This window comes from Moheibacter sediminis (assembly GCF_900176425.1).
Classification (GTDB): Bacteria; Bacteroidota; Bacteroidia; order Flavobacteriales; family Weeksellaceae; genus Moheibacter; species Moheibacter sediminis.
In genome coordinates, this window is sequence record NZ_FWXS01000004.1 from 1 (window position 1) to 115,343 (window position 115,343).

Consider the following 115,343-nt stretch of genomic DNA (forward strand, 5'->3'; position numbering starts at 1 on the left):
GAAGAGGAGTTGCAATGTAAAGCCCGACCCTGAGGTTCTGGTATTTATAATTATATCAAATCTTCTTTCCCAAAGCAGATTCCTAAATTATTATTCTAAACTTTAGGATTTCTCTATAAATAATACTCATGTTTCTTATAATGAATGATATATGAGATTGCTAATTGAGGATTTTATTTTAGATATAATGCAAATAAATTTCTTTCTTATTACATTTTAAAGTTAATTTACTAAGATTTTACTCTGATAATTTATTTTAAAGTATAAAGTTTATGAGAAATAAAATCAATATCAAGTTGAATGGTATGTTCGTTTATACTTGTGATTATTTCAATGATTTTGAATAATTATGCTTAATAAACAAATCTTGGATTGTACTCTATGAGTTCAGGTTTTCCGAAGTCAAAGTCCATGAGTTCATAATCTCGGTTGTCGAAGGTGTTGGTTTTGAATATATTATCTCCATGTCCGGGAATGCTATTGTACCATGCAAAAGATAGTTGGAAATTGTTGAACACCAAATAATCATTCGTAAACATTACACCAATTCCAACTTTTGCATAGAGCTTACTGTTGATTAAATATTCTCCTTCATTGCTTATTAATCCTAACGATGAACTTAAAAATGGAGAAATCCGAAATCCAAGGAATTCGTAAGGAGAATAGGACTGTATCTGGATTTCAGTAAGCCATTTATTTGTACCAATGACATCTACACTGTGAAAGCCTACGATGCCCAATGGATCATGTTCGTTGAGCGTAAGTCGGTCACCTCGTGAATCTACACGATTGTTTCCTACGATAATGTTCGAGGAAATAAAATTTCTAAATTTCCATTGCCCCCAAGTCATTAATCTGGTGAAATAATTTGTTTTGAGAGAAAAGACAGATTGTTCTGATTTTGAACCTTTAAGAAATCCACCATATTGTGCTTCAAAACCAAAATAACCCAATTTGTAATAATTCCCCATTTTAAATCCTCCCGCGAGATAAAAGCGGTTTCTTTGATTTTTATTCTGAATACCTGCGGTAATTCCATACGACATTCCCACAGGGATATCCTCTACGATATCATAATTTCGGATAAATCTGTCCTGAACGAAATTTCTTCTTGAAATACCGATGCCAACGAGATAAAATTCTTCATCTGAATAATAATCAATCGGATCAATCAGTGGCGTTGGACTTTGCACATAATCTACTTTGAAATAACGTCCCGATACAATTAAATTATTTAATCTTTCGGCAGCTGTTTTTTCAGTATCGAAAAGCCGGATTGCATAACCGCCCCAATAATCCTGTAAATTGTATTTGAAATTTTGCGCAAAAATCCCTTTGTCATTAGGTATAGAGTCCTGATAAGCTCTCTGACCGACATAGATACCACCCGCCCATCTTGTAAGTGGAGAGAAAAATCTTCTTTGAAATGAAATTCCTTTGGTGTATTGGTTTTCTTCGTCACTGTAATAGCCAACGTTGAATGAAATGAAAGTCCGTTGGATATTGGGAACTGTATAACGGGTGGAAAATCTGTTGTTTCCGGTTTCAAAATTTTGTCTGTATCGACTGTCAAAATCATGTCCTAATCCCATAAAATTTCGGTCTCTCAATCTCAATCCCACTCTGCTTCCGGAATAAGTAAGATTTGGAACAATTGTCCAGGAATCCAAAGTACGTACGACCAAATCTACGCTGTCAGAATTTTCGCCTACAGGAACTGTTTCGATTTGTACTCTTCTTATAAATCGCTGGCTTCTCATCAAACGTTCCGATTCCAGTATTTCTAAAGAATCTAAAACATCACCTGACTTGGGAAGTAAATAATTCCTGACAACAAATTTTTTAGTTTTGGCATGTAGAAAATTTCCTGCTTTTTCAAGGAAAGAATTAGGTATTTCAGTAGAATCTGTGAGGGAGTACCCAAACGGATCATGTGATTCTATTTCTATATTTCTTATGATTTTTCCTTCGGAATCTTCGAATGATTTCTGAGACTCTCCAAATTTATCAGTAGTTGCATTTGCTTTTTTCGTTTTAGGATTTCGGATAAATAATTTGTGAATGAACCGATTGAATTTATTTTTGTTCTTGTAATTATCCATCGATTGTAAAAATCTTTCGTCTTTCTCTGAAACTTTATCTTTGGTTTCTGTGCTGTCCTTTTCGGGAGTAATCTGAGCAAATGCAGAATGGTTCACAAATATGAAAGTAAAACATAATAATACCGTGAATCCTATATTCTTCATTAATCAATTTTCTAAAAATAAAGTTAAGTATTAAAGGAATTAGTTTGGCAATATTCAAATCTAACTATAAAATAATTAATTATCAATCAGAATAATTTGTACATTCGATTTTGATTTTCAAATATTTAACCACATGAAAAAAATATTTATTTACTGCGGGCTTGCTTTTTTATTCTTAAATACTACGCAAGCCCAGAATTTCAAACTAGAATCTGCAATCCAAAATTCAATTGAATTTACACACACATTAAATCCTTTTGAAAGGAATTCAATTCTCATAAGTGGTAATAATTACCATAATTTTGGATTAAGTCATAAAGTTCTTACTTCAGAATTGGGAGCTCCGGCAATTCCATTTTTTTCACAAGCTGTCATGGTTCCAAAAAAAGGAAATGTTTCTTATGAAATCCAACATGATGGTTTTTATGAAATTGAAAATATAGAAATAACACCATCTAAAGGAAATTTAAAGAGAAATGTAAATCCGGATACAATACCTTATACTTTTAGTGAGGTTTACAATCAAGATGCATTTTATCCTGGAGAATTATCTGTGATGAGTGATCCTTATATTTTGAGAGATACGCGTGGCACTACAGTTTCTTTGTATCCTTTTCAATACAATCCGGTTCAGAAAAAACTAAGGATTTATAATAATTTAAGAGTAGTTGTGAATACAAACTCTAGTCAAACAGGAACGAATGAAATTCAGAAAATTAATAATTTTAAATCTTCTGTTTTTAATGATATATACAACCATCATTATTTGAATCCATCTGAGAATCCAGCATATACCCCTATTTCCGAAATTGGTTCTATGCTGATCATAGCTGATTCTGAATATGTAGGTGAACTGACAAGATTTGTAGATTGGAAAAATGAATCAGGAATTAAAACGAATATCGTAACAACTACTCAAACAGGAGCCACAGATACAGCAATAAAGAGTTTTGTAGAAGATTATTATGAAAACAATCCTGATTTGGTCTTTGTACTTCTGGCAGGAGATTCAGATAAAGTAGCTTCACATACTTATGGTTCTTCCGGTTGGGAACAACTTTGGAGCGACAGTTACTATGGTCAGATAGAAGGCGGGAATAATGATTTTTATCCGGAATTACTGGTCGGAAGATTGTCGGGAGATGCAGAGGAAATCGGAGTTATGGTAAGCCGCATTTTAGAATATGAAAAAAATCCAATGGAAGGAGTTTGGATGAAAAATGCGATAGGGCTAGGATCTAATGAAGGTTCGGGTTATGGTGATGACGGAGAAGCAGATTACCAGCATTTGAGAAATATCAGAACAGAATTACAGGAATTTGGATATGAAGACGTACACGAATTTTATCAAGGTTCGCAAGGAGGAGGAGATGCTGCCGGAGAGCCAACTCCAACTATGATTAATAATGCTATAGATGAGGGAATAGGTCTTTTCAATTATACCGGACACGGATGGCTGGATGGTATGTCAACAGGGAATTATACTTCAAATGATGTTCTGAATTTAACCAATAATGGCAAATATCCATTTGTAGTTTCAGTTGCCTGTAACAACGGGACTTTTGTTGGAGAAACAACCATAGGAGAAGTATTTTTACGCGCTACATACGAGCAAAATCCGGCAGGTGCGATTGCATTTGCAGGGTCTTCAATACTTATGGCTTGGGCTCCTCCTATGCAGACGCAAGATGAAATGACAAATATTTTAACCGAAGTTTATGATAACCACAAAAACATCACATTAGGAGGACTCTTTTACAATTCTCAAATTAGTATGATGTCAGAGTATAATTCAAATTCAACAGCAAAAGAAGTAATGCAGACATGGATTTTGTTCGGAGATCCGTCAACGGTATTCAGATACGACGTTACGCAGGAAATTACGGCTCAACATGCAGAAATAATAGCTGAAAATGCTTCAGAATTTGAAGTGACCGATTGTAGTGCAGAAGGAGCATTGGCAACATTGAGTCAAAATGGTGTGATTTTAGGAAAAGCTAATATTTCAGAAGGTATCGCAAATATAGAATTAGCAGAGTCTCTCGATCCAGATGCAGCATTGCCATTACTTACAATTACCAAACAAAATCATAAACCATATCAGTCTGAAATTGAAATGGGAATTATGGGTACAGTAAACCTGGCATTAAATGAAATCAGAGTTTATCCCAACCCAGCAAAGGATGTGGTAAATATTAATTGGAATTCCAATCAAAAAATTACACAAATTGAACTAAGAGACATGACAGGGCGATTATTGTCAAACAGTAAACTGACAAATAATAATTCAAATTCTTATCAGTTAAATATTTCTAATTATCCTAAAGGAAATTATTTATTGACCTTTGTACTAGATGGTAAAACTTTCAGTAAAAAATTAATTATGAAATAATTATAATTTGTAAAAATAAAAGCCGTTTTCAATAAAGAGAACGGCTTTTTTTATAAATTCAATTTATGAAAAAACATATCGGAACTTTACTTTTAACCGGATTGCTCATAAGCTGTACGATTCAGTCAAAATCAAATGAAGATAGTTCCAGAGAGATAAATGGAATGGGATTTATAAGATTAGAAAAAAAGTGTTTCATATTGGAAACAGAAAAAGAAACTTATTTCCCGATTAATCTAAATGACGATTTAAAGATAGAAGGAATTCGCGTTAAATTTAAATTACAAATTATACCACATGCAATCAAAGATGCATCATGCACTGATTTTCAACCTGCCGAAATAAAAGAAATAATTCCTTACAGGAAATAGGACACTAAGCGGATTTCATTTAAATTTGATAACAGCTAAACTCTAGTACAATATGTTCAGAAAATATATTCCCAATAGCATTTTAAGACAAGTGCTTTTTCTATTGATATCACTGTTGATGGTCATCTTGGTAATCTATCATTTATCCGCCTTTATCCCTGGATTTTTGGGTGCGTTTTGTTTGTATGTTTTATTGATTCATCCGCTCAGATGGATGATTTTTAAATGGCGTATGAAACGTTTGTTAGCAGTTGTTTTGTTGATGTTTACGAGTATAATCATCATCGCAGCGCCTCTCTATCTTTTGATAAGTATGCTGACTGATAAAGTAGCCATTGCGCTTGAAAGCAAAGATAAAATTCAGCAGGACATTCAAACTGCAGTAGAGCAGGTTAGCAACTCACTGGGCGTGGATATTTTGCATGAAATTAATTTTTCAGATATAACCTCTGTCGGTATCAAAATCATCCAGGAAGTTTTGAATACTTCGATTAATAGCCTTGTGCAATTGGGAGTTGCCTATTTGATACTTTATTTTATGCTGATGAATTATCGTAAAATGGAAAATTGGTTTTATGACAATATACCATTGAAAACCGAAAACCTGATTATCTTAAATAAAGACCTTCGTGATTTGGTGATTTCCAATGCAGTAGGAGTTCCTGTGGTGGCTGTGCTTCAAGCTTTTGTAGCTTATTTAGGTTATCTGATGTTTGGGCTGGAAGGTGCATTCGGGTGGTTTGTTTTGACCATATTTGCAGCCATGATTCCAGTTTTAGGCGCTTCTTTGGTTTACATTCCTGCTGGGATTTATATGCTCGCAAAAGGTGATACTACCAATGCTTATCTGCTGCTCGCATACAGTTTTATCATCGTTGGTTTGGCGGATAATCTTTTCAGACTCTGGACGCAGAAAGTAATGGCAGATGTGCACCCGCTCATTACCATTTTTGGAGTAATTTTAGGGATAAATGTGTTTGGATTTATAGGAATTATTTTTGGACCTATTTTACTTTCATTAGTAATTTGGATGTTTAGAATTTATAAACTTGAATTCTCAAGCGAAGCACAAACCAAAACTGAAACCCATAGTGAGAATTTATAACCTTATCTTTTTCAGTTGATTCACAATCGTTAAACAAATAAATTTGTATTTTTGTTCTAACAAAAAATTCTGATAATATTTTATTATTCAGTTTTTGGGGGTCATTTTAGGTCAATTGTCTTTCTGCCACCGGATTTTAATTAGCATCACGCAACTAAAATTCATTTCGAAATTCAAAATTCCCTTTAATCGTGCCCCCTTTTATTATAGAATTTTATCCTCCCACACGCTTCACTTTAAACCCTTTGTCTTTTAAGAATTGCATGATTTTGTCGCGGTAATCGCCTTGAATGATTATTTTTTCATCTTTGAAACTTCCGCCGACGCTGAGTAGTTTTTTGATTTCTTTTGCCAATTGCTTGAAATCTTCATCAGCTCCCGTGTAACCTTCTATTATGGTTTGCGGCTTCCCATTTCGCTTTTCAAATTTGCAAATCATGGGTTCGTGCTGCATCCAAAGTTCATTTTCAGTTTCCTGAATTTCTTCTTCAGATGTTACGTGGTCCGGAAATAAATTCTTGAGTTGGTCTTGTAAATCCATAATCCAAAATTAAAGAAATTCATTTTATTTTCACTCAAATTAAATTTCTAAAATTAACTCAAATCAAATTTTAATTACCAGCCGTCAGGTGCAATCTCCGAGGAAACCGTCCCTTTCGTACTGATGTAATGGAAAAAATCTTCTACTTTTTTCGGTGCAGGTGAGAAAATAGTAATCAAAGTGCCCGGATTGTTTTCAATCGGATTGATTACAGTGTGCAACGTTCCTCTGGGAATGAAAGCTGTATCCCCAGTTTTTATAGGGAAATCCTTATCGTCGATATGCACAATAAATTCTCCCGAAACGATGTAGATAATTTCATCTTCGTTACCATGAATGTGGGGCGGTGGACCACCTGCCAATTCAAAAATTTTGGGTATGGAAGTTTGGATGAACAAATCTTCTTGCGTATCCACCGAGGAAATTTTGCAATGCAAAAAGGCATCTTTGGGTTTCGTCCGTATAAATTTTTCCGATTTGATCTGAAATATCTTTGAGAAGCGGTTCTAATGGTGGCATATTTCTTCGCCAAAAATCATTGTTTTCAGCCGCAATCACCAATCGCCCATCGGGTAAAAAATGAGGAATTCCATATATTGCATTGGGATGTGCATATGTTTTCCAATCCATTGGATTTAGAATTAATAAGGTATAATCGGCTTTAACTTTGAATTTATTTTGAAAAAAAGTGTCCGCTTCCGCAAAATTCTCTACAATTTTGTCGGCACGATTTTCTGCACCTTTACTGAAATAAACTTTTTGTGAAACATCTTTTAACGGAACTAGATTCTCATAAGATTGTGTAAATGAAATCCCGGAAATCAACAAGACAATCAAAATTAATAATGAGTTTTTCATGTTTTTAAATTTTTATAATAAGCATCAATGTCAATAGGAGGACCAACATCTGAAAGGTCAGCAGAAGATTCTTTGGGGAAATTTCCGGAAGCGATAGTTTTGAAATAAGCTTCCATTTCGTCACTTCCCGGAATATGAATTGAAATCAACGAACCGGGATTGTTTTCGTGTGGATTGGCAAAAGTATGGGGCGTTCCTCTCGGAATAAATGTAGCATCACCTGTTTTCGCAGTAAAAATTTGTTTGTCAAGTTGAATTAAAAATTCACCCGAAACCACAAAAAATATCTCATCCTGCAATTTGTGGATGTGAAGCGGCGGACCGCCTTTGAATTTAATAGAACCAGGTAAAGTAGTTCCCATCAACAGCTGTCCGTCCGAATCTTTATTGGAAACCACGCAACGCAACAGTTCGTTAGCGATGGTTTTTTGTTCGCCATTAAAACGGCTTTCATTGGCTTTTATAAAGAAACCTTTTTGTGGTGGTGAAAATAATTTAAAATCTAAAAGTTTTCCAAATGAAAGCACAGGAACAGAAAGCAGTCCGGTCAAAATAAAATTTCTTCTTCTCATAATAAGTATTTAGGAGATTATTTTTCATTAAAGTTAAATGTTTGATTCTACATAATGTAAATCATTTTGTCAAATGAAATTTTGAATTTGTGAATGGTAATTTTCAACAGTCGAACTGCATTCATTCCATAAAATCATTCTATTTTTGACATAAATAATTTCAATATGAATTTAAGTTTTTGGGAACTCGAAACCTATTTTAGAAATGTCGATTTTACCATAATAGGAAGCGGAATTGTAGGATTGAGCACTGCTTATCATTTACGAAAAAAAAATCCTGAAGCGAAAATCATCATCATCGAAAAAGGAATGCTGCCTGAAGGTGCCAGTACCAAAAATGCAGGTTTTGCTTGTTTCGGAACTTTGTCTGAAATTCTTTGGTATCTGGAATCAAATCCTGAAGAAGAAGTTTATAAATTGGTGGAAAGAAGGTTCAAAGGTTTGCAAAAATTGCGCTCATTGATTCCTGATAAAAAAATGGATTATAATCAGTTCGGTGGTTATGAAATTTTTAGGAAAAATGACAAAGATTTGATGGAAGTTAGTTTATCCAATTTAGATAAAATTAATTCATGGCTGAAACCTATTTTTAATGAAAATGTTTATAGAAAATCTGAAACAGATTTCTGTTTCAAAAACACAGTCGGAATGATTGAAACAGATTTCGAAGGACACATTCATACCGGAAAAATGATGAAATCTTTTGTGGAATTAGTTATTTCAAATCAAATTTCGATTTTAAATAATGTCGAAGTAACTGCCATCAATGAGTTGAATCCAGGAGTTGAATTAGAATTAAAAAATGAATTCACAATCAAAACAGGGAAAGTTTTCCTTTGTACGAATGCGTTTACTAAAAAATTGGTTGATTTGGATGTCGTTCCAGCGAGAGCGCAAGTTTTGGTGACGAAACCAATTGAAAATTTAAAATTGAAAGGTTGTTTTCATATGGATGAAGGATTTTATTATTTCAGAAATATTGGCAATCGTGTTTTGCTCGGCGGCGGAAGAAATCTTGATTTGAAAGGCGAAACCACAACTGAATTTGGGACGACGGAATTGATTCAAAATCAATTGGAAACTTATTTGCGAGAAATCATTCTTCCCCATCAAAAATTTGAAATAGACCATCGCTGGAGTGGAATTATGGGCATGGGTGCACATAGAAATCCGATCGTGAAACAATTGTCCGAAAATGTGTATTGCGGCGTTCGTCTGACGGGAACCGGGATTGCTATCGGGTCGTTGGTAGGAGAGGAGTTAGCGGATTTATTAGATTAATTATACATTTACAAAAAAATAAAAAATGGGCGTAGCAGATATATTATTCAAAAGAAAACAAGAATTGGCAGCGAAAAACCTGAAAGAAGGTCAGGATTTCATGGAAGAAAATGGCAAAAAAGAAGGTGTAATTACTTTAGAAAATGGATTACAATATGAAATCTTAACTGACGCCGAAGGACCAAAACCGAACATCAAAAGCAATGTAAAATGCCATTACCATGGAACAACAATTAACGGAGAAGTTTTCGATAGTTCTGTGAAACGCGGCGTACCAGCTACTTTTCCGCTCAATCGTGTGATTGCAGGTTGGACGGTTGGCGTTCAGTTGATGTCTGTTGGGAGTAAATATAGATTTGTAATTCCCGCATGGCTTGCGTATGGCGAAGAACAAATCAGTAAAGAAATCGGACCAAATTCTACTTTGATTTTTGAAGTGGAGTTGTTGGGGATTGAAGGGTGACAATGATACATTAAATTATATAATCTAAACAAAAAAGCTTGCTGAAAAATAAATTTTAGCAAGCTTTTTATTTTTTTATAATGGATTATTTCACCAAAACTTTCATCAATTGCGTTCTGTTTCCGGATTGGATTTGAACCATATAAGTTCCGGTTGTCCAGTTTTGAGAATTGATTTGAACTTTAGCATTATTCAAATCTTTAGAATGATAAATCACTTTTCCTGAAACATCAAAAACTTTAATTTCATCTATGTTTTCTTTATTTTCAATGGTAAATGATTCATTTGCGGGATTTGGATAAATTGAAGCTTTTGTTGAGTTAGCAGCATCCAATTCTTCATTACCCAAAGTCGTACTTCCGATTCTGCAAACCACATCAAAACTAGGATTTACAGTATAATTTGTTACTGCAAAAGACAAATCAGTTACGTCGAAGGATTGTCCGTTTTGAGTTAAATTAAATCTTCTGGTAGCAGTTTGTCCGCCACTTCCACGGAATTGAATTTCCAACGGAGTTTCAAAGAAATCTACTGAATTATGAGATTGATTTTGATTAATAATAACTGTAATATTGTTACTTCCGCTATGCTTATTTACGGCAATATTGAAAATCGGGTGACCTTGACCGTAAATCCAGTCAGCAAAATAATTGTCCCAATTCATTCCGGTAGAAGCCTCCAAACTTGACTTGAATTGAGGAGTTGTTGCATAACCATAAGTAAGTGCAGGGTCGTTCAGGTAATTTTTCATAGACTGATAAAATAATGCATCATCATTAATTATATACCTAATTAAATGGACCATCATAGAAGCCTTTGCATAAGTCAATCGATAATTGAAAATTCGGTCTTCATTTTCAGGTTCAGGATTCCAAACCGAACCCCAGTTATTATCCGTTATGTACCAAACATAATCTTCTTTCCAGCTTTTAAAAGCATTTTCACCAAAAATTTCCTGCGTCATCAAACCATCGCTATATTCAGCAAAACCTTCATTGAGCCATATATCACTCCAAGTCCCGCAAGTAACCTGATTTCCAAACCATTGATGTCCTAATTCATGAACTACCAACCCAAAATCAAAATTTGCCACGAAACTCATCGTTGAATGTTCCATTCCTCCACCACGTTCCCATTCTGCATGACCGTATTTTTCTAATTTGTAAGGATAATCTCCAAACTTTTCACTCAAAGATGAAATATAACTTGGAACCTGATCCAAAGAAGATTGCGCTCCAGATAAAGACTCCGGGTAAACATAATTGATAATCGGAACATTCGTACCGCTGATATCTACAGAATTGTTGTATTCAATATAATTCGTAACCGCAATTGCAACCAAATAAACCGGGATCGGATAATTGTGCTGCCAGTGTGAAACTGAATTTCCGCCGCCAATATTTGTAACAGATTTCAAAAGTCCGTTGGAAGCGGCTTTCATACTGGATGGATGCGTTACATGGATGTCAATTTTTTTAACTTTATCAAGCAAATCATCTTTGCAAACCCACCAAGCTGAAGCGTGAAATGACTCGGAAATCGTTTCCGCAATCGGATTTCCATTATGGCTGAAAACGCTGTACCCGCTGGAAGTATTGGCATTTCCTGAAAAACTGATGGCAATAGAATCCAAATGATTTTGTGGAAGAGATGCAGGCAAGTTAATCGTCAAAACATCTCCTGAACGGGTGAAATTTGTAATAGGAGCCGAATGATAACTGATTGATTCTATGTCCAGATTTTGTTTTGCATTGATTTTTATCTGATTCAAAAGCTCAGTTGTTGTGAAATGCATAGTTGTTTTTCCTGAAAAATTTGAAACGTTTGGATCTGCATGAATTTCTAGACGATAATATTCAGGAACATAATCTGCATCTAAAAGAACTCCTTCTTCTGCATGTGTATGTTGTCCATTTTGAAATGCATTTTTTTCTTGAATGGAATGTTCGTAATTGCGTTGTGCCAAGGAAAATATAAATCCCAGACAAAATAGGATGGTAAAATTTAATTTCATGTTTAATGTGTGTTAATCAGTCGAAGGTACAAATTTTTCTATTGCAATTAATGTTTTTTCAATTTCTTCATTTTGAATGGAATCTGAAATAAACCAGGTTTCATAACCTGATGGAGGAAGATAAATTCCTTCATTCAATAAATGATGAAAAAATTGATTGAATAAGCTATGATTTGCTTGTTGTGCATCATCAAAATTCGTGATTTTATTTTCTCCAAAAAAGAAAGAAATCATCGAACCTAATCTATTCGTAGTATGTGCAATGCCTTTTTGAGAAAGGATGGAAGTAATTTCTTCGTGTAAAATTTTTGTGGTAGAATCAATCCTTTCATAAAGATTTAAATCATCTTTCAAAATCGATAAAGTCGTTATTCCGGCACGCATTGCGATTGGATTTCCAGACAAAGTTCCGGCTTGGTAAACCGGTCCCAATGGCGCCAAATAATCCATAATTTCACTTCTTCCGGTAAATGCTCCGACAGGAAAGCCCCCGCCGATAATTTTCCCGAAACAAACCAAATCCGCATTAATATTTAATTTTTCCTGAGCACCACCAAATCCCAATCGGAATCCAGTCATCACTTCATCAAAAATCAAAAGAGCATTGTTTTCTGTACAAATTGTTCTCAGATTTTCTAAAAAATTTTCTTCAGGAACAATGCAGCCCATATTTCCAGCAACAGGTTCGATAATGATGGCGGCAATTTCGCCTGAATTTGATTCAAACAAATTTTTAACCGATTCAAAATCATTGAATTTTGCGAGTAAAGTATCTTTAGCAGTTCCTTGTGTAACGCCCGGACTGTTTGGATTTCCGAACGTCGCCGCACCGCTTCCGGCTTTGATTAAAAATGAGTCGGAATGTCCGTGATAGCACCCTTCAAATTTGATGATTTTATCTTTTCCCGTAAATCCTCTTGCCAGACGAATTGCACTCATGCAAGCTTCTGTGCCGGAATTGACCATTCTGATTTTATCTACATTCGGGACATTTTCCACAATTAATTTTGCGATTTCCGTTTCCAGTTCAGTAGGCGTTCCATAAGAAAATCCTTTTTTTAGCTGATTGGTTACGGCTTCTAAAACCATCGGATGCGTGTGTCCCAAAATCAATGGTCCCCAGGAATTGATGTAATCTACATATGCTCTTCCATCTTCATCATATAAATAAGCACCCAACGCTTTTTGCATAAATATTGGCGTTCCGCCAACAGATTTAAATGCACGAACGGGTGAGTTTACGCCACCTGGAATGTAATTTTGAGCTTCTTGAAAAAGTGTGCTGCTGCGTTGGTACAACATATTAAATTTTTACTATGGATTTAAAAATGTAAATATAAAAAATCTAGCAGGATACAAAGTTTAACTTTTCTTTTTAATTTATTGTTATACAACATTCATCGCTATTTTTAAACAAAACACAAAAGCCTCCGTTTTTAAACAGAGGCTTTTATGTAAATTTCTGAAATACAATTTTAAACTATGAATGGTTCTACTTTTGAAATTTCAATTTTCTTTTCTCCGTCTTTAAAAGGCCAGAAAATAATATCTCCCGTTTTACGTCCTATAGTTGCTAAACCAATTTGAGATAGGATAGAATGTTTTCCCATTTTTAATTTTTCTTTATCAGGAGCAACAAAAGTGTACTCACTTTCCTGTAGGGTAGAATGATCTATAACCTTTATCCGACAATTGACCGTTACTATATCTGGAGAGAGGTCTTTTCTTAAGACTTGTTTTGCGTTTTTGAGTTCTGAAATCAAAATTTGTTCTTCCTGACTTGTTACTTTTTTTCTTCTTATTTGTTCTTTTATTAAATCGTAAAGTCCGGTTGTTAAAATAATATTTTCTGTCATGATATTTCTTAATTTAAAATTCCCCTTTTTTACTTTATAAATGACTCAATGCCATAAGTTTATTATTAAACTATGCTGAAAGTAAACTTTAAAGAGTTTGATAATTATATTTAAAAAAACTAAAAATTGCCCTGTCTTGAGTCATGACAGGGTTAGGAAATAAACTCTTTGGAGCGTTTTAGAAAAATATCATCATGTAAATAAATCAATGACAGCAACATCGTGTGAAGTTGTTTCTTTTCTTTGAAGAAAAAGGTTGTTGTCATATTCTCATCTGTGATTAATGACGAAGTTACTGATTTAATTTATATTAGCAATGAGATTAACAGTAAGGAGTTATTTTTTCTTAGTTTTCAAATTCAGAACAGTTCCTGCTTTGGGTTGTTGTCCTGCTTTTATTTTGTTAAAACTATACAGTTTTCCGATTTTCATTCCCACTTTTTGAGAAATCAAATACATATTGTCGCCTTGCTGAACTTTATAAAATTTCTCTTTTCCTGTAGTTTTCTTTTTATCAAGGAAAACAAATTGCCCAGGAGTGAGTTTTCCATTTTCAGGAAGTTCATTGAATGAAGCTAATTTTTTAGGACTGATTTCATACAGATTAGCCAGTTTCGAAATAGATTCTCCGTCATAAGCAATTATGTATTGGATACCGTTTGCGTGTTTTTTGATGCGCATCATCGGGTTGTCTTCGCGTTTTGCAACTTCGATGGTTTTGGTCGTTTGCTCAATTGTTTCTTCTACGGTTTTGGAAATCGGGTCAGGAATTACGGCAGCAATTACTTCTCCTGCAGTTTCCGTGGCATCTGTCATTCCGGTCAATGATTTTGTGGAAGAAGGACCAAACATTTCAATCAATTTCTTTTCCACTTCGTGGGGGAGCAATTTGTCAAACTTATCTAAATTATATTTTTCAATTCTTGAAATCAAAATACCCGCATACTTCGGATTGGTTGCATACCCGGCCTTTTTCAAACCATGCGCCCAAGCTTTGTAATCGAGGATATCCAGTTTGAACAAATCTTTGTAATAAGGACGCTCAGCCAAAAATTTTGAATGGTCGCGGTAACTTTCCTGAACTGAATTGTAAACGCGGAAACATTCGTTCGGCGCATCGTCTGTGTGGCTCATCGTTTTCCCGGTCCATTCGGTTTTACATTTGATTCCGAAATGATTCAATCCTTTTTCAGCCAATCGGCTTTGTCCTCCTCCCGTTTCTAAAATTCCTTGTGAAAGTGTTATGCTCGCAGGGATTTTGTATAAGTGCATTTCCTCAACCGCGAGTTTTGCATACAATCTGATGTACTCGATATCTTTGGATTCTTGCGCGAAATTTTTTATTGAAAACAATAATAAAAAAGTTAACAGTGCTAATTTTTTAATCATTTTATAATTGTTTTATTTTTTAATTCTAATTTTTTGTTCATTCCTTCAATTCCTTGCAAACCACCTGTGTGAACGGCTAGAATTTTGCTTCCTTTTGGAAAAAATTGTTTTTGAATCAATTCAAAAATTCCGTAAAACATTTTTCCGGTATAAATCGGTTCCAAATTTACGTCAAATCGGGATTTGAATTCGTTAATGAAATCTAATAATTCTTCATTCACTTTTGCATATCCGCCAAAATGAAAATCAGAAATCAGTTCCCAATTGGAACGCGAAGTAAATTTATTTATTTCATTTTTAAGAAATTCGGAATTTTTCAAAGCAGGAAATCCTAAGGTTTTTTGATGTTTTTCAGACGAATTAATTATTCCCGAAATCGTTCCGCCCGTGCCGATTGCACAACAAATAAAATCAAAATTAGAAGTATGTTCTCCTAAAATTTCTTCGCAGCCTTTCACCGCCAATTCATTCGTTCCGCCCTCGGGCAAAAGATAAAAATTGCCGAATTTGTTTTTTAAATTTTGAATGAAATTGTCTTCGGCTTTATTTCTGTAATTTTCTCTTGAAATGAAATGGAGTTTCATTCCGCAGTTTTGTGCAAAAGTCAAAGTTGAATTTTCATTGATTTTGTCCTCAATTTCTTCGCCGCGAATGATGCCGATGGTTTTGAGTCCGAATTCTTTTCCAGCTGCTGATACAGCGGAAATGTGATTGGAATAAGCACCTCCAAAAGTCAAAATGGAATCGTAATTCCCTTTTTGAAATTCTTGCAGATTGTATTGGAGTTTTCGGAATTTATTTCCTGAAATAGTTGCATGAATTTCATCTTCGCGAAGGATATGCAATTCGATTTCATTTATTTTTGTAATGAATTGAACCCGGGATTGTATTTCAGGGAACTGAATCATAAATATTTAATAAAATTCCAAAAATTCCTTTTCTTCAAAAACTCAAAATCAATTTCATTGGTATAAGCTTCTTTTTCAAAACTGATGTTGAAATAAGCAACATTTGGATTTTTGAATTGAATCCATCTTACCAGGAATTCAATTCCATACCAAATGAAAAAGAAAATCCAAAGCATTTCTATCTGCTGGCGCAAATGAATTTTTTCGTGATTGATGATTTTTTTATTTTCCTTGAGTTCTTTATCACGTAAAAATATAAAAGGATAGATGGCCAATCCTCTGAAATTCTTTGCAAAAAGCCATGAAAGTACAATTACAAACATAATTAATACTCAAGACGCATATTGAACTGCTCTGCAAATTTTTTCTGTTCGGCGAGTAAAGCTTCTTCCAACTCGAGGTATTTTTGGGTTTCTCTGTCCATCAATTCAAAATCCTCAGGTTTCATTTTTTCGGCTCTTTCTGGAGAATTGATATTATAAATCAAACTGTCGATGTTATTTGTTTTTCCATACAAGAAATTCAAGTGTGAAAAATATTTCATAGCAGTTTCTTTGAAAGCCGTATTTCCTTTGAAATCCTTAAGATTTCTGATTTCATCCATGGCTTCATTAATTTCTTTTACAAGTTCTATTCTGTGTTTTTTTATGTCTTCAACAGAAACTTCAGGACCGGCATAAATGGAATCTAACTTTGTAATGACTTCCAGCTGTGGCTCGATAATCGTGTCGTTATAGCTGATGGAATTATTTCCGGTGTTGCAGGAAATCAAAAAAGGAAAAACAATCAAGTATGCAAAGTATCTCATCATGTCGGATTTATTTGATTCAAATTTAAAAAATAAATATAACTATTGACTGAAAACAAAAATACCGTCACTCTCTAGAGAATGACGGTATCTTTTAACCAACCTAAACCTGAGGCAAAGATAGGGTCCGCAGTTGAATTGTGATATACCAAGATTTTGGTATTTTTGATAAAATCTGAAATTTTTATCAATTTTTGTGAATGGTTTCGAGGTAAACTTTATTGATATGTTCATTGTAAGGGTCTCGCATGATTATTCCTTTTTTATAAAAATCAATTGCTTTTTCTTTGTGTTGAAAGTATTTTTCTTGTTGGTTTAAATTTTTATAAATCTGTCCGAGATAATAATGCGTTTCTGCATTTTCGTTTTCTGTCAATTGTTTTTGAAATTCTTGCAAAGCTTTTTCGTAACTCTTGATTTCAAAATAGGTTACGCCCAATTGGTAATAATCATACAAACCGATCGTGTGGGTTTCATCGGCTAATTGTTTTTCAAAAATTTCGATTGCTTTTTCTTTTTGATCTAATTGACTGTAACAGATTGCTTTGACGATGTTCAAATGATAATCCCCGTTATTGGTCATGCCTAAATCGTAATCACGGATTTTGTCCAAAGAATCTATGTCTGCAATTGCGCCAATGTTGTCACCAAAAAATTTAGCTTTTACACTTCCTCTAAAACCTAAATAATTTTCAGCATCATATTTTACCGCTTTGTCGATGTTGATTTTCCAGTTTACAAAATCTCCCGATTTTAAATAAGGTATAGATTTCTCATGGTGGGCTTTTGCGTAGTCTGGATGTTTTTCTAAAATTTTATCAAGACCTTCCATCCATTCTTTTTGAAACTGATAATAACCTTTGGCCGACAAATCCTCATACATTATACAAGCTTCATATTTTTGATTATCACCCATCATCTTAAAATAATTGCAGTTTTCCTGAGCAAAAATTGTAAAAGGAATTAAGAATAAGATTAGGTTTTTCATGGTAGGATTTTTACGATTTGACCATTTTCGATTTTAAAAATCAGATATTGGTAGTAATCAATTGGTTGATTTTCATTTTCTCTAAAATATTTTAATTTCCAACCATTCAAACTTTTTATGATTGATAGAAGTTGATCGGTAATGGATTTGTCAAATTCTTTTTCTTGATAGTTTTCATCTGATCCTATAATTCTAAATCGGTCAGTTTCACCTTTGCAATTTACAATGAAACGAATTCTGATTGAACCTGATTCCTTTTTTGCAGACTTTGGATTATATTTTTCTGAGAATATATTATCAATTTTGATTTTTTCTTCTTCGAATTCCAATCCGTCACCCCAATTGAAATATTGAAATACATTTTCAGGATAGCACAGCTTAAAATCAGGATTATCAAGTTTTGAATCAAATTCTATATCGCCAATATGACGATTAGGATATTCATTTTTGAATGAATTAGATTCTTGCGCGCAGGAAATTTGAAATAGTATTATAAAAATAAGAACGCTATATTTCATAAGGTTAAGTTTCTTCAAATTTAAATTTTTATCCAATATTTAAATCATTATTTTAGTTGAATTAATTTAAAAAATGAAAAAGATAGTTGTTTTGACAGGAGCTGGAATTAGTGCAGAAAGTGGAATTTCAACCTTTCGTGATGCTAACGGTTTATGGGAAAATCATGACATCATGGAAGTTGCTTCGCTGGAAGGGTGGCGCAAAAACCCGGAATTGGTTTTAAATTTTTACAACCAGCGCAGAAAACAACTCAAAGAAGTAAAACCGAATTCAGCCCATTATTTTCTGAAAGATTTAGAAAAAAAATACAAAGTTGTAATTATTACCCAAAATGTTGACAATCTGCATGAAATGGCGGGTTCATCCAATGTCCTTCACTTACATGGAGAATTGTTAAGAGCAAGAAGCGTGGAAAATGAAAATTTAGCTGTTGATTGGACAGAAGATATACATCTCGGTGATTTAGCGGAAGACGGCGCACAATTGCGTCCGCATATCGTTTGGTTTGGTGAAATGGTTCCGATGATGGAACGCGCAATTGATGAAGTTTCAGATGCAGACATAATGTTGGTAATTGGGACTTCGCTGCAGGTTTATCCGGCGGCTTCGCTTATTGATTATATGGAACGTGGAAAACCGATTTATGTAATCGATCCGAATTCCGTTTCAGTTCCCAATAATCCAAACATAAAAGTGATCCAAAAGAAAGCAACCGAAGGCATTTTGGAATTGAATTTATAATTTAAATTGAACATGAAAACTCTAAGTTTAATTCTGTTTATTGCGGGTAATTTAATAGTTAATGCACAATTCATCGGTGTCGGAACCAAATTCGATAAAAAATTTATGTTTCAGGCAACTGCCAATATTCCCATTAAATTTGATTCAAATTATAAATTTGATTTGGCTTTCGGCGTGGATTATACAACTTCCAACGATCAAGCTCCTTCCGGATTGCAGCCTCAAGTGACTGGAATCATGTATCTGGTTGACGATAAAAATAAATCATATCTCATCTACGGTGGATTGACAGCGGGATATCTGTTTGATTTCAACAAGGAATTTGACAGTCAGATTCGCCTTACACCGCATATTTATTTCGAGCTATCGAGTTTATTTTACGCCAAAGCAGGGGTAGATTATGCAATGGCTGTAAATAAGGTTTATCCTTTTGTTTCCATTGGCATTGGAGGTGGCCATATGTTCAGGCATTTCACTATGTCATGGTAGATTTGGCTTAAATTTAATTTTAAGCCAAATTCAAATTCATTTTCAATTCTAAATAAATTTCACGTTTTTTGGAAAGAAATTTGTTCTGATTTCAAACTAAATAAAATTTAATGAAGAAGTTTTTTGCAGTTTTTACCTTTCTGTTTTTGATTCAATCTATAAATGCACAGCAGGATTCCCCGTTTTATGTTGATTCTTTGCAGATGAAATGGGTCAATGATAAATACAATGCCATGACTTTGGAAGAAAAAGTAGGGCAGTTATTCATCGTCGCGGCTTATTCCAACAAAGATGCAGCACATGAATTAGAAATTGAAAATCTCGTAAAAACCGAAGCCATTGGCGGTTTGATTTTTATGCAGGACGATGCTTTGAAACAAGTTGATTTGACCAACCGATACAACAAAGTTGCTAAAATTCCTTTGCTAATTGGAATGGATGCCGAATGGGGACTGGCAATGCGATTGAAAGATGTTACCCGTTATCCCTGGGCAATGGGAATCGGTGCCATTCAGGACAATAATTTGGTAAAAGAAATGGGCGTTGCCATCGGTGAGCAATCCAATCGAATGGGCGTAAACTTTAATTTTGCTCCGGTGGTCGATGTCAATACCAATCCCAAAAATCCGATTATTGGGAACCGTTCTTATGGTTCCGATGTCAGCAATGTCGCTCAGAAAGGAATTGCGTACATGAATGGAATGAAAGAAAAGAAAGTTCTTGCTTCTGCCAAGCATTTTCCCGGGCATGGCGATACGAGTACAGATTCGCATTATACAATGCCCGTTGTAGGGCACGATTTGCAAAGGTTAAATTCAGTAGAATTGGCACCGTTCAAGCAATTAATTGATGCAGGAGTTGCTTCGATTATGGTGGCGCATTTGAGCGTTCCGACTTTAGAGCCCGACCCGAAAATTCCTTCTTCTTTGTCTAAAAAAATCATTACGGATTTACTTAAAAATCAAATGAACTTTAAAGGTTTAATCATCACCGATGCTTTGAATATGGATGGTGTTGCCAAAGCGTATCCGGCGGGAGAAGTAGATGCGCTGGCATTTGAAGCGGGAAATGATATTTTACTTTTTTCCCAAGCGGTAAAAACCGGAAAAGAAAAAATAATTGCCAAAATTAATTCAGGAGAAATCACGGAAGAACGCTTGGCAGAAAGCGTTAAAAAAATACTGATGGCGAAATATTATGTTGGCTTAAACATATATAAACCATTGGATAATAAAAATTTAATTCAGGATTTAAACCATGTGAAATACAAAGAATTGATTGCTAAATTGTATGAAAATGCAGCAACGGTTCTCAAAAACGAAGAAAATTTAATTCCTATTAAAAATTTAGACAAAATCAAGGTTGCTTACGTTCCTTTGGAAGAAGCAGAATATCAGAATTTTTACGACCGTTTGCAGTTTCATGTTCCGGTAGATTTGGTCAATATCAAGTCGGCTTCTGAAGTTTCAAAATTAAAAGATTACGATTATGTAATCATCGGTTTGCATAAATCAAACGAAACGGCTTACAAAAGTTATAAAATTTCCGATGCTTCCAAATCGATTATCAAATCCGTTTCAGCACAGAATTCAACCATTTTATCCTTGTTCGGAAGTCCTTATGCTTTGATGGATTTAGATGTAAGCCAGACAAAATCCGTTTTGGTTTTTTACCAGAATTTAAATACAACACAAGACATTGCTGCAGGTGTGATTTTTGGAGCGATGAGCGCCAACGGAAAATTACCAGTCGATGTAAATGACCAATGGAAATTTGGAAATTCAGTTTCAATAAGCGGAATCCAGCGTCTAGGTTTTGCCGAACCCGAAGCGGTTGGAATGAATGCTGATGTCATTTATAAAATAGACCAAATCGCTCAAAGTGCCATTGATCAGGGAGCGACTCCGGGGTTGCAAATCGTAGCCATTCGAAAAGGAAAAGTGATTTACGACAAAGCATTTGGATACGAAAGTACCGAACGAAAAAAAAAAGTAAGCACTAAAGATATTTACGATGTCGCTTCCGTCACCAAAGTAACTGCAACTTTGCCTTTGCTGATGAAGGAAGTGAGCGATGGAGCTATGCATTTAGACCAAAATCTTTCCAGTATTTTGCCAAGAGCAAATTCTACCAACAAAGCCAATTTAAAACTGAGAGAAATTCTCGCTCATCAAGCCGGACTTCCACCGTGGATTGGGTTTTACAAGGAATCTGTCAATGTGAAAAATGCAAGATTGTACCTCGATTATTATTCGCGCAAACAAGATGAAGAACATCCGATAAAAGTGACCGATAATATCTACATCATCGGTTCCATCAAAGATACCATCATGGATGATATTTTGTATGCACCGTTGGGAGCAAAGAAGTACGAATACAGCGATTTGGGGTATTATTTGTTTCAGGATTATTTAGAAACTAAATACGAAAAAAATCTGGATTCGCTAGCGCAGGAATCTTTCTACAAACCTTTGGGGATGTACAGTACTGCTTATAATCCATTAGATAAGTTCTCTAAAGACCAAATCATTCCGACCGCAAAAGATAGAACCTACAGAAATCAATTATTGCACGGCTATGTTCAGGACGAAGGTGCAGCAATGATGGGCGGAATTGCTGGTCATGCCGGACTTTTCTCCACCGCGCAGGATTTATCCAAAATGATGCAGATGTACCTCAATGGTGGTACTTACGGCGGTGTGAAAATCCTAAATCCCGAAGCGATCAATGAATTCACAAAAGACCAATATTCCGGAAACAGGCGAGGAGCGGGGTTCGACAAACTTGCCGATAAAAATAACCACGGATTCGGGCACACCGGATTTACAGGAACGATGGTTTGGGTAGATCCAGATAAGCAGCTCGTTTATGTATTTTTGTCCAATCGTGTCAATCCTTCGGTAGATAATAATTCACTTGCCAATAAAAAATACCGCGAAAATATAAGGCAGGCTTTGTATGATGCGATTGTGAATTGAATATCATTATTCATCTAAATATTCATTGCCTTCTTTATCTAGCCAGCCTTTTTGACCGTTGGGAAGTGTGAAGCGGGCGAAATTTCTATCAAGAACTCCTAATTTTTTATACTTAATTTCTTTTATTATGGGATAATATGTAGAGAGTCCATCTTTCTCAATCCTATATGTATCTTGGTCTATCGGAATTACTTGGTCTAAATTTTTAGGTAATTCGTTGTTAATGCGAATGATATTTTCAGGTGGGTTTTCTAATAGTAAATATTCAATTGTACTCAGATCATATTTTCCATTTTTTAATTTACAATAAAGCAAAATAGGATATGATTTTTTATAATCAGCTTCTGAGTAAAGTGTCATTGTTTCCATAAAATCATCAAAGTATCTTATTGAATCATATTGAGCAGCATGATACAGTTTTCCGGTAACTTTATGTTCATAGTTATAAAATGTGGTATCTTTTGAAATCCAACGGTACTTATCAAAATCATCACCATTTGATTTCATATAAAAATCATCATTTTTTTTGATAATTTTAAATTCGACTTCTCTATCGGGAAACATATAAGATAAATCAACAAAATCAGGCCCATCTCCTCTTTTATAATTTTTTCCAAGTAAATTGATTTTTCTGACTTTGTTTTTTTGAAGAATTTGAAGGATTGGAAAATATTTTTCTACATAAAATGCCCTGACATTTTTAAGTGGAAGTTTTTGAAGGCGTGAATTATAAATATTGATTTTATTGTTTTGATAAGTTACTATAAATGGACTTTTTATACAGATTGAATCAAACGAGTCATTCAATACATTTTGTCCAAAAACATTTTTATAAATTATTTTTTTGTCCGCTAGGGTATCGGTGATGTAATTTCCAATTCCACCGTTTATGTCGATTGCTTTTAACTTTCCGATTTTACTTACTTTACTTTTATCATAAGGAGAATTATGCAAAAGTGTTAATTTGTTTTTATGCGAAATGATAAAGCTGGTAGTATAATTTTCAAAACAAAGAATTTTTTTGCCATTACCGAAATCTATGATAAAATAATAGGATTGAGATTCCGGATAAGTCCTTTTTTTGTCAAAATAGAAATCTGTTCTGCTATGGATGATAGATTCATTATTTAACGCAAAAAAGCGATGGATTTCATCATCTTCCTTTGCAGTAAACATTACATTTTTTATTTTATTGAAATCATATGAACTTATATCGGATGCATAAAAAATAGTTTCCCCTTCGGTTTCAGATTTAAGTATTTCCAGGCTTGTTTTTTCAAGCTTAAAATTTACTTTTTCAGAAATTTTGCTAGGAAAGTTGAGTTGGAGTTGATAGTATTCATTATCCTTTTTGATAATAATTCCCGTTTTTTTGGTTACGTATTCTAATTCTCCATCGGTGAATTGGAAAGTCTGCTGCCCAAGACAAAAACTGCTTAAAACTGCAAATGATATGTAAAAGATTGATTTCATTATTCAATAATTGAAGGAAGATAGATTTGAGGAAATTGTTCTCTAGTTTCACTTTTGACTTCCTTTATAAATGATAATATTTGCTCAGTTGTAAACTCATCTAGGTTGTAAGAAGTGCAATGTTCCCCTTCTTCACCAAAGCTGTTTGAGCTTTTAGGAATGATTAAATTATTTTGTTTTTCAAAATCCTTGATTGTGTTTTGAATAGCTTCGTATGAATCCCATTTGTCATCTCTAGTGCAACAAACTGAACCATAGCAGTCAGAATAGTAGAATTTTATTGCATTTGTTTCAGTTTCAGTCTTTCGGAAGGTTATATTTGTATTGTCGGGCACTATCAAGCTGTCCACTTTATAACCGGTATTGTTTCTTTTGATATGGTAAACTTTCCGCCTATGTGCATTTTTTATGTGTATGCCTGTTCTTTTTTGTTCTTCAATGATTTCTTTATGGAATTCCCAGTCTGGTGTAAATAAGAAAAATTCATTCTGCGCAGGTAAAAAAGATTTTCTGTCAAAGTATAATTCTAAAGGAATTTTTTCATCTTCGATAAAAAATCCAATCGGCATTTTTTCAGCCTTGATTGGAATATCAATCAAAAAATTATTTCCATCAGTAGCAATATTTTTTTTTCTGACTAAAATGATATTTTGAATGGTATCTTTAAATTTTATTTGAGTGATTTTCTTTTCAGAATTCTTCTTTCCAAAATCATCAGGAATCCCGATTTCTGATTTTTCTTTATAAAAAATCTGTGGAGTCTGCGCATGAATATTTTGAAGTAATAGGATTAAAAATATGAATGTAAGTAAGTTTTTCATGATGATTCATTTATTATTCAGATGCAAAAAATCATTCAATGGTTGTACGCAAGCTAAAGATTTAAAATAACTTTGGCAAAATGAATTAAAAGCGAATTTCTAACTTCGCACTTCTAATTTCTAACTTCTAATTTTAATATGAAATCCATCTGTGTATTTTGTGCCTCCAGTTTAGGAAATGATCCGATTTATTCTGAAACAGCCTTTGAGCTCGGAAAATTCCTTGCCGAAAATCAAATCGCTTTGATTTATGGCGGCGCACAAGTAGGTTTGATGGGGAAAGTAGCAGCAGGAACTCTTTCACAAAATGGAAAAGCAATCGGTATCATTCCCGAATTCCTAAAAACCAAAGAAATCGCACACGCTTCCCTCACAGAATTAATTACCGTCAAAACCATGCACGAACGAAAAGCGCTCATGCATGATAAATCCGACGCTTTCATCGCATTGCCGGGCGGATTCGGAACCATGGAAGAATTATTTGAAATCCTCACTTGGGCACAATTGAGTTTACACCAAAAACCCATCGGTATTTTAAATGTAAACGGATTTTACGACCCCTTGATTCAATTGGTTGAAACTATGATTTCGTCAGGGTTGTTAAAACAAGAATACAAAGGAATGCTGCTCATCAGCGATTCCATCGAAGATTTGATCAGCCAGATGAATTTATACGAAGTCCCTTTTGTTACGAAATGGAATGAACTAAATATTCATTAATTAATCTTTACAGATTTTATTTTTCAAAAATCTTGTCTCTCATGTCTTGCATCATGTGTCAGACAAAATTATCTTTGTCAATAATTCATTCAAAATTGATAATTCAAAATTTAAAATAATTTAAGAATGCCAAGAGTACTGACCGGAATCCAAGCAACAGGAACGCCACATTTAGGCAATATTTTAGGAGCGATTTCCCCTGCAATCGAGATGAACAATGCGTCCAGCGAACAATCATTCATTTTCATAGCAGACCTGCATTCGCTTACTCAAATCAAAGACGCAGAAACTTTAAAACAAAACACCTACGAAACAGCTGCTTGTTGGCTTGCATTGGGTTTAGATACGGAAAAAGCAGTTTTTTATCGTCAGTCTGACGTGCCGCAGGTTACGGAACTCATGTGGTATTTGTTGAATTTCTTTCCATTTCAACGATTGACTTTAGCGCATTCGTTCAAAGACAAACAAGATTACCTTTCTGATGTAAATGCAGGATTGTTTACTTATCCGATTCTAATGGCCGCTGACATTTTGTTGTATGATGCGGAAGTCGTTCCTGTAGGGAAAGACCAGTTGCAGCATTTAGAAATTTCCCGTGATGTAGCCGAAAGATTTAACCATCAGATGGGTGAAACTTTCGTTTTGCCACAAGCTAAAATCAGCGAAGAAGTGATGATCGTTCCGGGAGCGGATGGACAAAAAATGAGCAAATCCAGAAACAATTTCATCAATATTTTCCTTCCTGAAAAAGAACTGAAAAAACAAGTAATGGGAATTCAAACCGACAGTACGCCACTTGAAGATCCTAAAAATCCTGATACCGACAATGTTTTTGCATTGTATAAATTGGTTGCTTCACCAGAGCAAATCGAAGAAATGCGTCAAAATTATCTAAAAGGCGGTTATGGTTACGGTCATGCCAAAAATGCTTTGCTGGAAGTTTTGCTGGAGAAATATGGAGAAGCCAGAGCCAAATTCAATTATTACTTGGAAAACAAGGGCGAATTAGATAAATTTCTTTTGGAAGGTTCTGACAAAGCGCAACTTGTAGCTAGGGAAGTTCTGAAACGCGTCAGGGGCAAATTAGGTTTAAAGTAAATTATAAGTTTTGATGAGGGTGGGCGTCCGATGAAATTGAAAATACTAATCATATTATTTTTGTTATCGGCACTGCTTCAGGCACAATCTGTTTCCAGAAATGAAAAAATACTCCAAGAATCTTCGGAATTAATTTACGAAAATTTACAGGAAGCCCAACGTTTGTTGAGTTTTGTCAATCATTCGAACTCAGAGAAAGAGCATCGCATTTTGTCGTTATTAATTTTAGCAGATGCTTCTTATTTGAAAGGAGATTTCGTTGCAGTAATGAATTATATTTATCACGCGCAAGAATTGCTTGATGAAAAAGATTCGGATTTGAAATTTTTGGTTGAAATTTATTTGTCAAAATATTACCGCATTTTAGGATTTCAAGATTTATCAAATGATTATTTAGGAAGATTTAATCAAAAAGAAATTCTTTCCAATTATAATATTAAACCTCAAATTTTATTAGAAAAAGCAATTCGTTCAGACAATTCAAACGAAAAATTAAAACTTTTAAATTTAGGTTTCAATCAACTCGATACAACGAAAATTTTTGGAAATTCGCTCAAAAATGAATTTAGATTTCAGTTAATTGAAATTTCTCAAGATTCCTCTGAAAAATATTTAAAAGAAATTATTGATTCTAAAAGCAAAATTTTCTCAGCAAGAGCTTATTTGCAAAATGAAAATTATTTGATGAAAGCTGATTCTTTATTGAAGTTAAATCCCGACGTGATTTTACAATTGGAATTACACGAGAAATTGGCAAAATATTATTTAAAATCAAACCAAAAAGATTTATACAAACAAAATATTCTCGAAAGAAATGAGCTCGAAAACATAATTGACCAAAGCAAAATCAAAGCCCGTGATTTGGTGATTTCACATATCGAGAATCAGAGAAAAGAAGAGAAATCGGTATTTGAAAATTATCTGTTTTGGATTTTAACAGTTTTAGTTTTGCTCAGTTTGTATGGTGTTTTTTATTATCTCAAAACCAAAAGAGATTACAAACGTTTTCTTGCCATAATGCAGAAAAATCAGGAAGAACAGAGAGAAAAATTGGGTAAAACCAATTCAATCCCGGAAAAAACAGAGCAGCTTTTGCTCAAGAAATTAGAGAAATTTGAGCAATCCCAAAAATTCATTCAGCCCGATATTTCGTTGACCAACCTTGCAAAGTCACTTGATACCAATACCAAATATCTTTCCGACATCATCAATCGAAATAAAGGTTGTAATTTTAACCAATATATTAATGAACACCGTATCAATTACATCATCGAAAAAATGAAATCTGAACCTAAATACCTGAATTATAAAATGTTTTACCTGGCGCAGGAATGTGGATTTTCCTCGCAAAGCAGTTTCAGTACAGTGTTCAAATCCGTGACGGGAATTTCACCTTTGTCATTCATCAAATTTCTAAAAAATGAACGCAAAGCGGATTAAGTATTTTGTTTTTCTTTTGTTTTTCAGCTTTTTAAGTGTTCACGCGCAGGAAATTAAAACCAATGAAAAATTGCTTGAAGATGCGATGAAAAATGTATATACCAATCCTCTAAAATCCATAGAAATAGGAGAGGCATTTTTAGCGAATCCAGGCAATGAGCCTGCTATGGAATTTAGGTATTTAATGCTTTTGGCACAGGCTTACGTGATGATTCCAGATTATGAAAAATCGCTGGATTATGCCAGCCGCGCTTATAAAATCGCAGAAGAAAATAAATTGTATCCCAACCAAATCAACGCCAGTACTTTTCTCGGAAATCATTATCTCCGTTTAAAATTGAATGAAAAATCCTGGCAAGCGCTGGAACGTTCGGAAAAGATCATTCGCGAACATCCTTTACCAGATTCTTTGGACCACATCCAAGGAAATGTTTATTTGCTGAAAGGCTATTTATTTGAAAGTGATGCGGAATATACAAAAGCAATTGAAGCATTTACGAAAGCGACTTCCATCTTTAAAAAAACAAAAAATCAGGAATTAGGAAGAATCAATACTGGCGTTGCGCTTACGCACAAAGGAAGAGTACAGATTGTAGATAATCAGTTGGATTCGGCGGAATTTTCATTTCAGGAAGTAATTAAAATTTCATCGCTCAATAAACAAAACGGCGTTGATGCTTTTGCTTATCTCAGTTTGGCAGAAGTTTATTCCCGACAGGAAAAATTTGAAAAATCAAACCAAACACTTTTTCAAGCTTTAGAAATTTCAGAGAATTCTTCTCAGAAAGAATTGGAAAAAGAAATTTATAAATCGCTTGCAGATAATTTTTTCAAGATGAATAATCTGGACAATTATTCCAAATACGATTCACTTTATAAAAAAGCTTTAGATGAATTCAATCAAAGTGAAATAAATTCTGTTCAAAAACTTGCAAAATCTGTAGAAAATTCCGCTGAAGATTCCAAAAACCGGACTTGGTTGATTGTAATTTCATGCGCAATTTTACTCATTTTAGTCAGTTTTCTCTTTTTCAGGTCTTATGGATTAAAAAAGAAGATGAAATAAAATAAGGTTTTTAATATGTTGAATTTAAGTGTTTTGTAAAATAGATTTTTTTCAAAATCTTGAATTTTTTCTCCAATCTCACTTCTCAAACTTTTTTCTGCTTTGATTTTAAAGATAATTTAGGCGGCATAAACATTTAAATAAATTGATACAATGAGAAGAAACATTTACGCCTTGATTTTTACATTTGCTTCCCTTACATCATGGGCGCAAAATTATGATGGTTTGTTGTACGGAAATGTCCGTCCTTCAGATACAAATTCTACTGCTTTGTATAAAACTTTAGAAACCTGCGACCAAAATGTCCCTATTCCCGATGACTTGACAAACGGTGCTTATCTTGGTGGTAACAGCGGTAACCGTGTTGCAGTGGACGTATCTGTTGATGAAGGAACGACGATGACCATTCATGAAATCAAAGTTAGTCTGGCCAAAAATGGGGCTGTTACTTTCGCCGATTTCAAATTTCATACGGACGCAGAAGGACTCCCTGGAGAGCAGCTCTTTGAAGTGACGGACACCGACATCATTGCCGAAGATACTTTGACTTATATCAATGTTGAGTTGGGGCATTTGAGAACATTCACGATTAGACTAAATACTCCTGTTATTTTAGATGGTTCAGAATATTCAAAATATTGGATGGAAGTTGTTTCCGATGCACGTGCGTGGGGCGCAAATCCTTATGCGGAAGAGGCAATCGGTCATGGTCTTGCGATGAGTGGAACAAATTTCGAATGGTTTGAGTTAATAGGAATCGAATCTCTTTACGAACTACATGCAACTTGTGAAGACGGTAGCACAGGTGGAAACTGTTCGCAAGCAAATATATCTAACGGTTTTGAAGACGGTTACAGCTTTGCAGGAATCAATAGCTACATTATCGCAGATGATTTTATTGTTGAAGAAGGCACAACTTTCAATGCACAAAAAGTAAAGTTAAATGTTCTTACGACATTGGAAAGCATTGGAAACGTTACACTGAATATCCGCTCAGACAATGCAGGAATCCCTGGAGATGTTATCCATACCGTAGCTGACATTGTGCCTGCATCAGAAGTTGAGGTAGGAATCGCTTTTGAAATGTTTACTGTATTTGAAGTGACTTTAGATTTGCCTTCTCCCATCGTATTAAATGCAGGAACTTATTGGTTGCAGCCTTTGAGTGATGTGAACTCATCTGATTGGGAAGTAACTTCAGAAGGAACGATTGGCGGAAGCGCTCGCATTTCAGACAATGGAGGAGCATGGCAGGCGATCGGATATGATACGGTATTTGAAATCTCCGGTGAGTGTGGCTCATTAGGGATTGATGACATTGCTAAATCTGATTTCAATTATTATCCAAACCCGGTTAAAAATACGTTGACTATCAACGCTGAGAAAAACATTAAATCTGTAGAGATTTACAACATGGCTGGACAAACAGTCCTTAACCAGAAATTAAATTCAAACAATTCAACATTCAACATTTCTTCTCTATCTGCAGGAATCTACATCGTAAAAGCAGTTTTGGAAAACGGACAAGTTGAAACTTTTAAAGTCATCAAGAAATAATTTTCAATTTTATAATTTAATTCAAAGACCATCTCGTAAGAAATGGTCTTTTTCTATATAAAAAACTCCACAAATCCTTTAAAATCTGCGGAGTCAAAATAAAAAAAAATATGAAAATCACTGTTCCAATCCAAAATAATCTATCACTTCCTCATAACTCATCGCATAAAAATCTACACCTGCGTTTTTTCCTGAAGGTGAAGGAGGAATGATGACGTATCTGTATCTTAAACTTGAACTAAGAATTACACTTCCTGAATTATCATGCGTAAAACGGGTAATGAAAATTCTATTAGGTGCAGGTATGAAACTGATTGTGTTGGCGATGCCTCCTGCATGGCTGGTATAGGGAAGGGGTACAACCGGGCCATAATTCATATAAACCAAAATTGTACTGTTGCTCAGGTAAGTAGCAGATAGTTCCGGAGCCGCCAGCTTTACATAATTGATGTTAGAAGCATCAATTATTGTGTCCCTTCGCTCACTGCCAAATAACCAGTCACTAACTATTACATTCGCATTTCCGTCTTCACCATCCTCTCCCGCAGGACCTTGTTCGCCTTGGGGTCCTTCTTTGGGGCTGTCATCTTCTTGGCAAGAAGTAAGACTCAAACACAAAATCACCAATAAAAACTGAAATAAATGAACTGCTTTCATATTGTTTTAAATTAAAATTAAATTCAAAACTAAAAACGATTCATACCATTAGCATTTAGCATTTTGTCAATTGTGATTCTCGGTTTACTAAGTGTGAAATATAAAAGATATTCCTGTCTAAACTTTCAAAATAAATAAACTTCACATCATGCTCTTTCAGTTTGGAGCGATAGATTTTTCGAAACTCCAGTATCATTACTTACCATATGGTGGCTTATTTTTCGATTTCATTTCTCCACAAACTTTTAAGCACTTCACGCTTAGATTCATTCATCAAAATCTCTTCCTGCAGTCAAATCTGCAAATTATCTCTATTGCTTACAGGTATTTCTTGTTTTTTATTGGAACGTGCTAAGTAATCAGAAAATTCATCGAAATCATACCAATTTTTATTATAAAGTCGTTGAAGGGTGTAAACAGCCAATTCACCCTCAGAAGCCATGAAAAACGGACAAGTATGTACAATCGTAGTGTCAGTTTTGTCCAATCTGCTCAGCAGGTAATAGGATAAATTGTATTTCTGAACCTCAAATAAAGCTTTCCACTCCTTCGAATTATCCATCACACAACCCTCATTCCCAAACTTTCCATTTTTAGAATATTGACCTCCCGTCAAACAGCCATCTTTATTTACCACCACATTCCATAAACTATCAATGTTTGATGTTGTATTTTCAACCGTATTCATGTGCTTAGTTGTTTCCATCTGCTCATTTTTATGACAGCTCAGAAGAAAAATAATTAATAAAACAGAAACAATTCTTGTCATTATATCATTGATTATTTATCATTAAACTTTCTCAAAATAAATAAACTTCACATCACACTCCTTCAGAATCACGTAATAATTCTCCGCATTCCCATAATTCTGAAAGATGATTTGATTGTCCCTCAAACCAGCCATTATTTCAGTCGGAATCGGCAGATTTTCTTCAGGCATATTTCCCTCAGGGTCTATGAAACCCTTACTTTCGTTCCATTCTATATTTTTGAAAGTGAGGTAATACTGCTCATTATCTTCCTTCGAAATTTCGGCATCGCCATTTACATTACGTGCACGTGTTTTCAACTCATATTTCAAAATTCCTTTTACAGAAAAGATATTAAGACTCATTTTACAATCTGCGACATCATTTTCAAAACTATATTCTCCCTCGATTTCAAACGGTAAATCAAATTTTTCTTTAGGATTAGGTTCATTATGGATTTCATGGACAGTATCAGAAACAAAATTCGGCTCAACAGCATCTTCCACATTTTCTTTGCAAGAAAAGACAGTCAGTACAATCAAAACCCGGAATGTATTTTTCATATAAATTAAATTTTCACCCAAAACTGAACACCGCTGTAAGTAGTGGTAATATCCAATTAATTCAATCACTAATGTATTTAACCGGGAAAAGGCATAGGTTCATCAGGCAGATGATCTCCCAAATAATAATCATCTATGACAAATAACTTCCCCTCCCATTTTGCTTCCTTGAAAGTCAGATTATCTTCAGAAATAGAATAAACAATCGTTTTCAACTCCTCATTATATCGGATTCCGTTCTGTTTCAGAAAGCCAAAGCTTTGATGATTTTGGATGGTCTTATTGCTTACCAAACGTAGATATTTCCGGCTTTCCGCAAATTTCTTTTCATTATTGTGCTCTATCAAATTCCCTTTAAATCCCTCAACTGCAGCCCATTCTTTTTTTTCGGTTTTTACTACCAACGCACGTTGGCCGTCATCGCCCATGTCTTCTATGATCAAAACATGATTTTTATCTATTTGATGAATTTTGATTACAGCCGCATTCGATGTCAAACCCTCACTTGTAAAAATAATTTTATTGCTGTCAATTTCCTTTACAAAATATTTTCCTTTACCATTTAACTTGTAGTAGTAAACACACAATTCATTTTTGCTCAACAAAAAAGGCTGTATGTAAATCGAAACAAAATTCGACAACTTATAATCATACATTCCATAGAATGAAATCTTAAAATCCTCATTGTTTTCCGTAGATTGCACCATCTTTTCCCGCTTTACATTGCTGAATGAATAACTATAATTACTTGATTCCGCCTCTGTTTTCAAACGGTCTGTGTTCTTGCTCTCCTTATCAAGCACAAACTTTCGGAAAACCTTCTCGACATTCTCCTTCAATTCCTTGGCTTCGCTCTCATTTTTTGCATCCGTTGCACGCTGATCATAATCCATATACAACATCAGTTCTTTGCGAAAATTCTCTAGTTTATCAATTTGACCAAATGAATTAATACCCGCCAAACACAAAGCAATTAACAAAGCTGCTTTTTTCATATTAAATTAATTTTTTTAAATCTCAAAGTAGTATCAAGTATTATAGGTTTTCCAAATCCCTTACTACGAAATTGGAAAAAAAACTTATTTATAAGTATTCATTTATAGAATTCATATTCATAATGATATTCTCTTATTTTATCGTAACTCTTAGGTATAGATGATTTTAAAGAATTTTGTCCTGTAAAGTCATCCCATAATCTGTAAATTAATTTACCCAACGAATCATATTTTGTCAGACTTACAACCTTATTTTTACTATCTGATATTCTTACTTCTTTCACATTATTTCGTAGGATAATACTATCAAAATTATCTTGACCAAATGCTGAATAAAATGAAATGAAAAAAATAGAAGCACAAATTTTTTCCATACAAGAACCTTATACATATCTCTCAAATATAAAATATTTATCCATGTCAAATTAATCAAATTTGCCCCTCTCCTTCTTCACAATCAAAGTCTTCAGATCCCTCACCTTATCCAGTGGTATTTTATAAAGCATCACCACCAGTTCATCACCATCATTTACCCGCTGAAGCCTTTTATGTTTTTGCATTAGCGTTTTGTGTTTTTGAGATTGCATTTTATAATTTGACCTTTCAATCCTCCGATAATAATCCCAACTTCTAACCTTCAAAACCAAACATCAAGTATAAGACATCACGCATCCCGTACTTTCAATCACGCAATTGTTATAATTTATTAAAAATTAAGGAAATTCCCTTCTTCGGTCGTATCTTTGTAGTCCAAAATTCATATTAAAATGATACAAGTTTCAGATACAGCAAAAAACAAAATAGCATCATTGATGCAAGAAGATGGAACGACCATCGAAGAAAGCTTTGTGAGAGTAGGCGTAGAAAGCGGCGGATGCTCAGGACTTTCTTACAAACTGATATTCGATCAGGAGAAAAAAGAAGGAGACAAAATCTTTGAAGACAAAGGAGTAAAAATCGTAGTTGACAAAAAATCATTCCTTTATTTGGTAGGAACTACTTTGGAATATTCAGGCGGACTCAATGGAAAAGGATTTATCTTCAATAACCCAAATGCACAGCGCACCTGTGGTTGTGGAGAAAGTTTTTCACTTTAATTAAATTAGATTTCATTCAATTGAATTTATTAAAAATCATCATATTAGTTCTTTCGGTAAACCTTTTCGCACAAGGGAAAACAGATGTGAGCAAGTTCAAAACTTTTATGCCCGATGAGAATTCGGTAAAGTTTAACGAAGCTTATACACAGAACTTCTTTTTCGGAAATTTTGGAATCAAGCACCTTATCAATGCCATTCCCGTCAATGAAAAAGGAGTCAAAACCATCAAAGTTTTGTCCGGCTCAGAAACCATGATGGATTTTTCTTTTGATTCAAATGGAAATTTAACCCAAATGAAAGTCTCCAGAGCACTTTCAGGCGAAGACATAACAGTTGATTATGTGTACAAAGAAAATTTAATTTCAGAAGAAATTTTTACAACTTCTGAAGGAAAGAAAACCAATAAATTCTATTATTCAGGAGGAAAGATGAACGTCGAAACAAGTAAAGGAATGTTAGACGTTTACACACTTCGAGATAAAATTTTATACAAAACAAGTTACCTCGATGGAAAATTGGTTTTTAAAGACCGGATCGAAGGCAAATGCAGAATCACGCAATACAAACAAGACGATATAAACAAGATTTGTTTTAGTAATTTCAATTACCAAATCCCTTTTGTTTTGGAAGAATTTACTTCCCTCGAAGACGTAAAAACAGGAAAAGTTTCTTTGAAAAAAGACAAAACTATAGAAGTTAAAAAACAATCTGACACCCAATATTCAATTTTAAGCAATCAAAAAGAAGTTTACCAATTGTATTTGGACAAAGATTTGAGAATCAGAGAATTTAAATTCTTAGGAAATAAATCAGAACATGTAAATCCCTTAGATTTTACATTTTCATATACTTATTATTAAAATGAGCAATACAAAATATACAGAAGACGATTTGAGACAGGATTTGTCGAGCCGAAAAGAATACGAGTTCGGCTTTACAACCGATGTGGAATATGAAGAATTTCCCATAGGTCTCAACGAAGACATCGTTCGCGAAATTTCTAAACGCAAAGAAGAGCCCGAGTGGATGACGGAATGGCGTTTGGAAGCTTACCGCGAATGGCTCAAAATGACTGAGCCTGAGTGGGCAAATGTTCATTATGAAAAACCAAGTTTTCAGGACATTGCTTACTATGCAGCTCCCAAAAAGAAACCGGAACTCGCAAGCTTAGACGAGGTCGATCCTGAACTTTTAAGAACTTTTGAGAAATTGGGGATTTCCATTGACGAACAAAAACGTTTGAGTGGAGTAGCCGTTGATATTGTGATTGACAGTGTTTCCGTGAAAACCACTTTCCGTGAGAAATTGGGCGAATTGGGAATTATTTTCATGTCAATCAGTGAAGCCATAAAAGAACATCCTGAATTGGTAAAAAAATACATCGGAAAAGTTGTTCCGAGAACCGATAATTTTTATGCAGCATTGAATTCTGCGGTATTTTCTGACGGTTCGTTTTGTTACATTCCCAAAGGCGTTCGTTGCCCGATGGAACTTTCCACTTATTTTAGAATCAACCAAGCTGGAACCGGTCAGTTCGAAAGAACCTTATTGATTGCGGACGAAGGTGCTTATGTTTCTTATCTGGAAGGATGTACAGCTCCTATGCGCGACGAAAATCAATTGCACGCCGCAGTTGTGGAATTAATTGCGATGGACAATGCCGAAATTAAATATTCCACCGTTCAGAATTGGTACCCCGGAAATGAAGAAGGAAAAGGAGGTGTTTTTAACTTCGTAACAAAAAGGGGAGTAGCAGAGAAAAATGCAAAAATCTCTTGGACACAGGTTGAAACGGGTTCGGCAGTTACTTGGAAATACCCGAGCTGTATTTTGAAAGGAGACAATGCAACGGGTGAATTTTATTCAATAGCAGTAACCAATAATTACCAGCAAGCCGACACTGGAACGAAAATGGTTCATATCGGTAAAAACACAAAATCAACTATTATTTCAAAAGGAATTTCTGCAGGTAAGTCACAAAACAGTTACCGCGGATTGGTGAAAATGGGTGCCAATGCAGACGGCGCGAGAAATTTCTCTCAATGTGATTCTTTATTGATGGGGAATGAATGTGGTGCACATACTTTTCCATACATCGAAATCAAAAACAAAACAGCCAAACTCGAACACGAAGCGACGACTTCCAAAATCGGGGAAGACCAATTGTTCTATTGCAACCAAAGAGGAATCGATACAGAGAAAGCAATTGCTTTGATTGTAAACGGATTCAGCCGTGAGGTATTGGATAAATTACCGATGGAATTCGCAGTAGAAGCCAAGAAATTATTGGAAATTTCTTTGGAAGGTTCAGTAGGATAATTAAGTTTAATGTTCAAGGTTTAAAGTTTAAGGTTTTGGCGACAATAGAAAGATTTGAAGATTTAGAAATTTGGAAAGAAGCTAGAATTATTTCCAAAAAAATCTTTGCAATTTCTACTGAAACCGAATTAAAAACTGATTTTGGACTTAAAAATCAAATAAAAAATTTTTCAGGTTCTGTTATGGATAATATTGCTGAAGGGTTTGAAAGAGGCGGAAATCTTGAATTCAGACAATTTTTGTCAGTAGCTAAAGGATCTGCAGTAGAAACACGATCTCAATTATATCGTTTATTTGACTCAAATTATATTGAAAATGATAAATTCGAAGAATTGAAATCTGATTTAGAAAAATTAAGTGGTAAGATTACCAATTTTATAAAATATTTAAACAATAATGATTTTAAAGGAAATAAGTTCAAGGAAGGACAACCTTAAACTTTAAACTTTAAACTTTAAACAAACTATATGTTGTCAATTAACAATTTACACGCCCAAATCGAAGACGGTTCGGAAATTTTAAAAGGAATTAATTTAGAAATAAAACCCGGAGAAGTCCATGCCATCATGGGACCGAACGGTTCAGGGAAAAGTACGCTTTCTTCTGTAATTGCCGGAAAAGAAGAATATGAAGTAACCCAAGGAAACGTCGACTTATTTGGCGAAGATTTATTGGAAATGGGAGCAGATGAACGTGCACACAAGGGTGTGTTTTTGTCGTTTCAATATCCTGTAGAAATTCCTGGTGTGACCGTTACAAATTTCATCAAAACAGCCATCAATTCAACCCGAAAAGCACAAGGATTGGAAGAAATGGGCGCGTCGGAAATGTTGAAATTAATTCGTGAAAAAGCAGAGTTATTGGGAATTCGTAAAGATTTTCTATCTCGTTCTTTGAACGAAGGATTTTCTGGAGGAGAAAAGAAAAGAAACGAAATTTTCCAGATGATGATGCTCAATCCCAAATTGGCAATTTTGGACGAAACAGACTCAGGATTAGATATTGACGCTTTGAGAATCGTTGCAGACGGTGTAAATGCTTTCAAAAATGAAAATAATGCAGTTTTATTAATTACGCATTACCAACGTTTATTGGATTACATCGTTCCCGATTTTGTTCACGTTTTGTACAACGGAAAAATCATCAAATCCGGTAACAAATCATTGGCTTTGGAACTCGAAGCAAAAGGCTACGATTGGGTGATTGAAGAGGCGGCAGTTTAATTTTATTATTTTGAATGCTGCATTTTAAATTTTAAATGAATTTAGAATTAGAAAAAAGAGAAATCTAACTTCTAACTTCTAACTTCTAATTTCTAAAATATGATTGATTTAAAAGAAAATTTGGTTTCGAGACATTTGGTTTTCAACGAAAAGAATTCCAAAAATAAATTCGTAGATGAATTACGTCACGAGGCCATCGAAATATTTGACAAACAAGGTTTTCCCAATAAAAAGGACGAAGAATGGAAATACACTAATCTCGCGCCTTTGTTAAAAACCGATTATAAGTTATTTCCTGAATCCGAAGATATTTCTATTGGATATCAGGATGTTAAACAGTATTTCATTCACGACATGGATACGTACAAAATCGTATTTGTGAACGGGATTTACAGCAGTTATTTGTCGAGCACAACGCATGAAGAAGCCGATATTTGTGTGCTTTCAAGTGCGATGAGCAAAATGATGCACCAGCCTGTAGTTGAAAATTTTTACGGGAAAATTGCAGACAGAAAACAAAGTTTGGTTTCTCTCAATACCGCATTCTTCAAAGATGGGGCATACATTTATGTGCCGGACAAAGTCATTCTTTCAAAGCCGATTCAGTTGATGTTTTTCTCAACAGCAAACGAAAGCGAAGTGATGTATCATCCGCGAAATTTGGTTGTTTTGGGTAATAATTCTCAGGCACAAATTATCGAAAGACATCAGACTTTGAACGGAAAATCTAATTTGACGAATGTTGTAACTGAAATTCATGTGGGGAAAAATTCAGAATTGGACTATTACAAAGTTCAGAATGACAGCCTCGAAGCTTCTTTGATTGACAATACGTTCATTGAGCAGGAGCGCGACAGCCGTGTTGCCGTTCAGACTTTTTCTTTTGGCGGGAAAATCACAAGAAACAATTTGAATTTCAAACAAAAAGGAGAAAATTGCAATTCGATTTTGAATGGCGTAACGGTGATTTCGGGTAAACAACATGTAGATCACCATACTTTGGTAGAACATACCGAACCACATTGCGAAAGCCATGAATTGTACAAAGGAATTTATGACGAACAATCTCATGGTGTTTTCAACGGAAAAGTTTTTGTTCATCCTGAAGCTCAGAAATTAAATGCTTTTCAGCAAAATAATAATGTTTTGTTGACAAATCAGGCAACAATAGACACCAAACCACAGTTGGAAATCTTTGCAGACGATGTGAAATGTTCACACGGATGTACGGTTGGACAGTTGGACGACAGCGCATTGTTTTACATGCAGCAACGTGGAATTCCGAAAAATGAAGCCAAAGCACTTTTATTGTATGCTTTTGCAGCAGATGTTTTAGAGCACGTTCAAATTCCACAGATCAAAAAGAGAATCACAAAACTAATTGCGCAGAAGTTGGGTGTGAATATTGATTTTGATTTGTAATTATTGAAAAATAAATTCTTTATTTCTGACTATAGTTTGAAATCATGCGGTTGATAATCTTTTTATTTCTTTTTATATTAATTAGTTGTGGTAAAGAAGAGGTTAAAAAAGCTGATCATAAAGAAGAGAGTAAAACAATTCAGAAATCAGAAGTTGTTGATTCAATTTTCAATGATATATTGGTTAAATTAGATAGTATTAATCAAAATGATTCAACACAAATTTTAAAAAAGCCTAGATTAATCGGTCTCAAAATAAATCCGCCCCTTTGGGAAGTACATGAAATAATTGTCAATACAGAATCTAATTATTTAATTTTTAATCAAATAACCGATCGTTCGAGATTTGAATTGCCTGCATATTCTTATCAATTGACAGATGAAGAAAAAGAGAAATATATTGAATTGCAGAAAAAACTTCATTACAGTAAAAATTTTACAACTGAAATAAATCAGAAAGAAGTTAATGAAATTCAGAATCTCATTGATAATTTAAAAGAAGAAGACTATAAAGATAATTTGGTTGAAATGATGGATGGTTATACTTATGTTTTTACTCTGGTGGGAGAAAAATCCATAGCTCAGTTTAAGACAAACAAACCATCAGAAGTTCAGATAAGATTAATCAAATTAATTTTACTACTTTCCGGAAAATATGCGAAAGATTCTGCAACTAAGAAAAATATAGAAATATTTAATAAAGATTTATAAAAAACTAAAATTTAAAAATTGAACTTTAAACTTTCAGATATCCGCTCCCAATTCCCGATTCTTGACCGCGAAGTCAATGGCAATCCATTGATTTATATGGACAATGCCGCCACTTCCCAAAAACCGCAAATGGTTTTGGATGCGATTGAAAATTATTACGGAAAATTCAACGCAAATGTTCACCGTGGCATCCACACCATCAGTCAGGAAGCAACGATTATGATGGAAGATGCGCGTGAAAAAGTGAGAGCTTTCATCAATGCAGAACACGTACATGAAATCATTTTCACCAAAGGAACAACCGAAGGAATCAATTTAGTAGCGAACGTTTTGCGTGAAGTGATAAAACCCGGTGATGAAATCATCACAACAGAAATCGAACACCATTCCAATATCGTTCCTTGGCAGATGCTATGTGAAAGAACCGGAGCAAAATTGAAATACATTCCACTTGATAAGAACGGAAGATTACAAGTTGAAAAGTTAGATGAACTTCTAACGGAAAAAACAAAACTCGTAACTATTAACCAGATTTCAAATGCTTTGGGTGTAATTAACCCGGTTGAAGAAATTATAACCAAAGCACACCAGACAGGTGCCTGGGTGTTGATTGATGGAGCACAGTCGATTCCGCATACCAAAGTAGATATTCAGAAATTGGATGCTGATTTTTTCATCTTTTCCGGACATAAAATGTATGCGCCGACCGGAACGGGAATTTTATATGGAAAAGAAAATATTTTAAACGAATTACCGCCTTTTCACGGTGGTGGAGAAATGATTAAAGAAGTTTGGATGGATCATTCCACCTATGCAGGATTACCATTTAAATTTGAAGCTGGAACACCAAATATTGAAGGAAATATCGTTTTAGGAACCGCGATTGATTTCATGAATGAAATTGGAATTGAAAACATTCACCAACATGAAAATGAATTGGTTCAATACACAACTGAAAAACTTTCTGAATTAGAGGAAATCATCATTTACGGAAAAAATCTGCCACGTTCTGGAGCTGTTTCTTTCAATTTAAATTTGAAAGGCGTGCATCCTTCCGACGTTGGGATGATTCTCGACAAAAAAGGAATTGCGGTGCGTACCGGACACCATTGTGCACAGCCGATTATGCGCCATTTCCAGATTCCCGGAACGGTTCGTGCGTCGTTTGCGGTTTTCAATACCAAAGAAGAAGTTGACCAATTGATTGCCGGCGTGAAACAGGCAATCCGTATGCTGGCTTAACCTTTTAAAATTAAATCCTAACTTTATCGGGATGAAAATTTTTATAGTCGAAGACGATCCCATTATCAATTCCAATATCCGCGAAGCATTGACTGCTGAAGGTTTCCATTGCGAATTTGTATTTGATGGAATGTTGGCGGAACGAATTCTCAAAAGAAATAAATTCGACTGCGTCATTCTCGACATCAATCTTCCCGGGAAAAACGGTTTCGATTTATGTGCTGAATTCAGAAAATTCGATTCCGAAACACCTGTTTTGATGCTGACTGCTTTTGAAGAATTGGAAGACAAAGTACGTGGATTTGATTGTGGTGCAGACGATTATCTTACGAAGCCTTTTTTTATGCGTGAGTTGCTTTTGCGCGTTCAGTCATTGATTCGAAGAAATAAACAAATTTCAAATTCAGGAAATAAAATTTCGGTTGGCGACATCATCATCGACGAAGCAAAAAAAACAGTTTTTCGTGCGGAAACGGAAGTGAAATTGACACCGCGCGAATACCAAATTCTCCTAAAACTTTGCAGAAACAAAGGAGAAATTCTTTCAAAAGAAGAGCTCATTTCTGAAATTTGGGGAACTTCCGTAAGTGTAAATACCAATACGATAGAAGTTTATGTCAATTTTCTCAGAAATAAAATTGACAAGCCATTTAATCAAAATTCAATCAAAACCAAAGTTGGATTTGGTTATTACCTCGATTTGGAATGAGAATCAGAAACAAAATACTCATCTATTTTTCTTCGACCGTAATTTTTTTGGTTGCACTTGCATTTTCGGGCATTTTCATTCTTTTTTCTGAGTATAGGGAGGAGGAATTTCAGCAGCAGCAAAATGATAAAATCCAATATACCATTAAGTTGATTGACAAATACAAAGAGATGAGTGCGGAGGTTTCTTATCTTTTGGATGAGCAGGATATCAATGATTTTTATGATGAAAAACTACTCATTTACAACAAAGACAAAAAGCTGATTTTTGCGAGTTTAGACAGTTTGGAAATTGATAAAGCCAATTATCTTTTGAATAATTTATCGGTTTCAAAAAGATGGATAGAAACCAAAGATGAAAAATACGATTTGATTGGCGTTTATGCAGAGCATAATCAGAGTGGATATTACGCTATCAGCAAGGCTTACGATGCATTTGGCTATGATAAATTAAATTTCTTGCGCAATGTTTTAATCGGGATTTTTATTGCCATTGCCATTGTCGTCTTATTGATTTCATTTTATCTGTCAAACCGCATCACCAAACCGATTGAGCGTTTTACTTTAATGCTCAACCAACTGGATTTTACAAACGATTCGCAGCAAACAATTCAACAAGATAATTCTTCTTCTGAACTCAAAAATCTGACAGAGAAATTCAATCATTTATTACAGCGAACGCAGGAATCATTTGCCTTTCAGAAACATTCTATCAACCATATTTCTCACGAGCTCAAAACGCCTTTAGCGGTTCTTTTGACGGAATTGGAAAGATTGAGCTCAAAAGACGATTTGGATGAAATTAAAATTTCGCTCGAAGAACAAATCATTCAGGTTAAATTTTTGGGCGATACCATCAACTCATTGCTTCAAATTTCTAAAATTGAAACGCATCAAAATTCTGATTTTCAAGTAATTAGAATTGATGATGCTTTGTTTGATAAAATTGCTGAAATCAATAAAATATTTCCTGAATTTAATTTTAAAATTCAATTTTATCCCAAAGAATTTTCAGAAGGAAACTTAATGGTTTTAGGGAATGAAAATCTTTTGAGACAGGCAATTGCAAATCTTTTGATGAACGCGGTCATTTATTCCGACAACCAAAAAGCGGAAATTAAAATTGATTGCTCCAAGAAAAATGAAGTTCAGATTGCCATTTCCAATACAGGAAAAAATCTTTCGGAAGAAGAACAAAAACATCTCTTCACGCACTTTTTCAGAGGCGAAAATACACAAGGGAAAAATGGTTTCGGATTGGGGCTAGCATTGACTAAAAGGATTTTGGAACTGCATTTTGGAGAAATTCATTACAATTCTCCCAAAGATGATTTGAATGTTTTTACGATAAGTTTCAAAACCCTTACTAAATAAAAAGCCTCGAAATTCAGAGAATTCCGAGACTTGTATTATTTAATTATTGAAAAGATGTTATTTGATCAATAATTTTTTGGATTTCAAGATTCCGTTTTGTGTTTTTACGACAACAATTACAACTCCTTTTGCGAGGTTTTGTATTTGATAACGACTGTTGTTGATTTCATTTTTTCTGTGAAGAACTTTTCCTTCAAGGTTAAATAATTCTACAGAAACGATTTTTTCGTTTTCTGCAACAATTACAACATCTTGGTTATGAGTATAAATCTGAATTGAATTCAAGTTGAAATCTCCGGTTATTAATTCACCACTTACCGTCAAAACAAAAGAACCTTCGAAAGCGTTGTAATTTTCATTTCCTTCGTTATTAGCTTGTATGGTTGTTGTGCCTTCACCTACGATTGTTACAGTGTTTCCGTTTACAGTAGCTACGTTTGTATCGCTGCTTGTGTAAGTGATTGTGATGCCTTGATCTGTATTGGCAATCAATTCAAAAGGATCATCACCGATAACTTTTGTGATGTCTTCCAATTCTGGTGTTACAGTTTGATTTCCTTTAGCAATTTCGAAGCTGATTGTAGCTTCATTACTTGTCCCATTTTCATTGGCAGCTGTTACATTGACAGAAGAATTTCCTGCTGTTGTAGGAGTTCCTGAAATGATACCAGTAGCCGTATCTAGGTTTAAACCATCTGGTAAAGTACCTGATACGATAGTATAGCTTGTTGGGTTTTCAGTCGCTTGTATCTGGAATGAAGCAGCAGTTCCGACAACTCCATTGAAAGTTTCCTCGGTGATGACCGGAGCATCTGTAGTTTCTTCGGTCAATTTATAAAGTACATACTTTTTCTGATTGGTTGTATAACATGCAAATCTTTCTTGATTGGTGTTTGAATTGTATTGAAGAATTCTATTTGTAACACCCATATTTGTGAAAATAAAAATATCAGACTCATCTTCATCCGATCCAAAAGTAATGTTCCATCTTTGATTATCAGCCGTTACATCATCAACAATTTGAACGTTGTTAGAACTCCCTGTGTAAGAAACGTATTTTGCAGATTCTTCATTGTAAATAGATTTACCTGTACCATTGGTTTCAATTTTCCAAACCATAGAAACTTCAGGATTTGTAACTACTTCTTCGACTGGAGAAATAGCAGAACGTACTAAATAGGTTCCGGTATGTTCATTGCTCATTGCCCAATCTCCAAACTCAGGGTTGGCAGCGATTATGTAATATCCATCAGTAAGTTCATCTATGGAATTAATTTTTACAAAAGTTCCGTTTCCGTCATATCCTCCGCCTGTATTTTCTTCCGTTACCGTCAAAACAAAAGAACCTTCGAAAGCATTGTAATTTTCATTTCCTTCGTTATTAGCCTGTATGGTTGTTGTGCCTTCACCTACGATTGTTACAGTGTTTCCGTTTACAGTAGCTACGTTTGTATCGCTGCTTGTGTAAGTGATTGTGATGCCTTGATCTGTATTGGCAATCAATTCAAAAGGATCATCACCGATAACTTTTGTGATGTCTTCCAATTCTGGTGTTACAGTTTGATTTCCTTTAGCAATTTCGAAGCTGATTGTAGCTTCATCACTTGTCCCATTTTCATTGGCAGCTGTTACATTGACAGAAGAATTTCCTGCTGTTGTAGGATTTCCTGAAATGATACCAGCAGCCGTATCTAGGTTTAAACCATCTGGTAAAGTACCTGATACGATAGTATAGCTTGTTGGGTTTTCAGTAGCTTGTATCTGGAATGAAGCAGCAGTTCCAACAACTCCATTGAAAGTTTCCTCAGTTATGACTGGTGAAATTTCAGTATCATCAGAATAAGCAGTCCAAGAAATATTATCAATTGTAACTTGTTTGTTTCCATTTGAAGTGCCCGTAGGATAAGTGATTTTAATGGTTACTTCCCCTGATAAATTGACGTCTGTAGAAAATTCATGTATAGTAGTGTCAGTACCTGATCCTCCAAAAGTTGGAGTTGTAAATACTAGATTTCCGTTAGCGTATACACCAAGTATTCTGTTGTTAGAACCACCAGTAAATGCTTTTCTAGCATCAAATGAAAAATTCCCTACACCATTGGGGATCACAAATTCTACAGCACTTTGCTCATCAATTCTTCTTAAAATAATTCCTTTTCCGTCAATGGAAAAATCATCAGAAGTTTCTAAACCTTCGTTTCTTGCATGTACGTAGTTTACAGTTACTCCAGTTGTTTCTCCAGAAAAACTTCCGTTTGCATAAGATGTGTTTAAAGAGGTTTGGGTTTCAAAAGTTTCTGTTCCCTGAGCATGCAAAAACTGAATCGCTCCAATGTTTAATAATAAAACTAATGGTAAAATCAGCTTTAAATAATAAATGTTTCTCATATATACTTTTTTGATTAAAAGAATCGGCAAAGATAGTTCTCTTCCATAAAACCATATTTATAATAAATTATGTAATAAATCATTGCTCAATATTTTTATTAGATTATCCAATTTAAATTTTACATGATTAAGCACAATTTTATCCGCTTTAAGCCAATTTTAAGGTTGTGATTGACACATTTGCCAACTCATTTAAAGTTATGGCAAAACCAATCAATTTTTATTTCTTCGGAATTCTTTTTTCCTTCTTCATTTCGGTTCCAGCACAGGACACGATTCGCCTCAGCCGACAAGAAAGTGAAGCGGTTTTTCTCAGTGAAAATCTTTCATTACTTGCAGAAAAGCTCAACATTCCCAAAGCCGAAGCCGCGGTACAGCAGGCTAAACTCTGGCCCAATCCTAATCTTACATTTGACCAGGTTAATTTCTGGGCAACAGACAGGCAGACGGGCGGACAGGAAGTTTCACCACCTCTTTGGGATGGTTTCGGCAAAAATCAACAGTTTGCTTTTGAAATCGAACAGTTGATTTATACAGCCGGAAAGCGAAAAAAAATAGTTGCGCTGGAGAAGGTTTCGGTTGACCAATCAAAACAATATTTCGAAGATTTACTTAGAAATCTGAAAATCGAATTCAGGTCTTTGCTGACTGATTTACAATACATTCAGTTGCAGCAAAAGTCTCTGAAAAATCTTTTTGTTTCCGTGCAGGAATTGACCAATGCTTACGAAAGACAATTCAATCTGCAGAACATATCCAAAAGTGAATATGCGCGATTGAAAGCCAAAGAGCTAGAATTGAGAAAGGAAATATTTGACTTGCAGAAATCATCTTCGGAAGTTCAGAAAGAATTAAAAATCCTCTTGCACCAAAATCCAAATTCTGTTCTCGTCATTGCTGACGAAGGTTTTGAAATAGAAGTGGAAGAATCGCAGATTTTGTTTGCGACGGATTTTATGGAACAAGTGGAATCCACTCGCCCTGATTTGCAGCTTGCGGTTTTGGAAGAGGATTATTTCAGCAAATTATACGATTATGAAAGAGCGCAGCGCGTTCCGGATTTTTCACTGAAAGCTACTTATGACCGAAATGGAAGCACGATGCTTGATTTTGTGGGATTTGGAATTTCGATTGATTTGCCAGTTTTCAACCGCAATCAGGGGAATATAAAAATTGCCCAATTAGGAATCGAACAATCCAAGATTCAAACACAACGAGTCCGACATGAAATCCAGTCTGAAATTTTCAGAAATACACAGGATTTATTGAACGCTATTCAATTGCGTGACCAAATCAAAAAAGATTATAATTTGTCTTTGGATGAATTGCTTTCTGCACACAATAAAAATCTCAAAAACAGAAATATAAGCATGTTAGAATACCTGGATTTTGTCGATGCGTATCTCGATAATCAGAAAACAGTTCTCGATGTCAGCAAAGAAGTAAATGATGCTTTGGAAGAACTGAATTTCGCTGTGGGAAAAGATATACTTGAAAATAATTAATTAAAATAGAATGAAAAAATACACCATAATATCCTTGGCGTGTGCTATTTCTTTTTTGCTTTTAAATTGTAAAAAAGAAAAAACTTCGCCTGTCGAACCAACCACTCAATTTTGTATAAATGAAAATTTCAAATCAAAAATTGAAGTCAAGGAAGTAAAAACTGAAAACGTTGCAGAAAGAGTTCATTTGACCGGACACGTAGAAACTAATCCTGATAAAGTGGTTGAATTTACGAGCCTTGTCAACGGAATCATCGTGAAAACGCATTTTTCATTGGGTGACAGAGTGACCAAAGGTCAGGTTTTGGCTGAGTTAAAAAGTACGGAATTGAGTTCACTACAAGCACAGCTTTCTACGATTAATTCCCAAATTCATGTAAGTCAAAGAAATTTGAAAGCGACGGAAGAATTGTTCAGCGACGGAATTTCATCGCAAAAGGAAATTCTTGAAATTCAAAATGATCTGGAATCATTTAAAGCTGAAAAATTAAGAATCAGCAGCGACATCGAATTGTACAGCGGAAGTACTCAGAAAGGAGTTTTCCTGATCAAAGCACCGGCTTCGGGAATCATTACTTCAAAATCAATTTCCAACGGAAAACAAATTACATCAGAAGGAGAATCACTTTTCACGATTTCTGATGTAAATGAAGTTTGGATCATGGCAAATATCTACGCAACCAACATCAATGAAATCAAAACCGGAATGAAAGTGGAAATCACTTCGCTTTCTTATCCAGACAGGGTTTTTAATGGAATTATATCCATGATTCCACCGGTTTTGGATGAAGAATCAAAAGTGTTGAAAGCGAGAGTTGTCATTCCAAACGATGATGGTTTATTGAAACCTGGAATGTTGGTGGATTTGATGGCGTTGAAAGATTCAGAAGAAAAAGCGGTGACGATTCCGGTGGAAAGCATTGTTTTCTCAAATAATGAAAATTACGTTTTGGTTTATACTTCAGATTGTAACATTGAAGTTCGAAAAATCGAAATCATTGCTACAAGTGAGAAAAATATTTATGTAGGCTCAGGATTGAAAGAAGGAGAAAAAATCATTTCAAAAAATCAATTGCTGGTGTTTGAACAAATCAAAAATTTCTAAACAAACAAATGACTAAATTTATTCAAAACATAGTCGGATTCTCTCTGAAGAATTCTGTAATCGTATTTTTTCTTACGGCACTTTTGGTGGTAGTTGGTGTGATAAGTTACTTGCACACGCCTATTGAAGCATATCCCGATGTGACTAATACCCGCGCGAGAATCATCACGCAATGGCCGGGAAGAAGTGCGGAAGAAGTAGAGAAATTTGTGACGTTGCCTTTGATGAAGGAAATGAATACAATTCCCAAAAAATCAGATGTTCGTTCCACTTCCTTATTTGGATTGTCGGTGGTTACGGTACTTTTTGATGATGATGTAGATGATTTTTTTGCGCAGCAATATGCATCTAATCGTTTGCAAGGAGTGAATCTTCCGGATGGCGCGGAAGCTGATATAGAACCGCCTTCGGGAGCAACCGGAGAAATTTTCCGTTATGTAGTAAAAAGTGAAAGACCAATCAAAGAAGTTACTGCGATTCAGGATTGGGTAATCGAGCGAGAACTCGTTGCGGTTCCCGGCGTTGCTGATGTTGTCAGTTTTGGTGGGGAAGAGAAAATTTATGAAATTAAAATTAATCCTACCGAATTAGCCAATTATGATTTATCGCCATTGGATGTTTTCGAAGCGGTTTCTAAAAGTAATATCAATGTTGGTGGAGATGTGATTGAACGTGGAAGTCAAGCGTATGTTGTGAGAGGAATCGGCTTATTGGAGAAGAAAGAAGACATAGAAAATATTTTGATTGAAGTCAGAAATTCAGTTCCGATTTTGGTGAAACATGTTGCTTCTGTAGAAATAAATGCCAAACCGCGTTTGGGACAAGTTGGACTGCAGGATGACAATGATTTGGTACAAGGAGTTGTGATGATGTTGCGCGGGGAAAATCCAAGTGATGTCATTCCTCGTTTGAAAGATAAAATTGCAGAATTAAATAACAATATTCTTCCGGCTGATGTGAAAATTGAACCTTTCATCGACCGAACTGAATTGGTGAATTCTACCGTAAATACAGTTAGTAAAAATTTAGTTGAAGGAATTCTTTTCGTATCCATCATCGTATTTATTTTCTTATTTAACTGGCGAACAACAGTAATTGTAGCTTCAGTCATTCCACTTGCGTTTTTATTTGCCATCATTATGCTGCGGATTCAGGGACTTCCGGCGAATTTGATTTCGCTAGGAGCGATTGACTTTGGATTATTACTCGAAGGAACTTTAGTCATTGTTGAAACCGTTTTTGTTGCAATGGAAAAGAAAGCACACCATGTGGGCATGAGCCGTTTTAACAAAATGAGCAAATTAGGATTGATTAAAAAGAGTGCGGGAAGCGTTGCGGGTTACATTGTTTTTGCACAAATTATCTTGATTGTTGCATTGATTCCAATTTTCTCATTCCAGAAAGTAGAAGGGAAAATGTTCTCGCCGCTTGCATTTACATTGGGTTATGCACTTTTGGGCTCATTGATTTTGAGTATTACTTATGTACCTGCCATGTGTAAATTGATGCTGACAAAAAACATTCGTGAAAGAGACAATGTCATTTCAAAATTCTTTAAAAACGGAATGTTCAAAATGTTTCTTTGGAGTAATAAATTGAGAAAACTTACAATTACATTATTTGTCGGATTAATTGCCGCCTGCACCACCGCATTTATGTTTTACGGCACTGAATTCATCCCAAAATTAGATGAAGGCGCATTGTATGTACGAGCGACTTTGCCAAACAGCGTTAATCTCGAAGAATCAGTTCGTCTGGCAGAAGAAATGAAATCCAAAATTCGTGATTTCGAAGAAGTTAAATTTGTTTTGAATCAAGTCGGAAGACCCAATGACGGAACCGATCCAACCGGATTCTTCAATATTGAATTCCACATTCAGCTTTACCCAAAAGGTGATTGGAAACGCAAGGTCGACAAAGATGAATTGATCAACGAAATGCGTTCTGTACTAGAAGCCTATCCCGGAATCGTCTTTGGATTCAGCCAGCCGATTCAGGATAATGTGGAAGAATATGTTGCGGGTGTGAAAAGTTCGCTTGTCATTAAAATTTTCGGAGAAGATTTATTTGAATTGGAAAAATACGCAGATCAAGTTGCGAACAGTATTCGTCCTGTCGAAGGAATTACAGACATCAACGTTTACCGAAACATTGGTTTGCCTGAATTGAGAATTCAACTGCATGACAGCAAAATGGCGCGTTATGGAATTGATGTTGCAGACGCACAGGCCGTTGTAGAAATGGCAATCGGCGGTCGAGCTGCAACAAGTTTCTACGAAAATGAAAGAGTTTTTGATGTGCGTCTTCGCTTTGAGGAAGAATATAGAAATGATGAAACAAAAATTGGTGAAATCCTGATTCCGGGCATGGATGGCAAAAAAGTTCCACTCAATGAAATTGCAACCATCAGTTACCTGACCGGTCCGACATTCATTTACCGTGAAGGAAGCAGCCGTTACATCGCAGTTGGGTTCAGCATCGAAGGACGAGATTTGGGAAGTACAATCACAGAAGCAAGAGCAAAAGTAGACAAGGAAGTCAATCTTTCTTCGGGACACAAAATGGAGTGGGCTGGCGAATTTGAAAGCAAAGAAAGAGCTTCAGCACAGCTGGCAGTCATCGTTCCTGCAGTATTGATTCTGATTTTGTTTTTATTGTATTTCAATTTTGGAACCGTAAAAGATACCATGATTGCCGCCAGTACGATTCCTTTTGCATTTATCGGGGGATTCATTTCACTCTGGGTAACCGGAACCGTATTTGGAATTTCCGCAGGAATTGGTTTCATCATTTTATTTGGTGTAAATACCATCAACAGCATTATCCTCATTGCCGTCATGAAAGAAAATATGCGGCATGCAAATCTTAAAGATGCCATCTCCAATGGAGTTCACAGCCGCGTGCGTCCGATCATCATGATTGCATTGATGGGATCCATGGGATTGCTTCCGGCAGCACTTTCAACGGGAATGGGGTCAGAAATCCAGAAACCACTGGCGATTATGATTGTAGGAGGATTGTTGATTTGTATGGTGCTTTCATTAACTGTTTTACCGCAAATATTTTATTATGCATACAGAAGAAAAAAGACAAAGTTTTTAGATTAATGTTTTATAGTTGCCTGGTAAGGAAGTTTCATTTCTGACTTATCAGGTTTTTTTATTCTTTTTAAATTTAATTTTATAGGAAAAAGGACACAAGTTTCGTTTGTGTCCTTTTGTTTTAAATTGATTAATTCATTTTGATTAAATACCCTAAAAATCCGCCTGTAATTATTGTTGGAATTGAGCCGAAAAGTAGAATCCAAAAAGCAGGTTTGAAATAATAGTCGTTAATAACTTCATTTATATCGTATCCTTTGTTTATTTCAGGAATTCCAAATTCTATAAACCCTACCGATGAACCACAAAAGATTCCAACAATTAAGATTAAGAATAACCCTAAAATTCCAACAGGAATAGAAATATATTTTACTTTTTGAATAATTGAACTCATCCATTCTGCTATAAATTTTCCAGAAATATAAAGTCCAATAATTCCAATTGATAAATTCAAGGGCATTCTGGTTATAAATTCCCAAACTAATTTTGGACTCTGAAATATAATTAATAAGAATGTTACAGCAATTAAAAGATTGATGCTTATAATTCCAAAAGTCAAAAATACAGGCGTTTTCATGTTTTTAGATTTAGATATTAAAAGCTTCTCTACGTTCTTTTTCCATAGATTTTCTTCTTCCACGCATGAACAGGAATAAATTCAGCATCAACATAATTCCAAGATAAATCGCAAATCCACCGATTTTAGAGCTCAAACGCACAATCAAATCTTCTGTGTCAGTAATCGCATACATCTGTGTGATGAGAAGTGCGAAGCCGATGTTGAGCAGGTAAAATCCGATTTTGAAAAGAGAATTGGTCGCGTATGCTATGTCTTCTTTTTTGTGGAAAATGTCAAGCATGAAAATTTTTCCGTTTTTAAATAATTGATTTGAAACCAAAATGGTCATCAAAATCACGACAGGTAAATAAATCAAATAAGCTGTCAGATTGAGGTTAAGTGTTGTTTCCATAATTGTTTGTTTTTATAATTATTAAATTGTTTTTTTTCTTAGAAGATAAATTGTGGTCATGTTGATATAATGGAGAATGCAAAGAATAAGGATGATAGAGCCGATTCTCGACGCTGTCTCAGCGATTAATTCATGGTAATTCTGAATCGGATTCCAGTTGTTGAGATTGATGGCGGCATAACCCAGATTGACTAAATAATATCCAGTCAAAAGCAGTCTGTTAGTTGATTCACAAACCGCAGTATCTTTTATCAGACTGTTCATGTAAACAAATCCCAATTTGTAAAATTTCCAGCCCACGAAGATGGTGATGTAAAAAGTGATCGTGATATAAATGATATAAGAAACTATATTAATCATACTGAATGTTTTGTATTTTCAGAAATATTTGAAAATTAAAATTAAAAAAATATTATTTCATCAGATTGGTTATTTTTCCCACCAACCAATGTTCGTCACTTTTTATGGCCAATTCCATGATGTTGTTGATTTTTGTCGAAACTGATGCGAAATCCTTCATCAGTTTTCCAAATTCTTTAGCTTCTTCAGAGCTTTCATCAATGTTCTGAAGCGTTTCCAAAAATTCAATAACAGGCTCTATTTCTCGTTTTCTTCTTTCTTTCGTAATTTGTTTAAACAAATACCAAACGTCTTTGTCGGCAACGAAATACTCCTTTCTATCACCTTTTATCAATTCTTTTCTGACAATTCCCCAATCCATCAAAGCACGCAAATTCATATTTGCATTTCCTCGTGAAATTTGCAAATTTTCCATCACGTCATCTGTAGAAACCGGCTCGTTTGAAGTAAGTAAAAAAGCGTGAATCTGAGCCATAGTGCGGTTGATTCCCCAATTTACAGCAAAAGTTCCCCAAGTTTGGATGAATTTCTCTTTGGATTCTTCAAGTTTCATTCTTTTTTATTTTGAAACAAATTTAAACTAAATTTTCTAAATTTTCAAAAATTATTGAAAATAAAATAATAATAAATTTTTCTTGGAATAATAGAATGCAATCCAAATGGCATAAAACTTGTAAAAACGTGAGCAGAAATATTTGAATTAATCCTAATTTTGCAAAAACTATAATATGAAATCCTTCATTTTTTTATTCGCATTTATCCTTTTCGGATTTTTAAACGCTCAAACCGAAGCGTCTAAGAATAACAGAGTTAGTCCAATCGATTCAGTTGAAATCAAATTAAAAGACAGCCTTCAGGTGGAAATCGTTTATAGCCGCCCATACCTAAAAGGAAGAGAATTTTCGAAACTTGTTCCTTACGGACAAGTTTGGCGCACAGGTGCGAATGAAGCCACCGTTTTTGAAATCAATGAAAATGTTGTGATCGAAGGAAAAATGCTTCCTGCAGGCAAATACAGTTTGTACACCATTCCTGGAGAAAATGAAACCATCGTTATTTTCAACAAAGATTGGAACCAATGGGGAACAAAATATAACGAAAAACGCGATGCGTTGAGGATTTCCGTTCCAACCATACGTTCAGAAGAATCTGTAGAGCAGTTCACAATTGATTTGGACGAAACAGGTGCTGCGTGCTTGGTTTGGGGAAACACCTTGTTTACATTCCACATCCAAAACGCTTAACTATTTGCGCCGGCGCGCTGTTTGAGATCGTCTGCACCGCCCGTTCTTCTTCTTTGCGGAACATTGCTGTTTCCAAAATTATAAGTATATGAAATCACGAAAGTTCGTGTGTCTCGTCGTACTTTAAAATGTTCTTTATAATCGTTGAATTCCGTATCGGCAACCGCTCCGTTGGTAAAGAAAATATCGTTGAAAGCCAATTTAATGGTACTGTTTTGAAATCTTTTCTGAAATCCTAAATTCAAAAACCAAATAGGTTCTACATCCATAAATGCATAAATTTCTCTTGCTCTGTAGTTTCCTGTAATTTCAGCTGAATAGCCATTTCCTAATTTGAAATTATTAACTGAATTAAAATTATAAGTGAAATTTCCTTTTTCTTTCAAAGTCGTATTGGCAACCGTTCCGGAATAAGAACCATAATAAAAATTCAAGCTGTTATTTGAATTCCACCATTTTGTAATGTCAACCGGAATTACCATAAACAACCCGAAAATATCAGCGGTATCCAGATTTTTACTGGTTTGAACGGTTACCTGCAAATCATCTTCCGAGGGAGCAATCACTTCAGTTATATTATCTGTAGTTCGTGCAAAACTCAAAGTAGTATAAATTTTTTGATTCAATACATGTGTCAATTCCAATGAATGTGTGCTTTGTGGTTTCAAATAAGGATTTCCTTCTTTGTAAGTTGTCGGATCTAAAAAGAATTTAAACGGATTCAATTGGTCATAACCTGGTCTTGAAATTCTTCTGCTGTAATTCAATTCCAAACTATTTTTATCATTCAAAGCATAACTCACAAATCCACTCGGAAAAAGCTGTGTGTAACTGTCTTTGAACGAAGTGCTGGATACCAGTTGTTCTCCCGTGATGTTGGTATTTTCAACTCTTAAACCTGCATAAATATTCCATTTTCCAAATTGTTTAGAACCGTTTAGATAAGCAGCATTGATGTTTTCTGAATAAATAAAATGATTGCTTTTTGTCGGATCAAAAACAGGCGTTTCAGAACTTACATCGTAGAATTCCAGATTGTTATCTGCTTTTACATAACTCGATTTGATTCCCGCTTCCAATTTGATTTCATTGTTTAAATTCGTTACAAAATCCGATTTCAACCCATAAATTTTCAAATCTCCGACCACATCTCCACGAAGCAAATAAGGACTTTGAATTTCATTTTGATTCAAATCAAAATAGCGTGTTTTAAAATTCTGTTCTGTATCATTCCCAAAATTTGCAAAATCAAAATCAGTCGTCAATTCCGTTCCGATAGTGTCTAAAATGACTTTATGGTTGAGGTTGGCGGAATAATTGTACCAGCTGTCACGCGAATTATTTTTCGTTTCAAATCTTGAACTTAATTCATTTGAAGCATCGTAAACATCTGAATAATTTTGTCCCGTCGGATTGAATTTATTGCTGATGGCACTTCCTGAGAATCCCATTGTGTGTTTGTCATTCACATAAAAATCCGCACCACCTCGGACAATATGATTTCTAAAGTTCATTTTCAGGAAATTGTCCTGCTCATAAGCTCCGGTGAAATTTCCATCTTCAAAAAACTGCCTGTTCAACAATAATTCGTTGAACCATTCGCGGTATGCAAAACTGTAGCTTCCGAAAATATTGACCTTATTGTTTCGATGATTTAAGCTGACGCTGCTGTTGCTTTTCGAATAAATTCCTTGCCCGTATGAAGAAGTGATGCTTCCGTTGGTGCCTTTTCTTTTGTCTTTTTTTAATTTAATGTTGATGATGGACGAGCCTGCAGCATCGTATTTCGCGCCCGGATTGGTTATAAATTCAATCTTTTCAATGCTTGATGACGGAAGACCTCGCAGATAATTAGCCAAATTTGAACCCGACATCTGCGTGATTTTTCCATCGATTTGTACCAAAATTCCACCTCTGCCACGAAGTGAAATATTGTCATTATTATCCACATTTACACCCGGTGCTTTTTCCAGAATCTCAAATGCTGAAGAACCCGTAGCCGATATGCTGTTTTCTACATTCAATGTCATCACTCCATCTTTACGTTCGATGTAAGGTTTGGTTTTTACCACTACAGCTTCGTTCAATTGTTGGACTTGTGCCTGATAAACAAATGGCATCATTTCCATATTATTTTCTGCAGCAAACGCTTCTCCAGACTGAGCACTCTGCAGCATATCTGTAACTTCCAGAAAGTATTTTCCTTTTGGGATTCCCTCAAAAATGTACAAACCATTTTCATCGGTGGTTTCGGTTTTAATGAGTGAATTGTCATCTGCATTCATCAAATTGACAATCCCAAAAGCAACCGGAAATCCTGATTCATCCAATACTTTTCCCGAAATATTCAGGTCATTATTTGGGGTTGTTTGCCCTCTAACCAAACTAAAAATTGTGGTTGCAATAAAAAAGCTAATAGCAAATAAAATACGTATCATAGGTGTAAGGATTTTAAATTTGTTGACAGTTTTCGGTTATTTTTTTGAGTAATGAGTGAAGTGTTTGCAATTCATTTTCGTTGATTCCATTCAATGCAGTTTTTGTGTTTTCCAAAACCAAAGCCTGAACATCTTGCAGGATTTTCATTCCAGATTTAGTTATTTTCAAGTCAAATTTCCTTCTGTCCTGTGGATTAGGTTTTCTATCTAAATATTTTGCTTTCACGAGCAATTCGATGATTCTGGTTACAGAAGCAGAATCTTTAAAAACTTTTTCTGCCAGTTCCTGTTGTTTGATTCCCGGATTTTCCATGATGGCTTTTAAAATTAGCCATTGGTCAATTGTGATTTTAAATCCTTGTTCTTTTAATCTTTTTTGCGCATAGTTTCTGTAAGTCCTTATGCTTTTGTCCATCGTATAGAATATAATGCTTTCTAATTTTTCCACAATCTGAATTTTAAGCAAATATATAAATGATTTATCAATAGTTGATATATCAATTAAAATTATATTAATTTATTTTTAGAAGATTTTTATTTTATTATGTGTTATTTTGCAACCTTTAACCAATACATGGGACCAATAGCAATTTTACTTATTTTTTTATTGTCAATTTCTTCATTAGCACAAGAAAGATATTTTGAAGATTCCAGCTTTTCTATGTTAGCGGGTGGTCAGTCTAAATATAAGCGCGTATATAATATTGAAAATGACCATGTAAATATTGAAGATTATGTGGGATCTTATAGAGTCCATAAAGGACAAGTCTATGGATTAAATGATGTAAAGCAGATTGATAGTTATATATCTTATTGTGTTAGTTTAAATAATATTAATGCTGATAGGGATTACAGTAAAAATGCACAAGGTATTTTTAGAATTAATTCCAATAAGGGCAACAAACTGAGACAAGTTTATGTAAAAGGAAATTCAATTCGAACAGGTCAAGTGTGGGATGAGGAAGGAAATGAGAAATTAATTAACGGTACCGGTATTCTAAACATTGATTCGAGAGATGAGATTTCTACAACAATTTACAAGGATTCGATGTTATTGAACGCTTATATAGTTCGCAAAGAAAAAAGAGATACGATATTCCAAGTCTTTCAGAAGAGAGCTGAACCTATAGGAGGTCTCAAAAATTATTATCAAAAAATATATGATAAGGTAGGCTTTCCAAAAAATGGTAAACCGGGAGAAACGATTAGTTTCAGCATTAAAGTAAAATTGATAGTTAATGAAGATGGTGAATTATCAGATCTAAGTGCTGAAGCATTTTCTGTCAAGTTATTGAAATCATATCCTAAAAATGGAATTCCTATCCATCCCGAACCATTAGCAGATCCTCAATATGATTATATGGGTGAAAAAATTATCAAAGAAATGAAAAAACTTCCCAAGTGGAATCCAGCTGAAAAGGATAATAAGCCAGTAAGAACTGAATCCATTTTAACATTTGGCTTTCATGTTTCTACATAAGCGTACAGTTTTTACTTTTTCATTCGTTTCCTTTTAGTACTATTTCACTACCTTTGAACCTTTCAAAAAGTAAACAAACAAAATGATACAAAACGAACTTAAAAAATTAGGATTAAGCGAGATAAACGACGGAACTTCAACCGGATCTAACTGGTTTTCAAACGGAGAAATCATCGAATCTTATTCACCGGTTGACGGAAAATTAATCGGAAAAGTAAAAACCACAACCAAAGAAGATTACGAAAAAACAATAGCTTCCGCTCAGGAAGCATTCAAAACTTGGAGAACAACTCCGGCACCTTTGCGCGGAGAAATCGTTCGCCAATTCGGTGACAAATTAAGAGCCAACAAAGCAGAATTAGGAAAACTTGTTTCTTATGAAATGGGAAAATCCTACCAGGAAGGTTTAGGTGAAGTACAGGAAATGATCGACATCTGCGACTTCGCAGTAGGGCAGTCGCGCCAGTTATATGGTTTGACCATGCATTCGGAACGTCCCGGACACAGAATGTACGAACAATACCATCCGCTAGGAATCGTTGGAGTAATTTCAGCATTCAACTTCCCGGTAGCCGTTTGGTCTTGGAACGCAGCATTGGCTTGGATTTGTGGTGACGTTGTCATCTGGAAGCCAAGCGAAAAAACACCTTTGTGTGGGGTAGCTTGTCAGAAATTAATTCAAGAAGTTTTAAAAGAAAATAATTTGCCGGAAGGAATCTCTTGTTTGGTAAACGGTGATTACAAAGTAGGAGAGTTCATGTCACAAGACAAACGCATTCCTTTGGTTTCTGCAACGGGTTCTACACGTATGGGAAAAATTTTGGCGAAAGAAGTTGCAGGTCGTTTAGGAACTTCTTTGTTGGAACTAGGCGGAAACAACGCCATCATCGTTACGCCCGATGCCGACATCAAAATGACCGTTATCGGAGCTGTTTTTGGAGCAGTTGGAACAGCAGGACAGCGTTGTACTTCGACACGTCGTTTGATCATTCACGAATCGATGTATGATAAAGTGAAAGATGCGATTGTTGCGGCTTATGGTCAATTAAAAATCGGAAATCCTTTGGATGAAAAAATGCACGTTGGTCCATTGATTGACAAAGATGCTGTAAAAGCTTACCAAAATGCTTTGGTAAAAGTAAAAGAGCAAGGCGGAAATATCTTGGTTGAGGGTGGAGTTTTAGAAGGAGCAGATTACGAAAGCGGATGTTACGTAAAGCCTGCAATCGCTGAGGTTGAAAACCATTACGAAATCGTTCAGCATGAGACTTTCGCGCCGATTCTATATTTTATTAAATATTCGGGTGATGTAGAAAATGCACTCGAAATCCAAAACGGAGTAGCGCAAGGACTTTCATCTGCAATTATGACCAACAATTTGCGCGAAGCGGAAAAATTCCTGAGTGCAGGAGGTTCAGACTGTGGTATCGCAAACGTAAACATCGGAACTTCGGGAGCTGAAATCGGAGGTGCATTTGGTGGAGAAAAAGAAACAGGAGGCGGACGCGAATCTGGTTCTGATTCTTGGAAAATCTATATGAGAAGACAAACTAATACGATTAATTATACAACCAATCTTCCCTTGGCACAGGGAATTAAATTTGATCTATAATTTCAAATTTTAAATATCATAAATCTAAAGACGGACAATTGTCCGTCTTTTTTATAAATTTATTGTTGTAAATTTAATTAACTCCGGTATTTAAGCTGATAGAACAACTGTACATCCCGCAAAATCATCCATAAAAAAAATCCGTACGTTTGTCTTATGAAAAAACTAATCGGAAAATTCCTCTTAGGCATCATGGGCTGGAAACTCGATATAACCGTTCCTGTTAAAACCATACCAAAATGCGTTCTCATAGCAGCTCCACATACCACTAACTGGGATTTTTATTATGCCGTTTCAGCTTTCTGGGCGATGGGCATCCCCATGAAATTTTTCATCAAAGACAGCTGGACAAAACCTTGGTACGGATTTCTCATCAAAGCTCTCGGAGGCATTGGCATCAACCGTGCACAACGTTCCGACATGGTCGGTTTTGCCGCTAAACAGTTAAACACTAAAAAGCATTTGTACATGCTCAATACACCCGAAGGGTCCCGTTCATACGCTGAAAAATGGAAAACCGGATTCTATTACATTGCACTAGAAGCCAAAGTTCCCATTCTGCTTGCGTATGCCGATTATCAGAAAAAAATGGCCGGAATCGGTAAGGTTATTGATGATATACAAAACAAAACCAAAGAAGAAGTTCTACAGGAAATCGAAGCTTATTATTTCAATATACAAGGTAAGTTTCCTGAGAATTATAACAAAAAAATTTACTGATGGACAAACAAAATAAACTAGACCAGCTCAATGCCATGAATAAAAATACTTTGATGGAGGCTCTCGATATCAATTTTTCTGATGTTGGCGAAGGGTTCATGGAAGCCACAATGCCCGTCAACCACAAAGTTCATCAACCCTATGGAATTCTCCATGGCGGCGCGAGCATCGCTTTAGCAGAAACCGTCGGCAGCGTTTTGTCTGCAACTTCCATAGATTATAAAATTTATAAATCCGTTGGGATGCAGATGACCGCGAACCACCTTCGCCCCAAACGTGACGGTATTGTAACCGCCCGTGCAGAATTTATCAAACAAGGACGCACTACACACCTAGTCAAAATCGAAATCCGTGACGAAGAAAACAACCTCATCTCCTATTGCCACTTGACCAATTCCATCGTTTCTATCAATTATGTTTAAATCTTTTCAGTTGGTTGAGCTTTTTAAAAGTTTTAAATTTTGACAAAGCTGAATTCTCAATAATATGAATGTAAATTTCTCAGGCAAATTAACCCAAGCCATTAATCTCCAAATGCCATTTGTTCTTTTCCGAAAACCAAATGAGGAGATGATTCAATTGATTGTAAATGATAATTCCGAAGAAAATATTTTCCTCATTCATTCATTCGACAACGAAACAGAAAAATCAATTTCAGATAAAAATCCGATTCAGATTCATCAGGACGAATTCAATTTTGAATTTAAATTGAACTTAGAATCGGGTGAAAATTTCAATCCTATTTCAGAAGAAAATTATGTCGAATTGATTCAAAAAACAATTGATGAAATTCAAACTTCAGAAACCAACAAAATCGTCATCAGCCGAATCAAACAAATAGATAATCAATGTTTTAACTTATTCAGATCATTTAAAAATTTATTAGAAACGCATCCCGGCGCTTTGGTTTATATGTGGCATAATCCCGGAAATGAAACTTGGATTGCCGCCACGCCAGAATTATTATTGAGTAAAAATGAAAATATCGTAAAAACCGTTTCACTCGCGGGAACAAAACTTTCCGAAACTGGATGGACATCCAAAGAATTTAACGAACAACAGATAGTCACTGATTATATTTTAGAAAATTTTTCTGAAATGAATGAAGTTGAATTGAAAGGACCTGAAACCATTCAAGCGGGAAAATTCCAACATTTGAAAAGTTATATTTCAGGTAAAATTCATTCAGAATTTTCTTTGGAAGATTTATTAGAGAAAATGCATCCAACACCCGCAGTTTGTGGTTTGCCAAAAGAAAAAGCTTTTGAATTTATTGTAGAAAACGAAGGATACGACCGCAACTTTTATGCAGGTTACATCGGAATTGAAACTGAAAGCTCACAAGAATATTTCGTCAATCTTCGCTGTGCGCAATTCTATCAAAACAAAATTTGGATATATGTCGGTGGAGGAATCACCGCTGAAAGCAATCCTCAAAACGAATGGAACGAAACCGAACTGAAATCCGGAACCATTCTCAATTCCTTATTAAAATAAAAGGAGAACGCAAAAATTACATTCTCCTTCCACAATCAATTATACAATAACTAATTATTATTTTGCCGCAACTGCCGCATCATAATTCTGTCCTATAAAATTCCAGTCAATCACATTGAAAAATGCGTCGATGTATTCTGGTCTTTTGTTTTGGTATTTTAAATAATAAGCATGTTCCCAAACGTCAATTCCTAAAATCGGCGTTCCAGAAATTTCTTGTCCTGGCATCAATGGATTGTCTTGATTTGCAGTGCTTCCAACAGCCAATTTGCCATCTTTCACAACCAACCAAGCCCACCCTGAACCAAATCTTTTTGCACCTGCTTCAGAAAGTTGTTTTTTTAATTCATCAAACGAACCGATGTCTTTTTTGATGGCCTCAGCCAAAGCTCCGGTAGGTTCTCCGCCGCCATTTGGACTCATGCTTGCGAAGTATAATCTGTGGTTGTAAAATCCACCCCCATTGTTTCTCAAAGCAGCATTTTTCAAATCCAGACTTTTCATGATTTCTTCAATAGATTTTCCTTCATTTGGTGTTCCTTTGATAGCTTCATTCAATTTGTTGGCATAACCTAAATAATGCTTTGAATAATGAACTTCCATAGTTTTTGAGTCAATCGATTTTGACAAATCAGAATAACCATATTTCAAAGCTTCTAATTGGAATGGGCCTGCATCTGTTTTTACATCTGCCGGATTTCCAACTGTTTCATTTGGAGTTGTTTCTTCTGTCGTAACTGTTTCGGGAGTTTCAGTTTCTGTTGCAGGCTTTTCACAAGCAATCATTCCAAAAGCCAAAATCAAAGCTGAAATTCCTATTGTTAATTTTTTCATATTGTACATTTTACTTCAAATTTAACAGAAATTATGCCAGAGAATAGTCTTTGTCAAAAACTATTATACTAAATTTAACATTCTAAAATTAAAAGTAAATCTATGGCAGAATTTGATTTAAATGATTTGGAAAAAATTTCCAGAAGTGAAGAAATCATCGATTTATTGGTTTCCAAAGGAATTATCAAAGAGAAAAAATTCCTTAAACAATTGGACTATGAAAAAGAATTGAACCAATTACAATATGAAATGTTGCGTTTGCAGGAATTTCTCATTACCAATAAAAAGAAACTTTTAATCATCTACGAAGGTCGGGATGCAGCCGGAAAAGGCGGAACGATCAGCCGCACGATTGCAAAATTAAACCCCAAACATTTCCGCGTAACTGCACTTCCAAAACCCACCGAAATCGAAACACAACAATGGTATTTTCAGCGATACATTCAACAATTGCCCAAACAGGAAGAAATTGTTTTTTTCGATAGAAGTTGGTACAATAGGGCTGTGGTGGAGCCGGTTTTTGGATTTTGTACCCCTGAACAGCATGAGTCTTTTATGAGTCAAGTCAATTTGTTGGAACATTTGTTAATCGATGATGGGGTCATTTTGATTAAATTTTTCCTCAACATATCTAAAGAAGAGCAGGCGAGTCGTCTTGCTGACCGCCAGGAAGACGAAATGAAACAATATAAAATCGGTGGACTCGACAAGCTGGCACAGGAAAAATGGGACGATTACACAAAATACATCGACAAAATGCTCAAAGAAACTTCCACCGAAAAATCGCCTTGGATTGAGATTAAAACAGATGATAAGAAAGAAGCAAGGTTAGAAACGATGAAGTACATTCTGAATCATGTTTCCGGATTTAAAAAGAGTAAATAGTTTTTTTAAGATTATAAAATCCTGAAAATTGTTTAAAGTTTAATTCAACTTTCAAGTTTTTGATTTTAGTTCAAGAATTGTTAGTAAGCATTTTTAAATCTCAAATAATTTAACTTATATAATTGATACATTTGCTGTAAGAAAGCTACTAATTGAGCATGTTGAAATTTTTACTCCCTTCCTTGTTATTATTTTCCCTGAGTGTTTGTGCGCAAACCAAACTGATTGTGATGGATGGTTTTATGGAAGACCAACCCATGGAAAACGTCACTGTGCTTTCTGATGACAATGTAGAATTGGGTAAAACAAATAAAAACGGCGTTTTTATAATTCCAGCTATTCATAACACTGTGAAATTGGTTTATGACGGTTATAAAGACAAAAAAATATTTGCTTACGGCAAAGACATTACAATTATGCTGCAACCAATGATGGTTGAATTATCTTCTGCTGAAATCACCAATGACGATTCCGAAGCGAGAAGAATCATCAAACAAGTCATTCAAAATAAAAAGAAAAACAGCATCGAAAATCTGAAAACTTACCAATACAAAAGTTATTCGAAATTTCTGGTGACCGCCAATAAAGATTCACTTCCTTACATCATGGATCCTAGAAATGAAGAGGATTCGAGTTACAATGACATTAGAAAATTACTGGACGAAAGCCATTTGATGCTGGGTGAACGTGCGATGGATCATAAGTTTTCAAACAAATTGGGAAGTAAAAATGTCGTGAAAGCAACCCGCATTTCAGGCACAAAAATTCCTGTTTATGAGTTTGTGGCGATGCAGCCCATTTCGCATAATTTTGATGATGAAAAAATTGATTTTTTCTTTAAGCAATTTACCAATCCTATTTCACAGTCAGGACTTCAGGAATATCGTTACCGAATTGTGGAAGAAGAAATACTCGAAGGTCAAAGTATAATTGTCGTTGCATTTTTTCCACAAAAAAGAGTTGATAACAAACAACAGATAAAAGGGCATCTTTGGATTGATAAAAACACAAAAGCAGTTGCGAAATTTTATGCAGAAAACCTTTCTGACAAAAGCATTGCAGAACTCGAAATGGATTGGACGCGGGTCAATGATTATTGGTTTCCACACCAGCAAAGGTATAGAATGGATGGTGGAAATATTTCTTACCCGTCTGTGAAAGATTCTGTCACAACTGATGGAACGGTCGTCTTGGATACCATCAAAAAGAAAGAAAAAGTATGGCTTCATCTGACCACTTCTTTCAAAGACGTAGAAACACCAAAGGAATTTGAACCGAAAGAATTTCGTGGCTATACCAATGAAATCGATATGAAGACGATGGATGACTGGGACGGAACGCTTGAATCTTACCGCGACAATTCACTCACAAATCAGGAAAAAAATACCTACGTAAAAATCGACAGCATCGGTGAAAAATACAATATGGATCGTAACATCCGACTGCTGCGGATCATCAGTTCCGGTGGGAAATATTCGATTGGAAAGTTTGATTGGGACTTGACGAAACTGGTTAATTACAATGACTATGAAGGATTTCGATTAGGACTCGGCGGAAATACAAATTACAAATTGAGCGAAGATTTCTCTCTAAATGGTTATGTTGCATATGGTTTCCGGGACGAAAAATTCAAATTTGGAGGTGGTGCAGATTTCTTTGTGAATAAGCCTTATTCTGGAAAATTATTTACGAAATATGCACAAGACGTTGAAGCTTCCGGAAGAAATCCGATTATACTTCAGAACAATTATCTGAAATTCCTCAATGGAAATTTGAACAATGTTTACAATGATTTCTTTTACAGTTACAAAAAAGCTACAATTGGTTATGAACAAGACATTTTTCAAAATGTAACTTTCCAGTTTACTGCAAATTATAACGAGCAAAATCCCGAATTTAATTATGAATACCAGAACAAATTCGACGGAGAAAAATACATTTCATTTGATACACAACTCGCCTTGCGTTGGGCACCGAAAGACCAAAACGTACGCACGCCTTACGGAAAAGTGACTATCAAAAGCGGATTACCGGTGTTTTATCTGACGGCAAGTAAAGGTTGGAATGTTTTCAACGCGGACTATACACCGACGAAATTGGATTTCACTTATTTAGATAATTTCCGTACGTATTTCGGAGAAACCAACTTACAAGTAAGAACCGGAGCAGTTTTCGGAGATACGCCGATTATGAATCTTTTTGAAGGAATGGGAAATGCGAAACGCGGCGACCAGATTTTCAAACATTTCGGATTGGCGGGATTCAATAATTTCGAGACGATGCTGCCTGGTGAATTTTATTCGGACAAATATTTTTCATTCCAAATCGGACATAAATTCGCGGGATTCAAATTCATGAAACGCGAAGTTTTTCCGGAATTCATTTACCGCGGATTGATTGGTGATATGAAAGACGTCACCGACCATCGTTTAACCAATTTCCAAACCCCAGATAAATATTATCAAGAAGCAGGAGTAGAATTCAATCAATTGATTTACGGCATCTTCGGCGTGGGAACTTATTACCGATTTGGTGCTTATGGACACGATACTTTTGACCAGAATTTCTTTTTGAAATTGACGCTGAAATTGACTTTGTTTTAATTCTCCTACATGATAAAATATTTCCCGCGAAGTTCTGATAAAAATAAAATTTTGCTTTTGGTAATAGTCATATTTTGTATTGTCCTTTTCTTTCTATTTCGCAAATCAGAATCCCAAAGAATTTTAGAAGAAAAATTAGTTACTGAAACATTTGATTTTGAGAATTTTAGTATGCATGACAAATATGTTATATCTAATAGGAAAAATGATATACAAAATGGGTTTATTTTATTGAAAAATGGAGAAAAAGTCAAATTTTGGTTTTTATCGCATCATTTAACCTCTGATGATGGAGGTACAATTTACGAATTTCAAGATGGTGAACAAATATTTTGTGAAGGAACACATTGTTGTGAAGTACAATATTTTGAGTTTGGAAAAAATAAACGTGAAGAATTAATTGATTCAAAAGCATTCAGGGCACACGTTAAAAAATACGATGGCTCAAGTCCTTAATTAGTATGTTTAAAGTAGGTAAAACAATGAACAAAATCATATAAAAATTCTTAATTTAAAATATACTAACTCACATTTACTCCCTAAATTTAATCCATCGGCCACAAACCTTATTTGATTAACATCAAAAACGCAAAAGTTCTATGGATGATTTCATTGCAGCACGTTCCCAAATGGCGATGTCCCTCGGTTTTCACATCATCTTCGCTTGTGTGGGAATGGTTATGCCGTTCTTCATGGCGATTTCCCATTACAAATACCTACGAACCGGAAATGAAATTTATAAAGGACTTACCAAAGCCTGGAGCAAAGGAGTTGCTATTCTTTTCGCTACAGGAGCCGTTTCTGGGACGATGCTTTCTTTTGAACTAGGACTTTTATGGCCTGAATTCATGAAACATGCCGGACCGATTTTCGGGATGCCATTTTCCCTCGAGGGAACGGCTTTTTTCATAGAAGCCATAGCATTAGGATTTTTCCTTTACGGTTGGAATAGATTCAACAAATGGTTCCATTGGGCAACCGGATTGGTTGTCGGACTGAGCGGGCTTTCCTCCGGGATACTTGTGGTAGCTGCAAATGCTTGGATGAACAGTCCTGCCGGATTTGATTATGTAAACGGAGAATACATCAATATCGACCCCATCAAAGCCATGTTCAACGACGCTTGGTTTTCACAGGCATTGCACATGGTCATCGCAGCTTTCGTAGCAACCGGATTCGCCGTTGCCGGCGTTCATGCGCTCATGATTTTGAAAAAGAAAAATATAGAATTTCATACCAAAGCATTTAAAATTGCTGCGATTTGTGCAACGATTGCTGCCATTTTGCAGCCTGTGAGCGGAGACATTTCTGCAAAAGATGTTGCGGAAAGGCAACCCGCAAAGCTAGCAGCGATGGAAGCACATTTCGAAACAGATTCTGCTTCCGCATTTTTGGTTGGAGGAATTGTGGATGAAGAAAATCAGGAAGTTAAATATGGATTGAAAATCCCTGGGCTGCTCAGCTTTCTAGTTCATTCCGATTTTGAAACTCCTGTTACAGGGCTCAATGACATTCCAAAAGAAAATCATCCGCCAGTTGCCATTGTGCATTATGCTTTTCAAATCATGATCGGATTGGGAATGTTTCTTTTTATGGTTTCAATTATTTACCTGTATTTATTAATTCGCAAAAGAAATTTAATCCAAAAGAAATGGCTGATGAAACTTTTTGTCTTTTCAATTCCTTTGGGTTACATCGCTTTAGAAGCAGGTTGGACAGTAACTGAAGTCGGACGGCAGCCGTGGATCATTTATGAAATTATGAAAACAGCCGATGCTGTCACACCGATGCCGGGAATTGTGTATTCGTTTTATATTTTTACTGCGGTTTTTGTTTCGCTTTCTGCAATTGTAATTTTTCTGATGTACCGCCAGATGAAAATGGTGGACATACTTTATGATGCATCTTCGCCTAATTACAAACATAAAAAACATTAAAAATGGTATATGTAATCATTGCTTATTTATGGCTTTCACTTTACTTGTACCTGATTTTGGGCGGAGCAGATTTTGGAGTAGGAGTGATGGAATTATTTAGCAAAAAGAAAAATAAAAGCACTGTAAGAGACACATCATACAAATCTATCGGACCTATTTGGGAGGCCAATCACATGTGGCTGATCATAGCAATTGTAATTCTATTTGTAGGATTTTCGCAGATTTACACCACTTTATCCATTTACCTCCACATTCCATTGGTTTTGTTATTATTGGGAATCATTGCGAGAGGAACGGCATTTACATTTAGACATTATGATGCGGTAAATGATGATTGGCAAAAAGTTTATACAACCATTTTTACAATCAGCAGTTTGGTAACGCCTTTCTTTTTGGGAATAATTGCCGCAAGTACCGTTTCAGGAACGATTGACCCAAATGCACAGGATTTTCTCACGGCTTATGTCTGGAGCTGGTGGAATTTATTTGGAATCAGCGTTGGGATTTTTACCATTTGCATCAGTGCTTATCTAGCTTCCATTTACATTATTGGGGAAACAAATGACAGGCAGGAAGTAAATTATTTTGTAAAAAATGCAGTCAAATACATGATAGTTCTTTTGGCTTCGGGGTTTCTGGTTTTCATTGCCGCCTATATAGATGAAGTTCCTTTGCTGGAATTGGTTTTTGGAAAATCAACAGGACAAATTGTAATTGCTTTGGCAACCCTTTCAGTTGGGATATTAATTTATGCTTTGAAAAAAAGAAATGTTTTGCTGATGCGGATTTGTGCAGCATTTCAGGTATTGATGATTTTGGTGGCGGCAACTTACAGACATTATCCGGATGTGGTTTTGCTCAAAGACGGATCGGTTTTGTCACTGCTCGAACACGCCGGAGCAGAAAAAACTGTAAGCGCTTTGGCTTGGGCATTGCTTTTGGGCAGCATTTTCATCTTACCCTTTTTAGGCTATTTGCTGTATTCATTTCACCAGAAAAACAAAATCAAAGACAAAATCAATTGAGCGGATCGTCAATTTCATTCGGTTCCGGTCTTTCTGCGCGTTCCTTTTTTTCTTCGGTAGGGCTGACTTTCGGTGGATTTTTTCTTTGCACAAACCAATAAAACACACCTAAAACTCCAATCGTACAGACGATAGAAATGATAACGATGATAGCTGTTGAAGTATCCATAATGCTTTTATTTAAATATTAATTAATACATTGATTGAACCAAAATCCAATCAATTTCAGGATTTTAAGTAACTCTTCGTTGATTGCTGGATGGAACCCATTCGTTTTTTTTACAAACTGGGCATTTACCACCCGCGCCGACTTTTTTGATTTCAGTATGGCCACAATATTCGCAGGAATGATGACCTTCTTTTTTTATGTATTTTGATTTTTTATTACACGACTCCGGCATAATGGGCAATCCATATTTCACGTCTTCATCTTCATAAAAAAAGACACTCATGTCGCCGGACATTTCTTCGATAGCAGTTTCCACTTGTCCGAGTTGTGAAATACCTTTTACCCTCAATTCTGACAATAATTCCTGTGTTCCTAATTTTTCTTTTGTGAAATTTTGAACGGCAAATTGTCCCTTTTCAATTAGACAACTTGGACTTCCTTCCATGATTTTTTCAAATCTTTGAATTTTCCCGATGAAAAATGTAATAATGCTATACAGCAAAATTACAACTGCGAAAACCAAAACCGAAGTCAAAATCCCTACTTCCTTGTAAAACATCGGGTCACCCGCTGCGGAACCCAATCCGATGATGACAACCAATTCAAATATAGAAAGCTGTTTTACGCTGCGTTTTCCGAGAATCCTCAATCCTATGATGATGACCATAAGCATAATGCCCGTTCGCAGCACCACTTCCCAAAGGAAGTCCCATTCTTCTTGTCCAATTAGAATTTCTTTCCAATTTATATCCATCAAAATTGCTGAAATCATAATTTAGATTTTTGAGACAATTCCAAAAAACAAGCCATTTTTTTGATATTGACATCTTTAGCGTTTAATCTATTCTGTTTTTTATTTGTTAAAATTTCTTTTTATACATTTACTTGATTTTTTAATGGTTAGGGCCCGTGATTAAAAATTGTACTCTTTACTTTCTTATTTTGTTGCCGTGTTTATTGTTGTGTCAAAATGACTTCAACCATAAATTGACACAGCAATTACAATCGTCTAAAAATTTTAAAGACAGTTCTGTCATTGTCAGAAAATTCATTCAGGAAAATGAAAATTTAAGTACTAAAGAGGCCTTCAGATTGCTCAAAGTTGCAGAAGATTTACTAAGAAAAGATTCGGACAAAAAGCTTTGGGCGGAATTTTATCTGGATGCCGGCGAAATTTATTTCCATCATTTGGAAATAGACAAAGCGATTGAAAACTATATCAAATCTTATGAATTTTTTGAATTAACCAATTCTCCCAATAAACAATTGATTGAATCAAGATTTGGAAATATTTACACCCAAACGGGGAACTTTTCTCAAGCGGAGGAATATCTTTTTAAAGCACATAACCATGCCTTGGCAACCAATGATAAGGAGCAAGCCGCTGAGAATGAAGCAAGCATAGGCTGGCTGTACTACATGGAGTATATGGAAAAAGATGATAGCGTTAAACTCGAATCATCTTTGAATTATTCCAAAAAAGCTTACAAATGGATAGATCAATATGGAGACGACTTATCGAAAATGAAGCTGAATGTAGCCATAGCCCAAATTATTTCTTTTACTCATAATGGCAGCAGTACGGGCGATTCTGCATATTATTACTATTTTCAAAAGGCGATAAAACTGGCAGATACTAGCAAGACAATTCCACTTCAGTCCAAAGCATTTGCCTATAATCAATATGCCAGGTATTTATTTGACATTGGAAGACCTGATTTAGCGGAAGTAAATGCAGAAAAGGCATTTGAATTTGTTAAAAACATGGAATCTTTTGAGAAACTGGCAATTGCTAAAACTTTATATAAATCTTACATAGAAAATAAAAAATTTGAAAAGGCTGCTCAATTTTTTGAAAAATATTCGGAATTGCAAGACAGTTTGAGGAAATTTGAAAAATATTCCAACATACAGACACTCATTCATCAGCAGGAAAACCCGAGAAAAGATTCGTGGATAGAAAAACATTGGGAAAAAGTTTTGATTATTATGCTTGCCTTTTTCACGATAGTATTTGTTTTTGTGAAAATGAATCAAAAGCGAAAATTAAAAGATGCTCAAAATGAATTGAATCAGTTGAGCCATAAAGTGTCGACTTTGAATTCAGATATTTCAAAATACGAAGATGAAATCATACAGCTCAAAAATGATTCAAATGCTAACATGATTGAAATGGGAGAAAAGGAAGCCCAGCTCAAAGATATACTCGAAACTCCGCTTTTGACCGATGATCAATGGCTTTCATTTAAACAGTCATTTGAAAGGGTAAATAATGATTATAGCAAAAGAATTCCCCAATATTTCTCAAACGTTTCCCAAGCAGAACTTCGTTACCTTTATTTGATTAAGTTGGGATTGAACCACAAAGAGATTGCCTCTGTTTTAGGAATTTCATCGGATTCTGTTCGTCTTTATAAACATAGGTTAGGCAAAAAAGTAACTCCCGGAAAAGAAAATGTCTTATCTGTTTTGTTTAATTCTAATTAATTTCATTCTGAATTTCAGTTAGTTGTGAATTGAAACGATTTTGAAACGCTTCGTTTTAATCATTATCACACACTTGTTTTTAATTTGGTTGAGAATTCATTCGACTAAAATTAACTACATGAAATGTAACCTGCCTCTTTGGGAAATCCATTCCGGAATTACTCAAAATCTGAAATTCTGTACATCTATTTTATTACTTTTTTCATTCTTTTTATCAGTCTCCGCGCAGACAATACATTATGTGAGGCTAGGGGGTGTGGGTGATGGGAGTAGTTGGGTAAACTCTTCAGGTAGCTTGCAGTGGTCTATAGATCAATCAAATGCTGGAGATGAAATTTGGGTAGCAAAAGGTGATTATCAGCTTGCTATGTACGAGTCTTATAAGATGAAAGAAGGGGTAAAGATTTATGGTGGTTTTGTGGGTAATGAAACCAATTTAAATCAACGTAACTGGAAAGCCAATCTTACCGTGTTGATAGGATTTAGTGCAGCCATATTTGTCAATAATAATGGGCTTAGCTCAGCAGCAGTGTTGGACGGATTTAAGCTTACAGATGCTTGGACTGGAGCGATAGTTAATACTAATTCATCGCCAATAATTAGAAACTGTATATTCGATGACAATAATGCACCAGCTATCTCCAATACTCAATCTTCTCCAATAATCTATAATTGTATTTTTATCAACAATATAATAGGTAATAATGCTCCGATAATATCTAATGCTTATTCCAATCCTGTTATAAGTAATTCATTATTTATTGGAAATCGTTCTTCAATTGCAGTAATTCATTCCGTACAAGGTAGCCCCACAATCAATAATTGTACTTTTTATAATAATCAATTAACCGGGACAGGGGGAGTAATACATCAAAATGCCGGTTCAGTCAAGATTAATAATACAATTATATGGGGTAATATATCAGGAAATGGAAATACAGCAGCCAATACTTCAGCTGGTGGAACTATTAGTATCAATTACACATTGGCTCAAAATTACAACGGTTCCGGAATAGGAAATTTAAATATTAATCCGCTATTTTTTAATATAAGTAATCTTTCCGGAGATGACGGAATATACGGCACGGAAGATGATGGTTTAAAACTCCGTTCGGAAAGCCCTGCAATAGATAATGGTGATCCATTGACAAATATAAATGGTGCGTCCGTCCAAGTTGGGGATTTGGATATAACGGGAAACGAACGAATTCAAAGAAACCGAATAGACATTGGAGCTTATGAAGGAGGAGTCTGTATATCTTCTACAGAAAGTATTTATGTTGATGCTTCTGTCGTAAGTTCCGGTTCTGGTGATTGCTGGGATACTGCTTTCAAAACATTAAAAGAGGCTTTGGATTTTGCGACTTTAAACAGCGAGATTAAAAATGTTTATATAGCCAAAGGAACTTATTATCCTACAGGAATACAAAATGGAACAGATCGAAATGCAACTTTTCTGATTCCACAAAGAGGAGGAATTGAAATATATGGTGGTTATCCGAATGGAGGTGGAGCCAGAGAGGTAAAAACAAATCCAACCATTTTGAGCGGAGATATAGGTAATCCAAATGATATTTCTGACAATAGCTATCATGTTATGGTAATGACTGGAACATCTTCTGGAGCCAATCAAGTAGTAATTGATGGTTTAATTCTTACCAAAGGAAACGCTACCAATGGGACTCAATTTACTTATAATGGAGTGCTTACCAATCAGAGTGAAGGAGGTGGATTGTTGCTACGCGAAAACGGTAATATCGGTGATAAAATAATTGTTAGAAATTGTATAATTAAAGAAAATGTTGCATCTGTTGCTGGAGGTTTGTATTTGTGGGCTTCTTCAGCATTGATTCATCATACGATTATCTCAGATAATTCTGCGATAGCAAGCGGTGGCGGTGTATTTATCTACAGTACACAATCTCCTAAAATAGTGAATTCATTAATTTATAATAATACAGCGGCTAATGGGGGAGGGATTTATAATTCTAATACATCAACTGTTTTGAATATTATCAATGTAACGATAAGTGACAACTTAGCAAGTAATGATGGTAATAATATCCATAACAATACGGGGGCAACCATCAATATTGTAAATTCAATCGTTTGGGGTGCAAATGCTGCAAAAAATATTTTAAACCAAGCAATTATTAATGCTTCTTACAGTGATATTTTACAGGTTAATGGAGTTTTTTTAGGAAATGGAAATATCAATCAAAATCCATTCTTTGAGAATATATCAGAAGGTAATTATAGTCCTTTGAAATGTTCTCCAGTCATCAATGCAGGTAATAATTTGGTAATCAATAATGCTCCGTCGGATTCCGGGACATTTGATTTAATTGAGAATTCCCGCATTTATGGAGGCACGGTTGATATGGGTGCGTATGAAGTTCAGGTCAATCCGGGTAGTACAAGTTTTACAATTTCAACACCTGCTTCAAACATTGCTTGTATAGGGAGCATTTTTCCTGAACTTGAATTTACAAGCAGCGCAAATTCTCGGGTTTGTTTTATTGTAGATGAAAACGTAACACGGACCATCTCAGCACCTGCAGGAGCAGTATTTTCTGAGGTAATTTTTGCAAGCTATGGTAATGCTTCTGGAAATTGTACAACCGGTTTTACAATGGGATCTTGTAATGCTGTCAATAGCAGAAGTGTTATAGAGAATCTGGCATTGGGTAATAATAGCTTTATAATTACTCCAAATAATACAACTTTTGGAGATCCGTGCTCGGGAACGGCTAAAAAATTGTACATACAGATAGCATACTCTTTTCCGGATTATGACTATTCATGGACAAATGACAATCCGGCAATAGGGCTTCCGGCTTCCGGTACAGGAAGTATACCTTCTTTTGAAGCTCTTGAAGCAGGAGTCGCTAACATTACGCTAATAGCATCATCAGATGCTTGTACGGTTTCAAATCCGGTGACATTTAAATATACCGTTCAGGATTATGATCCTATATATGTAGATGCAAGTGTAAGTATTTCTGGTAATGGAAAAAGTTGGGCTACAGCTTACAAAACTTTACAAGAGGCATTAAATGTAATTCCGACTCAGCATTGTAAATCTGATAGTATCTTGGTAGCTAAAGGAACTTATCAGCCCGCGAATGGACAATCATTTGTTATGATAGAAGGAGTTAAAATCTTAGGAGGTTACCCAAATGGTGGAGGAGAAAGAGATGTGGTAAATAATACAACTATCCTTAGAGGAAGTAACCGTTCTGTAATAAGAAATGATAATAATGGGTTGACAACCACAGCTGTTCTAGACGGATTTACAATCACTGGAGGTACTGCAACTGGAAGTGGGCAGTTGAAATATGGAGGAGGTATTTATAATCGTTTTGCATCACCAACTATTTCTAACTGTATATTTATAGATAACAGAACTGACATATATGCTGATGGTAGGGGTGGTAGCATATATAATTATGGTTCGTCTCCCATAATTGTGAATTGTACATTTACTCATCCACGTGCTGAAAGTGATTTGGGAGGAGCTATACATAATGAATATTCTTCAACAGTCATTGTAAATTGTGAATTTTTAAAAAATCATGCGGCTCAGCATGGAGGAGCAATTTATAATAAAGGCGGAACTCATACAATAACTGATTGTAGCTTTGTAGAAAACAGTGCCAATGCTAATAATAATGTAGGATCAGGTGGCGCAATTTATAATGATGGGGCTACTATAAGTATAAATGGATGTGACTTTACTTCTAATTTCGCATTACAGAATGGTGGAGCTATTTACAATATTTCATCTCAAGTGGTATTGAATAACAGTTCTTTTAAAGGAAACCGTTCTGAATTCTATGGCGGAGCTATTCACTCGGATACTTCTTCTTCATTTTCTGCTACAAACTGTACTTTTGAGGGAAATGAGTCATTTTATAGTGGTGGAGCGATAAATAATACCCGAGCAACCTTGACTTTAAATAAGTGTATTTTTATCAATAATATAGTAAGAGGGCAAGGAAGCGGAGGTGGAGTGAACAGTTCTAACGACAATACTTCTGCGGATATTTTTAATAGTTTGTTTGTTGGAAATCAGGCATATATTGGAGGTGGTGCAGATTTAACTTCTGGATCCCGTATTGTAAATTCTACTTTTTTTGGTAATAATACTTCTTACTTGGGCATTGGTGGGGGTATAAACGGATCTTCTTTAAATATTACGAATTCCATTATATACGGTAACACTTCTTATTATACACCTCAGGTTTCCGATAATAACAATATAAATTATAGTAATATTCAGGGAGAATATGGAGGGATAGGCAACATCAATACAGACCCTCAATTCCAAAATCCATCAAATCCAATTGGTGAAGACGGCATTTGGTTTACAGACGATGATGGGTTTAGGTTACAGGGCTGTTCTATTATTACTGATTTAGGAAATGACAATGCTTACACGACTTCCGGTGGAAATTTAGAGACAGATTTAGATTTGGCGGGGAATCCCAGATTGTATGGAACTAAAATAGACATGGGCGCCTATGAATCTCAAGGAGAAACATGCGTTATCAAATGGATAGGTTCACCACAGGCAGGATATTGGAGCAATGGTTCTGGTCCAGGATTGTCAGATGATGCGTATGTCGAAGGAGATTTAAATATTGTAAACACATTACAGGCTAAAGATTTTGAAGTAATGCAAGGCGGAAGTGTGGTTATCCAAGATGGCGGTTCACTTACTTTGGCTGGGAAATTAACCAATCAAAATATTGATGACTTCCAAACAACAGATACGGACGAACAAGCCGCTTCTTTCATCATCAAAAACGGAGGTAACTTCATTCAGACTATAGATTACAATGCAGATGATAACTATGGTAAAATAACAGTAGAAAGAGAAAGTCAGGGCATCATTCGCCTTGACTATACACTTTGGTCTTCGCCGACACGCGAGCAGCAAATTCATTCATTTTCACCAATGACGCTTCCAAACCGTATTTACACTTATGAAACGGATACCTCTAATCAAAATACGGATGGGGCTTATGTGATTGTTCCGGATGTAAATCAAAATTTCACATTAGGAAGGGGGTATTTGGTGCGTGCGCCAAATGATTGGGATGCTACCCATAACAACCAGGAAGCGCCTTATTTGGGAAGATTCATCGGAACACCTTTCAACGGAACCTTAAATGTTCCAACTTATCCAAATGGATATACCTCTTTAGGAAATCCGTATCCGTCAAGCATTAAACCTGAAAATTTAATTACTCAAAACCCAGGCATCCAAACGGTTTATTTTTGGAACAATCCTGAACGTATATTCAATCCATCCACTGGATTGTGGGAATACGTCGGAACACGATACGTAACCTGTTCTGCAGTTGGTTTTAGTGAACCTCAATATGAAGGAATGAGCATCGCGCCGGGCCAAGGATTTATCGTTTATACAACAGCTGCATCTGTTAATTTCAATAACTCATTTCGTGTAAATTCAAATGAAATTTTCTTCCGAACAGAATCTGAATCCAGAGAAAAACACAGAATCTGGCTTAGACTTTCCGATATTGACGATAAACAATTTAACCAAATATTGATTGGATACATGAATGGTGGAACACTTGGAGTGGATAATCAATTGGATGGAGAATTCTTTGGATATGGCGGAAGTGCATTGTATAATTTGATTGAAGATGGTAAATATACAATTCAGGCAAGAGAAATTCCTTTTAGCAAAAATGACGTAGTGCAATTAGGTTTCAAAGCAGAAAAAAAAGGGAAATTTAAAATCTCACTTTCACACTTTGACGGTTTGTTCGCAGATGGGGAAGTAATGGTTTATTTAAGAGACAATGAAATAAATATAATTCACAATCTTATGGAATCTGATTATAAATTTGAAGCAAAAGAAGGCGAGCACCACAGACGATTTGAAGTGATTTATAAAAAGAACATTCAACACCAGTTGATAAGCATTAAAAATCTAGCTAACAAAGTAGAAATTTATAAAGACAAAAGCCATATCGTAATAGAGTCCAGCTTGGAAAAAATAAAGAGCATTGAGATTCACAACCATCACGGAAAATTGGTTTACACAAATTCTAAAGTATATTCACAAACACACAAAATCAGCAATGAAAATTTCGAAAAAGGAATTTTATTCATGACAATTCAGACTGAAAGTGGACAAGTGATTTCTGAAAAAGTTATGAATAATTAAAATTTTAAAGAGTGAGTGCAGGATGTTGGGAGCTGAAAAGAGGCGGCTCTCGGCATTCTGTGTTCACACACAAAAAAAAATAAAATAAAATAAACATGAAAATAAAAACCTTGAAGTACATTTTATGTGCGTTTTTTTTTACAGTCTATACCTTTCCGGTGATAGCAGATCCTAATTCACCTGATGCAGGTGATGATCCACAGGCAGCATCTATTGACCATTACATTATTTTATTGTTTTCAGCAGCAGTTTTGATGGGGGCACGGTATTTCATTCAACCAAAGAAACATTAAATTAAAGATTAATCCAGGTAATCTAAAAACTCTTCAGCCGAAATCATTTCCGCGCCCAGACTTTCCAGATGTTCCGTGTGAGTCTGGCAATCGATGAGTTCATAACGATCTTTGTATTTTTCCACGAAATAAATAAATCCCGCTTTAGAAGCGTTAGAAACTTTGGTAAACATACTCTCGCCGCAGAAAATTCTTTTGCCTTCTATTCCGTAAAAACCACCCACCAATTCACCGTTTTTCCAAACCTCGATACTTCGTGCAATTCCCAGATGATGAAGTTGTACGTAAGCATTCAACATATCATCCGTTATCCAAGTTCCATCCTGTCCCAGTCGTGAAATCCTTTGGCAATTTCTCATTACTTCCTCAAAACAAGTATTCTCTGTAAAAGTAAACTGACTATCTCTCAGGATTTTTTTCATCGACTTTGAGACTTTTAACTCATCAGGAAACAACACAAAACGCGGGTCAGGAAACCACCACAAAATCGGCTCATCTTCATTGAACCAAGGAAAAATTCCTTTCTCATACGCCAGCTTCAGCCTTTCCACACTCAAACCACCGCCCAAAGCAATTATACCATCTACTGCTTCATTGTAGTCGGGAAATGTAAGTTCATCTTCATTCAGCCATTTCATAATTGTAAATTGATGCGTAAAATTAATTCTAATTCAGGATTAATTCCAACAAAAATTCCCTTCTCATCGACTGAGAAGGGAATCTGAACATGAATAATTAGTAAGGAATTATACCTCCCAATCTCTAATTTCTTGTTCAATCTGCTCACGGGTTCTACCGGATTTCTCTTGAATTTTTCCAATTACTTCATCCAGTTTCCCGTCAGCATAGGCCTCATCATCATTAAACCACTCTCCATACTTCTGCTTAAAGGCTCCTTTCACTTGATTCCATTTTCCTTCTAATTCTAACTTGTCCATAACAATGATTTTTATGATTAATATTACTTATTAATTTGCAAGCATCAGTCCGAAAATTGTTAACCCATGCTAAATTAATGTTAAACAAACTTGAGAACAAACATTTGGGTGCCTCTCTCCGCGCAGGGCAGCTTCACTCCGGTACATCCATTTCATTCCGTACATCCTTATAGTCGGGCCCTTTGCCTCCTTGGCCCGGGCTCAGTCATTACTGCAAATTATAGTTATATAAAAATATTTACCATGATTCAATTCATTTCCTCGGTTATTCAAATTGAATCCATAATTATTACCTTTGAATCTCAAAATTTCAGAAATGATCAAAACAATAGATACCTCGTTGGTAACCCCGGCAGAATCCATCCAATACTTACAAAACGCCGTAGCACCGCGTCCCATTGCGTTGGTAAGCACCATCGACAAACAAGGAAACGTGAACCTGAGCCCATTTAGTTTTTACAATGTATTTAGCTCCAACCCACCGATTCTTGTGTTTTCTCCATCAAGAAGAGTTCGCGACACGACTTCCAAACATACCATCCAAAACATAGAAGAAGTCCGTGAATGCGTCATCAACTCCGTTTCATACGACATCGTACACCAAAGCTCGCTTTCGAGCACCGAATACGACAAAGGCGTAAACGAGTTCCACAAAGCAGGTTTCACTGAGATAAAATCCCTCAAAGTTAAACCACCAAGGGTCAAAGAATCGAAAGTTTCATTTGAGTGCAAAGTCCGTGATTTGATTTCGATGGGTGACGGAGGAGGAGCAGGAACACTTGTTGTTTGTGAAGTTTTGATGATTCACGTGGACGAATCCGTGCTCAATGAAAGAGGTTTAATCGATACTAAAAAAATTGATTTGGTCGGCAGAATGGGCGAGTCTTGGTACACACATTCCAACGGTGATTCTCTGTTTGAAATCCCAAAACCACTCGTTACCAAAGGAGTTGGGGTAGATGCTTTGCCGGTTGAAATACGTACGAGCAACATTTTTACTGGAAATGATTTGGCAATGCTTGGCAACGTGGAATTCTTGCCGGAAAGTAATTTCAACGATGATGAATCCATCCACCACAAAGCCAAAGAATTATTGAAAAATGGTGACGTAGCAGGCGCTTGGCAGAGTTTGATGAAATAGATTTATTTCTACTAAAATCTGTGCAATCTGTGGGAAACGATTTACTTCCAGTCAGACTTTTGCATTTCAAACCAATTGCATTTTAAACGTGTTTCATTGTATTTGAAAATTTCTTTCAATTCAAATCCTAATTTGTTCAAAACATGGATGGAACCATTATTTCCTAAATCGGTAATAGCATAAATCGCATCAGTATTCAAATTTGAAAATGCCCAATTCAAAACTGCTTTGCTTGATTCGGTTGCATAGCCTTTTCCCCAATGTTTTTGTTTGAAACGGTAGCCGTGTTCGTAGAAATTCTGATGACCGTTGAGTTCATCGGTGTAATATTTAATCCCGCACCAACCAAGCATTTCTCCTGAAATCTTATCGACAACTGCCCAACGCGCGATGCCATTGTCTTTGTATTGCTTTCGAAGCATTTTTATTACTTCTACAATTTCATCTTTGGAAGTTACGGGAGTTTGCAAAATGTATTTATGAACTTCAGGATCGGAGTCCATTTCAAACATATCATCGACATCCGTCATTTCGATTTCACGGATGATTAGGCGTTCGGTCTTTAAGTGGATTTTCATAATGAATTTTTATTGATTTTATAAGTTTCAGTTTCATATCCTGTATTACAAATTAAAAGTAAATCACTTTCATTCTTCATTTCCCATAAAACGGAAGATAAGTTTTTATGTAATATTTTATAAGAATTGTTACTTGAATCGATAACTATCAAATTTGTGTCAGCGGTAGTTGTAGAATTCCATTCTTGAATAAAGATGAAATTTTCATAAATGAAAAACCAATCGCCAAAAATTTTATTTTTTAGTTCAGGAATAATTGGTTCAGATTTTAAATGGAAATATGCTGGTCCAAATCTTATTTCATTTATATATCTTTTTAGAATTTGTATGTTTTTATTTTCTACTAAAAATGTCCATTCTAAATTTGATGTATTATTTAAATTTTCCTGCTTTTGATTTGTTTGAAATAATGAAATTATCCATGCAATTAGAATAATAATTAGACCAATCAATAAAATAAAAGGATATAAAATAATAATAATAAAATTGAGTAATAAATTATTATTTCTTTTGATTTTAAATCTTTTAATTAATTCCATTTATATAGAATTCAAAGATTAAATATAGTTTAATAAAGATTTGTACAAATCAGTTTCAGCATATTCTTTGATGATTTTATTTCTTTCAATGAGGAATTTTTTCAAATAATTTGTCAGAATTAATTGTTCGACAATTCTTCCAAGAAAACCCAAAGGAGCTTCATAAACAAAAACATCTTTCATCAGCACACCCTCATTTTTCTGTTCGAAATAATGGTCGTGTTTGATGGATTTGAAAATTCCTTTTTGCTGTTCATCCCGGAAATGAAAAGGTTTTTCGAAAGCCGTAATTTTTGAGGTTAATTTTTGTGTGACTCCGAAATGTGTTGCTTCCCAAGTGACAAATTCATTTGATTCAATCAAACCTTTGGTTCTTCCGTCGATTGCTTTTTCATTTGTTTTTGAAGTTGAAATGGAATGTAAATCAATGCTTCTTGCCAAATCAAAACAAATTTCAATTTCTGCATTGATGAAAGTTTCCAGCTCTATTATGGGCATATTGCATTTTTAAACCTTAGCCAATAAATGTTTCATATTGACTTCTTTGTCGATGATTTCAGAAAGTTTCTCAACCGGAACTCTTTCTTGTTTCATCGTATCTCTGTGGCGAAGCGTCACGCTGTTGTCGTTCAAAGAATCGTGGTCAATTGTAATACAGAAAGGCGTTCCGATGGCATCCATCCTTCTGTAACGTTTTCCGATAGAGTCTTTTTCTTCATACATCACATTGAAATCTAAACGCAAATCATTGAATATTTTTTCTGCAAATTCAGGCAAGCCATCACGTTTAATCAGTGGTAAAATTGCTGCTTTGATCGGCGCCAAAGCAGGAGGTAAGCTCAAAACTGTTCTTTCACTTCCATCCTCCAATAGTTCTTCTTTCAGGCTGTTAGAGAAAATTGCCAGAAACAATCTGTCCAAACCAACTGAAGTTTCAACTACGTAAGGAACATAACTTTTGTTCAATTCGTTGTCGAAATATTGTAATTTTTTGCTTGAATGTTTTTCATGTGAACTTAAATCAAAATCAGTTCGGGAATGAATTCCTTCCAATTCTTTGAATCCAAACGGGAATTTGAATTCTATATCTGTTGCTGCATTGGCATAATGTGCTAATTTTTCATGGTCATGGAAACGGTAATTTTCTTCACCCAAACCAAGTGCTTTGTGCCATTTTAAACGGGTTTCTTTCCATTTTGTGTACCATTCCAATTCAGTTCCGGGCTGCACAAAATATTGCATTTCCATTTGTTCAAATTCACGCATGCGAAAAATGAATTGTCTTGCAACGATTTCATTTCTAAATGCTTTTCCGATTTGCGCAATTCCGAATGGAATTTTCATTCGTCCTGTTTTCTGAACATTTAAGAAATTTACAAAAATACCCTGAGCCGTTTCCGGACGTAAATACAAATCCATCGCAGAATCAGCCGTTGCGCCTAATTTCGTTCCGAACATCAAATTGAACTGACGCACTTCTGTCCAGTTTTTAGAACCGGTAACCGGGTCAGCAATTTCCAATTCTTCAATCAAAGCTTTTACATCAGCCAGATTTTCGGTTTCAAGAGATTTTGCCATTCGGCTCAAAATGGAGTCGATTTTTTGCTGGTATTCTATAATTCTTGTGTTGGTCGAAACAAATTGTTCTTTGTCAAATGAATCTCCGAAACGCTTTGCAGCTTTTTCAACTTCTTTGTCAATTTTAGCTTCGATTTTGGCGCAATAATCTTCGATTAAAACGTCTGCACGGTAGCGTTTTTTTGAATCTTTATTGTCAATCAAAGGATCGTTGAAAGCATCTACGTGACCGGAAGCTTTCCAAGTCGTGGGATGCATGAAGATTGCAGAATCGATGCCGACGATATTTTCATTCAATTGAACCATCGCTTTCCACCAATATTGTTTGATGTTGTTTTTAAGTTCAGCTCCATTTTGTCCGTAATCGTAAACGGCTGATAATCCGTCATAAATTTCACTGGATTGGAAAATGAAACCGTATTCTTTGGCGTGCGAAATAATCTTCTTGAAAATATCTTCTGACATGGCTTTAAATTAGGTTGCGAATTTAATTGTTTTTAGTCGTTTTGCGAAATTCGAAGTTCGAAATTCGTGGTGATCTTAAAATAATCAATTTAAAATATTTGAATTAATTTAAGAATCAAATTAATTACTCCTATCAAAACTAAAATCCACCAATTTCTTTTGAGCCAAGATTCAGATGAATATTTAGCCCAAATTCCAGAGAGAATCAGAAGAATTGGAATGAGGAATTTTAGAATTTCTGTACTCATTCTTTTATAGAATAGTAATAATTGTGAAATCCACCACCTTTACGAATTTTCTTCTCAAATTCTTCTTTTGAATAGATTACATCATTAATAGTTATAGATTTTATCTGTGTTTTTTCAATGTTTTGCCTACTTATAAAAACTGTTGATCTTTTTGGAGTGGTAATCTGAATTGTATTATTATCGATGGTTTTGTATTCAAGATTTTCATCTAATTTTTCTAATGTTTTATTGTTGATTTTTAAAACCTGATCGGTATATTTAAAAAAATCAGTAACTTTCTGTTTTCTTATTCTTTCAATTGGATGCATAAATTCAATTGAAATCTCTAAATCTTGTTCTGATTTGTTTAAGATAAAGAAATGAGTCAGATAAGAACAGGAATTTAGTATCAAAGAAAATCCAAATAGAAATAAAAAAGTTAGCTTTCTCATTTCAACAATTTATACATTCTCAAAAACTTGAAACTTAACTCGAATACCTCATCCACTTCCACATTTCTTTGAAAGAAGGTTTTTTGCCGTACATCAAAATTCCGACGCGGTAAATTTTTGAAGCGAAAAAAACCATCAGCAACATAGAACCAATGAGCAATGCAAGTGAAATCGCAATTTCCCACCATTCCACACCAAACGGCAATCTGGTAACCATCGAAATCGGTGAAGTCAGTGGAATCATCGAGAGCCAAAAAGAAACCGGTCCGTCAGGGTTTTCCAAAGTGGTCATACTTCCGTACATCGCAATCATCATCGGGAAAATTGGGTAAAAGGTAAATTGCTGTGTATCGGTATCGTTGTCAACGGCAGAGCCAATCGCTGCGAAAATCGAACTGTAAAATAAATATCCTAAAAAGAAATAAACCACAAATAAAATCAGAATTAATGGATAATCCATGTCAAGCAATTCGGTGAAAATTCCTTGTGATTTCAACATCCAATCAGGATTTGCCTGTGCCAGCATTTCAGTTTGCTGCGCTGAAACTTTCTCTATTTTTGATGCGAAAAACGCCGACCCTGCAAATAATAAACCTAATCCCATTCCGATCCAAATGATGAATTGCGTAAGCGCAACCATCGTCGTTCCCATGATTTTTCCCATCATCAGATTAAATGGTTTCACGGAAGAAATGATGATTTCCACTACACGGTTGTTTTTTTCTTCTACAACACTTCGCATAACTTTTACACCATAAATCATGATGAACATAAAAATTACGTAAGCCAGGAAAATCGCCAATCCGAATTTCAGATATTCGCCTTTGTCTTCAGCACCGCCTTTGAGGTTAAATGTTTTGATTTTGATTTTGGAATCGAGGCTTTTCATGGCTTCTCCGGAAATTCCGGCTTTTTCCATTTTCAATTCTTCGACGCGTTTATTGAGTTTTGATTCTAATTTTTCCTTGAATCCCACGCCGATATTTCCTTTCGTGCTTAATTCAATTCCGTTTTCAACTTTTGACAAATCATTTTTATCAAAATTTGGGATGATTAACAATCCATCAAGCGATTTGCTTTCTGCCAAAGTGTCTTTAATTCCTTTGATGTCCTTGGTTCCATAGAAATTATAAATTTCATTTTCGGTTGAAACCAAAGAAGTAATGAATTCATTGCTTTGATCCACAACCGCGATGTTCTTCTGTTCGCTGTTGGCAGACATCATCCAGGCAATTATTCCGATAATCCCTACAAGAATCAGCGGGGACAAAACGGTCATTATGATGAAGGTTTTATTTTTTACCTGTGAAAGAAATTCTCTTTTTGCGACGAGTATGATTTGGTTCATATTTTTAATTTAGAAGTCCGAAATAAGAAGTTAGAAGTTAGAATCATTTTTAACGGATTGTAAAAATATTTCGTTGATGGAAGGAATTGCTTCTCTGTATTGGACGATGTGTCCTAATTGAGAAATTTCCTGCAACAATTGATTTGAACCCGTGTTTTCGGGTTTTGAAATTTTGAATTGCGTTGTATATCCGTTGTTTCCTAAAGTTTCTACATCGAAATTATTAACAAATCTGTCCCAGGAATTCACTTCAGGATTTTCAATTTCCACGAAATATTTTCCCGATTTAAATTTGTTTTTTACTTCGTGAATCGGTCCGTCCAAAACTTTATTGGATAAATTAATCAAAGCAATGTGGTCACACATTTCCTCTACAGATTCCATTCTATGCGTAGAGAAAATAATGGTAGTTCCTTTGTCGCGCAACTCTAAGATTTCATTGGCAATAATTTGCGCATTTACTGGGTCAAATCCACTGAAAGGCTCGTCAAAAATCAACAATTCAGGATCATGCAAAACGGTAATTACAAATTGAACTTTTTGTCCCATACCTTTGGAAAGTTCGGTCAATTTTTTGTCCCACCATTCTGAGATTCCTAATTTTTCAAACCAGTATTCTGTTTTCTTTTTGGCTTCAGCACTGGAAAGTCCTTTTAATTTGGCAAAATAAAGTGCTTGTTCGCCAATTTTCATATTGTTGTACAAACCACGTTCTTCAGGCATATACCCTACCATCGGAATCACAGATTTATCAAGTGGTTTTCCATCAATCATCACAGTACCTTTATCGGGAGCAGTAATTTGGTTGATAATCCTGAGAAATGTTGTTTTTCCGGCACCATTCGGACCCAAAAGTCCATAAACAGAACCTTTCGGAATTGTCAAATCAAAATCGTTCAAAGCGATTTTACTTCCGTATTGTTTGGTGAGATTTTTTGCAACAAGCAAATCAGACATAAGAATTGATTTTAATAATTAGTGTTAATTCTTATGCAAATGTTACAAAATTTATTGAGAGTTTTTAATTGAAAAGAGGATTTAAGGCGGGGGATGGGTGAAATTATTATAATTTATCTTCCAGATAACCTTGAATTTTTTTAGCGACAATAGGTACTGCAATCGCAACAGCAATGGAAAGGATCGTTTTGCCGGTAGTTCCCATTTTCAATCGCTGGCTTGCTTGTCCGGAAATGAAGCTGAGTGCAGAGTTCACACCGTTTCCGATTGGTGATCCTAATACGGAAGAATTATCTTCAACTTTATTCACCAGATTATTAAATGTCTTGTACAAAAAACCATCTTGTGTTTTTTTGTCAGCATTTGACATTTTAGTTTTCAGTTGTTGTTTCGCCAACCTTAAATCAGCAAGAGTATTTATATCTTTATAATTAATCTTCGTCATCGTCATCTGAGTTATCAATGGCTTCCATAGCAGCTTCTATGGTTTTATTGGTTATGATTAGCTGAATTTTCTTTCTGAAAATAATAAAGATGACTAAAAGCAATACATAAACAATCATCACAAATAAAAATCCTAAACCAGTATCATCGAACCAGTTCCCTAAAAGAAATCCAGCCGCTAAACTACCTATAAAAAGAATCATTAAAACAAATACTCCCACCAACATTCCAAAAACACCAGCTCCAATCATATTGCTGACAGAGTCAACGATTTCGAGTTTAGCATAAGAAATTCGGTTGTTAATGTACTGTTTTAAATCATCAAACATATGCAGTGTTTTATTGGGTATTTAACAAATATAAGAAAAAAAATTGGGGTTTTTAAACCCCAACATTGTCTTGAAACTCATCTTTAGCTTTCTTGGCTTGACCTTTTACATCTTCAGCAGTTGATTGCAACTTGCTTTTCACATCAGCCAATCTGTCTTCGATATCTTTTTTAGCTTTTTTAGCTTTTTCACTGAAATCATTAGAATACTTTTCAGCTTCTTTTTTCAATCTTTCAGCTTCTTTTCTTAATTGTTTTCTTGTTTCTTCTCCGGACTGAGGTGCTAATAAAATTCCTGCCGCTGCTCCAGCTGCTGCTCCGATTAATAATCCGGCTAATAATTTGAATGCTCCACTTTCTTTTGCCATGGCTTTAATTTTTAATGATTAATAGATTTTCTAAAATTATAAATAGTTAAAGACAAAAACAATACCAAAAATTTTATCTTTACACCAATTTAAAGAAAATTTTAACAAATGCCACAATTATCTTCAAAGGCGGATTTGATGCCCGCATCTCCTATCAGAAAACTTGTACCCTACGCTGACAAAGCAAAACAAAGAGGAACTAAAGTATATCATTTAAACATCGGACAGCCTGACATTGTTTCACCTGAGGCGGCGCTGGATGCTTATCGCAACCTGCCCTTTGATGTGATTGCTTATACGCATTCCGAAGGAACGCCTGAGTATCGAAAAGCTCTCTCGGATTATTACAAAGGAAGAGGTTATGACGTGGCGCCTAACAATATTATCGTTACCAATGGAGGGTCCGAAGCCTTGTTATTTACATTTGGAGTAATTGCCAATCCGGATGATGAAATCATTATCCCGGAACCCTATTATGCGAATTATAACAGTTTTGCTTGCCAGAGTGAAGTTAAAATTGTTCCTATAAAATCTTCTATCGAATCCAATTTTGCTTTGCCTCCAATTGAATCTTTTGAAGAAAAAATCACGGATAAAACGCGTGCGATTTTAATTTGTCATCCCGGAAATCCGACCGGATATTTATATTCACAAGAAGAATTAAATAAATTAAAAGATTTGGTTCTGAAGCATGATTTGTATTTGATTTCAGATGAAGTTTATGCGGAATATATATATGGTGAAGAAGAACATCATTCTGTTTTAGGTTTTGATGAATTGAAAAACAATGTGATCGTAATTGATTCTGAATCCAAGCGTTTCAGCATGTGTGGTGCTCGTTTGGGTGCAATGATTTCTCGAAATGAAGAAATGATGTCCAAAGCAATGAAATTTGCGCAAGCACGTCTAAGCCCGGTTTTGACAAGCCAATATGCTGCAACCAAAGCGCATGAAAATGTTGGTAGCTATTTCGAAGATTCAAGAGCTGAATACGTAAGCCGTAGAGATATTTTGATTTCAGAATTAAATAAAATTCCCGGTGTAGTTTGTCCAAACCCTAAGGGTGCATTCTATTGTATGGTAGAATTGCCGGTTGATGATGCTGAAAAATTTGCCATTTGGTTGTTGAATGATTTTGATTTAAATGGTGAAACAATTATGGTCGCTCCCGGAAACGGGTTTTACAGCAATCCTGAATCAGGAAAAAAACAAGTTCGCATCGCTTATGTTTTGAAAAAAGAAGATTTGATTCGTTCGGTTGAAATTTTGAAAGTGGCATTGGAGCAGTATTATGCGAAAACTTTGATTTAAGTGGAAGTAATTCAAAATAAATCCCTAAAACCCTATAACACATTTGGTTTAGACGTTTCTGCCAAATATTTTGTAGAAGCAGATTCAAAAGAAAAAATCATTTCTGCATTGAATTTTGCGAAGGAAAATAACCAGCCGGTTATGTTGCTCAATGGTGGAAGCAATATGCTTTTGACACATGATTTCGAGGGATTGGTTTTGAAATTAAATCTGAAAGGAATTGAAATCATTTCAGAAAATGAAGATTTCGTAAAAGTAAAAGTCAATTCCGCGGAAAACTGGCATGAGTTTGTGCAATGGACACTGCAAAATGATTTCGGCGGATTGGAAAATTTATCCCTCATTCCCGGAAATTGTGGAACGGCTCCGATTCAAAATATCGGTGCTTATGGTGTTGAGATAAAAGATGTGATGTCTGAACTTTCAGCACTTCATATTGCGACAAGGGAAATCAAAATTTTCGCCAACGAAGAATGTAAATTCGGCTACCGCGAATCTGTTTTTAAAAATGAATTCAAAGGACAATTTATTTTGTTAGATGTAACATTTAAATTGACTAAAAAAAATCACATTCTCCATACCTCTTACGGTGCGATTCAATCGGAATTAAATGATTTAAACATCTCAAATCCAACGATTCAAGATGTGAGTAAGGCTGTTGTTAATATCCGTCAAAGCAAATTACCTGATCCGAAAGAGATTGGAAATTCTGGTAGTTTTTTCAAAAATCCGGTCATTTCAAAATCGAAATTTGAAGAACTACAAAAGCAATTTCCTGATATTTCAGGGTATGTTACGGGTGATGAAGTAAAAGTTGCTGCCGGCTGGTTGATAGAAAATGCTGGTTGGAAGGGAAAACGCTTCGGTGATGCGGGCGTTCATGAAAAACAAGCTTTGGTTTTGGTCAATTATGGAAACGCAACAGGGCAGGAAATTTATGATTTGTCTCAACAAATTTTAGATGATATCTGGACAAAGTTTGGTATTCAACTAGAAAGAGAAGTTAATATTCTTTGATTACATTTGTTGTAAATCAAGTGCTTAAATCATTTGGATTTTATTTAACATAAAACTCTACTGAATTGGTAGAGTAAAACTCTAATTTTGCTGCCTTAAATTTTTATATGGACAAAAAGCTTTTAAGATCTTCCATTTTCAGACATCTCGATGGAATCGTTACTGCGACAGTGATTGCTGCTTTATCACAGAAAAATATTTTACAATTTATATTAGATAAAAAAGAATTAAAACTTTCCGAAATCGCTCAGGAATTTCCAGCAAATGAAGGTTATCTGAACGTTGCTTTGCGAATTTTAGCTTCGCAGAATTATTTGAATTATCATATCGACAATCAGAATGATTTAATTCAGATTTCGATAAATGAAAATTCAGAAAAAGCATTTTCTTTCCAAAATATTTATGTTGACTTATCTCAATTTTTATCAGATGAAGACTTGATTAAATCAAGAGAAATCACTGAAGAATTGTGCCGTAAATGGATTCAATTATTTGATAAATATAAATCATTATTGGTTGAAAAATCTGATGAAAATTCATTGGAATTTCAACTCAAAAAACACATCGAAGGCGTACTCATAGGGCCAATCATAGTAAAACTTGGAATGAGTGGAATGTTCCATAAATACTTTATGGAAGCGTCTTTCAGCGCAGGAGAATTCCATAGAAATCCTGAATGTTTTGAAACAATTTTAGATTATTTGTCTGAATTAGGTTGGTTTACCAAACGAAATAAAAATTTCCAGTTTACCGAAACCGGATTGTTTTTCGCCAGACGAGCTCCGGCTTACGGTGTTACTGTTTCTTATTTACCGATGTTTTCAAAACTTCAAAATTTACTTTTTGGAAAAGCAAATGAAATTCGGGAAATCGAAATTGGTGATGATGAAATCCACGTGGACAGAGAGATGAACGTTTGGGGAAGCGGTGGTGCGCATTCTACATACTTCAAAGTTTTGGATGAATTTATCATCGAAATTTTTAACCGTCCGATCCATGAGCAACCCAAAGGAATTCTCGATATGGGTTGTGGAAACGGTGCGCTTTTGCAACATTTGTATGAAGTGATTGAACGCCAAACTTTGCGTGGAAAACAATTAGAAGAACATCCCTTATTTTTGGTGGGTGCAGATTTCAATCAGGCGGCGCTGAAAGTAACGCGTGCAAATTTGATTAAAAATGACATTTGGGCAAAAGTGATTTGGGGCGACATAGGAAATCCACAAAAATTATCCGAAGATTTAAAATGTGATTACAATATTGAATTGGGAGAATTGTTGAATATCAGAACCTTCTTAGATCATAACCGAATCTGGGAAGATGTAGCGGAGTTGAATTCTGAACGTATAAGCACTTCAACAGGTGCGTTTAGTTTCAGAGGAAAAAGACTTTCAAACCAAGAAGTTGAAGAAAATCTTTTGCTTCATTTGAAAAAATGGACACCTTATGTTGAAAGATTCGGATTGTTATTGATTGAATTACATACTTTGCCACCTGCGATTACTTCAAAAAATTTAGGAAAAACTGCGGCAACTGCTTATGATGCTACACATGGATTTTCAGATCAATACATTGTTGAGGTCGATGTTTTTCACAAGATTTGTATGGAATCCGGATTAAATCCTGACAGAAATTTATTCAAGAAATTTCCTGATTCTGAATTGGCGACTGTAAGTATTAATTTGTTGAAGAAATAAAATTTCAAACTTTGTCATTCCGAATGAAATAAAAAGGAATGAGGAATCTTTAATTTAATTATTCATCCAATTCAACCCAAAAACGCTATTCAAAGCAGCAGTTTCGGTGCGAAGTCTTTGATTTCCAAGAGAAATTCCAATAAATCCATTTTGCTCGGCAAGTTGGATTTCTTCTTTTGAGAAATCTCCTTCGGGACCGATTAGAATCAAATAATCTGTTACAGGTTTAATGATTTTCTTAAATTCTTTTCTTTCAAAATTAGAGTCACAATGCGCAATCATTTTATTTTCAGGATGATTGAATTTAAGAAAATCAGAAAATTTAATCAAATCATTGATTTTTGGAACGGAAGCTTTTAGCGATTGTTTCACTGCCGAATGAACGATTTTCTGACAGCGTTCAAGATTGATGTTTTTTCTTTCCGAATGAAATGTTTTCAGAAATGTAATTTCATCAATTCCAATTTCCACAGATTTTTCCATGAAGAATTCAATACGTTCCATGTTTTTGGTAGGAGCGATGGCAACATGAATTTGATAAGGTCTCTGTTCAAAATTTTCCTGAATTTCAGATAATTCAACTTCAATTGATTTTGAATTGATTTGGGAAACTTTTCCTTTGGCTAATTTCCCCAATCCATCTGTGACATAAATTTCCTGACCGATTTTTCCGCGCAAAACTTTAGAGAAATGCTGGCTTTCTTCCGAGTTTAATTCTGCAAAATTTCCATTAATATTTCCGATGTATAACCGCATTATAAAGTATATTTTGAAACAGATTTAGAAGTAGAATCGGCGAAAATACTTCGTTCAAATTTCAATTGTCCGACCATCGCAATCATCGCCGCATTGTCTGTCGTGTATTCAAATTTTGGAACAAATGTTTTATAATTTCCGGATTTTGCCAATTCATTCAATCGATTTCTGATTTCAGAATTTGCCGAAACGCCACCTGCAATTGCGATTTGATTGATTCCGCTTTTTTCAGAAGCCGCAATTATTTTTTCCATCAAAATATCGACAATCGTTTTTTGAATCGAAGCGCATAAATCGTTTAAATTTTCTTCTATAAAATCCGGATTTTCTTTCACTTCTTTTTGGATGAAATACAAAATCGCAGTTTTCAATCCACTGAAACTGAAATTAAATCCATCCACTTTAGGTTTTGAAAATTTGAATTTGTCAGGATTTCCTTCTTTTGCCAATTTATCGATGATTGGTCCCGAAGGATAATCCAATCCCAAAACTTTTCCGGCTTTGTCAAAAGCTTCCCCCGCAGCATCATCAATCGTTTCACCTAAAAGTTCCATTTCGAAATAATCATTGATTTTAACGATTTGTGTATGCCCGCCGCTTACAGTCAAACATAAAAATGGAAAATCTGGTGAATTCTCATTGGCATCATCAATAAAATGCGCCAAAATATGCGCTTGCATGTGGTTGATTTCAATCAAAGGAACATCCAAAGATGCACTCAAAGATTTCGCAAAGCTGCTTCCAACCAATAAAGAACCCATCAATCCGGGACCACGCGTATAAGCCACCGCAGAGATTTTGTCTTTGGAAATTCCGGCTTGTTTGATGGCTTCATTTACGACCGGGACGATGTTTTGCTGGTGGGCACGTGAAGCCAGTTCAGGCACGACTCCGCCGTAACTTTGGTGTACTTTTTGATTGGCAATCACGTTGGATAAAATTTTATTGTTCTGAATCACAGCCGAAGCCGTATCATCACAAGAAGATTCAATTCCAAGTATTATTGGGAAATCAGTCATTTTAACGCTTACAATTAATTAATTACGCTTAATTTTGTTGCAAATATCGGAATTTTAGAGTTTGAAAGTAGTAAGAAGAATAGGAAGGGTAATTTTAATTTCAGTAATCGTCGTGCTTACGCTTTTGCTGACGGTTATGATTTCCCTGCAAATTCCTGCTGTTCAGACCAAAATTGCAACTTATGCCGTAACTGAACTCAATAAAACTTTCGGCACTAAAATAAATGTTGACCGCGTAAATATCGATTTTTTCGGAGATGTGAACCTATACGGAGTCTCCACGCATGACAACCACGATTTGGAATTCGTGAAAATCGACAGAGTTGAAGCTCGACTTAGTTTATGGGGATTGATTAGAAATCCCAATAATATTACCATTAAAAAATTGACTCTTTATAAGCCTGAAGTGCAGGTGATCACTTATAAAGAGGAAACGATAAGTAATTTCATTGATTTAGTTAATAAATTTTCAAAACAGGAAAAAACAGAAGAATCAGATTTTCTTTTGCGTGGTGATGTGGAAATTATCAATGGAAAAGTATTAATCCAAAATCAAAATCTGGAAAATCCGAATTGGATTGATGCGCAGAATTTCAACGCTTTGATTGAAAAGTTTAAATTGGAAAACAATGAAATCTGGGCAAATCTGAAACAGATGAATTTCAATGCTGAAAGAAATGATGAAAATTATATAATTGAGAATTTTTCAGGCGATTTTCACTATTCAGACAAAGAAATTAGATTTGACAAATTAAATTTAAAAACCGAAGATTCCTATCTTGACGGGCATTTGGTTTTCTCCTATAATTCAACCGAAGAATTAAAAGATTTTGTAAACAAAGTACAATGGGATGTTGAGTTCAAAGATGATTCGAAAGTAAATTTTAAAGATATTCGTTATTTTGTAAAGAATTTCGACAAGAATAGTACGGTCGAAGTTTTGGGAAAAGTTTCCGGAACTTTGAATGATTTGCATCTGAATGAATTTCAATTGAAAGGCGACGGCGCTTTTATTGCGGCCAATGATTTGTATCTGACCGATATGACCCACGGCGATAAAATTGTCATTTCCACTAAAAATGTAAAGCTAAAAACTTCCTATTCAGAATTAAATCAATTGCTTCCGACATTTATTTCGAGCCGAATTCCTGATTTTATGAATCGTTTCGGGACGATGGATTATTTGGGAGATTTTAATTTAAATCCAAATCAAATTAACATCAACGGAGATGCGATTACGGCTTTAGGAAATGCTGATTTGAATGTTGCGTTGACCAATTACAAAAGGAATCTTACATATAAAGGAACGGTCATCGCTGACAATATAAACCTGAAACAAATCACGGAAGTAAAAGAACTTGGATTTGTGAAAGGTCGAATGGAATTTGATGGTGTCGGCACCGATATCAAAACATTGAAATTGCGTGCCAACGGAAATCTTGCTTACCTCGATTTGATGGACAAAAGATACCAGCAAGTTTCAGTAAACGGAAAGTTGGAAAGACAGATTTTTTCCGGATTGCTTTCCATTCGTGACCCGCATTTGAATTTAAATTATGACGGAACTTTTGATTTTTCGGGTAAAACCATGAAATTGGATTTCCAGTCAAATGTCAATCATATCAATCTCGATTATCTAGGTTTGACCAAAAATTTAGAAGCAAAAGTTAAAGCAGAGATTGGAGGAAATTTTACATTTAGTAATATTGATGATTTCTTAGGTAATTTAGATATAAAAAATCTTCATTTTACTTCAAAAACCGATACGGTTGATATTCCTGAAGCGCATTTGGTTTCTTCAAGAACAGATGGAAATCAAAATCTGGAATTGGATATTCCAGGGTTTTTGAAAGGAGAAATTCATGGTAATTACAGATTGAGCCAGCTTCCTGATGCGATCATGAATGCGGTTGGAACTACAACTTTGCTTACTTATGAGGCCAAACCGATTGAAGCCAATCAGAGTTTTGGATTTTATTTCGAAGTCGATCAGGATTTATTTTCTTTGATTGATCCGCGAATTCAGATTGCTCCTGGGACAATTGTGGATGGTCAAGTCGATACAAATACCAATTCATTAATTGCGGAATTGAGTTCTACCGAAATTGGTTTTGACGGGTTTAATCTTTATAATCCCTTGATTAATATTGACACTTCCAAAAATACAGAACCCATTTACCTTCGTTCGGATAGTATTGCTGCGAAAGGTTTTATGATTTACAATATGGATTTGTACACGACTCCGATTCAGGATTCCATGTTAGTGAAAACGAAATTTCAGATTGGAAAAGAATTTCCGGTAAATGTAGATTTAAATCTGTTCCATACGTTAGATGAAGAAGAAAATCTGGTTTTTGGTTTTTCGCCTTCAACTATAAATGTGGATGAAACAGATTGGCATTTGAACCCAAATAATGACAGAAATTCCAATCGTGTTACAGTAAATTTCAAGAAGAATTATTACAAACTTCAAAATGTTTTGTTAGAATCAGAGGGGCAGAAATTATTGTTGGACGGTTATTATGCAAGTGCGACTGATTACCAGTTGAATGCAGATTTGGAAGAATTGGTTTTGTCTAAATTATTACCAAAAGGATTACTTGGAAATTTATCTATAGATGGGATTGCCAACGGAAATATTGACATCATCAGAAGTAAAGACGAATTCAAACCTTTGATGGAGCTGAAGGTTGCATCACTTGAATTAAACAAATATGCTTTGGGTGATTTGGGAATTAATGGAGTTTATAACGTTGCGCAAAATGTATTTGATTTAGAGCTCTTTTTAGAACAACAGCAAGTTCAGGTTTTATATGTGAATGGATATATTGATAATAAGCCGGCTACGCCTGAAATCAATTTGGCGGCAAGTTTAGATGATCTGAATTTCAAATTTGTAGAATCATTTTTATCGGCGGCTATGAGTAATGTAAGAGGAATGATTTCCGGAGAAATGAAATTTACAGGACCAATCGATTCTCCAGATTTTGAGGGAATGCTCGACATGAAAGACTTAGGATTTACAGTTGATTATCTCAATGTTGATTATGCTTTTGACGGTGTAAATACACTTCCTGTTTATAAACAAAGTGGAGGGCAAGGTTTCATCAATTTGGATGAAATGTCATTCAGAGATACAAAATTCAATACAAAAGGAGAAGTTACGGGGCAATTACTTTTTAGAGATTTTGCCACCTGGTTTCTCAACTTGTCATTCAATACAAATAATTTACTTGTGATGAATACCACCGAAAAACATAATGAATTGTTTTATGGAAGAGTATTCGGGCAGGGAGCATTTGAACTTTTCGGTCCGCCTGAGAGATTAGATATTTCTGCAAAAGCAATCATCAATGAAAATTCAGAATTTACAATCAATACCGGAGCTACTAAAGTAGAATCAGAAAGCTCGTTGGTAAGATTTATTCCGGAAGGATTAGACAAAATAGAAGATGACGGAACACCACGTGGAATGGATATTGACATAGAAGTTTCAGCCAGTCCTTCAGCAACCATCAACCTGATTTTTGATCCGGTGACAGGTGATATGGTTACAGCAAATGGCTATACAAAGGATTTGAGATTTAGACTTTCCCGTACCGGAAATATGACCATTGACGGAACCTATACTTTAGAATCAGGAAAATATGAACTCCGCCAAATCCCTCTTCTCAATCGAGACTTCAACATAAAATCAGGAAGTTATGTGAGATGGAACAATGGGAATGCGTTTGAGGCAGATATGAATATTGTTGCGAACTATGAAAGAACAGTTTCAAATGTTTATGAATATGCAGGTGTAGGGCAGAGTCAAACTTATGATGTTGCTTTGGGGATTGTAATCAGTGAGTCTTTGAAAGAACCGGAAATGGATTTCACATTGACGATTCCAAAAGGAGGCAGTGATATACAATCAGCGGTGGATTATAAATTTAATTTAGATCCCGACGAAAAAATGATTCAATTTGGCTCCATATTGTTATTTGGTCAATTCAATACCAATTCCGAATCCGTTCTGACCGCAGGTGCTACCTCTGCAGGAGCAGGTATAGCTTTGAAGCAACTGGGCGGTATTTTGACTTCTTTATTATCGAGTGGGGGAGTAAGTGTTGGATTAGATTACGTTTCAGGGTCACAGCTAAGTAATACATCTGACCGTGTGAAAACAAATTTAACGATCAATTTATCACCTCGCTGGACTTTCAATGGAGCCGTTGGAATCCCCGTTGGGACTACTTATCAAGGAGATAATGCCACAGGAGAAGCAGAAATTCAGTGGGATGTTTCCAAGAAGATGGATAAAAGTATTGTTGTAAACTTCTTTACGCGACCAACCAATTTTGGAGTTCAAGGAGCCGGAAATACAAATAATTTCCAAAGTTTCGGAGGTGGAATTATCTATAAAACTACTTTTGACAGATTTTCTGAGATTTTTAAAAAACAAGAAAATACTCCATCTCCGGTTGTAACTCCAAAATTCGGAGATGAACCACCTTCATTATTTGACCAGCCTTTCCCAAATGACTCCATCACACCGGAAAACGGAGAGGAAAAAGATTCTGTAGAAAAAAAGAAAGTTTCTAAAGTTGAGGAAAAACAGAAAGGAAATTCTCTGGTTCGTTTTAAATAAAAAAAGTTTATTGTCCAAAGACAATAAACTCACGCAAAACAAACAAAAGTGATGAATTTTTTGTGATTCAAAACTTGTTGCTAATTTAATGTTTTGTCAAAATATTTAAAAAAAATATATTGATTTAATGAATTTATTTATAAATTTGATAAAATTTAAGTTCATAAATTATTAATTTAATAAAATGTAGGTTCTGATATGAAGCCAAATTATGATATCGATGATGTAGATAAAACGATTTTGATGTATTTGATTGAAAATACACGCATGCCTTTTACTGAAATTGCCAAAAAAATGGAAGTTTCTGCGGGAACCATACATGTTCGTGTAAAAAAGTTGGAAGATGCAGGCATCATTAAAGGGACAACTCTGATTACGGATTATGATAAAATGGGTTATCAATTTGTTGCTTATGTAGGTCTATTATTGACTAAGACCAATAAAATACAAGGTGTAGTTGAAGAATTATACAAAATTCCAAATGTAACCGTAGCGCACATCGTTTCGGGTAAATATAATATTTTCTGTAAAATCAGAGCGCGCGATACCAATCATGCGAAGGAAGTTATTTTTAAAATTGATGAGATAGATGATGTTCTGCGGACTGAGTCCATGATTTCTCTTGAAGAAAGCTTCAATGACAAAAATCGATTGATGAGATCAATTTTTAAATAATGAATTTCAAATGAAAACAGAAAACAATCCGCTAGGAGAATATTTTAATTTTGCAGTAGCGTCCAGTTTGGTTTTATTTGGTTTTGATGGTGAAGAACTTTCAATTTTACTGACCAAAAAAACGCATGAACCATTTTTAGGAGCTTATATTTTACCAGGGAAATATATTCGCCCGACTGAGGGAAATGACGCTGCGATTCATCAATTGTTAATTGAAAAGATTGGAGTTGATCCAAATTCTATTTATCTGGAACAGTTGAAAGCGTTTAGTAAAGTTTTCCGAAATCCAATGGGACGCGTCATCAATGTTGCTTATTATGCGTTGGTTAAATTGACTCCTGAAGTGAAAGCGCATTCTGAGAAATTTGGAGGAGTTTGGATTCCCTACAACAAGATTCCCGATCTTGCATTTGATCACAATGATATCATCGTTTATGCAAAAGAACGTTTGAAAAGAAGAGTAAAACGACGCCCGGTTGGATTTAATCTTTTGCCGAAAGAATTTACGATTTCTCAGTTGCAGTTAATTTATGAAAAGGCTCTGAATCGTGAATTGGACAAAAGAAATTTCCGCAAAAAAATATTTAATTCCAATCTGATAATTGAATCAGGAAATTATACAGACCCAAATTTGTATCGAAAAATTTCAAAGCTTTATATGTTTGATGAAGAGAAATATGAAAAAATGACTTTGAAGGGTTATGATTTCTTGTTTTAACTATTAATTTTGCAACATGATAAAAAGATCAATTTGGTTTAATGGTTTGATTGCTCTGATGGTGGTGCTTATCAGCGGAATTTTATTTCGTGGTTACAGATTGTGGAGTACAAATGATTTCCTTTTCAAAGAACACTTCCAACTTGAAGATTTGCAAATGCCGGAATGGTATCCTTTGGCAACATTAGGCTTGGGTCTAGTGGCATTGATAGGAATCATTTTGGTATATTTTTATCGAAAAATAGGGGTTTATCTAACCATTGCATCACTATTTATATCGATAGCGATGCAACCTGAATTTATGCCTGACGGCACACTTTATTCCATGTTTACATTATTTGTGTTTATCGGATATGGCTTATCTGTTGTAATCCCTCACTGGAAAGAATTCAAATAAATTTATCTTACAAATTCTACTATTAAATTTGTTCCTCCCGCCAAAACAGAGGTATTGTTGTCTGTCATATTGGACATAATTCTGATCAACTGATACTGGCTAGTGATGCTCACAAGTTTAGTTGCTGTAACGGTTACACTTTCACCATTTGATACAGTAGCAAAAGTTCTGGTGCCTGCAATTTCTGACCCTCCTAAAGTCAGGTAAAATTCAGGGCTGATTGCCGAGCCTGAATTTTTTCTTACAGAAACTGTATAGGTAATTTTATAAATTCCGGTTTTAGTTTGTGTTTGGATGTAGTTGGAATCTACATTTAAATTATGAACTTCTCCGGGAGTCCCAAAAGTTATTCCGTTGCTGGAACTTAGGTTTTCATTTGATGATTTGTGTGCTTGAGCATATGCAACATTGTTTGCGTCATCAGGAGATTTCCATGTAGCAACGCCATTTGCATTCGAAGTCAAAACATATCCGTTTGCTTGCGAACCATCAGCTATTTTTACTTTTCCGGCAACATGAAGCCTTTCGTCTGGGGAATTGGTACCAATTCCCACTTTGTTATTGTTATTAGAACTATTTCCCAAAACAATTGCATTTGCCTGAGAAGTCGTCGCCTGATAACCAATTGCAGCAGAATTTTGTCCTGAAGAATTGGCACTAACTCCCAAGGAAATTGAGTTTTCACCGGAAGCTGTAGATTCATTTCCAACTGCCATAGTGGAATTGTTGGAACTTTTAGAATTGTATCCTAAAGCAGTTGATTGATAGCCGCTTGCATTAGAATTATACCCTAAGCCCATCGCAGAATTATGAGAACTTATCGCTCCATATCCCACTGCTGTAGATTGGTAACCGCTAGCTGTAGAATTGTAACCGATGGCAGTGGCTTGATTAGAAGCAGATGAATTTGCATTAGTTCCTATAGCAACTGATTGATTTTCATTGGCGTTGGCACCATTCCCCAAACTAATTCCTCCATTAGGGACAAACTTCCCAATTTGAGTATTATTTACTTTTAAAACTAAATTCTGATAATTATTGGTTCCTAAATAATCAGACGAACTTATTGTATTTCCTCCCAATGACCAGTCAACTCCGGAGCCGCTTCCGGTGCTTCCTGTAGAGAGTCTGTTCCATTGCCCACTATGCCAATAGTAAAATCCGGGCGTTAAACCATTCAAAGATGATGTGTTAAAAACAAGAAGGCTGTTTTCAGCACTCGTAATTGTGCTTGTATCTGAACTGTTTTGTAAAGATACATTAGGGATTAATAATCCTTTATTAGTTGAATTTAGGTGTAAAATGGAGGAAGGGTGAGGGCTTTGAATCCCAATTCCGACCTGAGCGAATGTGTGATTTAGGTTGCACATAATCACTAACAAGAATACAAATAGCTTTCTCATTTTCATTATAGATTTAAGTTAGGTAACCAAAATGGTCAGTCTAGTTAGTAAGTTAGATTACAAATATACCTCATGTTTTTTATGTTGGAATTTTTTTTTGATTATGGCATTGAAATTGTTAAATTCGTATTTAAACAAAAATCCAATTATTATGAAAAAATCTAATTTAATTTTAGGCTTAATTACAATCGGGGCTTCATTTATTATGTTTTCCTGTGGCCCTAAAGAAAATCCACCAGCGACTGATCCGAATGCAATTCCCCAAGATACGATTTCTGTTGCAGAGAATGCTAAAATGACTGAGGCACGTAAAAGATTGCAAGAGGCCGAAGAAAATCTTCAAAAAGCTAAGGAAAGCGGGGACAAAACAGCAGAAAAAGCAGCACAGAAAGTGAAAGACGATGCCCAAACCGCTTGGGATGCTATCAAAAATACAGCAAACAATGCGGCAAATGCAGTTGAAGATGGCGCACATGAAGCTGTTGATGGGATGAAAAATGCAGCAAATGATGTTGGAGAAGCTTCAAAAGAAGCATATAAAGAGACCAAAGAAGGTGTTAAAGAGACTGCTCAAGATGTAAAAGAGGGCACTAAGAAAGTAGCCGATGATGTAAAGGATGGTTCCAAAAAACTGGCGAATGACGTGAAAGATGGTTCTAAAAAACTGGCTGATGATGTAAAAAATATTGGAAAGTAAATTACAATTCATTCCAAAAAGAAAGTCCTGACTAAAAATCAGGACTTTTTTATTTATTTCAATTTGAAATTATTCTACAACTAATTTCTTTGTAGTTTTTGATTTTTGATTGTCAAATTCAACCAAATAAATTCCTTTAGGTAAAGAAATATTGATTTGATTTTGTCCATTTAAATTATTTTTAGAAAGAACTTTTTTACCGCTCAAATCATAAACTGTTACATTTCCTTTTTCTTGAGATTCAATAAAGAATGAATTTCTAGCAGGATTAGGATAGATTTTGAAACTGTTTTTGTTTAAATCATTTATCGACATCAAGACGCCGCATTCAAAAGGATCAAAGAAAACTTCTCCTAAAGTATCATCGTCATTTTTATGTGAAATCACATTTTCTACATCTTCAATCGTAGATTCCTGACCTTCAATCCAGCAATTGTGTAAAGCTTTTACAGTATTTGGAGTATTGTTGAACAAAGCATAAACTTCTCCTTCATTGCCATTTTCACTGAAAACATTTCCTCCAGGATTGAAATCTTCATCATCATCGCTGCCGAAATTAGCCTGAGCAGTTCCCTGCATGGTCACACCCCATAGGTTTCTTCTGATCTGGTTATTCTTCACATAAATTAAATTAGTACTGAACAAATTAATGCCGCTTCCGCCATTCATCGGGATTCCTTCAGAATTATTATCTTCTATAACATTATCAGCAATAACTCCTGTTGAATTTCCCATAGAGGTGATTCCATAACGATTGTTTTTTACGATATTTCCTTTGATTACAATTTTATTCAGAACATTTACTAAACTCGAAGCAGAAATACCACCCACCATCGTCAAATCTCTGTCACCGATAACCGTATTGTTGATGATTCTGATAGAATCTGCATCGCCACTCGGCCCCATGTTGATTTGTGGACGATTGTTGTTTGAAGTATTATTTCCTTCAAAATAATTTCCTTCAATCAAAGCTGAAACGGATGTGTTTGCGCCTGAACTTAATGCGGGATGTACATTGAATTTAAATATTGAATTTTTAATTACAGGGCTTCCTTTTGAAAAGGAAATAGCTCCTCCTGATGAAGAACCATCTGATTTTATGTTGTGAGTCATTTCGCAATTATACATCTCAAACTTTGCAGTTACAACTCTGATTCCTCCTCCATGTGTAATCAATGTATTTCTGAAAAAACCTTCTGATTCATCATAAAACCAAAATCCTTCATACGGGGTTTCATTATCAATTGCCGTAATGGTAATTTGTTCATCTCCAGCATCGCTGATGAATTTTCCTTTCACTTCAATTTCTACTTCAGAACCGATTTTCAAAGTCAGATTTTCATTTAATAATAAAGCATCATTGGTTTCTATTATCAAATTTTCATGCAGCTTGTATTCATTTCCAGAAACTGTGACCGTTTCCGGAGAAGCAGCTGCAATATCATCTAAAGTCCATTCTACACCAGTGTTTGGTGTTGAGTACTGTGCGAAGGTAAAAGAGGCTAATCCTGTAAAAATAAATGGTAAAAATTTTGCTTTCATTTTCTAATCTTCATTAATTGGCTTGCAAGTTAGAATAATTTGACGAAATTTGTTATTCTAAAACCAATTGATACCTTTTTTAAAGTAATTTTTTGAAAAATTATGCTTTCTAAAAAAACAAAGTACGGATTAAAGGCAATGGCTTATCTGGCAAGGAATACAGAACGTTTTCCTATTCTTATTTCTGAGATTTCACAGGAAGAATCCATTCCTCAGAAATTTTTAGAAGGAATTTTATTGGACTTGAAAAAGAATGGTTTGCTTGCTTCCAAAAAAGGGAAGGGTGGAGGTTATTTTTTGATGAGACCAGCGGAAAATATTACCGTTGCATCGATTATTCGCGTTTTAGACGGTCCGATTGCATTACTTCCTTGCGTGAGTTTAAATTATTACCAGAAATGTGATGACTGTAAAGATGAGATGACTTGCACGCTCAATCGCGTTATGGTAAAGGTAAGAGACAAAACGCTCAAAGTTTTGGAAAGCCAGTCTTTAGAAGATTTAAAATAAATTAAAAAATTTTAAACAAATACTATAGTAAATTGATAGACTTTGTTTACATTTGTATAAATATTTTGAATTAATGTAGGTTTTTAAAACCTCTTAAAATATAAAGTCTTATTTTTTAAGATTTTTTGTGTGTTAGTTATTTATGCCTCATGGTCTCTCTACTATGAGGTTTTTTTATGCATTTTGGAGAAGTTCACGCGCTTGCTGCAAAGCACTTTCAGAAATGCTTGCCCCACTGATTAATTCAGCAATTTCCAAGATTCTTTCTTCTTTATTTAATTCTTTTACAGAAGTTTGTGTAAGATTATATTCAGTTTTTTTCAAAACTTTGAGGTGAAATTGTCCTTTTGCAGCCACTTGTGGTAAATGCGTGATGCTTATCAATTGCATTTCCTGCGACATTTCCTGCATCAATTTTCCGACTTCGTCAGCTACTTTTCCGGAAACTCCGGTATCAACTTCATCCAAAATCAAAGTTGGTAAATCCAAATGTGAAGAAAGTAGTTTCTTGATTGCCAGCATCAAACGTGAACGTTCACCACCGGAAACAGATTTTCCAATAGGTTTCAATTCAGAACCTTTGTTGGCCGTAAACAGCATATCGATTTTGTCTATACCATTTGGAGTAAATTCGTCTGAAGTTTTTAATTCAATATTGATAGACGAATTTTCCATACCTAATTTGGAAAGTGTTTCTAAAATGGAATTTTCAACTTTTGAAACAACTGATTTTCTTTTGGAAGAAATTTTTTCAGAAAAGGATTTCAACTGATTTTCAATAGTATTGATTTCCTGTTTGATTTTTTCAATCTGAATTTCAATTGAGTTAAAATCTGAATTTTCCGATTCTAATTTTGATAAAATTTCAAGCAATTCTTCTGTAGAATTGACGCGGTGTTTCACCATCAGCGAATGTAGCAAATTGATCCTGTCATTGACTTCATCAAGCCTTTCAGGATTTAGTTCCAACTTGCTGATTTTGGATTGGATTTCATTTTCAAGATCCTGAATTTCAATTTTTACAGAATTAAATCTTTCTGAAAGTGAGTCCAAATCTGAAGTATAATTAGAAATACGCTGCGTACCGGAAAGAACTTCATTTAATTGAACGATAATTCCAAATTCAGGAGTTTCCAATTTAGTTTGAATTTCACCTAAAACTCTTTGAATCTCATCAGCATGCTGTAATTCTTTCTGTTCTTTTTCCAATTCTTCCAATTCTTCTTTTTTCAAATTGGATTCGCTCAATTCATTCAATAAAAAATTCTGATAATCAGCTTCCTGAGATTTTGATTGGAGTTTTTCTTCCAATTTTTTCAGTTCACTTCTTTTGCTATTTCTGAGCAGATAATTTTTTTTGTATTCATTTACCGATGAAATTTGATTTGCATAAGCATCTAAAATCTGCATCTGGTAATTTTCATCTAACAAATTAGCAGTACTAAATTGCGAATGAATGTCAATCAATTGCTCACTCAATTCTTGCAAAACATCCAGCGTAACAGGCGTATCATTGATAAAAGCTCTGGATTTTCCGCTGGGTAAAAGTTCTCTTCTTAGGATGGATTCTGACTCGTGATCCAATTCATTTTCCTCAAAAAAGGAACTTAGATTTAATTTAGAAATATCGAAAGTAGCTTCGATGATGCACTTTTTTTCAGCATTATTGAGTTGCTTCAAATCGGCGCGCTCACCCAAAACGAGTTTTAATGCGCCCAATAGAATTGATTTTCCAGCTCCGGTTTCACCTGTAATTATAGTCAATCCGTCGCCAAATTGCAATTGCAATTCGTCGATGATGGCAAAATTTGAAACCGATAAACGGGTCAGCATTATTTTTTCAGATTATTCCAAAGTTGGCTGTTAGTAGGCGATAGCGCAGTCAAAACTTCTTTCACTCCTGCGATGTCAACGGAAGACATCATGCCGCCACTGAATATTTTAGAAATTTCATCTTTTTTTGCCATGAAAAAAATATCCAACGGATAAAAAAGTGCGTAATTTCCTTTTTGGTAAAAACTCAAGGTCAGTAAAGCGTTTCCTATCGTATTTTTAGCTTTTGTTTCGTTGTCACTCATTCCGTCCAAACCGACTCTGTGGTATTGGTAATATAAATTTCTCAAAGTGGAATTGTCAGATTTCATCACATTATTGATGAGCGTCGCACGAGATTTGTTCCCATCGATTTCACCCCATCCTGTATAGCGAGAACCGTTTGCATTGGTTGTGATCTGGCGCGCAATGTTGAAATAGGGCGTTCCACCTTCTTTTTGAAAAGTGTCGGAATCCATTCCCAAAGCGAAGTAAACATAGTATGCTATAACGTCAGTCAGGTTTTTGCCGCTGAATTTTCTTGGATTAAAAATTAATTCTTCAAATTCTGTGTATTCAAAGTCGAAATTCGCATCCACGAAATTCAAAACGGGCGTATAATAAGTAGAATTGTAAACCGGTCTTCTGGATTGAACTTGTAAGCGTGCCTGATAAGTGCTTCCGCTCCTTCCGGTAACAATTACCAAAAAGTTAGCTTCAATTTTTTCATGAATTTTATAACGCCCTTCAGTCCATTTAGTTGTGTTGATGAAGTCACGAAGTGATTTTTCCAAAGTCTGAAAAACCTGGTTATTTGATCCTTGTACTTGCTGGTAATCAACGGTTACTGTCGCCATGAATTCCTGAGCAGAAGCTACGGCTGTAACCATCAAACATACTATCAGCAACTTAATCTTGTTCATATTTTATAATTTTCAACGATAAAGTTAAGAATATCTTGTGCAACTTCCGTTTTATTTTTTGCTTTATAAATCACGGGTTCACCATTTCGAGAAATGATGGTAATTTTATTTGTGTCTTTCTGGAAGCCGGCTTCTTCATCTTGCAATGAATTCAAAACGATGAAATCCAGATTTTTCTTTTCTAATTTTCCTTTGGCAAATTCCATTTCATTATTGGTTTCCAAAGCAAACCCTACCAAAATCTGATGTGTTTTCTTTTCACCCAAGCCTTTTAAAATATCAGGATTTTTGGTCAAATGAATGATCAGCTCACTCTCAGACTTTTTAATTTTTTCAGTTGCAGGATTGATGACTTTGTAATCAGCAACTGCAGCAGACATAATAACGATATCCGAATTTTCAAAATGGCTTTCCATTTCAGATTTCATTTCTTCGGCAGAAACGACATCAATTCTTTGAATGTTATATCCGTCAGATTTTTCTTTGGAAGGTCCGCAAACTAAAGTTACATCTGCTCCGTTTTTGGCAGCATTTTTTGCAATTTCAATTCCCATTTTACCTGAAGAAAAATTTCCGATAAAACGAACCGGATCAATTTTTTCATAAGTTGGACCTGCAGAAACCAAAACTTTTTTACCAAAAAGCGGTAAATTTTTCTGAATATGATTTTCCAGAAATGAAACGATATTTTCAGGTTCAGCCATTCGACCTTCTCCTGATAAACCACTTGCCAATTCGCCACTTTCCGCCGGAATAATTATGTTACCATAACTTTCCAACTTCGCTAAATTTTCTTTCGTGCTTGGATGTTGATACATATCCAAATCCATTGCCGGAGCGAGGTAAACAGGACATTTAGCAGAAAGATAAGTTGCCAAAACCAAATTGTCAACTGCTCCGTCTGTCATTTTTGACATTGTATTTGCAGTTGCCGGAGCGATGATCATGTAATCTGCCCAAAGTCCTAAATCGACGTGGTTGTTCCAGCTTCCGTCTTCATCAGAAAATTTCCATTCAACAGGATTTTTTGACAAAGTCGCAAGAGTAAGCGGTGTCACAAATTCCAAAGCTTCCGGAGTCAAAATCACCTTGACTTCAGCACCTTGTTTGATAAGCAAACGAACCAGAAAAGCGGATTTATAAGCCGCAATCCCTGCGGTAACAGCTAATAGAATCTTTTTCCGGTAGAGGATTGACATCGTTTTGTTTTATTTCGTATCGTCTTCCGGTACGCGGTAGTAAATGTCTCCGCTCATCCATTCTTTGATAGAAATAGAAGCAGGTTTTGGAAGTCTTTCGTAAAATTTAGAAACTTCAATTTGTTCGCGGTTTTCGAAGATTTCTTCCAAAGAATCAGTGTGAGAAGCAAATTCATCCAATTTTTGGATCAATTCAGTTTTCATTTCCTGGTTGATTTGTTCGGCACGTTTCCCCATTATCACAATGGATTGGTAGATGTTGCCTGTTTTTTCTTCAATAACTCCTCTGTTGAAAGTTTCGGTAGAAGTAGGAGCGTCTATGTCTTTGAAGTTCATATTTGATATATTTAATTCGAATTAAATTTTATTTCGCGGGTGTATTGTTGGCTACTGCTTTTTTGTGTTCTTCAATTTTAACAGCAGTTTCTCTGTGTTTTACCAATGCTTCTTCTGTTTTTTTCAAAAGTTTATCAGCTTCATCTTTGTATTTCGTTTCAGGAAAAGCTTTTAGCAATAATTTATGTTGTGTAATTGTATTTTGAAATCTCAATTCTTCTGTTTCAAAACGGCTGTAATTCAATGCCAGTTCATATTTAGAACGCAAGGAATACATCATCGCTTCTTCGCGGAATTTCGTATCAGGATATTCATCTAACATATTGTCAAAAGCAATTGCCGCTGCTTTGAATTTCATTGTTTTATGGTAAATTTTTGCAATTTCAAATGCTTTCTTTTCCAATTTTTGTCTTAGCTCATCGATGTATCCATTTGCCTGAGCAACATTAGGAGATTCTGGAAACATATTGATAAATGACTGTAATTCAGACATTGCACTGTAAGTGCTTGTCTGGTCTAAATTGTATTTCGGGGAATCTGTGTAATAAGAATAAGCAGATTTGTATGCTGCATCTTCAGCTCTCGGATCAGCCGGATTGGTTACATAAAAATTCTTGAACTGGTGTGCTGCCAATCTGTAATTTTTATCTTGAAAATTTGCTTCGGCACTGTTATATAAAATGTTTGCTGCTTCATCCGTTCCTGAAAAAGATGAAGCTACTTTTGAATACAATTCAATCGCAAAGGCATATTTCCCTTCTGCAAAGAATTCATTTGCAGTTTGTAAGATTAAATCCTTATCTGTACTTTTCATCGCTCTCTCATAACGTCTGTTACAAGAAACAACCACCATCATCACTACTATGAGTACGCCTAACTTTTTAAACATTTTGCAAAGGTATAAAATAATTGCCACAAACATAATATAAATGCTTGTGGCAAGATGTTAATGAAACGCAAAATTATTTTGCAGGGTTAAATGTGGAGATGTCTCTGTCAAACAAGTACATACCACCTTTGTCGTCACCGATTAATTTTAATTTGTCTAAAATAATTCTGGCCAAGCGTTCTTCTTCTATTTGTTCAGAAACGTACCACTGCAAAAAGTTATGTGTTGTATAATCTTTTTCAGATAAGGTTAAATCCACAATCTCGTTTATCATTTCAGAAACTTTTACTTCGTGATCCAATAACATTGTGAAGATTTCATTTAAATTTTGGAAATCTTGTTTGGGCATATGAAGTGAGGGTATGATTGCTTTTCCACCGCGTTCGTTGATGAATCGTATTAATTTCAGCATGTGCATTCTTTCTTCGTCTGAATGTGCAAATAAAAATTCTGAAATTCCTTCCAATCCGCGTGAATCTGCCCAAGAAGCCATTGCGAGATAAAGTTGTGATGCTCCTGCCTCTGCTTCTACCTGATTATTCAGGGCGTCTATTATATTTTGTTTAATCATGATTTTATATGTTTTGAATTATATTTTTTCTAATAATGTTTTGATTTTGTTTGATAAATCATCACTTGCATGAACCAAAGGAAGCCTTGTGTAAGGCTTGCAAATTCCTTTATGAGTTAACAATGATTTAATTCCCGCAGGATTTCCTTCAACGTAAATCGCACGGGTAATTTCCATCAATTTATAATGCAATTTGTATGCCTCATCGACTTTTCTGTCCAATCCTAAACGAATCATTTCTGTGTATTGTTCAGGCAAACCTTGTGCAATTACAGAAATTACACCTTTTCCGCCAGCCAAAGTCATCGGTAACCCAAATTCATCATCTCCTGAAATCACTTCAAAACCGTCTGGTTTGTCTTTTAAAATTTCAGTGCTTTGTAAGAAATTAGGGGAAGCTTCTTTGATAGCAATTATATTTTTGAGATCATTTGCCAAACGTAAGGTGGTTGCAGTTTCCATATTGGATCCAGTTCTTCCCGGTACGTTATACAAAATAATGTCTGCATCTGTATTTTCTGCTAATATTTTATAGTGCTGATAAATTCCTTCTTGGTTGGGTTTGTTGTAAGCCGGAGAAGCCGATAGAACTGCTGTGAAATCTGATAAATCGGTATCTTTGAACTCCTGCTTTATTTCTTCAGTATTATTTCCGCCGATTCCTAAGATCAATGGCAATTTTCCTGCATTTGCAGATTTTATAGTGGAAACGATTTGCTTCTTTTCATCTTTGGTCAAAGTTGGTGTTTCGGCAGTTGTGCCCAAACAAACCAAATATTCAACTCCGCCTTTGGTAGAATAATCAACCAATTTTTCCAGTGCAGGATAATCGATACTTCTGTCTTGGTTAAATGGTGTAATCAATGCAATTCCGGTTCCTCTTAATTTATTCATGATGCAAAATTATGTTGTTATGATGTAATTATTAAATGATTCGCGTGATTTAGGTTTAAACTAAGTCTTGATAAAATTTAGCATCAAATTAGTAGCCAAACAGCAAAAGTTTTCTCAAATTTGTGATTTCAATCGGATTTTAAATTCTATCGAATCAAAATTAATCATTTCAATGCGCTTCACGAAATATATTTCACCCGTTTTGTTGCTGATATTTTTCAGTTCATGTTCAAAGAAGTTTTATCAAGTTAATAAGTCGGAGCCTTATCCCAATACTTTTATCAATGAGAATCTGTGGCCGGATTCGGCAGTGGTTCAAATCATTCAGCCTTATAAAGAAAAACTTGATGGAGAAATGAACCGCGTGATTTCTTACACACCGATTGATTTGCCAAAAAGTGGTTTCAACAGTCCGCTGGCTAATCTGAATTGTGATATGATTTGGGAAGAAACCAATTTAATTTATGAGCAATTGCACAATGAAAAAGTGGATATGTGTCTGCTCAACAGCGGCGGAATCAGAAGGACTTTTACAAAAGGGGATCTGACAGTAAGAAATGTATATGAATTGATGCCGTTTGAGAATCAGGCTTTGGTGGTAACTTTGAGCGGAGAAAAGGTCTTGGAAATGGTAAAGTATTTGTCAAATGCTGAAGTGGGACATCCGGTTTCGGGGATTAAATTCATTCCAAATGATACTTTGTCAATTGAAATCAACGGAGAGAAATTTGATAAAAACAAAACTTATACTGTTGTAACCAATGATTATTTGCAAAAAGGAGGAGACCAGATGGATTTCCTTGCTAAACCTGTAAAGATCGAAATACTCGATGCTAAACTCCGGGACCTGATGATGCAGTATTTTGAGAAACATGATACTATAAAAGTTAATCTTGATCAGAGAATTCTTAAATAAGAAAAGAGAATATAGACAATAGAGAATAGAATTCAGCAATTATTATCATTACGCATAACACAATACTTGGATGGAAACCAGAAGAGAATTTATAAAGAAGGCAGGAGCAGCTTCGTTGTTAACAATAATTCCCGGAGCGGATTTATTGGCAGGCGAGTTGAATCAAATGCAGAAAATAACTATACTTCATACGAATGACCAGCATTCACGCATCGAACCTTTTGAGGTTTCGAGTGATGAAAGGACTTCTAATAAAGGAGGTTTTGCGCGTCGTGCAGCGCTCATCCATAAAATCAGACAGGAAGAACCCAATGTGCTTCTGCTGGATGCTGGCGATGTTTTCCAGGGAACGCCTTACTTTAACTATTATGGTGGAGAGTTGGAATATAAGCTGATGACGCAGATGGGTTATGATGCTTCGACGATTGGAAATCATGAGTTTGATAATGGGTTGGAAGGAATCCTGAAGCAACTGCCTCACGCGGGATTTGATATTATCTGTTCGAATTATGATTTTTCCAACACGATACTGGATGGTAAGTTTAAACCGTTTCAGATTTATAAAAAGGAGGGTGTAAAGATCGGTGTGTTTGGTTTAGGAATACAGTTGGAAGGTCTTGTGGGAAAAGAAATGTACGGTGATACGAGGTATCTGGATCCTATCAAAGTGGCACAAGGAATGGTTCGGTTTCTGCGCCAGGAAAAGGAGTGTGAATTGGTTATCTGTCTTTCTCACTTAGGTTATGAGTATAAAAATGATCCTAAAAAGGTATCAGACATCCATCTTGCACAGAAAACTTCTGGGATTGATTTGATTATAGGCGGACATACGCATACTTTTTTACCGGAGCCACAACAGTTCAAGAATAAAGATGGTAAAATGGTACTTGTAAATCAGGTTGGTTGGGCAGGATTGTATCTTGGACGAATTGATTTTTATATGGAGAAGCGTAAAATCAAAAGGTATTTTACTTATAATCTGAATGATTACAGTATAGGGAAAGAGTTGATGGGGTAAAGTTATTTAAAAAATTTATTATTTATTTTATTGAGAATAAGGATAGTCTTATGTTTAAGCTTTGAATCTCCTATAGTATAAAAAAGAACATAATTATTTAGTAATACCTTATCTGTTCAAAACCATCGTCTGTTTAATTTCATCAAAAGAAATCCATTTTTCAATTTGGGATAAATTTTAGCCAGAGGTGTTTTTATATGACAGTTACCTTGCTCAATCTACTTCTAATATCTGATAAGCTCGCTGTTGGATTGAAAAAGAGTCACCTGTTTTTTTACCGAGTAATTGCTGCGCCAAAGGTGTCTGTTCAGAAATGCTGACGAATTTCTCTCCTTCTATTTGAAATTCCCCCAGACTGGTGATGATCAGAAAATTCCCAAAGGTAGTTTTCACAATACTTCCTGTTCTGATGATCTCGGAAGAGATGTCTGTTAACCTTCTCACATGAGATTGATGCTCCTGAAAAACTGCCAGCTGCCGTTGAATCTGCATGATTTCCTGTTGAAGCATCTCTCTTGAAGTTTCATATTTATCCCCCATACTGCTTTTGGTTTCGGTATTGGAGCTTCGCAAATCATCGATCAGTGCTTGAAATTGTCGGATTTTTTCTTCTACGATTTGATTAAGTTTTGCTATGATTTCTTTTCGGTCTGTCATAAAATGGATTTCGGGATAATTTTTAAGGTGTTTGTCTTAATCAATTGAAAAGCGACATTTTTTTATAATCATAATGATTTACGTTTGAAATACAATAGTACGCATTTCAACAAACATATATCACCGGAAAAACCATCAGCTAAATTTTTTATGGTTATTTTTTTTGAATTATGGTTTTCCTTAATGTGTGTTTGGAAAAAGATTTTATATTTGGCAGATTATTACTCTATTCTATTAAAAATCAAGTCATTATGAATAAACATTATTTGATGTCTCAAATGAAATCAACGGGAATAGCTTATCTGTGTTGGTTTTTTATAGGTTGCCACTATGCTTATCTAGGAAGATGGGGAACTCAGATTTTATACTGGCTTACTTTAGGCGGATTGGGGATTTGGGCATTTATCGACCTTTTTCTGATTCCTTCCAAAGTAAATTCACACAATTTTACCATCGCGCGACAAATCGACCAAATTGAAAAAAGAGAACAAGAAGAATCTCATGCAAGAAATATGGCATTGATGGCGGGGGTAAGTAATATGAATAAACTAACTTAATAAACCTACAAAATATGGGACTATTCGATTTTCTAAAAAAGAAATAATTATCTGAAAATCAAAGATTAAAATCAGAATTTAGAAAGATATTCCTCATTACAAGATGTTGAAAAAGAGAAAATAATTATAAACTAAATCGTGCATTTCATTTTAATGTCAGATTTCATTATAAACTTCAAAAATAGAAATACAACTACAAATGGTAATCATCGAATAATTGGTTGAAAAATTTGCATTTAAGTGTCTGTACCTATTTAGTTTATCTTTGTGTTGTGCGTCAGCTTGAGTGAGAACGTTGAAAAACAAATAACATAAAATGATAAAAGAACTAATTACTGATATAGCTTACGATAAGATTAAATTATCTCAAGGATTAACAAGAGCAAAACTTATTGCAAATGAAATCAAAAATGACATTTTCTCAAAATGGCTAAATAAAGAACTTGAAGGTTACGAATATCAAGATGAATATTTACCAAGCTACAGAAAAATTTGGAGTCTAATTGAACTTGTTATGGAAATTCCAGGTGGAAAATTTAATACTTTTCCAGTAATAGTACCAGAAGATATGGATGAAAAATTTAAAGAATCTGTAAATAATCATTTTATAATAGAACCCATTTCAATAGTTGAGGCACAAATTGAAAGCATTGATAAGCCAAAAGGATACATTAATTTGCCACCACAAATGATTGAAATTTTGGCAAAGCCATTTAAACCACAAATTACTTTATATAGAGGAGTAATTCGTAAAGCTCAAAGAGAAATTGGTAAAGTACATTACCAAAGTGTTATTGAATTAACAAAGCAAAAACTCCTTGATACTTTAATGCAGTTAAATAATGAATTTCCAAACCTTGAAAATAAATACGAAATGACAGAAGAAAATAAAGATAAAGTTCAACATATAATTACAAACAATATTTATGGAAATAGTAATCCCTTGAATATTGCAACAGGAAATAATAATGTGCAAACTATAAATATCACTTCATTAAAATCAGAAGATGTAGAAAAATTAAAATCTTATGGAGTGACCGAAGAAGAGGTTGAGGAACTTAAAACAATTATTGAAGCTAAAACAAATGACCAGCCAAAATTTGTAGAAAAAACTATGAAATGGTTAGGCGGAGTAACTGCTTCAGTTGCAGGAAGAGGACTATATGAAAATATTCCAGCAATTACAGACTTCATTCATAAACTGACATTATAAAAAGCCGAACA

The 115,343-nt window shown here is 35.1% G+C and carries 110 protein-coding genes; 54 read left to right on the forward strand and 56 right to left on the reverse strand.

The window, feature by feature from the left end; genetic code table 11:
* Positions 1 to 353 precede the first annotated feature (353 nt).
* Positions 354 to 2,246 carry a BamA/TamA family outer membrane protein gene (locus tag B8977_RS06720; protein ID WP_084016929.1) on the reverse strand — a complete coding sequence of 631 codons (1,893 nt, stop codon included), beginning with the start codon at positions 2,244 to 2,246 and terminating at the stop codon, positions 354 to 356.
* A 133-nt stretch (positions 2,247 to 2,379) separates the two neighbouring features.
* Here B8977_RS06720 and B8977_RS06725 point away from each other — a divergent pair, with 133 nt between their 5' ends.
* The 3 genes from B8977_RS06725 to B8977_RS06735 all read left to right on the forward strand — a co-directional run bounded on the left by B8977_RS06725 (position 2,380) and on the right by B8977_RS06735 (position 6,114).
* On the forward strand, positions 2,380 to 4,638 hold the full coding sequence (locus B8977_RS06725) for a C25 family cysteine peptidase (RefSeq protein ID WP_084016930.1): 2,259 nt from the start codon (positions 2,380 to 2,382) through the stop codon (positions 4,636 to 4,638).
* A gap of 65 nt (positions 4,639 to 4,703) precedes the next feature.
* Positions 4,704 to 5,009 carry a hypothetical protein gene (locus tag B8977_RS06730; RefSeq protein ID WP_084016931.1) on the forward strand — a complete coding sequence of 102 codons (306 nt, stop codon included), beginning with the start codon at positions 4,704 to 4,706 and terminating at the stop codon, positions 5,007 to 5,009.
* A gap of 52 nt (positions 5,010 to 5,061) precedes the next feature.
* Positions 5,062 to 6,114 carry an AI-2E family transporter gene (locus B8977_RS06735; protein ID WP_084016932.1) on the forward strand — a complete coding sequence of 351 codons (1,053 nt, stop codon included), beginning with the start codon at positions 5,062 to 5,064 and terminating at the stop codon, positions 6,112 to 6,114.
* A 214-nt stretch (positions 6,115 to 6,328) separates the two neighbouring features.
* Here B8977_RS06735 and B8977_RS06740 read toward each other — a convergent pair whose 3' ends face one another.
* The 4 genes from B8977_RS06740 to B8977_RS06750 form a co-directional block, all read right to left on the reverse strand.
* The gene (locus tag B8977_RS06740) at positions 6,329 to 6,655 is read right to left on the reverse strand and encodes a translation initiation factor (protein WP_084016933.1); all 327 of its coding nucleotides are present in this window, start codon (positions 6,653 to 6,655) and stop codon (positions 6,329 to 6,331) included.
* A gap of 74 nt (positions 6,656 to 6,729) precedes the next feature.
* Positions 6,730 to 7,071 carry a cupin domain-containing protein gene (locus B8977_RS06745; RefSeq protein WP_159447464.1) on the reverse strand — a complete coding sequence of 114 codons (342 nt, stop codon included), beginning with the start codon at positions 7,069 to 7,071 and terminating at the stop codon, positions 6,730 to 6,732.
* Entirely contained in the window at positions 7,019 to 7,513 is a 495-nt protein-coding gene (locus tag B8977_RS15080) for a hypothetical protein (RefSeq protein WP_159447465.1), read from the reverse strand. Before B8977_RS15080 ends, B8977_RS06745 begins: the two co-directional genes overlap by 53 nt.
* Complete coding sequence (locus B8977_RS06750) at positions 7,510 to 8,085, reverse strand: cupin domain-containing protein (protein WP_084016935.1); 576 nt, start codon at positions 8,083 to 8,085, stop codon at positions 7,510 to 7,512. The genes B8977_RS15080 and B8977_RS06750 overlap by 4 nt, the downstream gene beginning before the upstream one ends.
* 165 nt (positions 8,086 to 8,250) lie before the next feature.
* Between B8977_RS06750 and B8977_RS06755 the strand changes: the two genes are divergently transcribed.
* Positions 8,251 to 9,366 carry an NAD(P)/FAD-dependent oxidoreductase gene (locus B8977_RS06755; RefSeq protein ID WP_084016936.1) on the forward strand — a complete coding sequence of 372 codons (1,116 nt, stop codon included), beginning with the start codon at positions 8,251 to 8,253 and terminating at the stop codon, positions 9,364 to 9,366.
* Positions 9,367 to 9,391: 25 nt separating this feature from the next.
* Positions 9,392 to 9,829, forward strand: a complete 438-nt coding sequence (locus B8977_RS06760) for an FKBP-type peptidyl-prolyl cis-trans isomerase (protein ID WP_084016937.1) — start codon at positions 9,392 to 9,394, stop codon at positions 9,827 to 9,829.
* 85 nt (positions 9,830 to 9,914) lie between these two features.
* Here the strand turns inward: B8977_RS06760 and B8977_RS06765 are convergent, their stop codons facing one another.
* The 9 genes from B8977_RS06765 to B8977_RS06805 form a co-directional block, all read right to left on the reverse strand.
* Positions 9,915 to 11,843, reverse strand: coding sequence for a M1 family metallopeptidase (locus B8977_RS06765; RefSeq protein WP_084016938.1), 1,929 nt, complete (start codon positions 11,841 to 11,843; stop codon positions 9,915 to 9,917).
* A 12-nt stretch (positions 11,844 to 11,855) separates the two neighbouring features.
* Complete coding sequence (hemL, locus tag B8977_RS06770; protein ID WP_084016939.1) at positions 11,856 to 13,145, reverse strand: glutamate-1-semialdehyde 2,1-aminomutase; 1,290 nt, start codon at positions 13,143 to 13,145, stop codon at positions 11,856 to 11,858.
* Between the two features lie 173 nt (positions 13,146 to 13,318).
* Entirely contained in the window at positions 13,319 to 13,699 is a 381-nt protein-coding gene (locus B8977_RS06775) for a GreA/GreB family elongation factor (protein WP_084016940.1), read from the reverse strand.
* A gap of 336 nt (positions 13,700 to 14,035) precedes the next feature.
* Positions 14,036 to 15,088, reverse strand: coding sequence for a glucosaminidase domain-containing protein (locus B8977_RS06780; RefSeq protein WP_245828480.1), 1,053 nt, complete (start codon positions 15,086 to 15,088; stop codon positions 14,036 to 14,038).
* The gene (locus tag B8977_RS06785; RefSeq protein ID WP_084016941.1) at positions 15,085 to 15,996 is read right to left on the reverse strand and encodes a 1-aminocyclopropane-1-carboxylate deaminase/D-cysteine desulfhydrase; all 912 of its coding nucleotides are present in this window, start codon (positions 15,994 to 15,996) and stop codon (positions 15,085 to 15,087) included. The genes B8977_RS06780 and B8977_RS06785 overlap by 4 nt, the downstream gene beginning before the upstream one ends.
* Positions 15,993 to 16,319: a hypothetical protein gene (locus tag B8977_RS06790; protein ID WP_084016942.1), complete on the reverse strand. Its 327-nt coding sequence runs from the start codon at positions 16,317 to 16,319 to the stop codon at positions 15,993 to 15,995. Before B8977_RS06790 ends, B8977_RS06785 begins: the two co-directional genes overlap by 4 nt.
* A gap of 2 nt (positions 16,320 to 16,321) precedes the next feature.
* On the reverse strand, positions 16,322 to 16,807 hold the full coding sequence (locus B8977_RS06795) for an LIC11966 family surface protein (RefSeq protein ID WP_084016943.1): 486 nt from the start codon (positions 16,805 to 16,807) through the stop codon (positions 16,322 to 16,324).
* A 184-nt stretch (positions 16,808 to 16,991) separates the two neighbouring features.
* Positions 16,992 to 17,792 (reverse strand): tetratricopeptide repeat protein, encoded by an 801-nt coding sequence (locus tag B8977_RS06800; protein WP_084016944.1) that lies wholly within the window; start codon positions 17,790 to 17,792, stop codon positions 16,992 to 16,994.
* Complete coding sequence (locus B8977_RS06805; RefSeq protein WP_084016945.1) at positions 17,789 to 18,310, reverse strand: hypothetical protein; 522 nt, start codon at positions 18,308 to 18,310, stop codon at positions 17,789 to 17,791. The genes B8977_RS06800 and B8977_RS06805 overlap by 4 nt, the downstream gene beginning before the upstream one ends.
* 73 nt (positions 18,311 to 18,383) lie before the next feature.
* On the opposite strand from B8977_RS06805, the gene B8977_RS06810 reads away from it, so the two are divergent.
* The 3 genes from B8977_RS06810 (at position 18,384) to B8977_RS06820 (ending at position 22,519) form a co-directional block, all read left to right on the forward strand.
* The gene (locus tag B8977_RS06810) at positions 18,384 to 19,052 is read left to right on the forward strand and encodes an SIR2 family NAD-dependent protein deacylase (RefSeq protein ID WP_084016946.1); all 669 of its coding nucleotides are present in this window, start codon (positions 18,384 to 18,386) and stop codon (positions 19,050 to 19,052) included.
* A 12-nt stretch (positions 19,053 to 19,064) separates the two neighbouring features.
* Positions 19,065 to 19,541: a hypothetical protein gene (locus tag B8977_RS06815; protein WP_084016947.1), complete on the forward strand. Its 477-nt coding sequence runs from the start codon at positions 19,065 to 19,067 to the stop codon at positions 19,539 to 19,541.
* 110 nt (positions 19,542 to 19,651) lie between these two features.
* A complete protein-coding gene (locus B8977_RS06820; protein ID WP_084016948.1) occupies positions 19,652 to 22,519 on the forward strand; it encodes a serine hydrolase domain-containing protein in 2,868 nt (955 codons plus the stop codon).
* A gap of 6 nt (positions 22,520 to 22,525) precedes the next feature.
* Here the strand turns inward: B8977_RS06820 and B8977_RS06825 are convergent, their stop codons facing one another.
* Positions 22,526 to 23,992, reverse strand: a complete 1,467-nt coding sequence (locus tag B8977_RS06825; RefSeq protein ID WP_084016949.1) for a hypothetical protein — start codon at positions 23,990 to 23,992, stop codon at positions 22,526 to 22,528.
* Positions 23,992 to 24,813 carry a hypothetical protein gene (locus B8977_RS06830; RefSeq protein ID WP_084016950.1) on the reverse strand — a complete coding sequence of 274 codons (822 nt, stop codon included), beginning with the start codon at positions 24,811 to 24,813 and terminating at the stop codon, positions 23,992 to 23,994. Before B8977_RS06830 ends, B8977_RS06825 begins: the two co-directional genes overlap by 1 nt.
* A 138-nt stretch (positions 24,814 to 24,951) precedes the next feature.
* Between B8977_RS06830 and B8977_RS06835 the strand changes: the two genes are divergently transcribed.
* The 5 genes from B8977_RS06835 to B8977_RS06855 all read left to right on the forward strand — a co-directional run bounded on the left by B8977_RS06835 (position 24,952) and on the right by B8977_RS06855 (position 30,694).
* Positions 24,952 to 25,533, forward strand: a complete 582-nt coding sequence (locus B8977_RS06835; RefSeq protein ID WP_084016951.1) for an LOG family protein — start codon at positions 24,952 to 24,954, stop codon at positions 25,531 to 25,533.
* Positions 25,534 to 25,659: 126 nt separating this feature from the next.
* The gene (gene trpS / locus B8977_RS06840; RefSeq protein ID WP_084016952.1) at positions 25,660 to 26,631 is read left to right on the forward strand and encodes a tryptophan--tRNA ligase; all 972 of its coding nucleotides are present in this window, start codon (positions 25,660 to 25,662) and stop codon (positions 26,629 to 26,631) included.
* Positions 26,632 to 26,667: 36 nt separating this feature from the next.
* Positions 26,668 to 28,071, forward strand: a complete 1,404-nt coding sequence (locus B8977_RS06845; protein ID WP_159447466.1) for a helix-turn-helix domain-containing protein — start codon at positions 26,668 to 26,670, stop codon at positions 28,069 to 28,071.
* Complete coding sequence (locus B8977_RS06850) at positions 28,052 to 29,137, forward strand: tetratricopeptide repeat protein (protein WP_084016954.1); 1,086 nt, start codon at positions 28,052 to 28,054, stop codon at positions 29,135 to 29,137. The genes B8977_RS06845 and B8977_RS06850 overlap by 20 nt, the downstream gene beginning before the upstream one ends.
* Positions 29,138 to 29,290: 153 nt before the next feature.
* Complete coding sequence (locus tag B8977_RS06855; protein WP_084016955.1) at positions 29,291 to 30,694, forward strand: T9SS type A sorting domain-containing protein; 1,404 nt, start codon at positions 29,291 to 29,293, stop codon at positions 30,692 to 30,694.
* A 117-nt stretch (positions 30,695 to 30,811) separates the two neighbouring features.
* Here the strand turns inward: B8977_RS06855 and B8977_RS06860 are convergent, their stop codons facing one another.
* The 6 genes from B8977_RS06860 to B8977_RS15270 all read right to left on the reverse strand — a co-directional run bounded on the left by B8977_RS06860 (position 30,812) and on the right by B8977_RS15270 (position 34,218).
* Entirely contained in the window at positions 30,812 to 31,351 is a 540-nt protein-coding gene (locus B8977_RS06860) for a hypothetical protein (protein WP_084016956.1), read from the reverse strand.
* Positions 31,352 to 31,643: 292 nt separating this feature from the next.
* A complete protein-coding gene (locus B8977_RS06865) occupies positions 31,644 to 32,057 on the reverse strand; it encodes a hypothetical protein (RefSeq protein ID WP_143736366.1) in 414 nt (137 codons plus the stop codon).
* A gap of 84 nt (positions 32,058 to 32,141) precedes the next feature.
* Positions 32,142 to 32,663 (reverse strand): hypothetical protein, encoded by a 522-nt coding sequence (locus B8977_RS06870; RefSeq protein ID WP_084016958.1) that lies wholly within the window; start codon positions 32,661 to 32,663, stop codon positions 32,142 to 32,144.
* 77 nt (positions 32,664 to 32,740) lie between these two features.
* Positions 32,741 to 33,658, reverse strand: a complete 918-nt coding sequence (locus tag B8977_RS06875) for a hypothetical protein (RefSeq protein ID WP_084016959.1) — start codon at positions 33,656 to 33,658, stop codon at positions 32,741 to 32,743.
* A 98-nt stretch (positions 33,659 to 33,756) separates the two neighbouring features.
* Entirely contained in the window at positions 33,757 to 34,032 is a 276-nt protein-coding gene (locus B8977_RS06880; RefSeq protein WP_084016960.1) for a hypothetical protein, read from the reverse strand.
* Between the two features lie 51 nt (positions 34,033 to 34,083).
* Positions 34,084 to 34,218 (reverse strand): hypothetical protein, encoded by a 135-nt coding sequence (locus tag B8977_RS15270; protein ID WP_262494078.1) that lies wholly within the window; start codon positions 34,216 to 34,218, stop codon positions 34,084 to 34,086.
* Between the two features lie 207 nt (positions 34,219 to 34,425).
* Between B8977_RS15270 and B8977_RS06885 the strand changes: the two genes are divergently transcribed.
* The 10 genes from B8977_RS06885 to B8977_RS06930 all read left to right on the forward strand — a co-directional run bounded on the left by B8977_RS06885 (position 34,426) and on the right by B8977_RS06930 (position 43,756).
* Positions 34,426 to 34,755 carry a HesB/IscA family protein gene (locus tag B8977_RS06885; protein ID WP_084016961.1) on the forward strand — a complete coding sequence of 110 codons (330 nt, stop codon included), beginning with the start codon at positions 34,426 to 34,428 and terminating at the stop codon, positions 34,753 to 34,755.
* 20 nt (positions 34,756 to 34,775) lie between these two features.
* A complete protein-coding gene (locus B8977_RS06890; RefSeq protein ID WP_143736368.1) occupies positions 34,776 to 35,618 on the forward strand; it encodes a hypothetical protein in 843 nt (280 codons plus the stop codon).
* Between the two features lies 1 nt (position 35,619).
* Positions 35,620 to 37,077, forward strand: a complete 1,458-nt coding sequence (gene sufB, locus B8977_RS06895) for a Fe-S cluster assembly protein SufB (RefSeq protein ID WP_084016963.1) — start codon at positions 35,620 to 35,622, stop codon at positions 37,075 to 37,077.
* 35 nt (positions 37,078 to 37,112) lie between these two features.
* Positions 37,113 to 37,514 carry a four helix bundle protein gene (locus tag B8977_RS06900; RefSeq protein ID WP_084016964.1) on the forward strand — a complete coding sequence of 134 codons (402 nt, stop codon included), beginning with the start codon at positions 37,113 to 37,115 and terminating at the stop codon, positions 37,512 to 37,514.
* 30 nt (positions 37,515 to 37,544) lie between these two features.
* Positions 37,545 to 38,300 (forward strand): Fe-S cluster assembly ATPase SufC, encoded by a 756-nt coding sequence (gene sufC / locus B8977_RS06905; protein ID WP_084016965.1) that lies wholly within the window; start codon positions 37,545 to 37,547, stop codon positions 38,298 to 38,300.
* Between the two features lie 102 nt (positions 38,301 to 38,402).
* A complete protein-coding gene (gene sufD / locus B8977_RS06910) occupies positions 38,403 to 39,722 on the forward strand; it encodes a Fe-S cluster assembly protein SufD (RefSeq protein WP_084017197.1) in 1,320 nt (439 codons plus the stop codon).
* A 44-nt stretch (positions 39,723 to 39,766) separates the two neighbouring features.
* Complete coding sequence (locus B8977_RS06915; protein WP_084016966.1) at positions 39,767 to 40,432, forward strand: hypothetical protein; 666 nt, start codon at positions 39,767 to 39,769, stop codon at positions 40,430 to 40,432.
* An 18-nt stretch (positions 40,433 to 40,450) separates the two neighbouring features.
* Positions 40,451 to 41,674 carry an aminotransferase class V-fold PLP-dependent enzyme gene (locus B8977_RS06920; protein ID WP_084016967.1) on the forward strand — a complete coding sequence of 408 codons (1,224 nt, stop codon included), beginning with the start codon at positions 40,451 to 40,453 and terminating at the stop codon, positions 41,672 to 41,674.
* Positions 41,675 to 41,705: 31 nt separating this feature from the next.
* Positions 41,706 to 42,383 (forward strand): response regulator transcription factor, encoded by a 678-nt coding sequence (locus B8977_RS06925; protein ID WP_084016968.1) that lies wholly within the window; start codon positions 41,706 to 41,708, stop codon positions 42,381 to 42,383.
* Positions 42,380 to 43,756: a sensor histidine kinase gene (locus tag B8977_RS06930; protein WP_084016969.1), complete on the forward strand. Its 1,377-nt coding sequence runs from the start codon at positions 42,380 to 42,382 to the stop codon at positions 43,754 to 43,756. Before B8977_RS06925 ends, B8977_RS06930 begins: the two co-directional genes overlap by 4 nt.
* A gap of 57 nt (positions 43,757 to 43,813) precedes the next feature.
* Here the strand turns inward: B8977_RS06930 and B8977_RS06935 are convergent, their stop codons facing one another.
* On the reverse strand, positions 43,814 to 46,144 hold the full coding sequence (locus B8977_RS06935) for a putative Ig domain-containing protein (RefSeq protein WP_084016970.1): 2,331 nt from the start codon (positions 46,142 to 46,144) through the stop codon (positions 43,814 to 43,816).
* A 200-nt stretch (positions 46,145 to 46,344) separates the two neighbouring features.
* Here B8977_RS06935 and B8977_RS06940 point away from each other — a divergent pair, with 200 nt between their 5' ends.
* The 3 genes from B8977_RS06940 to B8977_RS06950 are packed head-to-tail and all read left to right on the forward strand — an operon-like array spanning position 46,345 to position 51,861.
* On the forward strand, positions 46,345 to 47,649 hold the full coding sequence (locus B8977_RS06940; protein ID WP_084016971.1) for a TolC family protein: 1,305 nt from the start codon (positions 46,345 to 46,347) through the stop codon (positions 47,647 to 47,649).
* A gap of 10 nt (positions 47,650 to 47,659) precedes the next feature.
* Positions 47,660 to 48,754: an efflux RND transporter periplasmic adaptor subunit gene (locus tag B8977_RS06945; RefSeq protein WP_084016972.1), complete on the forward strand. Its 1,095-nt coding sequence runs from the start codon at positions 47,660 to 47,662 to the stop codon at positions 48,752 to 48,754.
* Between the two features lie 8 nt (positions 48,755 to 48,762).
* Positions 48,763 to 51,861, forward strand: coding sequence for an efflux RND transporter permease subunit (locus B8977_RS06950; RefSeq protein WP_084016973.1), 3,099 nt, complete (start codon positions 48,763 to 48,765; stop codon positions 51,859 to 51,861).
* Between the two features lie 124 nt (positions 51,862 to 51,985).
* Here B8977_RS06950 and B8977_RS06955 read toward each other — a convergent pair whose 3' ends face one another.
* From B8977_RS06955 to B8977_RS06970, 4 genes are read right to left on the reverse strand one after another with little or no spacing between them, the layout of a single operon-like run.
* Positions 51,986 to 52,432 carry a hypothetical protein gene (locus B8977_RS06955; protein WP_084016974.1) on the reverse strand — a complete coding sequence of 149 codons (447 nt, stop codon included), beginning with the start codon at positions 52,430 to 52,432 and terminating at the stop codon, positions 51,986 to 51,988.
* Positions 52,433 to 52,442: 10 nt separating this feature from the next.
* Complete coding sequence (locus tag B8977_RS06960) at positions 52,443 to 52,826, reverse strand: hypothetical protein (protein ID WP_084016975.1); 384 nt, start codon at positions 52,824 to 52,826, stop codon at positions 52,443 to 52,445.
* A 21-nt stretch (positions 52,827 to 52,847) separates the two neighbouring features.
* Positions 52,848 to 53,186 (reverse strand): hypothetical protein, encoded by a 339-nt coding sequence (locus B8977_RS06965; protein ID WP_084016976.1) that lies wholly within the window; start codon positions 53,184 to 53,186, stop codon positions 52,848 to 52,850.
* A 52-nt stretch (positions 53,187 to 53,238) separates the two neighbouring features.
* Positions 53,239 to 53,739, reverse strand: coding sequence for a GbsR/MarR family transcriptional regulator (locus tag B8977_RS06970; RefSeq protein WP_084016977.1), 501 nt, complete (start codon positions 53,737 to 53,739; stop codon positions 53,239 to 53,241).
* Positions 53,740 to 53,914: 175 nt separating this feature from the next.
* On the opposite strand from B8977_RS06970, the gene B8977_RS06975 reads away from it, so the two are divergent.
* A complete protein-coding gene (locus tag B8977_RS06975) occupies positions 53,915 to 54,430 on the forward strand; it encodes a DUF2911 domain-containing protein (RefSeq protein ID WP_084016978.1) in 516 nt (171 codons plus the stop codon).
* On the opposite strand, the gene B8977_RS06980 is transcribed toward B8977_RS06975, so the two are convergent.
* Positions 54,427 to 56,868 (reverse strand): TonB-dependent receptor, encoded by a 2,442-nt coding sequence (locus B8977_RS06980; protein ID WP_084016979.1) that lies wholly within the window; start codon positions 56,866 to 56,868, stop codon positions 54,427 to 54,429. The two genes, B8977_RS06975 and B8977_RS06980, sit on opposite strands and share 4 nt — an antisense overlap.
* A 13-nt stretch (positions 56,869 to 56,881) precedes the next feature.
* The gene (locus B8977_RS06985; protein WP_084016980.1) at positions 56,882 to 57,316 is read right to left on the reverse strand and encodes a MarR family winged helix-turn-helix transcriptional regulator; all 435 of its coding nucleotides are present in this window, start codon (positions 57,314 to 57,316) and stop codon (positions 56,882 to 56,884) included.
* A gap of 126 nt (positions 57,317 to 57,442) precedes the next feature.
* Between B8977_RS06985 and B8977_RS06990 the strand changes: the two genes are divergently transcribed.
* From B8977_RS06990 to B8977_RS07010, 5 genes are all read left to right on the forward strand, one after another.
* Positions 57,443 to 58,348, forward strand: a complete 906-nt coding sequence (locus tag B8977_RS06990) for a hypothetical protein (protein ID WP_084016981.1) — start codon at positions 57,443 to 57,445, stop codon at positions 58,346 to 58,348.
* A gap of 82 nt (positions 58,349 to 58,430) precedes the next feature.
* Positions 58,431 to 59,960 (forward strand): L-piperidine-6-carboxylate dehydrogenase, encoded by a 1,530-nt coding sequence (gene amaB / locus B8977_RS06995; RefSeq protein WP_084016982.1) that lies wholly within the window; start codon positions 58,431 to 58,433, stop codon positions 59,958 to 59,960.
* A 156-nt stretch (positions 59,961 to 60,116) separates the two neighbouring features.
* Complete coding sequence (locus B8977_RS07000) at positions 60,117 to 60,680, forward strand: 1-acyl-sn-glycerol-3-phosphate acyltransferase (protein WP_084016983.1); 564 nt, start codon at positions 60,117 to 60,119, stop codon at positions 60,678 to 60,680.
* Positions 60,680 to 61,102 (forward strand): PaaI family thioesterase, encoded by a 423-nt coding sequence (locus B8977_RS07005; RefSeq protein ID WP_084016984.1) that lies wholly within the window; start codon positions 60,680 to 60,682, stop codon positions 61,100 to 61,102. Before B8977_RS07000 ends, B8977_RS07005 begins: the two co-directional genes overlap by 1 nt.
* A 64-nt stretch (positions 61,103 to 61,166) precedes the next feature.
* The gene (locus tag B8977_RS07010) at positions 61,167 to 62,177 is read left to right on the forward strand and encodes an isochorismate synthase (protein ID WP_084016985.1); all 1,011 of its coding nucleotides are present in this window, start codon (positions 61,167 to 61,169) and stop codon (positions 62,175 to 62,177) included.
* A 57-nt stretch (positions 62,178 to 62,234) separates the two neighbouring features.
* On the opposite strand, the gene B8977_RS07015 is transcribed toward B8977_RS07010, so the two are convergent.
* On the reverse strand, positions 62,235 to 63,011 hold the full coding sequence (locus B8977_RS07015; RefSeq protein WP_084016986.1) for a superoxide dismutase: 777 nt from the start codon (positions 63,009 to 63,011) through the stop codon (positions 62,235 to 62,237).
* Between the two features lie 102 nt (positions 63,012 to 63,113).
* Between B8977_RS07015 and ppk2 the strand changes: the two genes are divergently transcribed.
* From ppk2 to B8977_RS07040, 5 genes are all read left to right on the forward strand, one after another.
* A complete protein-coding gene (gene ppk2 / locus B8977_RS07020) occupies positions 63,114 to 63,896 on the forward strand; it encodes a polyphosphate kinase 2 (RefSeq protein WP_084016987.1) in 783 nt (260 codons plus the stop codon).
* Between the two features lie 158 nt (positions 63,897 to 64,054).
* Positions 64,055 to 66,499, forward strand: a complete 2,445-nt coding sequence (locus B8977_RS07025; protein ID WP_084016988.1) for a DUF5686 family protein — start codon at positions 64,055 to 64,057, stop codon at positions 66,497 to 66,499.
* Positions 66,500 to 66,508: 9 nt separating this feature from the next.
* Complete coding sequence (locus B8977_RS07030) at positions 66,509 to 66,955, forward strand: hypothetical protein (protein WP_084016989.1); 447 nt, start codon at positions 66,509 to 66,511, stop codon at positions 66,953 to 66,955.
* Between the two features lie 143 nt (positions 66,956 to 67,098).
* Entirely contained in the window at positions 67,099 to 68,436 is a 1,338-nt protein-coding gene (locus B8977_RS07035) for a cytochrome ubiquinol oxidase subunit I (protein ID WP_084016990.1), read from the forward strand.
* Positions 68,437 to 68,438: 2 nt separating this feature from the next.
* Positions 68,439 to 69,461 (forward strand): cytochrome d ubiquinol oxidase subunit II, encoded by a 1,023-nt coding sequence (locus B8977_RS07040; protein ID WP_084016991.1) that lies wholly within the window; start codon positions 68,439 to 68,441, stop codon positions 69,459 to 69,461.
* On the opposite strand, the gene B8977_RS15085 is transcribed toward B8977_RS07040, so the two are convergent.
* Both B8977_RS15085 and B8977_RS07045 read right to left on the reverse strand, forming a co-directional pair.
* Positions 69,454 to 69,630, reverse strand: coding sequence for a hypothetical protein (locus tag B8977_RS15085; RefSeq protein WP_159447467.1), 177 nt, complete (start codon positions 69,628 to 69,630; stop codon positions 69,454 to 69,456). The two genes, B8977_RS07040 and B8977_RS15085, sit on opposite strands and share 8 nt — an antisense overlap.
* Before the next feature lie 64 nt (positions 69,631 to 69,694).
* Entirely contained in the window at positions 69,695 to 70,402 is a 708-nt protein-coding gene (locus B8977_RS07045; RefSeq protein WP_084016992.1) for a DUF421 domain-containing protein, read from the reverse strand.
* Positions 70,403 to 70,617: 215 nt separating this feature from the next.
* Here B8977_RS07045 and B8977_RS07050 point away from each other — a divergent pair, with 215 nt between their 5' ends.
* The 3 genes from B8977_RS07050 to B8977_RS07060 all read left to right on the forward strand — a co-directional run bounded on the left by B8977_RS07050 (position 70,618) and on the right by B8977_RS07060 (position 78,612).
* The gene (locus B8977_RS07050; RefSeq protein ID WP_143736372.1) at positions 70,618 to 72,117 is read left to right on the forward strand and encodes a helix-turn-helix domain-containing protein; all 1,500 of its coding nucleotides are present in this window, start codon (positions 70,618 to 70,620) and stop codon (positions 72,115 to 72,117) included.
* Between the two features lie 118 nt (positions 72,118 to 72,235).
* Positions 72,236 to 78,319, forward strand: coding sequence for a choice-of-anchor Q domain-containing protein (locus B8977_RS07055; RefSeq protein WP_084016994.1), 6,084 nt, complete (start codon positions 72,236 to 72,238; stop codon positions 78,317 to 78,319).
* Between the two features lie 95 nt (positions 78,320 to 78,414).
* On the forward strand, positions 78,415 to 78,612 hold the full coding sequence (locus tag B8977_RS07060; protein ID WP_084016995.1) for a hypothetical protein: 198 nt from the start codon (positions 78,415 to 78,417) through the stop codon (positions 78,610 to 78,612).
* Between the two features lie 8 nt (positions 78,613 to 78,620).
* On the opposite strand, the gene aat is transcribed toward B8977_RS07060, so the two are convergent.
* Entirely contained in the window at positions 78,621 to 79,250 is a 630-nt protein-coding gene (aat, locus tag B8977_RS07065; RefSeq protein WP_084016996.1) for a leucyl/phenylalanyl-tRNA--protein transferase, read from the reverse strand.
* Positions 79,251 to 79,358: 108 nt separating this feature from the next.
* Positions 79,359 to 79,550, reverse strand: coding sequence for a CsbD family protein (locus B8977_RS07070; protein WP_084016997.1), 192 nt, complete (start codon positions 79,548 to 79,550; stop codon positions 79,359 to 79,361).
* A 319-nt stretch (positions 79,551 to 79,869) separates the two neighbouring features.
* On the opposite strand from B8977_RS07070, the gene B8977_RS07075 reads away from it, so the two are divergent.
* A complete protein-coding gene (locus B8977_RS07075; protein ID WP_394334470.1) occupies positions 79,870 to 80,691 on the forward strand; it encodes a flavin reductase family protein in 822 nt (273 codons plus the stop codon).
* Positions 80,692 to 80,732: 41 nt separating this feature from the next.
* Here B8977_RS07075 and B8977_RS07080 read toward each other — a convergent pair whose 3' ends face one another.
* From B8977_RS07080 to B8977_RS07125, 10 genes are all read right to left on the reverse strand, one after another.
* Entirely contained in the window at positions 80,733 to 81,269 is a 537-nt protein-coding gene (locus B8977_RS07080; RefSeq protein ID WP_084016999.1) for a GNAT family N-acetyltransferase, read from the reverse strand.
* Positions 81,266 to 81,808 carry a hypothetical protein gene (locus B8977_RS07085; RefSeq protein ID WP_084017000.1) on the reverse strand — a complete coding sequence of 181 codons (543 nt, stop codon included), beginning with the start codon at positions 81,806 to 81,808 and terminating at the stop codon, positions 81,266 to 81,268. Before B8977_RS07085 ends, B8977_RS07080 begins: the two co-directional genes overlap by 4 nt.
* A gap of 18 nt (positions 81,809 to 81,826) precedes the next feature.
* Positions 81,827 to 82,306, reverse strand: coding sequence for an SRPBCC family protein (locus B8977_RS07090; protein WP_084017001.1), 480 nt, complete (start codon positions 82,304 to 82,306; stop codon positions 81,827 to 81,829).
* 9 nt (positions 82,307 to 82,315) lie between these two features.
* Entirely contained in the window at positions 82,316 to 83,851 is a 1,536-nt protein-coding gene (locus tag B8977_RS07095; RefSeq protein WP_084017002.1) for a glycine--tRNA ligase, read from the reverse strand.
* A gap of 244 nt (positions 83,852 to 84,095) precedes the next feature.
* Positions 84,096 to 84,530 (reverse strand): hypothetical protein, encoded by a 435-nt coding sequence (locus tag B8977_RS07100; RefSeq protein WP_084017003.1) that lies wholly within the window; start codon positions 84,528 to 84,530, stop codon positions 84,096 to 84,098.
* Positions 84,531 to 84,564: 34 nt separating this feature from the next.
* Positions 84,565 to 85,878: an ABC transporter permease gene (locus tag B8977_RS07105; protein ID WP_084017004.1), complete on the reverse strand. Its 1,314-nt coding sequence runs from the start codon at positions 85,876 to 85,878 to the stop codon at positions 84,565 to 84,567.
* Between the two features lie 30 nt (positions 85,879 to 85,908).
* Entirely contained in the window at positions 85,909 to 86,835 is a 927-nt protein-coding gene (locus B8977_RS07110) for an ABC transporter ATP-binding protein (RefSeq protein ID WP_084017005.1), read from the reverse strand.
* 106 nt (positions 86,836 to 86,941) lie between these two features.
* On the reverse strand, positions 86,942 to 87,280 hold the full coding sequence (locus tag B8977_RS07115) for a hypothetical protein (protein WP_084017006.1): 339 nt from the start codon (positions 87,278 to 87,280) through the stop codon (positions 86,942 to 86,944).
* On the reverse strand, positions 87,267 to 87,608 hold the full coding sequence (locus B8977_RS07120) for a phage holin family protein (RefSeq protein WP_084017007.1): 342 nt from the start codon (positions 87,606 to 87,608) through the stop codon (positions 87,267 to 87,269). Before B8977_RS07120 ends, B8977_RS07115 begins: the two co-directional genes overlap by 14 nt.
* A 52-nt stretch (positions 87,609 to 87,660) precedes the next feature.
* Positions 87,661 to 87,975, reverse strand: coding sequence for a YtxH domain-containing protein (locus B8977_RS07125; protein ID WP_084017008.1), 315 nt, complete (start codon positions 87,973 to 87,975; stop codon positions 87,661 to 87,663).
* Between the two features lie 108 nt (positions 87,976 to 88,083).
* Between B8977_RS07125 and B8977_RS07130 the strand changes: the two genes are divergently transcribed.
* From B8977_RS07130 to B8977_RS07140, 3 genes are all read left to right on the forward strand, one after another.
* Entirely contained in the window at positions 88,084 to 89,286 is a 1,203-nt protein-coding gene (locus B8977_RS07130) for a pyridoxal phosphate-dependent aminotransferase (protein WP_084017009.1), read from the forward strand.
* Positions 89,287 to 90,303 (forward strand): UDP-N-acetylmuramate dehydrogenase, encoded by a 1,017-nt coding sequence (gene murB, locus B8977_RS07135; RefSeq protein ID WP_084017010.1) that lies wholly within the window; start codon positions 89,287 to 89,289, stop codon positions 90,301 to 90,303.
* 107 nt (positions 90,304 to 90,410) lie between these two features.
* Positions 90,411 to 92,000 carry a class I SAM-dependent methyltransferase gene (locus B8977_RS07140; protein WP_084017011.1) on the forward strand — a complete coding sequence of 530 codons (1,590 nt, stop codon included), beginning with the start codon at positions 90,411 to 90,413 and terminating at the stop codon, positions 91,998 to 92,000.
* Between the two features lie 54 nt (positions 92,001 to 92,054).
* Here the strand turns inward: B8977_RS07140 and B8977_RS07145 are convergent, their stop codons facing one another.
* A complete protein-coding gene (locus B8977_RS07145) occupies positions 92,055 to 92,756 on the reverse strand; it encodes an RsmE family RNA methyltransferase (protein ID WP_084017012.1) in 702 nt (233 codons plus the stop codon).
* Complete coding sequence (tsaD, locus tag B8977_RS07150; protein ID WP_084017013.1) at positions 92,756 to 93,775, reverse strand: tRNA (adenosine(37)-N6)-threonylcarbamoyltransferase complex transferase subunit TsaD; 1,020 nt, start codon at positions 93,773 to 93,775, stop codon at positions 92,756 to 92,758. Before tsaD ends, B8977_RS07145 begins: the two co-directional genes overlap by 1 nt.
* Positions 93,776 to 93,836: 61 nt before the next feature.
* On the opposite strand from tsaD, the gene B8977_RS07155 reads away from it, so the two are divergent.
* From B8977_RS07155 to B8977_RS07170, 4 genes are all read left to right on the forward strand, one after another.
* A complete protein-coding gene (locus B8977_RS07155) occupies positions 93,837 to 98,405 on the forward strand; it encodes a translocation/assembly module TamB domain-containing protein (protein ID WP_084017014.1) in 4,569 nt (1,522 codons plus the stop codon).
* Between the two features lie 198 nt (positions 98,406 to 98,603).
* The gene (locus B8977_RS07160; RefSeq protein ID WP_084017015.1) at positions 98,604 to 99,080 is read left to right on the forward strand and encodes an Lrp/AsnC family transcriptional regulator; all 477 of its coding nucleotides are present in this window, start codon (positions 98,604 to 98,606) and stop codon (positions 99,078 to 99,080) included.
* A gap of 10 nt (positions 99,081 to 99,090) precedes the next feature.
* Entirely contained in the window at positions 99,091 to 99,798 is a 708-nt protein-coding gene (locus B8977_RS07165) for an NUDIX hydrolase (RefSeq protein WP_084017016.1), read from the forward strand.
* A 16-nt stretch (positions 99,799 to 99,814) separates the two neighbouring features.
* A complete protein-coding gene (locus B8977_RS07170; protein ID WP_084017017.1) occupies positions 99,815 to 100,195 on the forward strand; it encodes a hypothetical protein in 381 nt (126 codons plus the stop codon).
* 2 nt (positions 100,196 to 100,197) lie between these two features.
* Here the strand turns inward: B8977_RS07170 and B8977_RS07175 are convergent, their stop codons facing one another.
* On the reverse strand, positions 100,198 to 101,598 hold the full coding sequence (locus tag B8977_RS07175; RefSeq protein ID WP_159447468.1) for a hypothetical protein: 1,401 nt from the start codon (positions 101,596 to 101,598) through the stop codon (positions 100,198 to 100,200).
* Positions 101,599 to 101,701: 103 nt separating this feature from the next.
* On the opposite strand from B8977_RS07175, the gene B8977_RS07180 reads away from it, so the two are divergent.
* Complete coding sequence (locus B8977_RS07180; protein WP_084017019.1) at positions 101,702 to 102,295, forward strand: Tim44 domain-containing protein; 594 nt, start codon at positions 101,702 to 101,704, stop codon at positions 102,293 to 102,295.
* A 69-nt stretch (positions 102,296 to 102,364) separates the two neighbouring features.
* On the opposite strand, the gene B8977_RS07185 is transcribed toward B8977_RS07180, so the two are convergent.
* On the reverse strand, positions 102,365 to 103,837 hold the full coding sequence (locus tag B8977_RS07185; protein WP_084017020.1) for a T9SS type A sorting domain-containing protein: 1,473 nt from the start codon (positions 103,835 to 103,837) through the stop codon (positions 102,365 to 102,367).
* A 102-nt stretch (positions 103,838 to 103,939) separates the two neighbouring features.
* Between B8977_RS07185 and B8977_RS07190 the strand changes: the two genes are divergently transcribed.
* A complete protein-coding gene (locus B8977_RS07190) occupies positions 103,940 to 104,347 on the forward strand; it encodes an RrF2 family transcriptional regulator (protein ID WP_084017021.1) in 408 nt (135 codons plus the stop codon).
* Between the two features lie 174 nt (positions 104,348 to 104,521).
* Here the strand turns inward: B8977_RS07190 and recN are convergent, their stop codons facing one another.
* The 7 genes from recN to dapA all read right to left on the reverse strand — a co-directional run bounded on the left by recN (position 104,522) and on the right by dapA (position 110,971).
* Complete coding sequence (gene recN / locus B8977_RS07195; RefSeq protein ID WP_084017022.1) at positions 104,522 to 106,180, reverse strand: DNA repair protein RecN; 1,659 nt, start codon at positions 106,178 to 106,180, stop codon at positions 104,522 to 104,524.
* Positions 106,180 to 107,082 carry a type IX secretion system protein PorD gene (gene porD / locus B8977_RS07200; RefSeq protein WP_084017023.1) on the reverse strand — a complete coding sequence of 301 codons (903 nt, stop codon included), beginning with the start codon at positions 107,080 to 107,082 and terminating at the stop codon, positions 106,180 to 106,182. Before porD ends, recN begins: the two co-directional genes overlap by 1 nt.
* The gene (coaBC, locus tag B8977_RS07205) at positions 107,079 to 108,281 is read right to left on the reverse strand and encodes a bifunctional phosphopantothenoylcysteine decarboxylase/phosphopantothenate--cysteine ligase CoaBC (protein ID WP_084017024.1); all 1,203 of its coding nucleotides are present in this window, start codon (positions 108,279 to 108,281) and stop codon (positions 107,079 to 107,081) included. Before coaBC ends, porD begins: the two co-directional genes overlap by 4 nt.
* Before the next feature lie 9 nt (positions 108,282 to 108,290).
* Positions 108,291 to 108,617: a DNA-directed RNA polymerase subunit omega gene (locus B8977_RS07210; RefSeq protein WP_084017025.1), complete on the reverse strand. Its 327-nt coding sequence runs from the start codon at positions 108,615 to 108,617 to the stop codon at positions 108,291 to 108,293.
* 28 nt (positions 108,618 to 108,645) lie between these two features.
* Positions 108,646 to 109,506 (reverse strand): outer membrane protein assembly factor BamD, encoded by an 861-nt coding sequence (locus tag B8977_RS07215; RefSeq protein ID WP_084017026.1) that lies wholly within the window; start codon positions 109,504 to 109,506, stop codon positions 108,646 to 108,648.
* A gap of 73 nt (positions 109,507 to 109,579) precedes the next feature.
* A complete protein-coding gene (locus B8977_RS07220; protein ID WP_084017027.1) occupies positions 109,580 to 110,077 on the reverse strand; it encodes a ferritin in 498 nt (165 codons plus the stop codon).
* A gap of 18 nt (positions 110,078 to 110,095) precedes the next feature.
* Positions 110,096 to 110,971: a 4-hydroxy-tetrahydrodipicolinate synthase gene (gene dapA / locus B8977_RS07225; RefSeq protein ID WP_084017028.1), complete on the reverse strand. Its 876-nt coding sequence runs from the start codon at positions 110,969 to 110,971 to the stop codon at positions 110,096 to 110,098.
* A gap of 172 nt (positions 110,972 to 111,143) precedes the next feature.
* Between dapA and B8977_RS07230 the strand changes: the two genes are divergently transcribed.
* Both B8977_RS07230 and B8977_RS07235 read left to right on the forward strand, forming a co-directional pair.
* Complete coding sequence (locus B8977_RS07230) at positions 111,144 to 111,887, forward strand: 5'-nucleotidase C-terminal domain-containing protein (protein WP_143736376.1); 744 nt, start codon at positions 111,144 to 111,146, stop codon at positions 111,885 to 111,887.
* A gap of 70 nt (positions 111,888 to 111,957) precedes the next feature.
* Positions 111,958 to 112,905: a bifunctional metallophosphatase/5'-nucleotidase gene (locus tag B8977_RS07235; protein WP_084017030.1), complete on the forward strand. Its 948-nt coding sequence runs from the start codon at positions 111,958 to 111,960 to the stop codon at positions 112,903 to 112,905.
* Between the two features lie 213 nt (positions 112,906 to 113,118).
* On the opposite strand, the gene B8977_RS07240 is transcribed toward B8977_RS07235, so the two are convergent.
* Positions 113,119 to 113,562, reverse strand: coding sequence for a GreA/GreB family elongation factor (locus B8977_RS07240; protein WP_084017031.1), 444 nt, complete (start codon positions 113,560 to 113,562; stop codon positions 113,119 to 113,121).
* A gap of 251 nt (positions 113,563 to 113,813) precedes the next feature.
* On the opposite strand from B8977_RS07240, the gene B8977_RS07245 reads away from it, so the two are divergent.
* Positions 113,814 to 114,119: a TM2 domain-containing protein gene (locus B8977_RS07245; RefSeq protein ID WP_084017198.1), complete on the forward strand. Its 306-nt coding sequence runs from the start codon at positions 113,814 to 113,816 to the stop codon at positions 114,117 to 114,119.
* Positions 114,120 to 114,435: 316 nt separating this feature from the next.
* The gene (locus B8977_RS07250; RefSeq protein ID WP_084017032.1) at positions 114,436 to 115,332 is read left to right on the forward strand and encodes an AbiTii domain-containing protein; all 897 of its coding nucleotides are present in this window, start codon (positions 114,436 to 114,438) and stop codon (positions 115,330 to 115,332) included.
* Positions 115,333 to 115,343 lie beyond the last annotated feature (11 nt).

Bases quoted from the DNA above. Each gene is read 5' to 3' on its own strand.
- B8977_RS06720 (WP_084016929.1), bottom strand. From the start codon at position 2,246: ATGAAGAATATAGGATTCACGGTATTATTATGTTTTACTTTCATATTT.
- B8977_RS06725 (WP_084016930.1), top strand. From the start codon at position 2,380: ATGAAAAAAATATTTATTTACTGCGGGCTTGCTTTTTTATTCTTAAAT.
- B8977_RS06730 (WP_084016931.1), top strand. From the start codon at position 4,704: ATGAAAAAACATATCGGAACTTTACTTTTAACCGGATTGCTCATAAGC.
- B8977_RS06735 (WP_084016932.1), top strand. From the start codon at position 5,062: ATGTTCAGAAAATATATTCCCAATAGCATTTTAAGACAAGTGCTTTTT.
- B8977_RS06740 (WP_084016933.1), bottom strand. From the start codon at position 6,655: ATGGATTTACAAGACCAACTCAAGAATTTATTTCCGGACCACGTAACA.
- B8977_RS15080 (WP_159447465.1), bottom strand. From the start codon at position 7,513: ATGAAAAACTCATTATTAATTTTGATTGTCTTGTTGATTTCCGGGATT.
- B8977_RS06750 (WP_084016935.1), bottom strand. From the start codon at position 8,085: ATGAGAAGAAGAAATTTTATTTTGACCGGACTGCTTTCTGTTCCTGTG.
- B8977_RS06755 (WP_084016936.1), top strand. From the start codon at position 8,251: ATGAATTTAAGTTTTTGGGAACTCGAAACCTATTTTAGAAATGTCGAT.
- B8977_RS06760 (WP_084016937.1), top strand. From the start codon at position 9,392: ATGGGCGTAGCAGATATATTATTCAAAAGAAAACAAGAATTGGCAGCG.
- B8977_RS06765 (WP_084016938.1), bottom strand. From the start codon at position 11,843: ATGAAATTAAATTTTACCATCCTATTTTGTCTGGGATTTATATTTTCC.
- hemL (WP_084016939.1), bottom strand. From the start codon at position 13,145: ATGTTGTACCAACGCAGCAGCACACTTTTTCAAGAAGCTCAAAATTAC.
- B8977_RS06775 (WP_084016940.1), bottom strand. From the start codon at position 13,699: ATGACAGAAAATATTATTTTAACAACCGGACTTTACGATTTAATAAAA.
- B8977_RS06780 (WP_245828480.1), bottom strand. From the start codon at position 15,088: ATGATTAAAAAATTAGCACTGTTAACTTTTTTATTATTGTTTTCAATA.
- B8977_RS06785 (WP_084016941.1), bottom strand. From the start codon at position 15,996: ATGATTCAGTTCCCTGAAATACAATCCCGGGTTCAATTCATTACAAAA.
- B8977_RS06790 (WP_084016942.1), bottom strand. From the start codon at position 16,319: ATGTTTGTAATTGTACTTTCATGGCTTTTTGCAAAGAATTTCAGAGGA.
- B8977_RS06795 (WP_084016943.1), bottom strand. From the start codon at position 16,807: ATGATGAGATACTTTGCATACTTGATTGTTTTTCCTTTTTTGATTTCC.
- B8977_RS06800 (WP_084016944.1), bottom strand. From the start codon at position 17,792: ATGAAAAACCTAATCTTATTCTTAATTCCTTTTACAATTTTTGCTCAG.
- B8977_RS06805 (WP_084016945.1), bottom strand. From the start codon at position 18,310: ATGAAATATAGCGTTCTTATTTTTATAATACTATTTCAAATTTCCTGC.
- B8977_RS06810 (WP_084016946.1), top strand. From the start codon at position 18,384: ATGAAAAAGATAGTTGTTTTGACAGGAGCTGGAATTAGTGCAGAAAGT.
- B8977_RS06815 (WP_084016947.1), top strand. From the start codon at position 19,065: ATGAAAACTCTAAGTTTAATTCTGTTTATTGCGGGTAATTTAATAGTT.
- B8977_RS06820 (WP_084016948.1), top strand. From the start codon at position 19,652: ATGAAGAAGTTTTTTGCAGTTTTTACCTTTCTGTTTTTGATTCAATCT.
- B8977_RS06825 (WP_084016949.1), bottom strand. From the start codon at position 23,992: ATGAAATCAATCTTTTACATATCATTTGCAGTTTTAAGCAGTTTTTGT.
- B8977_RS06830 (WP_084016950.1), bottom strand. From the start codon at position 24,813: ATGAAAAACTTACTTACATTCATATTTTTAATCCTATTACTTCAAAAT.
- B8977_RS06835 (WP_084016951.1), top strand. From the start codon at position 24,952: ATGAAATCCATCTGTGTATTTTGTGCCTCCAGTTTAGGAAATGATCCG.
- trpS (WP_084016952.1), top strand. From the start codon at position 25,660: ATGCCAAGAGTACTGACCGGAATCCAAGCAACAGGAACGCCACATTTA.
- B8977_RS06850 (WP_084016954.1), top strand. From the start codon at position 28,052: ATGAACGCAAAGCGGATTAAGTATTTTGTTTTTCTTTTGTTTTTCAGC.
- B8977_RS06855 (WP_084016955.1), top strand. From the start codon at position 29,291: ATGAGAAGAAACATTTACGCCTTGATTTTTACATTTGCTTCCCTTACA.
- B8977_RS06860 (WP_084016956.1), bottom strand. From the start codon at position 31,351: ATGAAAGCAGTTCATTTATTTCAGTTTTTATTGGTGATTTTGTGTTTG.
- B8977_RS06865 (WP_143736366.1), bottom strand. From the start codon at position 32,057: ATGGAAACAACTAAGCACATGAATACGGTTGAAAATACAACATCAAAC.
- B8977_RS06870 (WP_084016958.1), bottom strand. From the start codon at position 32,663: ATGAAAAATACATTCCGGGTTTTGATTGTACTGACTGTCTTTTCTTGC.
- B8977_RS06875 (WP_084016959.1), bottom strand. From the start codon at position 33,658: ATGAAAAAAGCAGCTTTGTTAATTGCTTTGTGTTTGGCGGGTATTAAT.
- B8977_RS06880 (WP_084016960.1), bottom strand. From the start codon at position 34,032: ATGGAAAAAATTTGTGCTTCTATTTTTTTCATTTCATTTTATTCAGCA.
- B8977_RS15270 (WP_262494078.1), bottom strand. From the start codon at position 34,218: ATGCAAAAACATAAAAGGCTTCAGCGGGTAAATGATGGTGATGAACTG.
- B8977_RS06885 (WP_084016961.1), top strand. From the start codon at position 34,426: ATGATACAAGTTTCAGATACAGCAAAAAACAAAATAGCATCATTGATG.
- sufB (WP_084016963.1), top strand. From the start codon at position 35,620: ATGAGCAATACAAAATATACAGAAGACGATTTGAGACAGGATTTGTCG.
- sufC (WP_084016965.1), top strand. From the start codon at position 37,545: ATGTTGTCAATTAACAATTTACACGCCCAAATCGAAGACGGTTCGGAA.
- B8977_RS06915 (WP_084016966.1), top strand. From the start codon at position 39,767: ATGCGGTTGATAATCTTTTTATTTCTTTTTATATTAATTAGTTGTGGT.
- B8977_RS06925 (WP_084016968.1), top strand. From the start codon at position 41,706: ATGAAAATTTTTATAGTCGAAGACGATCCCATTATCAATTCCAATATC.
- B8977_RS06930 (WP_084016969.1), top strand. From the start codon at position 42,380: ATGAGAATCAGAAACAAAATACTCATCTATTTTTCTTCGACCGTAATT.
- B8977_RS06935 (WP_084016970.1), bottom strand. From the start codon at position 46,144: ATGAGAAACATTTATTATTTAAAGCTGATTTTACCATTAGTTTTATTA.
- B8977_RS06940 (WP_084016971.1), top strand. From the start codon at position 46,345: ATGGCAAAACCAATCAATTTTTATTTCTTCGGAATTCTTTTTTCCTTC.
- B8977_RS06945 (WP_084016972.1), top strand. From the start codon at position 47,660: ATGAAAAAATACACCATAATATCCTTGGCGTGTGCTATTTCTTTTTTG.
- B8977_RS06950 (WP_084016973.1), top strand. From the start codon at position 48,763: ATGACTAAATTTATTCAAAACATAGTCGGATTCTCTCTGAAGAATTCT.
- B8977_RS06955 (WP_084016974.1), bottom strand. From the start codon at position 52,432: ATGAAAACGCCTGTATTTTTGACTTTTGGAATTATAAGCATCAATCTT.
- B8977_RS06960 (WP_084016975.1), bottom strand. From the start codon at position 52,826: ATGGAAACAACACTTAACCTCAATCTGACAGCTTATTTGATTTATTTA.
- B8977_RS06965 (WP_084016976.1), bottom strand. From the start codon at position 53,186: ATGATTAATATAGTTTCTTATATCATTTATATCACGATCACTTTTTAC.
- B8977_RS06970 (WP_084016977.1), bottom strand. From the start codon at position 53,739: ATGAAACTTGAAGAATCCAAAGAGAAATTCATCCAAACTTGGGGAACT.
- B8977_RS06975 (WP_084016978.1), top strand. From the start codon at position 53,915: ATGAAATCCTTCATTTTTTTATTCGCATTTATCCTTTTCGGATTTTTA.
- B8977_RS06980 (WP_084016979.1), bottom strand. From the start codon at position 56,868: ATGATACGTATTTTATTTGCTATTAGCTTTTTTATTGCAACCACAATT.
- B8977_RS06990 (WP_084016981.1), top strand. From the start codon at position 57,443: ATGGGACCAATAGCAATTTTACTTATTTTTTTATTGTCAATTTCTTCA.
- amaB (WP_084016982.1), top strand. From the start codon at position 58,431: ATGATACAAAACGAACTTAAAAAATTAGGATTAAGCGAGATAAACGAC.
- B8977_RS07000 (WP_084016983.1), top strand. From the start codon at position 60,117: ATGAAAAAACTAATCGGAAAATTCCTCTTAGGCATCATGGGCTGGAAA.
- B8977_RS07005 (WP_084016984.1), top strand. From the start codon at position 60,680: ATGGACAAACAAAATAAACTAGACCAGCTCAATGCCATGAATAAAAAT.
- B8977_RS07010 (WP_084016985.1), top strand. From the start codon at position 61,167: ATGAATGTAAATTTCTCAGGCAAATTAACCCAAGCCATTAATCTCCAA.
- B8977_RS07015 (WP_084016986.1), bottom strand. From the start codon at position 63,011: ATGAAAAAATTAACAATAGGAATTTCAGCTTTGATTTTGGCTTTTGGA.
- ppk2 (WP_084016987.1), top strand. From the start codon at position 63,114: ATGGCAGAATTTGATTTAAATGATTTGGAAAAAATTTCCAGAAGTGAA.
- B8977_RS07025 (WP_084016988.1), top strand. From the start codon at position 64,055: ATGTTGAAATTTTTACTCCCTTCCTTGTTATTATTTTCCCTGAGTGTT.
- B8977_RS07030 (WP_084016989.1), top strand. From the start codon at position 66,509: ATGATAAAATATTTCCCGCGAAGTTCTGATAAAAATAAAATTTTGCTT.
- B8977_RS07035 (WP_084016990.1), top strand. From the start codon at position 67,099: ATGGATGATTTCATTGCAGCACGTTCCCAAATGGCGATGTCCCTCGGT.
- B8977_RS07040 (WP_084016991.1), top strand. From the start codon at position 68,439: ATGGTATATGTAATCATTGCTTATTTATGGCTTTCACTTTACTTGTAC.
- B8977_RS15085 (WP_159447467.1), bottom strand. From the start codon at position 69,630: ATGGATACTTCAACAGCTATCATCGTTATCATTTCTATCGTCTGTACG.
- B8977_RS07045 (WP_084016992.1), bottom strand. From the start codon at position 70,402: ATGATTTCAGCAATTTTGATGGATATAAATTGGAAAGAAATTCTAATT.
- B8977_RS07055 (WP_084016994.1), top strand. From the start codon at position 72,236: ATGAAATGTAACCTGCCTCTTTGGGAAATCCATTCCGGAATTACTCAA.
- B8977_RS07060 (WP_084016995.1), top strand. From the start codon at position 78,415: ATGAAAATAAAAACCTTGAAGTACATTTTATGTGCGTTTTTTTTTACA.
- aat (WP_084016996.1), bottom strand. From the start codon at position 79,250: ATGAAATGGCTGAATGAAGATGAACTTACATTTCCCGACTACAATGAA.
- B8977_RS07070 (WP_084016997.1), bottom strand. From the start codon at position 79,550: ATGGACAAGTTAGAATTAGAAGGAAAATGGAATCAAGTGAAAGGAGCC.
- B8977_RS07080 (WP_084016999.1), bottom strand. From the start codon at position 81,269: ATGAAAATCCACTTAAAGACCGAACGCCTAATCATCCGTGAAATCGAA.
- B8977_RS07085 (WP_084017000.1), bottom strand. From the start codon at position 81,808: ATGGAATTAATTAAAAGATTTAAAATCAAAAGAAATAATAATTTATTA.
- B8977_RS07090 (WP_084017001.1), bottom strand. From the start codon at position 82,306: ATGCCCATAATAGAGCTGGAAACTTTCATCAATGCAGAAATTGAAATT.
- B8977_RS07095 (WP_084017002.1), bottom strand. From the start codon at position 83,851: ATGTCAGAAGATATTTTCAAGAAGATTATTTCGCACGCCAAAGAATAC.
- B8977_RS07100 (WP_084017003.1), bottom strand. From the start codon at position 84,530: ATGAGAAAGCTAACTTTTTTATTTCTATTTGGATTTTCTTTGATACTA.
- B8977_RS07105 (WP_084017004.1), bottom strand. From the start codon at position 85,878: ATGAACCAAATCATACTCGTCGCAAAAAGAGAATTTCTTTCACAGGTA.
- B8977_RS07110 (WP_084017005.1), bottom strand. From the start codon at position 86,835: ATGTCTGATTTGCTTGTTGCAAAAAATCTCACCAAACAATACGGAAGT.
- B8977_RS07115 (WP_084017006.1), bottom strand. From the start codon at position 87,280: ATGACGAAGATTAATTATAAAGATATAAATACTCTTGCTGATTTAAGG.
- B8977_RS07120 (WP_084017007.1), bottom strand. From the start codon at position 87,608: ATGTTTGATGATTTAAAACAGTACATTAACAACCGAATTTCTTATGCT.
- B8977_RS07125 (WP_084017008.1), bottom strand. From the start codon at position 87,975: ATGGCAAAAGAAAGTGGAGCATTCAAATTATTAGCCGGATTATTAATC.
- B8977_RS07130 (WP_084017009.1), top strand. From the start codon at position 88,084: ATGCCACAATTATCTTCAAAGGCGGATTTGATGCCCGCATCTCCTATC.
- B8977_RS07140 (WP_084017011.1), top strand. From the start codon at position 90,411: ATGGACAAAAAGCTTTTAAGATCTTCCATTTTCAGACATCTCGATGGA.
- B8977_RS07145 (WP_084017012.1), bottom strand. From the start codon at position 92,756: ATGCGGTTATACATCGGAAATATTAATGGAAATTTTGCAGAATTAAAC.
- tsaD (WP_084017013.1), bottom strand. From the start codon at position 93,775: ATGACTGATTTCCCAATAATACTTGGAATTGAATCTTCTTGTGATGAT.
- B8977_RS07160 (WP_084017015.1), top strand. From the start codon at position 98,604: ATGAAGCCAAATTATGATATCGATGATGTAGATAAAACGATTTTGATG.
- B8977_RS07165 (WP_084017016.1), top strand. From the start codon at position 99,091: ATGAAAACAGAAAACAATCCGCTAGGAGAATATTTTAATTTTGCAGTA.
- B8977_RS07170 (WP_084017017.1), top strand. From the start codon at position 99,815: ATGATAAAAAGATCAATTTGGTTTAATGGTTTGATTGCTCTGATGGTG.
- B8977_RS07175 (WP_159447468.1), bottom strand. From the start codon at position 101,598: ATGAGAAAGCTATTTGTATTCTTGTTAGTGATTATGTGCAACCTAAAT.
- B8977_RS07180 (WP_084017019.1), top strand. From the start codon at position 101,702: ATGGCATTGAAATTGTTAAATTCGTATTTAAACAAAAATCCAATTATT.
- B8977_RS07185 (WP_084017020.1), bottom strand. From the start codon at position 103,837: ATGAAAGCAAAATTTTTACCATTTATTTTTACAGGATTAGCCTCTTTT.
- B8977_RS07190 (WP_084017021.1), top strand. From the start codon at position 103,940: ATGCTTTCTAAAAAAACAAAGTACGGATTAAAGGCAATGGCTTATCTG.
- recN (WP_084017022.1), bottom strand. From the start codon at position 106,180: ATGCTGACCCGTTTATCGGTTTCAAATTTTGCCATCATCGACGAATTG.
- porD (WP_084017023.1), bottom strand. From the start codon at position 107,082: ATGAACAAGATTAAGTTGCTGATAGTATGTTTGATGGTTACAGCCGTA.
- coaBC (WP_084017024.1), bottom strand. From the start codon at position 108,281: ATGTCAATCCTCTACCGGAAAAAGATTCTATTAGCTGTTACCGCAGGG.
- B8977_RS07210 (WP_084017025.1), bottom strand. From the start codon at position 108,617: ATGAACTTCAAAGACATAGACGCTCCTACTTCTACCGAAACTTTCAAC.
- B8977_RS07215 (WP_084017026.1), bottom strand. From the start codon at position 109,506: ATGTTTAAAAAGTTAGGCGTACTCATAGTAGTGATGATGGTGGTTGTT.
- B8977_RS07220 (WP_084017027.1), bottom strand. From the start codon at position 110,077: ATGATTAAACAAAATATAATAGACGCCCTGAATAATCAGGTAGAAGCA.
- dapA (WP_084017028.1), bottom strand. From the start codon at position 110,971: ATGAATAAATTAAGAGGAACCGGAATTGCATTGATTACACCATTTAAC.
- B8977_RS07230 (WP_143736376.1), top strand. From the start codon at position 111,144: ATGCGCTTCACGAAATATATTTCACCCGTTTTGTTGCTGATATTTTTC.
- B8977_RS07235 (WP_084017030.1), top strand. From the start codon at position 111,958: ATGGAAACCAGAAGAGAATTTATAAAGAAGGCAGGAGCAGCTTCGTTG.
- B8977_RS07240 (WP_084017031.1), bottom strand. From the start codon at position 113,562: ATGACAGACCGAAAAGAAATCATAGCAAAACTTAATCAAATCGTAGAA.
- B8977_RS07245 (WP_084017198.1), top strand. From the start codon at position 113,814: ATGAATAAACATTATTTGATGTCTCAAATGAAATCAACGGGAATAGCT.
- B8977_RS07250 (WP_084017032.1), top strand. From the start codon at position 114,436: ATGATAAAAGAACTAATTACTGATATAGCTTACGATAAGATTAAATTA.